Origin of the sequence: Paenibacillus sp. NAIST15-1 (assembly GCF_001894745.1) — a bacterium.
Taxonomy (GTDB): domain Bacteria; phylum Bacillota; class Bacilli; order Paenibacillales; family Paenibacillaceae; genus Paenibacillus_B; species Paenibacillus_B suaedae.
In genome coordinates this window covers 115344-230686 of the sequence record NZ_BBYF01000005.1, presented here as the reverse complement: position 1 = coordinate 230686, position 115343 = coordinate 115344, and the positions used below count along the sequence as shown (strand labels likewise).

Below are 115343 nucleotides of genomic sequence, written 5' to 3'. Positions count from 1 at the left end.
CTTCCAGGTATTTGTCCTCGACGCGTTCATCTGCGAACAAATCGATTTCTTTCATTGGTTGAACGGTGTCGATCGGCTCAATGATTTGTACTGGCGCATCTTCCATTGTTGAAAAACGCGTTCTCAATGATTCGTGGCGGCGGATGACTTCGATCCACGCCCGCTGTATGGCCGTTATGTCCAACTCCCCGATAAATTCGAACGCTAACGGAATATGATAATGATTCATGCCCGGTTCAAGCTGATGAAGCAGCCATAATCGTTGTTGAGCAAATGACATAACGGATCCCGCCAGCTTTCTTGACTGGGGCTTTATGGGCGGTTTGCGAGGTGCCTTGTCCTTGGCAAGCCGGGCTGCCAACATTCTTTGCTGCTCGGGAGTTAACGAGGCCAAACGATCCCGCAAATCCGTCATACCCATGCATCCTCCTTATGGGGCAGCTCGCGCATAACAGCTTCTCGTTCTTCTTCTGGCAAGTTTTCCAGCTCGGTCAGCAGTTCGGACAGGAGAACGGGATCCATTTCTGTTTCCGATTCCATTTCCGTCATTCCCATGTCTTCAAGCTTGGCGGTTAAAGCCGCAACAGTCGGCGCATCGAACAGGGCATGTAAAGGGAGCTCTGCTTGGAACGCTTCCCGAATGCGGGAGAGAAGCCGGGTAGCGAGCAAAGAATGGCCTCCAAGCTCAAAAAAGTTATCCTCCACGCCCACTTCTTTTACTCCGAGAACATCTTCCCAGATGGCCGCCATTTTCATTTCGGCTGGATTGCGCGGCGCCACATAGGTCGGCTGCAGATCCGTTCTTTCGTAACCAGGCTTCGGAAGCGAATCGCGATCGATTTTCCCGTTATTCGTAAGAGGCATCGATTGCAGCCACATTAAGAGGGAAGGGATCATGTAATCTGGAAGCCTGCTTTCGAGATGCGCTCGCAGCAACGGCATAATATCGCCCGATTGATCCGTTTCCACGTAGGCAATCAGACGCTTGTCTCCATGTGGATCAACGTCCGCAATAACGAGAGCTTCCCTTACAGACGGATGTTCCTTCAGCGCAGCCTCGATTTCCCCCAATTCGATGCGATATCCCCGTATTTTCACCTGATGATCCGCACGTCCTACATATTCGAGTTCCCCGTTATGCCGAATGCGGGCCAGGTCGCCGCTTTTGTACATGCGTGCATCAGGATCATTAGCGAACGGATCGAGCACGAAGCGCTCGCTATTTAATTCGGCCCGGTTCAAGTACCCTTTAGCGACTCCGGGGCCTCCTACGTACATTTCACCAGTCACACCAGGAGGAACGGGCTGCATATGACGGTTAAGGACATACAGCTTCGTGTCCGGAAATGGAATTCCGATCAAGCTTCCCGTGTCCTGCCCGATATCCTCAGCGGTTATTCGGCGGTAAGTAGAAACTACCGTCGTTTCCGTGATTCCGTACATATTGATAAATTGAGGTGAACGATCACCGTGTCGATCGATCCAAGGCTTTAATGACTGAAAATCCAGCGGCTCTCCGCCAAAATTAATATAACGCAGGCTTAATTTTGACGAGTCTTGTGATTCCTCATATTGAGCCAATGGCCGAAATGCCGACGGCGTCTGGTTGAGGACGGTAACCTTGTGCTGCTCCAGCAAGTGATACAGGTTCTTCGGTGAACGACTCGTCAGATGGGGCACGACCACCAACCGTCCGCCATAAAACCAGGCGCCCCACATTTCCCATACGGAAAAGTCGAAGGAATAGGAGTGAAACAGGGCCCAGACATCGTCTTCATGAAAACCGAAAATGGATTCGGTAGACGTAAACAGCCGGACGACATTCTCATGCGAGATCATTACGCCCTTCGGCTTCCCGGTGGAACCGGAGGTGTAAATCACGTAAGCAAGATTGGTGGAAGTCAGCTCCACGTTCAAATCTTCGCCGGATAGCTTCTCTATCGTATCTCGCTCTTCATCCAGGCACACCGTTGTGAGTTCATGCTGCGGCAAGGAGCGCAAGAGATGAGATTGGGTGAGGAGAATGGCCGGAGCCGCGTCTTCCATCACATAACGGATGCGTTCCGCAGGGTACGCAGGGTCAATCGGCACATAAGCGGCGCCCGCTTTGAGCACGCCGAGGATACCGACGAGCATGTCCAGGGAGCGCTCGACCAATATCGCTGCCAGAACGCCGGGCCCTGCCCCCAGCGTCCGCAAATGACGTGCAAGTCGATTGGCTCTCACATTTAGTTCGCCGTAGGTTAATTGTTGATGATCATATACAGCGGCAACGGCATCGGGCTTGTGCCGGGCCTGCTCCTCAAATACTTCATGAAGACAGCGATGATCGCACAGAAGATTCGCAGGCTCTCCAGCAAAAAGCAACCGTTCCCGCTCTGCATCGTTAAGGAGAGGAAGCAAAGCGATTGGCGACTTTTCGGCAGACGGTTCAATAATGGCCTGCAATATATTTTCGTAATAGGTTAAAAATCGTTCGATCGTATCTTTTCGGAACAGATTTGAATTATAAGTCAGATCCAAAAGAATATTTCGGTTGAAATCCATGACATTGAAACTGAGCTCATATTTCGTTGCCGTAATCGGAGTAGGGATGGTATCGACTTCAATATTGCCAGCATCCGGGATATTGACTCTTCGCTCATAGTTAAAAACAACTTCAAGTGGTGATAGACGATGAGAGGCATCGGGATTTCGAAATACGCTGCTGAATGAAAACTCGCCGTGCTCCTGGGCCTCCAAAACAGAAGTCTTCACCTGGCTTAGCAAATGTGTAAAATCAGCGTATTCATCCATTTCGATGGATATCGGCAATAATGTGACCGCATATCCAACATAGCTGGAGCCGCCAGGCAAAGAGCGCTGGGCAAAAGGCACCCCGACGGTCAGATCCGTCTGATGCGTCAAACGATTGAGAAGCAGGGCATAGGCACTTAAAAATGTAACGAAAGGAGTAACCTTATTGCGCTGTGAAAAGCGGTTCACTCGTTCAGCAAGTGTAGGATCGACCATATGCCGAACAATGTCGCCATTATAGGTTTTTTTGTGCGGACGCCTCATATCGAACGGCAAATCCAGGGTCGTATTGCTGCCTGTTTTGTTCAACCAATACAGGTTATTGGCTTGACGCTCCTCACTGGATTCCAGCCCCGCCTTCCAGTCCATGTAGCTTCTTAATTGTAAAGGCTCTGGCAAATGAATGGGCATGCCTTTCAACAATGAGGAATAGGCGGCGAACATTTCTTCAAGAATAATTCCAATAGCGTATCCGTCTATGAGAACGTGACTTGCAGTAAATACGAGATAATGCCTGTCGGTCGTTAATTTGAGCAGCGTGCAGCGATATAAGCTCCCTGATGCAAGAGGGCGCTCCGTCTCATCGCGAATCCAATCGATTGCAGCAGATTCCGGACTCGAATCAGTTGCGGAGCTCAAATCCAGCATCGGCATATCGATGTGAACCGTCCCCCGAATTGGTATCATATTGCCTTGATGATCGAATGTCACCCGCAAGGAATCGTGCCGCGCCACAACACTGTTCATTGCCTCTGTTAATAATGAATGGCGTAGCGTGCCTTTAAGGGAAAGCACTACGGTTTCATTGCATGCGATGGCTGCCTGATCGCCTAGCTGCGAAAGCACCCATAACTCCCTTTGATCCTCGGATACGGGGATAAGTTCCTTATCGGAAGTCTGCTGTCCAGCCGGAATGCGGGCACCCGGAAACATTTGAGCGTCAATAAGCTCTGTCATCGTATCCTTGATTATCCCAATCAACTTGCGGATGTCCTCGTCTGAATGTTCCGTCGACAGGAAGCAGTTGCGTCCTTCCCAGATATACACGCCCTTTTCCAGTAGGCCATAGAAGAACAGATCCATGTTCACTTGATAGACGAACCGGAAGAGGGAGCCGAAGTGAACCATCTTCATAGGGATATTCGCGGATTCGAAAAAGTCGTTCAATTCGCGCACCAAATAGGCTGTCTTGGCATTGACGTTCTCTTGCAATTCCGGGCCGAACTCCAACAGATGAAGCAGAACGGCATGCGTGCAGGCCATCGTAATGGGATGCTTGCAGAACGTGCCTGCGATTATGGTTGTTTCAGCTTGCGGGTAAGAGCGGTCACCAAAATTCCATTGCCCTCCATCCACGGCATCCAAGAACTTCGCGCTGCCGGCCACTACTCCAATGTGCATGCCTCCGCCAAGGACTTTCCCGTAAACGCACATATCCGGTCGAATCCCCGATATGCCCTGGAACCCGGCAGGATGAACTCGGAAGCCGGTAATCACTTCATCAAATATCAGCGCCGTATTGCTGCTCCGCGTGATTTCGCGAAGCTCTTCCAAAAATGCGATAGGAACGAGGTCAGGACGACGGCTTTGTACAGGCTCGACCAGTACTGCTGCCAGCTCACCCGACATAGATCGTATAATCTCCAGCGATTGTGGATTATTATATTCGAGAATCATGACGTCTTCCGTAATCCCGGCAGGAATGCCTGGCGCCATAGGGGAAGCTCCGTTTGAACCGGGGCGATTGAACATGCTGGCCAGAACACCGTCATACGTGCCGTGATACGATCCTGCGAACATGGCAATCTTATTCTTGCCGGTTACAGCGCGCGCAAGCCTTAGGGCAGCCATTACCGCTTCCGTCCCTGAATTGCAGAAGGTACTTCTGTCCAAGCCAGTAATCTGGTGAATGAGATCTGCTACTTCCCCTGCGATGCCGGATTGCGGGCCTAGAGCATAGCCGTTTTGAAGCTCACGCTTAATAGCTTCGTCGATGAACTCAGGAGCGTGACCGAAAAAATTCACGCCGAAGCCCATCGTTAAATCGATATATTCATTTCCGTCCTTATCCCAAAAACGCGAACCTTTTGCATGATCGACAACGGGCAAATAATGAACTTCTTTCGTTGAAAACCGGAAACCAGATGCACCGCGATAATCGGCGAACACGGGGCGATGCTTGGCTATCCACTCTTTCGATTTTTTTGTTTTATCGGCCAATCGTGCCACGAGCGCTCTGGCATATTGTTCTTGCATACCAGTTACGCTTTCTTCTTTCTGATCCTGCCATCTTTGATAGGGAACCCAGGCTTTTTCAGAGATTGTCGGCAGTGAAGGCGCGGCAGGGGATTCCGGTCGGATCGCCATTGTACTCGGATGAACAGTTGATCCATTCAGCGAATGGTTGATTGCCGTTGTACTAGGATGAACAGCCGTTCCATTCAGTGGTTGATTGTGGATGAAGGATAATTGATGTTGGATGACACGTTCCATGGAAGCCAGTTGTTCGCTCATTAATCCAAGCAGCCCTGATTCGTTGTGCATCGAATTGGAGAGCACTGGGGACGGCGAATCAACGGCTGTCGATTTGGAGAGTGCCAGAGACAGCGAATCGACGGCTGACGAGCTCGGCAACTGTTCGGTCAGCGCTGGCAGCGCATCATGCGACATAACCGATTCGATGGCTGCGCATAGCTTGGAAATGCTCGTGATTTCGGTGAAGAAATCGCGCGCCGAAAAGGTTACTCCGTATTTGTTTTTTACTTTTTGAATCACGTCCATCAGAATGAGCGAGTCAGCGCCCATTTCCAATAAAGGCAGGTTCTCATCGATTCTTGCCACGTCTTGATTCAGCAACTGGGCGAATATTCCCTTGATCTCCATCATAATAGAAGTTCTGATATTGCTATCTTGGATTGTTTTCACCAACTTTTCCTCCTTTGGCGATTCCGGATTCATATGACCGCCTTGCCAGCATTTTGTATAAGCAAACGGATAGTTCGGCAATTGCGCGCATTCATGAGTGTCCAATTGGTAGAGTGCCTCAAACTGGACTTGTCCGCCGACGACGTACAGATTGCCTACAGCTTCGAGCAGCGAATATTCGTCATCCCTTCCTTTTAGGAGAGAAGGAATCCATTTATAGGTACCATTATTGAATTCTCGCTGTCCAATCCGTGACAGTACGGCATGAGCACCGATTTCCAAAAAGATATTGCACCCGTCATTTACCAATGTATATAAAGAGTCTTTGAACCGAACAGCTTCCCGTGTATGCCTGATCCAATACTCGGCAGTAATTGAACCGATAAATTCGCCGGTTACGTTAGAGACAAGCGGAATTTGGGGAGGATTGAATTTTAATCGTTTTATGATATCGTAATAGTCTTGCAGCATTGGCTCGACTAATTGAGAATGAAATCCATAGTTTACCTCAAGCGGTACGGTATGAACGCCTGCTCGTTGCAGATGGTTCGTAGCTTCAACTACATCATCCGGGGCGCCTGCAATGACAAAATTGTTGCTGCTATTAATGGCGGAGATTTCTACGTTCGGATGGGCGCAAAGCACGCTTTCCAGTTCCTCCGCATCTCCCATGACTGCCGCCATTGCTCCAGGATCGCACTTTTGTGTCATGAGCTTTCCTCGCTCGGCAACTACAGCCAACGCATCTTCAAGAGAAAATACCCCTGCAATGCATGCCGCCACATATTCGCCCACGCTATGTCCGACTACCGCAGCAGGTTCGATTCCAAGCGATAGCCATACTTGTGCTAGAGAGTACTCCAATGCGAAAAGAGCGCACTGCGTGTAGTCTGTACGATGAAGGAGAGCTGACGCAGATTCATTTTCTACATCATAAATGACATCCAGTAGAGAATGATCCAATCGATCCTTTACTAACTCGGCGCATCGATTCATGTTCGAGCGAAACACTTCTGAGCTTGCATACAAGCCGCGGGCCATATTAACATATTGGCTTCCTTGTCCCGTAAACATAAAGACGATTTTTGGAGAGTGGACGGGACTGCCTGCAATGCCGTTGACCCCGCGAGCGGAGAAACTGCGGACTTTCTCATGTATCTCTTCAAGTGAGCCGCCAACGAATGAAGCTCTGTGCAGGAATGCTGGTCGGCGGGTATTGGCCGTTCCGCATATGGCTCCTAATTGCTCTGAGGATGCGTGCTGTAAATAGGAATCGTACGTGGAAGCGAGTCTAACTAATCCTTCCGCGGTAGGGGATGATAATGTCAGCAGATGCGCTCTCGATTCCATGGCATTGTTAGCTCGCTTATCGGTACGGGATGGTGCCTCCTGCACAATAACGTGGGCATTCGTTCCGCCAAATCCGAACGAGCTTACCCCGGCTGCTTTTACAGGTTTGATCCAGCTTTCCGTCTCAACAGGGATGCGGAGGCGGGAACGATCGAGACTTATGTATCGATTTAGCTTGGTCATGTGCAAATGGGCAGGAATTTCGCCGTGCTGAATCGCCAGCACCGTTTTGATAAGTCCGGCAATGCCAGCAGCCGCTTCGAGATGTCCGATATTCGTTTTGACGGAACCGAGATAGCAGATGTCGTCGTCATTTATCCCTGCCGACGGACAACCATAAATCTCTTTAATTGCCTCAGCTTCGATGGGATCGCCCAGAGGCGTACCGGTGCCATGAGCCTCTACATAGCCGATGTCCGCAGGTTTCAGCTGAGCCTGCTCGATCGCTCTGCGTATCACTTGTCTTTGCGCGATCCCGTTAGGCGCGGTTAAGCCGTTGCTGCGACCGTCTTGATTAACGGCCGTTCCTTTAATGACGGCATGAATCCGGTCACCGTTTGCAATTGCATCCTTTAAGCGTTTCAGGATAACGACCCCGCAGCCTTCTCCGCGGACGTAACCATTGGCCCTGTCGTCGAACGTCTTGCATGATCCATCCTCAGACAGCATTTTGGCTTCCTGCAAACCTTCCGTGATGCTGGCGGAAAGCAATAGGTTTACCCCTCCGGCTACAGCCGCATCGCATTCCCCGCTGAGCAGGCTTTGGCATGCATAATGAAGGGCCACTAATGATGACGAACAAGCAGAATCGATACACATGCTCGGACCGCGGAAATCATAAAAATACGAAACCCGATTGGCGATAATACTCAGCGCACCGCCCGACACTTGATATGGCTCAGAATCATTTGTTGTGCTTGGTTTCGGCAAATAGATATAATCGGTTGCGCTGGCCCCTATAAATACACCTGTTGCGCTGCCCTTAAGATGAGCGAGGTTGATGTTGGCATTTTCGAATGCTCTCCATGTCACCTCCAGCAACAGCCGTTGTTGGGGATCCATGCTTGCCGCCTCTCTAGGGGAGATGGCGAAGAATTCACTGTCGAATAGTTCGATGCCATCCAGAAATCCGCCGAACATATGAAAATTCGGATTTATGCCGCATAGCGCTTTCCTTTTGTCGTCCATGTCGGATATTGCGTTTTTTCCGCCCTTCAAAAGTTCCCAATATGCCGCGATGCCGTCCGCCCCAGGAAATTTCCCTTCCATGCCGACGATAGCGATTGAATCATCAATCGATCCGCGATCTGCATCAGGCTCTTGGACGGAAGGTTGGCTTGCGATAGAGTCTAGGTATTGCGCAAGCTTATTTGGCGTCGGATAGTCCCAGATCAAGGCAGGGGACAGCGTCATACCCAACCGGTCGGCAACATGATCGATCATTCTGACCGCCTCTAACGAATCCAGGCCGAATCTGACAAAGGATTCATGTTCGTTCAGATTGGTCTTGGCATTGCAATGATGATGCAAATAGGACATGATCAGTTCTAGGCTTGAAGATTTTCGCTCCGTGGAAACAGGGGCAGGACTGATGTTGTCGCTTTCCTTCGCCTGCGAAGCGGCATAATTCTGTGCCAACTTGTACCTTTGCACTTTACCGCTTGTCGTTTTCGGCATTTGCCGAATCGGTATTACCTTTGCGATTTTCCAGCCTCCGCGCTGGAATAAATGTTCTTCTAAGCTTTCAGACAGCGAGGCGAAGTGAGCATCATTTTTTTTGCTAACGACAAATACGACGATATCATCCTCGCCTCTCTCTTTGTTGTATACGCCGCAGGCAGCGATCTTCCCTAATTCCACGCCCTCGACTTCTTCCGCTGTCCGTTCAATATCATGCGGATAAATATTCTGGCCGTTCACAATAATCATGTCTTTGTAACGCCCTGTCATAACTAGACTTCCATCGATGAAAAAGCCTAGATCTCCCGTTCTGACCCATTGATCCGCCGTGAACATGTCGGCAGTAGTCTCTCGGTTATTGTAATAACCGGCAGTTACATTTTTTCCTTGTATTTGAATATGGCCGATTACCTTATCCGGCAGAATGCGATCATGATCGTCGCAGATTCGGATCGCACAGTCATCAATTGCATGTCCAACTTCGACAAAGGTAAGAGTATGTTCAGTGGATCTGTCCGAAATGACAATCTCCTGGCCAATGTTTAATAAGGTGCGATCCAGATGAATCGGTACAAACTCAGTTTTGCCATCAGTGAGGGAGACGGCAACAGTTGCCTCGGCTAGGCCATAAGCTGGCCTTATGCTTGTCCGCTGTAATCCATATGGAGCCATCTTATCCAAAAACTCATTGCAAAGCTCTGATGAAATGGGTTCGGCACCATTTACAATAATTCGAAGTCTAGATAAATCCCAATCGGCGGCAATCTCAGGCTTGAACATTTTCAGAAAGTATTTGTAGCCGAAATTTGGGGAAGAAGTGATAGTAATATTGTGGTCGTTTATTTTTTTGAACCAAAGCGTCGGTCTGCGTATAAACACGGATGTTGGCATGATGTATTGATTTACACCTTTGATGAGCGGGGTGATATGGAAGGAGATCAGCCCCATGTCATGAGTTAACGGCATCCATGACAAAAAGGAGTCGTCATCCCTCGTTTCGAACCGATTATTGATCGCACGCGTGTTGGAGTATACATTTTCATGCGTCACAATGACTCCTTTTGGATTGCCCGTTGAACCGGAAGAGAACTGAATGAAAGCAATCGTACGGGACGAACCTTGATGAATCGTTCCGTGGGCGGGGACGGAGCACTCCAACGCTTCCAGATACACGGTCTTATCGGCTATCATGTCCATGTCGTGCAATGTATGTCGGTTATCGGAGGCGTGCGCGCGCAATCTTTCCATTACAGGCGGCGAAGTTGCAAGGTAAGGGTTTTGGAGTGTACCCCAGATTTTAAAAAACTTGTTTTTGTGCTCCGCATTGCTGCCGACCGAGACGGGTACGGCAATGATTCCGCCTAGTATGCAGGCCCAGAACAAAAAAATAAAGTGCTCCGATTCGTCATCGTTCAATTGAAATACAAGCTCGTCGCCAGCACGAATACCGTGAGCTTGCAAGGTATGCAAATACATAAGGGCATTATCAAAGACTTGCTTGTAACTGTAAAATCGTTCTTGCCGATCTCCTGTAATGAGCGTTACGCCATGTACATGCTTCTCCCGGACATCTCTTACTGCCTGAATAAGCGCAGATTCAGATTCGTTCATTGATTATCCTCCTTTGTGAAAGTGAAAGGGACTTGTGCGACGACGGAAAACTTTATTTCTCAGTAAATAGCATGTAAACCATGAAATGGTTCCCCATTATTTACAACCCTTATTCTAGTTTATGATACAAAAATTGTATATCGATGATTTTGTCGCAATTTGGTTTTTTATGTCATAAATAATATATATTTTTATAATGTATGATAAATCCTGTTGATTACGCATAAAACCTCTTCCCATCAGAAAATGATAGAGTATATAATGTCGACACGAGGAAGAAAGAATGAATTCAGGCATAGAGTAGGGGAACTAGTGATGAAGATATTAGTTGTAGAAGACGATAAAACGATTGCGTCTGGATTGGAATATTCACTGCAGCAGGATCAATTTGATACTGTGTTGTGCCACGATGTCGCATCAGCTAAGAAAATGCTCACTGAAAACATGGATCAATTTGCGTTATGTCTGTTTGATTTGTCGCTTCCAGATGGAAGCGGGTATGAACTGTGTAAAATGGTGAAGGAGCGGCAAGATATTCCGGTTATCTTCTTAACCGCGATTGACGATGAGGTCAACGTCGTCATGGGTCTGGATATGGGGGCCGATGATTATATTACGAAGCCTTTTCGAGTTCGCGAACTTCTGTCACGGATCAAGTCGGTGTTGCGGAGATACCATAAACCATCGCAGGCAAAAACAATCATTGATATCGGGACTGTGCGTATCAATACGCTGGAAGGCAAAGTGTACAAGGATCGGGCTGAAATCCTATTGACCGCATTAGAATACCGCTTGCTGCTGATCTTTGCCAATCATATTGGGCAGGTTCTCACGAGAAATCAGCTGTTGGAGCAGATTTGGGATGTGGCTGGCGAATTCGTAAACGATAATACGCTAACTGTGTATATCAAGAGGCTGCGTGAAAAGCTGGAGGATGATCCGCAGCATCCGGCAATGATTAAAACGATCCGTGGATTCGGCTACAAGGTGGGTGATTAGATGCTCCGCAATCGAGAAATACAAATCCTATTGACAGTTATGGTCACAATCAGTGCAGCAGCGATCGCCGTCGCTGCTTTTATATCGTCTGCTGCATTGGCACTTGTTGTTATCTTGTCGCTTCTGCTTATAGGAAGCAGCTTGGCATTTACGAGATGGAGATATCGAGAACTTGAGAAACTTTCAATTTATTTGCGCGAAATTAGCAGCGGCAATGATTCGCTCGACGTACGCGATAACCAAGAAGGCGAGCTCAGCATTTTGAAGAACGATATATACAAAGTGACACTTATGCTTTCCGAGCAGCGCTCGCTGCTGCAGCGGGACAAAATGCAATTGACGGACGCCATTTCGGATATCTCGCATCAGCTCAAGACGCCGCTTACTTCCATGACGGTAATGGCCGATTTGTTAAGCAGCGCTGATCTGCCGCCAGTCAAAAGAATGGAATTCACCCACAACATTCGAATTCAACTGGAGCGAATCGATTGGCTTGTGTCATCTCTCCTAAAGCTCTCGAAAATGGATGCCAAAACAATTCCATTCAAAAAAGAGCCAGTATTGGTTAAACAGCTTATCCAGCAGGCGCTAGAGCCTGTCCTGATTCCGATGGATATTAAGGAACAGACAGTTTCGATCAATGGAGATGACAACGTCTCATTTATAGGTGATTTCAATTGGACAAGTGAAGCGCTCATCAATATTTTGAAAAATGGCGTCGAGCATACGCAGGAAGGCGGAGCAATCGCCATTTCATTTACAGAAAATGCGCTATTTACGGAAATTGTCATTGCCGACAACGGCAAGGGCATACCAAAAGAAGATTTGCCTTACATTTTCAAACGGTTTTATAAAGGGAAGCATGCTAGTGAGGGGAGTATCGGCATTGGTCTGGCCATGGCTCACAGTATTATCGCAAATCAGGGCGGAGTGATCGATGTGAGGAGTGACGGCGGAAACGGAACCGAGTTTCGGATTAAATTGTATAAGCAAGTCATTTAACCGAAAGTGACTAAATCGTCACTTTCACAGTCACTGGAGAGTCATGTTGGACAGATAAAATGATATCCATCAGCAAAGCTATGGAGGTTAACACATGGAAATTTTACGAATCGAACATCTGTCTAAACAATACGGGAAAGGTGAATCAGCAGTAACAGCACTGGATGATGTATCTTTTTCCGTGCGAAAAGGGGAATTCGTCGCGATAGTTGGGCCCTCTGGGTCAGGAAAATCAACACTTCTACATATGCTGGGGGGTGTGGATCGGCCGACTAGCGGCAAAGTGTTCGTTGAGGATACAGACATGTATGCCTTGGACGAAACGCAGCTGGCCATCTTTCGACGGAGACAAATCGGCCTGATTTATCAGTTTTTCAATCTCATTCCCGTCCTGACCGTGGAAGAGAATATGACGCTGCCGCTTTTGCTGGATAAACAAAAGGTAGATAAAAAGCAATTGGACGTGCTTGTAGGGACATTGAATTTGAAGCATCGGCTAAACCACCTGCCTAACCAGCTATCTGGCGGGCAGCAGCAAAGGGTCTCGATCGGCAGAGCACTCATTAGCAATCCTGCGATCATGCTTGCAGATGAGCCGACAGGGAATTTAGACAGCAAAAATAGCAGTGAGATCGTTGATTTGTTAAAGATGTTAAATAAGGCCTATCAGCAGACGCTGATCGTAATTACACACGACGAACGAATCGCCTTGCAGGCCGATAGGATCATTTCCATTGAAGATGGAAGGATTGCCAAGGACGAGGTGATCCGTCCGTGAACATCGTCAATACACTTACGATCAGACATTTGATGCAAAATAAACGGCGTACACTGGTCACGATCATAGGCGTCATCATTTCGGTTGCCATGGTGACGGCTGTGGCAACGCTTGGATTTTCTTTTTTGGATCTCATGAAAAGGCAAACCATCGCAGATGGTGGGGAGTGGCATGTCCTTTATAAAGATTTAAGCAAAGAACAGCTTGCAGCAATACAGAACGATGATGCAACCAAAGTCGTCACGATCACCCAAGATCTCGGCTATGCTCCGTTAGTAGGGAAACAAAACTCTAGTAAGCCCTATTTATTTATCCAGGCGTATAATGCACAGGGTTTCACGCATTTTCCCATTCAGTTGAGCAAGGGACGACTGCCTCAAACAGACAAGGAGGTCGTGATATCGGAAGCCATAGTGAAGAACGAAAAGGTCAACTATAAAATTGGCGACCACTTAACCTTGTCAGTCGGCGAACGATTCGAGAAGGGCAACGAGAAACCGCTGGATCAATTAGAGATGTTGCGACGTGAAAATGGAAAATTGTCTGAATCCTTACAGCTAATCACGAACAAGGAATACACGGTAGTAGGCTTCATCAAACGTCCGGTCATGGAACCGGCATGGGCGCCTGGATATACCATTATAAGCTATATCGATGAAACCAGTATAAAGGCAACAGATCGAGTCAACGCAGCAGTTGTCCTGAAAACCGTTGATCGTTCCTTGTTCGATCATGCGGAACAGTTGGCGAAAAGCAACAACATCGAAAACGTCCAATATAATCACGAGTTGCTTCACTATTATGGCTTGTCGAAAAACAAAGCCTCTAGCAGCATGTTGATTTCTTTATCAGTTATCATTATGGCGGTCATCATCATCGGCTCGATCTCGTTGATCTACAATGCATTTGCGATATCCGTCTCAGAGCGTTCACGTCATCTTGGGATGCTTGCAAGCGTCGGGGCGACCAAGCGGCAGAAGAGAAATTCGGTGTTCTTCGAAGGTATTATCATAGGAGCAATCAGCATTCCCATCGGGATCCTCTGCGGTCTTGCCGGGATAGGGATAACCTTCTTGTTCATCAATCCCATCATTCAAGGGGCACTTGTGACTACGGAAAAATTAACACTCATCATCACGCCAATGTCGCTCCTGATTGCCTGTGTTGTTTCGATGTTGACGATTTTCATTTCGACATTTGTCCCAGCAATAAAAGCTTCCAAAATCTCTGCAATTGACGCAATTCGCCAAACTGCCGATGTGAAGCTTACAAGGAGAGCCGTGAAAACGTCGAAGCTCATGCGCAAGCTATTCGGCATCGAAGCCGAGATCGGATTGAAAAATATAAAACGAAATAAACGAAGATACCATGCCACCGTATTTTCAATCATAATCAGCATCGTCCTGTTTTTAACGGTGTCATTTTATACCGCCAATCTCAAGCAATCTCTAGCACTCTCACTGGAAGGTGTTAATTACGACATTCACATCTGGTACAACAATGGGAATCAAATGGACGATACGACGGTTCAATCGATTGTATCCCTTGACGGTGTGACCGAATACAATGTGACGGAAATGTACAGGGTTAACGCCTGGATCGGAGAAGCTGCAATCGCCAATGAGCTGCAAGAAGCGGTCAAGAAGGATAGGAGTGTACTGAAGGAAGGGAAATACCTTTATGACATAAATATTAATGCCATGAACGATTCGAGCTTGCAAGCCTATGCCAAAGCGGTTGGCGCAAATGTCGAACAGCTGATGAATCCAGATCATCCCGCCGCGATCGTGGTGGATACGATTCAATATAAGGACGAGGCGACCAATAAATTTGTGCAAACGAAGAATATTCATGCAAAAATCGGTCAAAGTCTTCAGTTGAGCTATATAAGCGAAGAAACAAATAAAGAAACAGATTTAAAAGAGGTAACCATCGCTGCGAAGACGGATCAATTGCCTATGGGGATACGTTCATCAGCAGTAGGCGAGTTAGATATTGTCGTATCAAAACGTGTCTTGGAGCGACTCATTGATGAAAAGATTGGGGCATACGGCCAGTCTCAATTATTTTTAAAAAGCAAAGATCCTTTGAAGACACAGCAGGAGATTGAAGAATTCAGAGATTCTAATCTGTCCTTTTTGAATGAATACCAGTCCAGAACCGTGGAAGAACAAAGAATTTTGATCATGTCCGTATTCTCGTACGGCTTTATCATATTGATTTCAGCTATTTCTATTGCGAACATCTTCAATACAATCTCGACGAGCATATCGCTTCGGAAGCGGGAATTCGCGATGCTGAAATCAGTAGGTATGACGCCTAAAGGCTTTGCGAAAATGATGAACTACGAGAGCATTTTTTATGGAGTGAAATCTCTCTTGTACGGCCTTCCTCTAAGCTTCGTCGTCATGTATTTCATTCATAGAACATTGTCGCAACGTTATCTTTTTGAGTTTACTTTTTCTTGGGTTAATATTCTCACTGTCATTGCTGCCGTATTTGTTATTGTCAGTGCGGCTATGCTATATTCCAGTGCTAAGGTAAAGAAAGAGAACATAATTGATGCGTTGAAGCAGGAGAATATATAAGATCCCGAACAACCCAAAAATAGCCGACAGCAACTCGAAATGAGATCCTGTCGGCTATATGCATAGATTATTGATGGCGCGCCGATTTTAAGGGATTACTTTCCACACATCAGCGCCTGAAGAACCTGGTGTTTCGCCTTGCGTCCACCATTTTGCTTCATAATTCACACCGTTATGCGTTACTTTATTACCGGCTACATACACTGTCGTTGCGCTCCAAGACGGATATGTAGTAGGGGCGGACGGTGTAGTGACGTTTAGAACGTTGCTTGCTAACGATACGTTGCCAGCAGCATCAATCGCTTTAACGGTAAAGGAATACGAAGTGTTTGCCGTCAAACCCGTAACAAGGTATTCCACAGTTGAACCTGAGACAGTCGCTATCAACGTCGTGCCTTGAAATACTTGATAGCCTGTAACTCCGACATTATCCGTAGAAGCGTTCCACATTAATGGAACTGTTGTGGAAGTTGAGCTGCCCATGACATGAAGGCTGCTTGGCGCTGTAGGGGCTACTGTATCCGGACCGGTCACAGGAAGCGTCGTGAAGGTTACCGCATTGCTTGCTGCGGATATATTTCCTGCGGCATCAACAGCTTTTACCGTAATCGTATACGAAGTATTCGAAGTTAAACCTGTCAAGTTGGCAGTTATCGCTCCGTTTGTCGTTGCGATTTGGTTGGGCCCGTTAAAGATCTGGTAGCCGGTTACGCCAACGTTGTCCGTGGAAGCGCCCCAAGTGATAGTTGCATTTGTCGCCCCAATATTGGATGCCGCTGCACCGGTTGGAGCAGTCGGAGCTACATTATCAACGTTCCCACCAAAATTAACGTCAATTACATTATAGAAGGCATTCAAGGTATCGGAAATTTCCCAAACTGCAAGAATAACTTGATACCCAGTTCGGCTCGGAACGTTGCAAGTGTCGGAATATGTGTTGCCAGGCAATTTACCGTTGTAAGGCACGTTGCAGAAAGGAGTTAAATCGAAGGAGTCGCGAGTAAGCGGTGCATTAGGATTCCAGTTTTGCTTTGTGATGTAATATTTCCAGCTTGTCGTTGCGTGGGGCACTTTAATTTTCCAATTAAATGTCGTCGGTCCCGGGCTTATGTTAACCTTAGTCCAACGCGTCGCGGATTGCTCGTCAAGAGGCGCAAATGCGCCATTAGCACTCGCAATTTTCCCATCGGCAGGGCCTCCCGCCGGGAATCCCTTATGTGCTTCCAAACTATAAGGTTCATAAATAATCAGACCACAGTTCTTATTCACGCCGTCTGCACAAAGACCTGCACGGCTATTGGTCACGTTACCGTGTGCGAATGCCTTATCCCCGAGTATGAGGGACATCGCGAAGAGAAGCACGAGCACGGTGCCGACAGCAAAAAGAAAGTTAAACCGTTTTGCTCCAGATGAACATAAAGTAGACATCAAGAATTTCCTCCATTTCATTCATTTTATTGGCAATGTATAACCGCTGAAATTAATCAAATGACACCTCCTTCATAGGCGGATTATATATAAACTCTCTTAGGAGCTTATATCAGTTCCTAACATAACGAATAATTCTGTTAACCAGCTTGATAGAAAAGAAATGCATCTTGATATTGTCGAATCGTGAGAGATGCATTTTAGAGTAGTGGAAGCGGATTCATGAAGTAGCAGTAGTTGATTCTTGTTTTTGGGTGATTGGGTGTTAATGTGAGGGATTTCGGAATCGAGTTGCGTTATAGTGAACGCGGACAGTTCGTTCAATCGTTGATCATAGGGTAGGTCTCAAATGGATACGTAATTAGGTAGGATGTATCCGAGCAGAACTAGGTAGTACCTTGTGACAACAACATAGTTATACCCATAAATTACTATGCATTAAAAATATATCATTATATGTTTTCAGTAGCAAATAGATTTTTTACCCTGTTAGTGAACGATAGAAAAGTCGGTTTTCCTACACGAGGATTAACCGACTTTGCATCTTACATTTCTTAAGCGATTATAGGTGTTTAAGAAGTTTCCTTAGAAACTGCTCAATCGTATCCATATAACCCGGTATCGTTATTTGTCTCGGAGCAAAAAGACTAACGAGTGTTGCACGTAGATTCGAGTTCACCGTCTGCTTGCTGAGCATCGAGTGATCATCATCATGGAAGGCAGCTACACGCGGCAGATCAGGTTTTACTACATTTTATAAATAGCATCTGAATGTATTCGAAATCAGAGACCTAAATTGCATGAGCATAGGGGGCATAAATTCATTCAGTTGTTCTTTTTATGCTCTTCTTATTTTTATTTAACCCTATAAAAAAGTCAGAGCGCTAGCATAGGCTTTTTTATAGGGTTGCAAAGATACTTGATGCTTCGTGCTTGATAGATCAAAGTTCTTGGCTAATAGTGTTTTGCTTTAAATTTGCTAATGGAGCTTAGGTGATTTAAGTGAATCTCAATTTCCATTTATAGAGGAAAACCAAGTAAAATGTCGAATTAAAGATGTTAAATAAATATAGATATAGCTAATTATCAATTCCAAATTTCACAAAAAAGTGATGGTGATTGAATGCTAGGTGATATACTAATTGGAATTTTAGGTAACACAGCTTATGATACATTGAAAAAAATATTTAATAAACATTTTGGTGAAGAAGAGGATCATATATTTAAAGCATTTATACAATCTATAAAATCTACCTCGAGTGAATTTTTTAAAGTAAATGGTGACACATACGGTACGATTCAAAGCAGTTTCCTCTCAATAGAGCAAAATTGGGATGTTATACTCCGAAGTATTTTCTACGGAACCGGTGAGATTGATGAATGTTGTTTTGTATTAAACGGTCTCGGAATAAATAAAAGGGATGCTTCATCAGGAGCAAGACGCTTTGTTGAGATGTTAAATGCCGAGATGAGGAAGAATCGACATTTAGACAAAGTTCTGGCTGAAAAGAAACATATCATTGATACAGGCAGACACATTAAAGAAACCGAACAAAAGTTGGACTCTTTATTTCAGAAAATGGAGTCGAACAAATTTGTCCATTCTATTTTTCCAACAACACTTATTGATCAAAAAATAAAAGATGAATTGGATGAGATTTGCAAATCTCGTTTTTTTGCAGAGTTTAATACCGTTGGGGCATCCATATCATTAGCTAGAAAGATAATTGATGGAGAACTTTCCAACGGGACGAGTTCTGAAAGAAGTCGAGCATTATCTTGGTGTGCACGTTTCATATCGTCCAGTGAAGAAGTATTAAAAGCTTCGGAATTCCTCGAAATAGCCAAATCATTAGAATATCGTATTGAAATCGATATTACACAAGCCCTGATCAATTATTCAAATACAGGTGATAAGTACGCAGCTCTTAGTAGCTTAGCTGGTATTGACACTCCCATTTCGCGTTCAGCTTGTCTATTTGTCATTTTACAACACGATGGGGCAGAGGGAGGGATTACCTGGTTTGAAACCGTGGGTTTTAAGGCAGAGAACTTAGACCCATATGGTAAGCACTTGCTTTTAGCGCAATGCCTAAAGTTATATAAAAGTGATATTGCGGAACAAACTTTAGAAACGCTAACTGCTGAAGACTTTGATGAATGTCCAATCCTTTATCATTTATGCGGATTATATTATCTACAGAGTACAGTCCCAGTAGAGTTATTTCCAATTGTCATTAATCAGGCACCTTTTCAAGCTCATGACTTCCCACTAGCGTCAGAAGCAGCCTCAATTCATTCCCGTCGATTAGCTCGACGTTATTTTGCTGACGCGGCAACAATTGCATACCAACTTAAATGCTTTCATGCTGCAGCAATTGACGATGAATATGCTCTTTGGCTTGAATTAAGAGATCCAGAGGACTCAGATCAAGGAGTAAAGCGGCTAGAGTCTAAACTCCGTGATTCCAAGTCTTCACTTCATCTAGTGCATCTTGCTCTTCAATTTAAAATAAAATTAGAACTGAAAACTGTAGAGCAAGAAATAGAGCGGCAAATTGCACTTCATGGTGGAATTACACAAGAAGCAGCTATTGCTCGTTTTTCTTTAGTTCTTACAAAAAAGTCTCCAGACGAGGCTGCAAGTTATATCAGTCGACACTATAGTGAACTTTCAAAGTTTTATGATAAAAAATCATTGTTGTATCTCCAAATCGATTTTTGTTTACAAGCTGGACTCCGTGAAAGAGCTAACGAAAATCTATCTGAGCTAATTGAAGAGGGAATTACAGTTGATGAAGAAAAACGTATTAGGAAGTTAATCAATGATGTGGAAAATGTTGACCCCATTGAATATCGAAAAATAAAATTCGAACAATCTCGATCTCTAAATGACCTGATTCCACTTGTAGACGAACTCGAATTTCGAGGAGAATGGATCAGTCTTTGTCTGTACGGAGAACTTTTATTTGAGAGAACTCGATCAATACAAGACGCTGAACGGTTGGCAAAAGCTTTGCTTAATACTAAAGAGACTTTTAAACTTGTTGAATTAATAAAAGCACACATTGATTTCTTAGATCAATCCATAAATCTTCGAATGTTATATTCCTGGGCGTTATATTATGAAGGTTATCTACTCGAAAGCCGTTCAGAGTTATTAAAATTAAGTGATGATCAGCAAGATAGAAACTACCGTTTATTACAAGTTAATCTTGGAATCTCATTGGGTGATTGGCATTCCTTATCAGTTTTTATCATCAATGAAATTCAGGAGAAAAACAATAGAAGTCCTCACGAATTAATCAGTGCAGCTCAACTGGCAATTCAGTTGAACCTACAACCTTATGCTAAGGAATTGATTCATACTGCTATTGCAGTAGCCAATAATGACGCTAATGTATATATTTCTGCTTACTTTTTGGCTACTAACGCCGGTTGGGAGAATGATCCTGAAATTTCTTTGTGGCTTCAAAAGGCTACAGAATTTTCAGACGACGATGGACCTCTTCAAAAAATGTCACTCAAGGAAATTATGGAAAATAAGCCCGAATGGGATCGTCATGAGTCTGAAACATGGACATCTCTAAGTAATGGTGATATACCTCAAATCTTAGCAGCTCACTCACTCAACAAATCATTAGTCGGTTTGATGGTTTTTCCATCTTATGCAAACTTATCTAAAACTGATCTCAGATACAAAGATATCATTCCGGCATACAGTGGTACGCGACAACCAAATCGTATCGATGAAGTTGAGGTCATTGGAATTGAAGCCACAGCTTTGATTACATTGAGTTTTCTTAATATTCTTGAAAACACGTTTGAAGCATTTAATGAGGTTCATATTCCACATTCAACTCTAAGATGGCTCTTTGAAGAAAAACAGAAAATTTCTTATCATCAACCTAGTCGCATTATTCAGGCTAAAAAATTGCGTAATATGATAGCAACAGATTTACTTAATAAACTTGTAACAAAAATTAACCCGTGTAGTGAATTATCTGATCGAATTGGTAATGATCTTGCAAATTTGATAACTGAGGCGGAAAAGGTAAGGCAGGACAGTGACACTCAGTGTTTCGTAATTACACCGTATCCTGTTCATAGAATCGGTTCACTGATGGAGGAAGAAGCCGATTTAAGTGAATATTCGAGTATAATGAATAGCTGCTTGTCCGTAGTCGAAAGTTTACGCAAAAAAGGGCAAATCACCGGTGAAGAACTTCAGAGAGCACGTGCCTATCTAAATATTATCGAGAAACCTTGGCCAAGTGAGTTAGAAATAAATGATAATGCAATACTATATTTAGATGACCTCGCAGTTAACTATTTACAACATCTAGGACTACTTGAAAAACTAAAAAATGCAGGGTTCAAAGCGTTTGTATCACCCAGAACGCTCTCAATTGCTAACGAGTTAATATCTTTCGAGGGTATCTCTAGTAATGTCGAGGAACTAGTAGAACGAATTCGATATACGATTAGTACACAAATTGAGTCAGGAAAAATTAAGGTGGACAGATTACAAAAGTTTGAGGAATTGGATTATGATTCGATTTCTGAACATCCCACCGTTAGTGTTATTGCACTTGCTTCCAAATGTAATGTCATAATTTCAGATGATAGATTTCTTAACAAACATGAACATATTGAATATAACGGAGTGCAAACCCAAATTTCTTCGACGTTAGACATAATTAATGCATTAGTTTCAAAAGGTTTGATTACTTCTAACAATCGATTAGAATATAGGACTAAACTACGTCGTGCTGGATATGTGTTTATTCCAGTAGACGATTATGAGCTAACAACGCACCTTGAAGATTCCTCGGTGATTAACGGTAAGGTATTCGAAACGGCAGAGCTTAAGGCTATCCGTGAAAGCATCTTAAGTGTACGGATGTGGAATTGGCTACAACTACCCAAAGAAGCACTCTGGCTCAATAGTATTTTCGATGTATACCACAGAGTTTTGAAAAATTTTTGGAGAGATGAAGCCGACCTTTCTACAGTGATTGCATACTCGGATTGGATACTTGGACAACTTGATATCCGAGGCTGGGCCCATAAATACGAAGATGGTAATTATCTTGTGAATGCTGGAAGGGGGATTTTTATTCTCCTTTTGCTTTCACCACCTCCTAACGTTCAGAATGCTATTAAAGTCGAGTTTTGGAATTGGATTACTGATAATGTTTTGACTCCTCTTAGAGAGCAGTTTCATGATCTATTTGACGCAATTGTTGAATGGAACAAAAGGCAAATTATTGATATTTCCGAAAATGAACAATTTAGTCAAATAGGAAATGGTGAGAATGCACTGTTAGTGAGATCAATGATAGTGCAGCTTGCTTTAAACCAATTACCACCGATAATGAGGGAATCTATATTAGAGGATAAACCCTTCAGAGAATCATATGGTATAAGCGTAGATGCTGTTCTTTCATTGAATGGATCAGATATTTCTTTTCAACAATCGACACTGTTCTGCGCTATACGGGACATAACTTTACTTTCACCAAATAAGGAAATAATCGATAATCAGGATAGAGTATGGAAGCTTAAATATCAAATTAATGGGAAGCTAAAACCAGTTCTCGTTATTTCGAATGACAAGCAACAATTTAGCCTGTCAGACTTTTTACCATTAGTAGGGGACAGTGCTTTGCGTCTTCGTTCATTAGATAAGGTATCCGCTGATGTATCTTTTCCAGTTGAAGATAAAAATAGGTGGAACGGTATCCTCACCAACAGAGCGCTTGAAGATGACGAAATAGATGAGTTTCATACTGATATTACCGATACACCGGGATTCAAAGAGAGAACGATATACCAAGGTTTAACAAGTGGTAATGCAAGCACTTCTTTGCTTATACCTTCTTCAAAGAGATACTATGAAAGATTAGTAGGCTGTTACGATGGGAGCTTGTCTATTAGGGAGTATGCGACCGGGCAGGGTAGGCAGCACTTTGAACAATTGTTACATTTAAATCCATATGAGGGTCTCTTACATTGTCTATATGTGTCATTACATTCAGATTTGACGTATGAAATAAAAATGGAGAACATCGATATAAACGTTATTGTTCGTGTTTTTGAATTTTTGGAATCAAATGGTGATGTAGTGTCGCAAATAGGAGCTATTGAAATCGGATTACGCATCTTATCAAGTAAACCAGAAATCAGTCCGTTAATAATACGTCTTATCAAACAAATCCGAGATGACAGAGTTGATGGATCATTGAGCAAAATTAAGCTTTTCTCGGCGTTGTTTATTCTCATAGACGGTGAATTGTCAAGAATTCGGTTGTTTTCATCTGAACCCCCGTTCTATAGAAGGCTAGCTTCTATGTCACATGCTGCTTTAATCCATCGTCAACTTATTAAGTCTGGTGTGAATATCGATTTGTTTAGTGATTGGGCGTTAAATATTTGTGGAGAGCAGTTTTATTTTCAATCGCTCACTGACATTCGACTTGAACCACGATGGAGTCCCGATTTTGCATTGCCATCACAAATAAAAGCAGAATTCTTAGGACGAATATTGAGTGCTGCCCAAAAGAACGAGACAAATATTACTGACCAAGAACTTCATGAACTTGTTTTAGGAATGAAGGCTCAAAGCTTGAGATCTTTAATTGAGTTTCAGTGGTATTTTCCTGGTCCACTTGAGGGTGTCTACGACATTCCGCCGCAACTTCCTCAAGAGCTTTTGGATACAATTGAATCTCAACTTCAATCCGAAGAAATAAGCTCCATATCATTCATTGGTCTTATAAATTCTGCGTTTATTTTCCGTGTTGAAACAACTCACGTAGAATTGGTCGCTCGTAATTTACAACTAGGAAACCATCGACTCAATAATGTAAGTGATAAAACGCAACTATTAGCAATATTGAATGGTTTGGCTTCAGTAGCCGCTGTAGCACGGAGTAGTTTGCTCGCTAAAGAGATAAAGGAGCTTGTACGTGTTTATAGACATCATCCTCAATATTCTTTGACAATCACGGAGACTTTAAGAGTTTGCCTTGTTGCAGCAGCATGTTATGAAGACCTAAACAACTGGAATGAATTTATTGGAGAATGGTTGACAGAGTTGGCATTTTCTAAGTTGGACAATGATGAAGTTAATGTGTTTCTTTCGCAATTACAATGCCTTTGTCATGCCGTTCCCGAATTATGGGTTACTTGCGGGAGAGCAGAAGCTGCTTTAAGGGCACTTAGTACAAATTAAAATAAGCGAACAGAACTTGAGATATTTGGTTCTATATAAACTCAATAGCCCTAAATGTCAAACTATGAGGCGCGGAAAGATAAGTTCCGAAAAGAGAGGAAATGAGTCCTTCTGAAAATATCCAGACAAATTCTTTAGGCTGTCAGCTCAAATAGGTATCCTACTTACTTTGGTTGGTAACTGGAGATTCCGTTCAGTTAATTTTCCAGAAAGGAAATATTTAATTGTAAGTAATTAGCTTTAAGGACATTGAGAATGCTGTTATACTACATGATCTGTCGCGGAAAAATCATTGCGTGTTAATACAATTAATAACTGGCAGCTCGTCGAAGAACACTGGTAACAAGCAAGGAATAACCTAATATAATGTGAACTAAAAAAGGATGGTCTTCAAATCGTGAAGAGCATCCTTTTTGTTTTAGATTAGAATCTATCTACAGCAAGTTGGTGAACGATGTGCGTTCTTCATATCTTACGTGTGCCTAGCAACTAGCTATGTACTAGAAACTTCCTCAGAAACTTCTCTATCGCATCCATATAACCTGGTATCGTAATTTGTCTGGGAGCGAACAGACTAATGAGCGTTGCTCGTAGATTCGAGTTCACCGTCTGCTTGCTGAGCATCGAATGATCAGCATCAGAGAAGACAGCAACAGTCAACAATTCCGGCTTAACGATGTCACGGTAGACCCGCTCCGTATTTTTCACATCAACATTTATATCCTCTTCACCCAGAATTAATAATACAGGCGAGTTGAAGTTGCGAAGATCTTCTGTGGCATCCGACAAAAAATTTTTGCCGGCGAATATCCATCTGTCTCTCGACATCAAGCTCTTTTCACGTGCGATTTTGACATACTCTTCATAGGAGGCATGTTTCTCTAGCAACTGTCGCACTTGTCGGTTATAGGCCAGTTTGTCTTGAATTTCTGCTTCCGTTTTTCCTGCAGCCAGCATTTCACTGCGTGTATTGTATTCACCTTGACTAATCCAGTTGATTGCAGGGGAGAGAAGAAGGCTAAACGCGAGCTGCTCCTGCTTGGCAAGCTTCGGAATGACCCAGCCCGCTTGACTCGCTCCCCATACCCCAATCTGCTTCCCGTCTATCATTGGCTGCTCTTTGGCCCAAGCAATCGCCTGAACGGCTTCTTCCACTCGGTCATCTATACTTTGATGCTCCCAATTGCCTTCCGAACCGTTAAGGCCTCTTTTATTTAGCGACAAAGAAGCATACCCAATGGAAGCAAGCCGCTCCCATAGCGGCTTATAGCCATCCTCATGCGTAGCGTCAATAGGGCCGTCCCCATGAATGAACAATACAAGTCCAAGTTTGTTCGTGTAGTTCTTAGGCAGTACGAAGCTGCCTGTTAATTTGCCTTGAGGCGTTTGGATTTCAACAGCCTGTTCATCCATGTCAAAGTCGTGCTGATTCAAAATATACAGCCCAGTACCGCCCAATATCAGAACGATCAATAGTAAGGATATCGCTAGTTTCTTTTTCATCTACTATTCTCCTTGTGTGAAGCTCTCAGCTATAGGTCTTCAATTTTCGGGTCATATAATGCCATGTTCCTTCATTGAAAAAGAAGTGACGCAGAATACTATATTCTTGTATATGGGTAGAGAAGGATAACTGCTCATACAGCTGTTTTGCCCGTGGATTCGTACCTGCGACATGCAAGCTTAGTATGCTCAGGCTTGGTTCTGCTAGGGCATACTGCTGTGCCCATTCCAACAGCAATCTTCCAATTCCCTTGCTTCGATGATCAGGGTGGACAGCCACGTCAGCAATATAACATTCTTCAGCTAACGGCTTATGCTCTAGTAGGGACAATCCGATTACCAGTTTAAGAAAGGTCCATTTTCCAATGAAAGGATAATCCTTCCACGAGGGAAGATTACTCGTTGCCTGTTGAACTTCTGCATTCGCACTCCATTTAATCGACAGAGTTCCGATCACTTCTCCCGCTTGCAGCGCGACAACCCTCAAGCTTGCCGGTTCAGCAGGAAAGGAATCCAGCATCTTCTCGAAAAAAAGAGCAAGATTCTCCTCACTCAAGTTCGTAAGGTGTTGGAATTTCCCGCGAAACCCGTGGACGAGCAATCGGCCAACGTCGGCATTGTACTTGGGCTGCATCGGTTCAATCGTTATCCGCGCTACAGTCATGTTCATAGCCTCCTTCGGATTTGACAACTGGCTTTATTAACGTTTGCAGCTCGTAGTGAAGCTGGTTGTTGCTGAACAGAGACAAATATGATTTCTCAATAACGATCAAAGGTCCCCATACAACATAAGATTGCGTAGCAGCATATTCATAGAACTGTTCTACAACTTGATCAAGCTCATCGACTTCTTGAATGGCGCACTGCATCGCCAGGTAATCTCCCTCCGGCACAGAAAAATCGCCAGGGGCTTGCGTCTCCAGACATAAGGTGCTCAGTCTAGAACCATCATCGATGTAGTGAATATCCATTTCAAATAAGTTCGGAATAGATTTCTGCTGCTCCACCAATTGTTTGGCCGTAAGCTTTGTCTGGGGATACATCTCGATCCACCGTGTGAAATACCTAGGTTCTCGCCGCTTGATTTGGTATGTGCTGGTCGAGTTCATGACGTCCTGCTGTTCGTGCAGCACCTTTTGGATGAACTGTTGGAGTTCCCTAAGACGCTGCATTTCCACTTCGATATCTCTCAGGGATGAATGAAGCAGCTGTCGGTATTGAGCTCCAGAATAAGAGGTCATGCATTCCTTAATGGATGAGACAGGCACCTCCAGCTTGCGAAGCAGCAGAATTTGCGCCAGCTGGTATACTTGCTCCATGTCGTACATGCGATACTGGTTGTTATCTGTGTAGCTCGGTTGAAGTACGCCTTTCTCTTCAAAATACCGGATTTGATGAACGGACACATTCATCAGCTTCGCTAACTCGCTAATTGTAATTTCACTTTTCATCACGTCCACTCCTAGGGGGGAAACTTGGAATAACTCAACGATACACCTTAGGTCTGACCTAAGGTCAAGTATTTGTTGTAGATATATTTCATAAAACACAAGTTGATGTGTCTTTTGATCTAATGGCTGTATCAACATTTATAAGGAACAAAGACGCAATCAAGTAGGACTAAGGTATCTTTCCCTAAATACTAGTGGGCTGTAAGGTTGATTGCTAACTTCCTTACCCCGTATACTATCCATAATCAGGAATGGAATCCTTTCCTTCTACTTGATCTATCAATGGAACATAGGACTCCGATTTCCTGATTTTTTTATCTGTAGTGTGAAGATGAAGGGATTGATCCTAATGATTAGCGACATGGGGAAGGTGCAAATGGATAAACAGTCATACGCGAGATATTTACTCCAGCTCATGGATGAAGATGTAGAATCCGATGATGCGGTCATCGAAGATAATGAGCTGTATGGATATTTTCAAATGTATATGCCAAGTGGGAAAGGGGTGGAGGCTACCTTTGCGCCGCTGCAAGATGGAGAGGCCTATTTACAGCGGATTGTACAGATGTATGACATCCTCGATCCCGCGGATTTTGGCGGAGACACGGTGCCAGGCTATTTTAATAGTAAAGTTGCAAATGTGCCTGAAGAGCTGCTGAGAGAACATGGCGAACAGTTTATTAAAGGGCTGAAGGAACTGCTTGAAGAGTTCGAGCAAATTGAAGGTGCGGCAGATGCAGCAGCATACCTGTCTAGAATCAAAGAAGTTCAGCTGCTGCCGCATGGGAAAATAGACAAGATCCGTCAATCTCATGATCCTGATGTGTATGAGGCGCTGTTTGAAGTTGTGAGTGAACACAAGGATTACGATGCACCGATTGAAATTCTGGATGAGGCCTATTACTCGATTACTTGCGATTATTGGATCTCTTATTATTTGCAGTGGCATCGCTACGGACTAAAGGGCGACCCGTTCGCACCTTATTTCGAGCTGTATAGGCTCGGATATTCCGCAATCTTCTCAGAGCACAAGTTGCTCATCGGCTCGTAAGAAGTTGTATGCTGATGCGTTAGAACGAGAGACAAATAGATTTGAAAGAGGCGAAATTGCGTTGATAACACCAAATGAAATCTTAACTATGATTCGTGCTGACGGTTTCTTCGAACGAGTTTTCGAAAAAGAAGAGGACTGGGATGCACAATTAGACGCTAGAGAATCGACTGCATTCGATGCGGCATGGAACTCTAGCTACGAAACCATACATAAGAAAGACCCCACTGAAAGTGCAACAATTCGAGATATTAGAGAATATGTATTCAAGCAAACGTTTCGGCTCACGCAAAATTCCGAGCTGGCTAGTTATGTGTCTGACGACCTCGGTCTCATTGCTAAGGCTTTCGATAGCAAGCTCGCCAATGCATTTGTTAGTAGACTCTGGAATTCCTATCTTCAAGGGCAGTTTCCGAAATGAATCGATTCGTGATCGATATATAAAAGACACCATATGGAGGGTACTTAACTATGGCAGAACGCATTCCATGCAAAACGGAAGGCTGCAGCTCGACGATCCTGCCCGCTACGGCGGCTAAAACAGGCGGCATCTGCATGCCCTGCCAACAGGAACAGGAACGGCAAAAAAAGCAAACGTATATTAAGCAGCATCGTAAAACGGTGAATTTGTATGAAGGCTTGACGAACCCGATAGACATTTTGAAGGTTATGCATGCACAAAGAACATATAGTCCGCTAATTCAATATGTCGATTACCCGCATAGCAAGGAACACATCTATGTATCCTTGACGGCTGCAGAGGCAGCGCAAATGCTGAAGTATGCGGTGGAGCTACTGGATGCTGGGAATGAGGATGAAGCGGAACAAATTCTACTATCTCTCGTATGTTACCGGAATGATGATATTTCCAAAGTTCTGCCCAAACTCATAGAGCGTGACATGTATTATCCCTCGATCTTATTTAAGGATGCGCCGCCTGAAATCCGGGAGCGACTCCTCCAGCAAGTAGAATGGGACGACGACAACCGCAATCATATCCTGATCATATTGAGCTGGATCGGTGACGCAGAGGTTGTAAGACAATTTGAGGAATGGCGATTGCATCCGCCGAAGTGGGCGGGACAGTTGCTCGTCAATCCTGACGTAAATGCCCTAGAGGGGGGCTGGGAGCTCGCATCTAATGGGGAAAGTCGAGAGTTGATTAGTGGGCTATGCTATGCAATTCGGTCAACGGATGAACAGCAGGTAAATTTAGGAGTAGGAACATCTGCTGCACACTTCCTAAAGACGAGCAATTCCAATTGTCCATGGTGTGAGAGGAAGCTAACTGTCTTGATGGACGCGGACACCACTCATCCATCCTTGGCGTATCTCGGTATGCCTACGGAACGCCTGCAAGTGGCAACATGCGAGCTCTGCGGAGGCTTCAGCACGATTTACATGGAACTCGATCAACTAGGAGAACCGGTTTGGAGCCGGTTTAATCAGAAGCCCGATTATTTGCCTAGTTGGGATGACGAGGACAGCAGCGTTACGGTTGAAGAAATTAAGCTTACTCTATCATCCGAGCCGCACTCGCCGTACTATGCTGCGACTTGGACATTAACTCAGCAAGATTCGCAAATCGGAGGTCATCCAAGTTGGGTGCAGGATGCCGACTTCCCGCATTGTCCTTGCTGCGCCCAAAGAATGCGGTTTATCGGTCAGCTGGACTGGGCTGATTTCGATAAGTATGGTGAAGGCATTTTCTATATGTTTATTTGTACAGAGGATAGGATGACGGCAACATTATATCAGCAGAGCTGATTCATAGATGCTGCAAGCATATTCACTTTTTAATCAGGAGGAGACACCGTTGAATCACGCTGTAGAAGCTTTTCTGAATGAGGTGTGGGAGGAAGTCACATCGATTTACGCAAAAGAAAGCAAAAGGCTGAGCGAGTTTAAGGATAAAAGAAGTTTACAGGCCGGAGTTAAGGATTATCTTCGAGTCGCATGGAGAAAAGGCAAGTTTACATGGGCTAATGGAAACATCCATATCGATATCTATGAGCCATTATCTTGGAGCGACAGCTCGTATAAAGTGGAAGCTGGCGACTACATTACGGAGTTAACGGATGAACTTCTCATTGAGGAGTTCTTTCCTGCCTTATGCGAAAGAGTAGAGCGACTGTTCCTCTCTGAGGAGTTGGGTGCGCGTTTCTTTGATTACAAGTTTGAAGTAGTATTGGAGTTTGAATGGGAAAATTCAAAGTTATCGCGTAGACAACAGTTCATCAATGAACCAAAGCTAAATCAACTGAAACAGACCCTGGAGCAATTTATTCAATCAAAGGTATTATCTGAACCACCAGTGCAACCAGCAGTAGATGACTATTTCTTTTTTGCAAGCCATTTGGTCAATCCTGAACTAATGAAACAGGAAGTAGCAGAGATCGAGCCGTTAATCCGACGACTCAATGATAAGCTGAAGGAGAATCAAGAACGCAAAAAAGAATGGACCAGCCGATATACGTATTCCTTCAAACGTTGGGCGGAGGATCATTTTTTACCGCAGCATTTTAACCAAACCGGTTATTATCGAAACGAATGGGTGTTGAAGGAGGAAGCGATTCCTTCTTCCGTAGATGCTGGAGAATTAGAGTTCTTTATTTATGCAGCCGTACAGATTGGCTTCACAGAGCCGGATAATCGGCTGAAATATCTGGGACTTGCGGCACAATTGGGTTCAAAGCGGGCAGCAGATTATTTGAAAATAGGCAGCGGTAAATTTGTGAGCACCTATCGGGGAGAGAAAATAGAGGCCCACAACAATGACGTGACGAAAACGATCGACATCCGGATTCTATCTGAAGAGGAGGCAGCATACGGTGAAGCGCTCGATTATATCATTGATCTGTTGCGGCGGGATTTCCCTAAAGAATATAACCTTAAGCTGAAAAGCAGCCAAAAGCACGTGCTTCCGTATAAAAAGCTGGCGAAGTCCAAGCTTCATCGTTTTTTTGCCAATGCACTCAGCTATCCGGCGTTGTTTCCCAAGGTTGCAGAATATGCGGATACGGCAATGGAGGAGTTCGCATGGTACAGCGATGTGGAGCCGAGCGAGAAATCGGCTATGCCGGGCACTTATGCCGTACTAGGTCTCGGCTTGTATAGCGAGGATTATTTCTCATTGGTATCCCGTTATATGGGCATGGTGGATACGGAACACCAAATGGTGCAGGACGGCTATCCGCAGGCATTTATCGAGGCGCATGGCGTCAAGGCAGAGCATATGCCGGTGATCGTATCCATGTTGCTGGGAGGAATTGACGAGGGGACGAGGGTCAAAAATTTGACTATCGACCGTCCTGAGCTTGCCGAGGCGCTTATCGAAGCATTGAAAGACAAAGAGAATTATCAATGTGAGATGGTTGTCTGCCGAATCTTTGGAAGCGTGAAGAAGCTGGAAGGAGCGGCACGAAAAGCAGAAGCACCACTAAAAGAAAGACTGGAGCAGTTATTGGCTCTCTCGAACTGTTAATTCTATTGAATATTAACCTAATAAATTATTAGGATAGCAGCGGCATTGTGTATAAATGAAGCATATAAATGATGTTCTGATCTATAAGGTCTATACATTAAAGGGGGGAAACAAAATGGAGAAGACGGATATCTGCGACATTTGGTTCGATTTTGCCTCTTCCTTTGTGGATAAGAAAAATGATTCAGGCTGGGATGCCTTGACTCCAGAGGAACAAGAGATCACTTCCTTGTGGCTGTTGGAAGTTGACTTATATAACGGCGGGTTTATTCAGTTTTTCTGCAATTGGGGAGAAGTGGCATATCTCCATGCAATTCGAGCGTTACAAGCGATTGGAGCGATTCATGCACTCGACATCATACAATCCGGATATGCCTGTATCGAACGTTTGTCAGAAGACAAGCGCCTTACAGAACTCTGGGATATTCCTCAGTTCCTTACTGAGGAAGAGATAGAGAGACTTGATAAGTTGGATAATCGATTTTGGGAAGATCCGGATAAAATCGCGGAAATCGCACATCGATACTACGTAGAGCAATTGGGAATACATACTTAATGAGAGGAAGCTAAGCATTGGATAAACGGGACTATATCAAAAAAGGATTTGAAGCTTATTATCGCCGATATGACCAAGTAACGGAGGATGGATTTGGTAGATGGATGGGACCAGATGTTCCGGGTGAAATGAAGGCAACCGACTCTAATGAGGAGTGGTCGATATGGAGATTAGTTCCTTCTACCGTAACTGATGGCGACATTTGTGCGCTGGAAAAAGAATTCGGGCTGGACTTTCCGGAATGGTATCAAGCATTCATTTCAACCTATCATCACTATTTCGACATCGTGCCAGCACAACCGGTCGATGAGCCGTTACGCCGCATTCAAGATATGTATAATCCACTCCTGTGCAAGTGGGGTTACCTTCCATTCGCCTGGGATTCCGAGTATGGTCACATATTATGCATGGATCTTACTGGTTCGGATGAGGAGCACTATGCAATCTATGAGATTGACCATGAAATATTATTTGATTTTGATGAAGAAAAGACAGGGCGCGATCAACTGAAAGCGTCGATGAGATTTTTGTATCCTAATTTCAAATCGTTTTTTGACGATGCTTTTGAATTGAAATAGTCCTTTATTTTTTTCTGCCAGAATGAAATGTTCTTGTTCCCGCTGTATAGCGAATCTCCCATTACTAAAAAAGAAGAAGAGCCCTCGTCCGAACGTGATTGGTTGCTTGATGCTTGGTCGGTCTTGTTAGGCTTCTTGCAGTTGCTGAACTAGTTCCTCAATCGATTGCTCAGTAAACCGAAGGTGTCCATTAACCTGCACAATCCGTCCTTCCTTCTTGCGGCGATCCAGCCAATCCGAAATAAAGGATGGTGCGTAGCCGCCTTGACCGAACTCGCCGCCGAAGGCGATCATTTTCTCATAGATTCCCAGATACTGCTCGCGGCTGGTCTCTGGATATGACTTTGTATATAACCAAAACTGCAAATCATACATCAGATACGATAATTCATCCGCATGAAAAGAAAAATGGCCCTTCTCTTCAACAATGCATGTACAGATACGACGGATTTTCGGTTCAATCTGGTCTACTTCAACTACGTTCGAGCATAGTTCTTCCAGCAACGAAGAAAATTTGCCATGAGCTACCCTATGAAGATCTTCTAGCTTATCTTCCTCAGAAGTATCATATTCCTCTTCGTTCACCAGACCTCTAATAAACTCTTCGAAATTATCGGCTAGGAACGTAATTTCATAATCTTGCTCCTGATCGACATGAATTACTTCCGGTTCGCCATCTCTACCGCAGGCTCGGTAGTCCAGCATGACCACATCATGGCCTGCTGATGGACAATCACAAATCACGACGCCAATGTCAGGGTAACCCCAATCCTCAATCATGAACTGACTGCCGAGATCCCCGCAGAGCGAATAGCTCTTCTCACGGCCAATACCCAGAATTCCTGTAATTGCGATATGATCCTCAGCCCAAGAAGTAGCGTCCTCTGTAGGGAAGCGGGTGTTCATCGGAACTCCACCATTGCGGTGTTGCATAAGTGCAATATAAGAGGAGGGGAGCTTATATCCCAATTCCTCCTCGATTGAAGCGATCAGCTCATCCGTAGGCGGCTCGGATTCATATGCTTCTCTTGCATACTCGCTGTCATCCCAAAAGTCATCAAGCGACATATCCGAAAAGGGCTCGACCGCTGCGGATCCACTCGCTTTCAAGGCTGCTTCTTTCTTAGCTGCAATGCGGCGTTCTTGTCGCTGCTGTTTTTCTGCTTTTTGAATACTTAATTGCATTAAATATTCGACATCCTCATCACCAGGCTGTAATTGATCAGCGGTACGAAATGCCTGAACTGCTTCCTCATAGCGCTTTACATGATAGAATGTAAAACCTACCCGATAGTGCCACAGTGGATCGTGTTGGCCCTCTTCTGCTATGCGATCAGCTTGTTGGAGAGCATCCTCAAAAAGCCCCAAATTATTATAGGCTGCAACCAGTCGACTTTTCATTTTGTAATCCCGTTCATTCTCGGGTATGGCTAACAGTGTGTCCACAATTCGCTGGTGTTCATCATCTTCATGCCACTGATTCAATTGATCCATAAGTATTTGGTTCATCGCTGCCTCCATGAATTTATAGAATGTACTTCTCCGGTTCGTACGTTCCAATAGGTAATGATCCCATACAAAATTAAAATGGACAAGGTAAAAAAGACCGATAATGTAAATTTGATCGTGCCACGCGAGAACTTTTTTCCCAAGGACTTGGTTGGAGCCGACCCGACTAGGTAAAAGACAAGGCCTACAAAAACAACGCCCCCTATAAACACACATTGGATCGTGTTCACGACGGCTCCCGCCATCAAAAGCAAAAATGTCATGACTTATGTTAATTTTTCTACGTTATGATCAAGCTTTTTCACTAAAATCTGAAGTTGCTTTACCTCTTGCTCTGAAAACCCGCCAAACAATTCAGCGATAAATTGGTTTTTATCTACATCACAGTTCCTTAAAATGTCCTTGCCTGCCTCTGTAATCTGAACAATCACTTCACGATTATTCTGCTCATTGCGATTGCGGGTAACAAAGCCTTTTCCCTCAAGTATTTTTAAATGTCTTGTAATTGCAGCTTGATCAATCTTCATCTCTTGTTGCAAACCGATTTGAGAAAGCAAGCCCATTTCAAGTAATTTGTACAGGATTTCATATCTCGTTAAGCTAATGCCTAATCGTTTCTCAAAGTGCTGGGTGACATGTCTTTCTATATTCTTGAACATAAGAAATATTTGTTTCATTTCCTGATGAGACACTTGCATTGTTTTTCCACCTCTATAGATGATTAATCAATCATTGATGCGTCAATTATAGGATACATAACCTCATTCTTCAAGGCGGACAGTAAGCATTCGTCTGAGTTTATCTATAGAATTTCACTTGACTTAATGTTAGACCTGATATATATTGTTTGACATATCAATCGTTGACCAGTCAATTGTTGATTGATCAAAGGATTTACATTTATATAGATTAAGGAGTAGATCACATCATGTCTAACACAACAAAGAACAATGATTTTCAAGAAATACTGGTAGGACGCCGCTCTATTCGCAAATATGACTCGTCCGTAAAAATAAGCAAGGAAGAAATGACAGAAATGATTGAAGATGCTACTCGTGCACCATCATCTGTCAATATGCAACCATGGCGTTTTCTAGTCATTGAAAGTGAAGAGGGCAAGGCAACATTAGCACCTCTCGCTCGTTTTAACCAACTGCAAGTTGAAACTTCTTCAGCAATGATTGCAGTATTCGGGGATCTGAATAGCTTTGAAAATGGGGAAGCGATCTATAGCAAGGCTGTAGAACTAGGATATATGCCAACTGAAGTGAAAGAAAAACAGATGGCAGCATTAACAAACTACTATGCAAATCTGTCTCCTGAAGTAAACAAAGAAACCGTGCTTATTGACGGCGGACTCGTGTCGATGCAGTTCATGCTAACAGCTCGTGCTCATGGATATGATACTTGTCCAATTGGAGGGTTTGAAAAAGATCAGATCGCAGAAGCTTTCGGTATGGATAAAGAGCGCTATGTTCCGGTAATGCTCATTTCCATTGGAAAAGCAGATGGAGCAGGATACCAATCCGTACGTCTTCCTGTGGAGACAATAACCGAGTGGAAATAAATTTTTGTGTGAATTATGAATGAAAATTAACGAGCAGAGGGGGATTCAAATGATCATTATTCATGCTGTTTCAAGTGTAAATCCAGAAAAAGAACAAGCTTACGTTGAAGAGATTCAATCTCTAGTGAAAGCTTCTAGAGCGGAAAGTGGAAACATTGCTTATGATTTCTATAAAAGCGTAGAAACAGAACATGTCTATATCATGGTGGAAGTATGGAAAGACCAAGAAGCGGTGGCAGCACACAATTCAAGTGAACATTTCACTTCTTTTGTTGCAAAGGCTAAAGCTTATTTAACAGCTCCGCTCGAAGTGAAAGTGTATAGTGGATCTGAAGTAAAAGCGTAAAAGAATAGGACTATGATTTATAAAAAATGACCTCTAAATCCACCACGGTATTGTGGAATTAGAGGTCATTTTCCTTATAACGTCGTCCTGAAAAAGAAAACACACAGTCCAATATCGCTGGCGCTTTATCTTGACGATCAAGCCTTCATTTGTGTAAAACAAATCGAATGGTCTTCCTGCAATCATTCATCATTACCGTAAAGTAAATCTTCAGCCGAGATTGTTCCCATACATAGTTCTATGAAGGTTGAAGCAACTTGTGCGCTGTCCGCGTATCCTAAATTTCCCGAGTGAGATACAAGAATGGGATATTCATTTTCTTCTGAGCTGCTGCGCATATCCCAAGCATAATGAATCCCGCAGCCATCCATAGCAAAGGGGATCGCCTCTGGCATGTACTCGGGAAATTCATAGGCCAGCATCATCGCTCGTAACTCATCAGCACTGAAAAACTGAAAATGCCGAACACCATTTCTGAATTCACCGCCATTGGAAAAACGCAGTAAATCAAGATAAGCGGCGGGAAGACACTTGTTCGGAATAGACCATTTTGCCGGATCGAACGGCTGGTATAGCTTATGTAAAGGATCGGTTACAGGAAAGGGATTGCGCTGCCTTTCCCGTATTTCCGCAATCTCCTCCTCAGATAGAGGGTTGTTCCAATGACTAATAAAATGTTCCGCTTCTTGCTCCGTCAAACCAGGATTTTTCTGGTAGCACACTTCGAATACAGATGCCCAATTCATCCGAGCATTCCTCCTTTTAATCTGCCCGATTGATTACATATGAATAATTCAGGAGAAAGTATCGCTACTAGCTAACTGATTATACCGCGATTTTTCATTCTTCTTCACTAGTATAAGGGTCGATTACTTTTTGCTCATAAGATGATAACACGATATTTGTTGAGGGCGTACCATATTGCATGGAATCATCAATAAATTGCTCTAAACTCTCTACAGAATACGTTGCTATTTTGACAATATAGCTAATTTCCCCTGCTACCCGGTGACACTCAAGTACATCTGGATGGTTACGGCAAAAGCTTGCTAATGATTTACAATCCTTCGATTCAAACAAAATAAGTGCAGAGATTGGACGGTTCATTTTTTTTAGAGAAACGCGCGCATGGTAACCCTCAATAATTTGCTGCTCCTCTAACTTTCGTACTCGCTCAGTTACGGATGGAGAAGATAAATGAACAGCTTCTGCCAAATCTTTCATGGAAATTTTAGCATTCGACTGTAATATTCTCACGATGTTTTTATCAATTTGATCCATAACATATCCAACCTTTTTTTATAATATAGAATAACCAAAATAATTAATAAATTAAAGTCAAACAATAAAATATCCTTTTCTAGCCTGTTCATGAGCCTTCTATATTTTTATAAAATAAGGATATGGAGGGGATTTAGAACATGAAAAAGATATTATTATTATTAGCTAACGGATTTGAAGCAGTAGAAGCTAGTGTATTTACAGATGTGCTAGGTTGGAATAAGTGGGAGGGAGATGGCTCAACTGAGGTCGTAACAGTTGGTCTCCGGAATAAATTAACCTGTACATGGAATCTTACTGTTATCCCTGAAAAAACGGTCAATGATATTCAACTAGATGAGTTTGATGCACTCGCTATTCCAGGAGGATTTGAAGAAGCTGGATTTTACGAGGATGCCTTCAGCACGCCATTTTTACAAGTCATTCAACATTTTTATTCCAATCAGAAACCAATAGCTAGTATCTGTGTTGCATCGTTAGCACTGGGCAAAAGCGGGATTCTTAAAGGAAAAAAAGCGACCACATACAATCATTCAACGAGTAAACGAAAAGAGCAGTTAAAGAATTTCGGCGCAGTTGTGCAAAATGATTTAATTGTTCAGGATGGAAATATTATCACTTCTTCAAATCCAGGTACAGCTTTTGATGTTGCATTTCTATTACTCGAAAAGCTAACGTCTAAAAAAAATGCGGAACATGTAAAGAATCTAATGGGATTTTGAATCATTCAGAAGCAAGTGAATGTGCAGAAAATAAATATATGAGTATTCAACATAGTAAAAGCAAAACTTTTCATTTACAGTTTGGCATAGGGCTTCTTATATTAGGAAGCACATGCAAATGAGTAGGGAAAAGTCTAACGAAAAGGGTAATGATCAAGATGCCAAATCAACAAAATCAACCACTCCAAACGACAAGCATGCCTATATTTTCAGAGATGATTGCTGCCTTTTGGCGGGAGCAATTTGGAAATGGGGAAGTCCTTTATCACGATGAAGTCCTTACGCTCACCATCAATCCTGACCTAAGCGATGCCAATCGGGTAATGGTATTGGCAATGACTGACGGGAAGGTAATGGCGGTTCTGACGCCGGCATTGGCTGATAAGGCGGGCCTTACTCAACAAGCAGAACTGACTGAAGCCATCTTGAGACAAAAATTAATTAAAGCAGGGGTTACGCTGCATGGGGCAGATTATCTCTTCTATTTTACAGAAGCCGATAAGAACTCATTGATGCAAGAAGCCGTGGACGGTGACTTGCGGCAACTGACAGAGCAAGACCATGCTGTATTTTTCGAATTCCAAGCCTCTTCCTCAGAGCAGGATCTGGATGACGCCTATGTGGAATTGGATCACTGGGCTGTGTTTGGCTCGTTTGAGCAAAACCGCTTAGTGAGTGCCGCCAGCATGTACCCATGGCTGAATTCGCATATAGCGGATACCGGAGTGCTCACGCTGAATGATTATCGAGGGAAAGGCCATGCACGTAGAGTAGTGCGCTCCATTAGCAAGTACTCCTACGCACAAGGGTACGAACCCCAATACAGATGCCAGCTTGATAACCACGCGTCCACTTCTTTAGCTCGAGCAGCGGGTTTGACGCTGTTTGGAAAATGGGAAGTCGTCTCTCCTGACTCTGCAAACTGAATTATCGTTTAAAACGAAATTGTCAAATGTGCGTTGATCCACAAACAAAAGGAGAGGATTATAACAGATACACATCCGAATAATTATGAACAGATTTTCAATGAAATTGAAAAATTGCCGTTGCTATTGAATGATGTAGATTATTACCCTTTAGTAAAGCGCGGATACGATTTTCTAGTTATGCTGCATGATAGCGGCTTGGATGAAAGCATGGTTTACAACCGCCTCTTAGCAATTCATCAAAATTTAAAAAATGAGTGGCAACAAGACTTTATAGCAGAACTCTTAGATTTTGTTTGCGGTTTTATCGGGAACCAAGCGTATTATATTTGGCGCCATGATGGAGCATTTTCAAGGGAACTCTCATCCGTAAATGTAAAAACAGAAAGATCAAATCAAGATTAATCGAATCGACTCTCTACAAATCGCAATTTTTGCGAAAAGAGTTTAAAATTGGTTGTTCGTCAGAACGCCACGCGGCGTCAAGCTAGTGCAGCAATCTACAGTGTAATCAGACGATTAATAGAGCCCTCATCTGTGTAACAAGGTGTGGGCTATTTGACGTTTATGTATAATTTTTTATATAAAATGAACTTTTCTGATCCCCGCGATCTCTTATCTATGAAAAGGGGAGTGAACATGAGAGTAAGCCATCTTGTCAAACAAGCCAAAAAAGGCAACAAAGAGGCATTATTACAGCTCATTATGGCCGATAAGGACGCTTATTACCGACTTGCCTATACCTACATGGGCAATGAGCATGATGCGATGGATGCAATGGAAGATATGATAGTCGCACTATATGAGAAGATTGGGCAATTGCAGATGAACGAAGCGTTCTACAGTTGGAGCAAGACGATTCTCGTCAATCGCTGTAAAGCATTGCTTCGCAAAAAGGATCGGTTCGTACCACTGGAAGACGAGCAAGAGCCATCACTAGCTGCATTAACAGATGATAATCCTTATCGTGATACCGAGTCCGAAATGGACATGCAGGTGCTGCTATCCCATCTGAATGCACAGCAGCGGGAGGCGATCGAGCTTCGTTATGTTCATGATCTTCCGTATCAGACGATTGCAGATATGACCGGCGCGCCGCTTGGAACGATCAAATCAAGAATCTCACAGGGTATACAAAAACTAAAAGTGATGATCGGAGGTGATCGTTATGACAACGATCGAGGAGAAGTTACAGGAGCATAAAGAGATATTGAATCAAATCCAGGCTCCGTCAGAACTTGAGGGCAGACTTCGAGATGCGCTTCAACATGTTCCTGTCAAGAAAAGAAACAAGAATAAGACGAGAGCATGGGTTGCATCGGCAGCGGCAGCAGTCATTCTCATGGTCGGGGTATACGAGTATCCGGCCTTAGCTTATTACGGCAGCAAATTGTTTGGCGGCGTCAACTTCAACAGCATTGCGGATGTGATGAAGCAGGGAGTCGCACAAGAAGTAAACAAAAGCACAACGCTTAAGGATGGAACTGTCCTTGCTATTAATGGCGTAATTGCGGACGATAACGTATTCCGCTTATATTATACAATTGATCGACCCGCGGGCACTGAGTATACGGACCACGACTTTGTACGGTATAGTTTTGAACATGTGAAAGGGTTCTTGACCGATTCCAGCCCAATTGAGGGGGGCGGAAGTCCCGGAAAAAATAAAAGCCAGTTCGTGGGAGATGCTGATTTCGAACCAGTCAGTCCATTTTCTCGTACATTAACCCTTACATTCACTGAGTGGCTGGACAATGGGGAGAAGATATCCTATCCCATCTCCTTCGATTTTGAAGCGAACAAAGCGATGAAGAGTATCATTAAAGAGGATATTTCCGAATCCATCGTTGTCGATAAAGGAACCATTCATTATGACTACATTACGGCTTCCCCAACCTCAACCATCGTGAAGGGACATTATGAATTAGAGGAATATCCGAGATTTTCAGGCCAAACCAAGCTCTATGTGAATGGAAAAGAAGTTAGTTGGACTAGAGGAGGGGGAAGTAATCCAGACTTCGAACTGAAATTTGATCCATTCCCTACAGACAATATTCAGTCCATTGAGCTTGAACTCGTCAATTTTGAAGGATATCATAACATACAAGAGCCTATCTCGCTTGCATCACCATCCGATCGCTCCATTCAAATTGGAGATGAAAAGTTCTGGATTCGCAGCGTTACCAAAACGGCTACAGGTCATGATGTTGTCATTGCGAGAAAACAATTTACTTTCTTGAAGATGGACACATTGTCCGTACAGGCTGGCAGCAAAGTTATTCCTGTATCGTCAATATCGAAAGAAAGACAATGGGATTTGAAGAACGGCAACATTCTGTGGGAACAGACGTATTCGTTTAACACAACCGATAAACCAGAATTCCTACTGGTGGACGGCTACCAATATATAAAAACCTATAAGAAGAAAATATCGATTCCTTTAGATAATAAAAAATAAAATCACGCTGTACAGCGGTTCATAATCATACGTTACACAAACCAAAATAGAGGAATAACCAGATTTAGAGTATATGAAAGCCCAGAAGATAGACACTTGTGACAAAAAGTGAATATTCGCTGGGTTTTTATACTTTGCACACAAAATACAGCGCGTGCATTTTATAACGCAATGTATATTAATTATAAACTTTACAGGATATGGTGATAAGAATGCATGCAAAAAATGAGCTTATTGTCATCGAGGGCTACGGACATGTAGGAAGAACCATTTGCGCGAAACTGGGGCCGATATTCGATACCCGGCAAGCCGCTCTTCCGCTTAAGGGGAGGGAAAACTGTTGAGCGTTTCTGCACACGAGAGACTAGGAACAGCTGACGGAAAACGGGCATGGATGATGACGGCGATTTGTCTCAGCGCATTCTTGTCTCACTTTACCGCCGGGGTAGTGAATGTGTCGCTTCCCCGATTCGTCTCCGTGTTCCAGTCCGATATTGGGACAGTGCATTGGATGACGACCGGATATCTCCTCGCTATTACGTCGCTCCTCCCCTTGATGGGCAAGTTAGGCGATCGCTGGGGGCATCGCCGTATCCATAATTGCGGCATAGCCTTATTCACAATTAGCTCTGTTCTGGTTGCGCTCTCGCCGAATCTCACCGTGCTCCTCTTCATGCGGGTTGTGCAAGCGACAGGTACGGCAATGTTCCAAGCGACAAATATGGCAATTATCACGTTTCATATGCCGGGCACACATAGAGGGCGGGCTCTCGGTTTTGTGAGCACCGCTGTTGCCCTAGGCGGCATGGCGGGACCGGTTGCAGGCAGCTTCACCGCGGCATGGTTGAGCTGGCAATGGGCGTTTCTGATTCATGTTCCCGTTGCGGTCGCGGCAACCGGGTTAGCGCTGCGCTTCATCCCTGCTGATCAGAAGAAAGAGACGAGAAAAGCCTCATTGGACGTAATTGGAGCCATTTTGTTCATGTGCAGCATCGGCATAGGAATATACGCCATTGTGAACGGAGGCGCGATAGGGTGGCGATCTCCGAATATGCTTCTACTGTATGCAGTCCTGCTGATTGTTTGCCTTTTGGGCTGGTTGTGGCAGTCCCGGCAGAAAGAGCCTTTTCTGCCGCTCTCGGCGTTTCGTATTCCAGCCGTAGCCTGCGGTCTGATCATTAGCTGCGCATCTTTCCTGATGGCCAATATTGCATTGGTTCTCATGCCATTTTATATTTCGGGAACCACCTCGGTATCCACGGCGGATACAGGCTATGTCATGCTGGCATATCCGCTGCTCTTGGCTGTAATCGGCCCCGTCGCAGGGCACTTATCTGATCGGATTGGATCGTGTCGCTTAATGGGGCTTGGATTATGCGCCATGGCAGGCGGGTTCCTGCTATTCTCTGGGGTATTCGGCGTATTGCCGCTGTGGGCAATTATTTGTACGCTGGCCTTGATCGGTTCGGGGATGGGGCTGATCGCTTCGCCGAATAACAGCTTCATTATGAGCCATGCGGTGAAGGATGACGCAGGATCGCTCGGGAGTATGATTGCATTGACGCGCAACGTGGGCTTGGTGCTTGGTGCTGCGCTAGGATTGGGACTTATGGACGACGGCGATCCTGCCAAGCCGTTGGAGGCATATCTAAACATCTTCGGTTTCGGCGCATGGATCGGCGCTGCCAGCCTGCTGCCGCTCTGTTACAGTTGGTACGTACGGAGAAGGATGGTAAAGCGGCGACAAGAATCAGTGTAGAAAAATGACGGTAAACCAAAATGCTATGTGGGTGCTACCAGGTATAAATATGCAACTTGTAACCGCAAAACGGCGTAAATCGATGGAATTATCTTGGAAAATGTAGAGGAGATTCACACAAAGGAGAAACGGCGAGAGTGCGAAAATAGGGAGGATAAAGCGGCTCTACAATTCCTCAACTGAACCATGAACCATTATCATGGTATGGGACGAATTATTAGAGCCGCTTATGTACAAGAATGAAATTAATTGTTAGTGAACCGAATTAGTTCTGGGCAATACATCCGCTACGGGTTTCTGTCTCTGTCCATGTTTTGGTCTCCGATTGGCCGTTGTCATACTTGCAGGTTTGCATGTAGTGTTTAGTGATGTAGGTTTTTCCATTGAGGCAGTTTGTTTCGGTTTTGATTAAAGTTTTTCCGCCGCACCAGGCTGCATGGGACGGGCTTGGCAACGCCACGAGGAATGCAGAAGCGCACACAACAACCGCCATCATTTTTGTTATTTTGTTCATATGATCACCCCCTTTTATGAATATATTCTACCTATTAATAAGTCTTCCTCCTTTAATATAGAAATAAATTCTATCTTTTCCCATATCATTACTATTATTAATCAAAGATATAATCGGCAGTGCCAAGACCATCGCCCAAAGTATCGTTGACATAAATGGGTGATTTAGGTAGTATAGATTTAATTTGAAGGAGAGGAGCTGAGATTTTTAGAGACGGAAAATAAAAACAATCTGTAATTGTTTGAAAGTTAAACCTCATTGTACACTCCTTAGACAGCGCTTTCATTAGACCCGAATTGTATACCCTCATCATTGCATATTCCCACTCTCATCTTGCAAGAGAACTTTACTATGTAAACTTAATAGAAAAGAAATGAATTCACAAAAAGCGATTATGATGTACATGCAACATACCACGTGAACTTCCTCCAGCCACCAGAGAGCTTTGAAACGCACAATAAGCCTGAAGGCCATGCGTGAAATCTACGTTGTTAAGTGACAGTACTACCCAAAGTAAAGAATGATAGGTTCTCCTGATCGTTACATTCCGATGTTTTGGGATTGTGAGAAATTCAAATGAGAGGTGGACATTATGAAAAAAAAGTGGATTATCGCTTTAACCTGTTTTCTTGCCATTTTTCTCGTTAGGTCAGCAGTTGACGCAGCTAATTCAGACTACGTGAGCGGGTCTTGGGACATGAGTGATACAACCAGCTTGGGGGTAGCAGTAGGTCCTAGCATGTCGAACTACCTGAGCTCTTTTAAAAGTTGGTACTCTAGCTGGAACGGTGTCTCATCAAAGGTAGGATTGAATCAGCCTTATGAACAATCTAGTCTTGATCAAACACCTCATTTTGCTCGAATTAATATAATCGGGAAGAATCTGGGGGCTACAGGAAGTTGGGGGGAAACTTGCAATTATAAATATAGTGTCATATTGGGATACACTTGTGACTGGAATGGCTCTTGGAAGGATTCAATTATTAAAATCAACACGAATACAGATTCAAAAACAAGAGTAGGATATTCCTTCCTAAGTTCCGACTTACGAAAAAAGGTTTTTCTGCATGAATTGGGCCATTCATGGGGTCTCGATCATCCTACTACCACATCAAATGCAATTATGAAACAAGGGGATAACGGCTATTACACGATACAGACCTATGATAAAAACAATATAAAAGCGAAATACGGAAAATGAAATCGTCATTCTGAGAATGATGGACTTTCATGAAATCAGCCCTCAAGTGCAATAAAAACAATGGGAGGTGTTTTGTTTGAAAAAATGGCTAACAGCAGGATTGGTCGTTTTGTTGGGAGTTGGCGTTTTTTTTGGATATAAGCATTTGCATACACAAGAATTGCGTCCAGAAGCAGACTACCATAATTACTCCCTCTCCGAGATGGAATCATTAGCAACAGTCATAGTAGAAGTAGACTGGGAGAAAGAAACGGATTCTATTGTAACATTGGATGAAAAAGATAAATATCCCCTGGATACACGTACATTTTCAAATATTAAAGTGAAGAAAGTTTTTAAGGGTGACGATCTGGTGAAGGAAGGCGACGAGTTGCCGGTGGTAGAATATTATGCCCAGTGGAGAGATTTGGCGGGCGCTTATGCAAAATTCCCGAATGAGTTCTATAAACCGTTAACTGCTGGGAAAAGTTATTTACTCTTTTTATATCAAAGTCCAGAGGAACCATCTGGTGCATTTGAAATTATAGGGAACCATCAAGGGAAGTATGTATTTCCAAGTAACGATAGCCCCCTGAATACGCTGACAATCAATGAACTGGATATTGCCGAGAATAATGAGCATTATACGACTCTTTATAATGAGGTTAGTCAGAAGTATTTTAATTACCAATAACTCTTCTGCATGGAACGGGTACCCGGAAGATCGCCACTGGAGACAAAAAGTGGCTGTCATCCGGGTTTTTTTATGTGTTACTTATACAGATATTGGAGTGAGCGGAGCTAATTATTATCACAGAAATGCAGTACTTCCGAGAATGATGAATCAGCCAACAAAATCATGCTACAATTGCTCCGGAAAAGAAGGTTTATCGCAGATTTTTAAAGAATATGAAATGTAATGGAATTGCATGGATGACTTACGATTGAAGGGATAGCTGCTAATAGAGTGATGATGGGTCTGATTTCGATAATTGGTTAGGGGGTCATTGCTGTGATGGACCGGAATATTGTTGTCGGCATTGATGGAGGCGGCACGAATACAAGAGTTATGCTCTGTGATCTAAACGGAAATGAGCTTGCTTATGCGGAAGGCGGCTGTGCATCCAAGTATAAAGACGAGAACGCAGCTGAGAATGTGAAAGCGACGATTAAGAATGCGCTTGCGATAGCAGGGCGAGATACAACCTCTGTGGCCGCGCTTGTTGCTGGCCTTGCGGGCTATGACTCAGAAGCAGATGACGTATGGATTCATGCATTTGCTGACCTACCGGGGCTTGACTGTCCCAAGCTGCATTTGAATGACTCCGATGTTTCTCACGCAGGAGCACTTCAAAATCAACCAGGTATCATTGCCATTGCCGGAACAGGAACGATGATTATGGGCATCAATGAATACGGTACACGAACCCGAAACTTGGATTATCGCCATTACGCATATAGCGCAGCACGTCATCTTGCCTATGATGCTGTGTATGAAGTACTTGCAGGTCGCCCAGATGATTCGGATGAAGGACTGATTGCAGAAATGATGCAGCATTGGCAGTCGAATAGCTTAGAGCAGTTGCAGGAGCTTGCTCGGCGGGGATTTGAGCCAGATACGATGAAGCGCGATCAGCATTTTGGTCAATTCGCTCCATGTGTAACCACAGCGGCAGAACAGGGCAGCAGTATAGCAAGAAGCGTATGCAACCGCGCTGTAGAGCAGCTCCGATTAGGGATTGAGCTTATCGGCTCCAACTTCGCTGAACGCAGCATCAATGTCGCGCTAATCGGCAGCGTCATCTGCAGTTCCTACATGCGCAGCAAACTAACTGAAATGCTTATAGCGCATCCAGTTAAGCAATATCGCTTGGTTGATCCACTATTTCCACCCGTAGTCGGTGCCATTCTTCTTGCCTATAAGGAGCTCGGCGTACAAGCGGACATGAATGTAGCAATGAAGTAGAACATGATTATCTTACATAATCGTATTGTTAACATAGCTATGTAGATAAAAAGGAGCTGTTTGTATTAACGGATGATTTCATGAATCATGATGGATTTGGGCAAATCATCGAACGAGAAGTCCTGCGTGCAATTGTACCACGCATTGCTACAATCGAAATCCCTGTGTCGGATTTGAGAAAAGCAATAGCCTGGTATACTGAGACCTTTGGCATGAAGGTTCTTGGAGAACCGGACGAAGATTGGGAGGCAGCCATGCTTTATCTGGATGGAGGCGAACGTCTCGGAGTTCCAAACTTATACTTGGTTGAGAATCAAGATGAACAACGACTTGCTTTTACGAATACATATACGGATGTAACCCATAGTGTAATTGACTTCTACTCAGCCAATGTAGAGGAGATGCTAATAGGGTTGCGTTCTCGGATTGTAATGATGAATGGAGTTAGTGGATTTTTTGATCCGGACGGGAATTCATTAGCCGTATGCAGCGCAGTACATTATGGACAAGTGAAATAAACAAGACGACTCAACATCCGACTGTACCTTTGCAAAATAGGTTCAACACGCTAACATGAATTACCGTATAGTATAAATGAATTAACATTTCATTCGAGTCTACATCTTACTATCTTAGGGGGAACACATAAAATGGACATAAATGAAATCAAACAGCCAGGGGCCGCGGGACTCCGTAAAGTCGAAATATCGGATAAGGCTTTGGGCATTACATTTCCAATGTGGGTGATGTATCCTACGGGTACAGATGAGCAAACCGTTCAATTAGGGCCCTATTCGATTGACTTAGCAAAGGATGCGGAGGTTTTGGAAGGAACGTTCCCGTTGGTGCTGATCTCTCACGGTACTGGCAGCACTCCTTTTGCCTATCGTATGTTAGCTCAGCATTTAGCGCGGAACGGTTTTATCGTCGGTATGCCTGAACATCCATACAATAATAGAAATGATAATAGCTTGGAAGGTACGGTTCAAAATCTGACGAACAGACCCCGTCACATTCGGATGGCCATCGACTGTTTTTTTGAAAATGAGAGGTTTGCTGGGAAAGTGTACCCGATTGACGTTTCGATTATCGGTCATTCCCTCGGTGGCTACACGGCATTGGCAGCGGCAGGTGGGGAGCCTACCTCATTTCCTCATGAGTCATCAGATGGGCAACCGCAACACATTGAGGTCACGCCAGATCCCCGCATTCAGTCGCTCGTATTACTCGCGCCGGCATCGGTATGGTTTCAATCCAAAGAAGCGTTACGCAAGGTTGATGTCCCAATTTTGATCCTTGACGCCGAAAAAGACTCTTACACACCCGCTTTTCATGCGCAAATTATTATGAATGGGGTTGCTGATCGAAATAAAGTTCAATATAGAACCGTGCAAAATGCCGGACACTTTTCCTTTTTGAGCCCATTTCCACCTTCGATGAGTTCACCATCATTTCTGCCATCACAGGATCCTCCCGGCTTTGATCGAATTCAATTTCACAAGGAGCTGTGCGCAGAGATCACGAGCTTCCTGAAGCGGTAGTAATCATTGTTGCATGCCTCGAAGAATGATTTGGCTAACGGGACGATAACTCAATAAAGATAATTGGCGGCAGCCGGCTCCTTGGGGTCAGCTGCCTTTTTCACGAACGGAGAAGCGAGTAGAATTAATGTCCCCTACGTGCATCATTATAGCAGGTGGGAAAGGTGGAGGAGTGAGATTCCCTATATCACTGTCCATGAGGTGAAGCATATGAAGAGGATAACGTGGCAGTCGATATCTCAGTGTAAATCTTCGTCTTCTCTACCGATTATGAAGGGAAGCTTTATGTGGATACATAGAGATTACGAATTGTTCGTGTAGAATACTGTTAAAAAATAACTAGTACTTACACATATGCATGTGGTAAAATATGACTCCCCAAAATCAACTAGTCTAACGAAAGGGAGTATGCGCATGGAAGATCTGATAATAGAACCATACCAACCTGAAAGGGATAAAAATTCAATCAGAGCTATGTTGTGTGGAGATGAACAGTTTAAAGAATTGCTAAGATGCGAGAGAATGTTCCCGGATGGTATATTTGTCGCCCGCTACAACGGCATAACAGTAGGTTTCCTATCCATTGATGGGATAAAGAGAAAAGCACAGACAACGATTTATGTTAGCAAGGAATACAGAAGGAGGGGGATTGGAACTGCCCTCATGGCGAAGGTAGACCACTTGCTCTCCCCACACAAGATTGTAGAACGTTCGATGGGTGGATGCATGGATGGCGATCGTTCTACTTTGCAATTTTTATATAAGAATGGTTACTACATCAGTTGGTCGTCTCACATCATGGAACGGGAAGGTGGCTATCTTCCTGAACAGCATATTTCGGTTAGACCTTATGAAGATGATGATTATGAGACCTGTCATATACTTATCGAGGTCGCTTTTTACAAGTTGCATGAAAGTTTGGATTTGCTTCCGACTTATTATTTCCCACCGAATGAAAATGAACGAAAGCGCATGTTCGATAACAAAAGCAACATATACGTGCTTCTTGTTGAAGGGGAAATCGCAGGGGTTGGAAATATTGATGGCAATGAGCTGAGTCATGTTTCTGTTCGGCATGATCTCCAATCTCAAGGATATGGCAGACCATTCGTTTCATTTCTTGTAAATGAAATCATGCGTCGCGGCAATACCATCGTTCAGCTGGGGGTTGTGAAAGGCAATTATGCGAGGAAGTTATATGAAAGTCTTGGTTTCAATGAAAAGTCATTGTACCACTGGCTAACCAAATACTATAGACCTGACACCCGAATGAGCAGACCGCCAAGTGAGATATTGTCAGTTGAATCGAGGTGAGAGTTATAACCGAACTATTTCCAATCGAGATACAAGCCTACTTCAGTGAAGCAGAAGTGACAGTCGTTAAGAAAACCGCAAGATCATCAGTATATCACATGAAAAATCAATCCTACGATGTCTTCCTAAAAGTAACTCCAAAAGAACAAATGCAGCGTGAAGCCATCATGACGAGCTATTTGCATCATAAAGGCATATGCCCAAGCGTAATACACTACAGTTCCAATGATAATAATGATTATCTGATCACCGAACGAATTCCCGGTTCACATGCAGCAAGCGATGAATATATAGCTCACCCAGAGCATTTATGCGATGTATTTGCGGAAAGCCTTCTACATTTGCATCAAATTCCACATACGGATTGCCCTGTTACGAACGGGCTAGAGGAAATGTTCATCCGGGCAGAGCTCAATTACAGGGAAGGGAAGGCAGAAAAGAGCCTTCTTCACTATATGGGATATACCAGTAGAGAATCCGCATATAAAGATATGGTGTCTCTATATAAATACGCTGAAGAAGACAAAGTGATCATACATGGCGACTATTGCTTGCCGAACTTAATTCTGCAAAATAATAAACGGAATGGCTTCATAGATGTAGGGTATGGCGGGATAGGAGATCGGCATTATGATATCTTCTGGGCGCTATGGTCTCTACAATTCAACTTGAAAAGCGCTGACTATGCCAATAGATTTGTGAAAGCATATGGCGAACATGTTATTGATCAAAATCGGCTTCGTCTTTGTGGGCTCCTATCAGTATTTAACGGCTTTAGAGGGCAAGATTATTATATACAAAATTAATACGGAACCTTTCTTTATTCATGGGAACTCAGCGAACTGGCAGAAGAATACAAAATTCTTTCCGAACATGGACGGTGTTCAAAAATGAAAATACAAATTGTATTGTTTGACGGCTTCGGAGAGCTTGTCTCTTTCGCACCCTTTGAGGTACACAAAAGAGCAATAGAAGAAGGGGCTCCTTTCAAGGTTGACTCCATATCAAGTGAACCAAAACAAGAAATGACTACTTCGTTTGGAGTTACGCTTAAACTAAATGATTTTTTACGAATGGATAATCGTCCAGATCTGTTAATTGTACCTGGTGGTGGCTGGAATCATAAAGCTGAACATGGGGCGCGAAAACAAGAAAAGATTGGAACCCTAACCAAACTGATTAGCGAGATGCACAACGAAGGAACGATTGTTGCTGGAGTTTGTACAGGAGGTATGCTGCTAGCTGCCTCCGGTATATTGAATGGTCGAAAGGCGACGATGCACGATTTGGCGCAAAATGAACTCATTGAGAAAGGCGAGGTGTTGTTTGGAGTTAGGAGTACTACCCCAATGGGCTTGATCCATTCAAATCGTAATATTAAAGCCGCACGAACTATTACCTAGTCCTGCGGCTTGTTCACAATCTAAGATTGAAACTTCGAAGATCTCCAGTTCGTACCGATCATACTATTCAACAGTACGGAAAGCGCACAACCAATTACCAAGCCCCAAAAAACATGATCCGGCAATATGTACAATGGAACGAAACACAAGCAAAAAGCCGTTATTATGAAGTTCATGCTGTTTGAAAGTTTGGGATGTGATGACCACCATCTTTTCATGCGATTCACCCTCCCTCATTCACTATCCTTCCATTATATATCATTTTCATTCATTAAGCCAATATAGTGCATGCTGCCTGTAATATCCTTGATTTGACCGGCTTTCTGAGCAAAGCGAACGATTTCCTGTGAAGTTTTTTGGGCGAAAAGAACTTGCGGATCTCCGCTTATCATAACGAAAATGGATTCTCCGCCAAATTGCTCCTGATAGGTTGTCGTGCGTTTGAATACATCAGACGCTTCATTCACGAATATGTTGTTGCCCATTTGCATATCAAGCTTCGGAAGACCAATAGCAAAAAATAAGGTCAATATCGTGATCACGATGATCGTGAATTTGGAACGTCGAATGATGAAATCCCCGAATGTAGTAAATAATCTGTCCAACTCATGCTCCTCCTTCGTTTTTGTCATGACGAATATAGCAGAGTAGATAGTGGGGACACGACATTCAATTAGAGATATATGTTTCAGAATAAGACAATTGTCGCAAAATGTTCCGTTACTCCATCAATGTTTGGAGCGTTTCAATTAATTCCTGTTTCGAAATTTTGTAATTTTCACCAACTCATTGTATACATCATTGTTATTGTTTTTAATCGTAAGGTTAAGGAACAGTTGTTTGTGTTCTTCTACATAATTCAGCATTTGCTCGTAGAAAGAATGCAATGACTCACGGTTGCTATTCACATTCTGGAAAAAGTCAGTTGCAATCATGGTCGTGACTTTGTTGAGCAAATCATACTTGTCTTCATAGTAACGATAGAAGGTACTGCGGTGAACAAACGATTTTTCGCAAATATCCTGAATAGTAATGGATGATGAAAAAGTCTTAGTCGTCAGCAGTTCCGTAAATGCATTGGTAATATCGCGTTTGGTTCGTATATTCGAATTGCTGTTCATATTGGGCATCCTTTCTGCCAGGAAGTGAAAATGAATGTATAAGATAATAAATTTATTATGAAGATAGATTCGAGCAGACTCAAGTCTGTTGGTATTAAAACTCGTGCTGAATTGAATAATGTGATGAGAAGTGGCGTTGAGTTAACAGTAATAACATTATGTTAACAATATGGGCGCAGAGGTGCAGTGGTTACAGGTTCTAGCTCGCATGCATTATGATTTGTAGTTGCGTTGGAAGAACTCGGCGTAAACCAATCTGAGCTATTCTGTCAGTAGGTGGATTGTTTTAGCGAATTCTGCGCTTACCCGGGAAATTTCAAGTAACAAATACTTGGATCTGTTATAATTTTGAAATACGCGACTACGGCCAAACTTATAATATATATTCAGTGTAATTGTAGGGGAGAGCTAATGATGAGGAGCTAAAGGGTTGGGGAAGGAGAATATCGCTTTACTCTTAACGTGAATGGTGAGTGGGGATTTAATGGATTTTCTGAAGAGGTGAATTTCTTAGGAGAAGATTATAATATGAATTATTTAGAGTTAAACAGATAAATAGTTAACCTTTGATGACCCCCAAGTAGATCGCCGCCATCATCTAACACCATGAGAATCAAAGTAGAAAAGCCTCCCGGTACTACGCGCCTTAAGCCTTTTGTATTCGTGAATACAAAGGCTATGCGATATTCCGGAAAGAAATAAATTGTTTATATTTACAAAAGAGAACAATTGTTCTATTATATTAAATATCTCAACTAGCTAGAAACTAATGGTTTTGAGCACTAACTTCTAAAATTATAGTTTTCGCGTAACGTACCAGCATTCGCGCCCCACGCTCTTCCAAGGCAAGTCGATGGAGAGAACTCTAGAAACCCACCAACAGGACTTCATATTAGCACACCAACACATTCTAACAGGTTCCGATGGAGCCATAAGGCTGTTCGCCGTAAAATACATGAGGACATTTTATGAAATTGCCGAAGAACCTAAAAACCTTAAGCATTCAGAAATGATCTTCTTGACCATCTCGATTGAGATTGTACACCTCAAGAAAACGAATATTCTAGGTATTCCTTGTACAGGTCTAACGAATATGGGGAATCGATAGTTACTCTGATAGGAGGCAATATGATGAGTGACGGGAAAATCCTTGGAATTGCATACAATGTCATTCCTGTGGCTAACATCGAGAAATCAGCAGAATGGTATGTGAAACACTTTGGATTTAACATTCGACACCAGCGGGAAGGATATTTAAGTTTGTTTAGGGGCAATAGGCCTATATTAGACTTAATTCAAAGTGATAACGACACGAGAGCCGTATTCGAAATTAACAATAAGAAGAGATGGATCATAACCTTTTTCACAAATGATATTGAGTCTTTACATACCTATTTGAAATCAGAAGACGTGAATGTCGGAAACATTAGCGATAAGGGGAAGTACGGGAAATTCTTTGTATTGGAAGATCTGGATGGCAACCTATTTGATATTTGGGAGAACCACGACTGCGAACTAAATTACTAACTCGTTAGATTTTCAACAAATCAGATGAGGTGACTTCGATGGGTGCTATTATTAGAGAAATCGGAAGTATCTTTATTCCAGTCAAAAATCTTGAAGAGTCCATTCACTGGTATGAGAGCATCTTAGGCTTTCAACTAACCGTAAATTGGGGATTGGGTGCAACATTGAAACTGAATCATACTCCTACTGTATTGGGACTGATACAAGTAGATGAAAAGCAGCCGGTTACATTTAAGAACAAAGATGCATTAATCACACCTTACTATAACTTCTTAACCGAGGATGTCCACTCTGCTCATGAGTATCTGAAGAACAATGGAGTAAACGTGTTTGATATCCGTGACAATGGCGATTTTTATTTAATGGATTTTGAAGATCCAGATGGAAACTTGCTCAGTTTGATTGATTTGAATCAGGATTCAAGATGGCTCAAAAGCTTTACGAAATAATTTCAAAGGAGAAATGAATATGAACCAAGACCAAGTCGAGATTGTTCACCTCCAGGAAAAGAAATTTATCGGCATTCCAGTAACATCTAGTTTTCAGAATCATGACCCAAAGAGAGTTGAAGCTACAAAAGAATCTTTCTTGAATCGCAAACATGAAATCAAAAACGTAATCAATTCACATGAATATGTGTGTCCGCACTTCTCATCGGAAGTACTATTTACTTATTTTTTCTGCATGGAAGTAAGTACTCTTGAGGATATCCCTGAAGGCATGATTGGTTTTACAGCTCCGCCACATTCCTATGCGACAACAAGAACAGAAAAAGACCCTTATGAACAAATCCATACTTACATTGCAAACAATGGATTTGAAAACAATTCGAAGGCACTTGCACTCGAGGTCTATCAATTTGAAGATCCGGAATGGCCAGGAAAAGTAGATGTATTCGTTCCAGTTATCGATTAAGTAAGCAATATTGAGAACACAAGAGATTGGTATTGCAAATTACTCGGCATGCCAACTGATGGAGAAATATTATTTGGCCATATTTATGTGCTTCCAATGCAGGGGGAAACGAATATCGTATTAGACAGCAAGATATATTCACCAGAACACGTATTCAACATCCCAGTTGTTCAATTCGCTGCAGATAAGCCGATGGGGAATTGTGATTACAGAAGCCTTGAAATCAATATATTTAACAAGGAGGAATACACATAATGGAAATAAAGATAAAAAACTATGCAGTTGTTTCATTGCCGGTTCGTGATCTAGAGGTTTCCGTTAGGTGGTACAATGAGGTACTCAGTATTCCGTTCACTTTCGAATACTCCCCGGGTGACCAAGAGGCTTGGCTTAACGTCGGGGGAGTCGGACTTGGGCTTATTCGATGCCCAGAGGTGCCAAAGCTGGACTTTACGAATAGCAGTGGAGAGCATCAGCCAATCATCTCGCTGGAGGTAGACAATATTCATGAAGTGTACGAGGAGTTAAAGAAGAAAGGGAACGATATCGGCGAAATGGTGTACAAGCCACAGGGCGGGTACGGCTTCACTTTCCGCGATCCGGACGGTCATATGGGGCATTTGTGGGGCGGTTGGCCAAAGGAAGAAAGCTGATTATTTTCTCACACAACAAAGAGGCGCTATTTCATATGGATGTTCCATTGGCCGATTTCGATATATTTTCCGAGGAAGAGAAGCAGATCCTCCTTATCGTTAATCAGTTGAATACAGAGTATCCATTCCATCAATCGATCAGCGAGCTTTTTGAAGCACAGGTTTCCCATACTCCAAGTCATATTGCCGTTGTTTGCGAAGGGCGGCAAATTACTTATAAGGAATTGAATGAAAGGGCAAACCAGGCGACTGATTTAGCAAAATTTATCATCGCTATCCAGGAAGCAATAATCGGCAAGTCGGATGTATTCCTGAGAAACTCCTCCGTGAACGAGATGATGAAACCGTACCGAGATCTATACACGGGGCTAGGTTTTGCGTTAGGCGGACAGGATGAGTATCATCGTTTTGGACAGCAAGGTATTAATGAAGGATACTGCAGCCGCTTTGTTGGCTACAGCAAGCTTGGATACGGGGCAGTTGTGATGGTAAATACAGATCACAGTTTACCGATCATACAAAATATCCTTTCGGCTATTGCCGAAGAGTATCATTGGCCGAACTACTATCCGGGCCAAAAAATGACCATTGAGGTATCTCCAAGCGACTTCACAGATTTTGTTGGGGAGTACGAACTGCATAGTGATTACAAACTGGTAATTGATAGTGATGGAACGAAGCTACTAATTAGTGGGCAAGATCAATCCAAGTTTGAATTGTTTCCGCTCTCAGAGCTATCATATTTTGCTAGATCGGTAGAGATTGAAATTGAATTTATAAAGGTCGAAGATCGCATAATCGGAGTTTTATGCTCGCAGGACCGCGTTCAGCAATTTGGGAAAAAGCTTAGATAGTCACTATTTTAACTGCGTGCCGGTCAAAGGCCGTACAAATGACGGGAGGTTCTCTATATGCTGTATTTGAATCATGCCGATATTTTGGATCTCGGTGTGGATTGGGATGCCAATATTGATGTCATCGAACGAGCGGTTCGTTGCATCGCGAATGAGGAATACTCGCAACCGATTAAACCTTATTTACGATTCCAGAATCAAGCCAACCGCATCATTGCGATGCCTGCCTACGCAGGCGGCGCATTTCAGATCGCGGGAATAAAGTGGATTGCCAGTTTTCCAGATAATATACAAAAAGGATTGCCTCGGGCCAATTCGGTAACGATCCTTAACGACGCGGAAACGGGTGTACCGATAGCAACTATCAATACTTCGCTGATAAGCGTCATACGCACATCAGCCGTGTCAGGCTTAATCGTGAAATACTATGAAAATACGAAACGGCTGGAAAATATTCAAGCAGGCATTGTAGGATTTGGCCCGATCGGTAAATTTCATTTGAAGATGTTATGCTCATTGCTCGGAGAGCGCTTAAGCAAAATATATATTTACGATGTGGCAGGAGTTCAACCAGAGGAAATTTCGCATTTAGAGGGGAAAGTGGAGATTTGCAAGAGCTGGGAAGACGCTTATGTAAACTCGGATATATTTATCACGTGCACGGTGTCCAAATCTGGTTATATAGATCGAAAACCTAAGGACAATGCTCTTATTCTGAATGTATCCTTACGGGATTTTAGGCCTGAAATTCTGAATCACACGAAATCCATTATAGTCGATAACTGGGAAGAGGTTTGTCGGGAAAATACGGATATCCTGCACATGAATGAACAAATGGGATTGCAAAAAGAGCACACGAAATCCATTGTGGACATTGTGCTGGAAAATGAACTAAAACAACGAAGACCAAACGATGCTATCATGTTTAATCCTATGGGCATGGCGATATTCGATATCGCCATGGCCCATCACTACTATAAGCTGGCTATGAACCGAGGGATAGGAACCCTCTTGAGCAGCTAGAAATGAGACAATGCTACAATTAAGGAGGAAGACGCGAAAGCAGTCGCGGTAGGAGCCAAATACGAGGGAGATTTCTGGGATATCGTTATCCAGAAAGGTGTGCCTGGAGACGCATTGCCTTTGGGTACAGTGCTGACGATTGCCGCCACCGGCTCGGAGATGAACGGACTCTCCGTCATTACCAATTGGGAAACACAGGAAAAGCTTGGCTGGTCTGTTTAGCAGCACGCTGGCTTTAAATGGAACCCTCGCCATGGGCACCACGGGCGATTGGGCTTCTCATTCTCTTGAGCATGCGGTATCGGCAGTTCACGACATTCCGCATGGCGGAGGTCTTGCCATCTTGTTTCCAAACTGGATGACGTACTCGCTAGATGCCAACATTGGGCGATTCAAACAATTCGCAGAACGTGTTTTTAACATCAATCCTGAAGGCAAAAACGATCAACAAGTTGCTTAAGAAGGTCGCCGAGCTTAGGAAATTCTTTGCATCCCTTTCTTCACCAAGCAGATTAGCGGATTATGGCATCGACGATTCAACGATTGAATTAATGGCGGATAAAGCAATGATATATGGTGATTTAGGAAACTTTAAGAAATTGAGCGGCTCCGATGTCTTGCATATATACCGGATGTCGCTATAAGAGAACAATAATTCATATTACCGATCCTACTCCTTCCAAGTAAAGCGAGCCAGGATCGGTTTTTATTATGTGTCTCGAGTATGGGAATATGTAGTGATGCCTCACTAATCATCAGCGCTGCTCTATGTTGCAGGATATAACATGCATTTCACTTCGGGATAATTAACACAGTTTAATGTCGGTTGGATTGCCAAGGTGGACAAGGAGCAAGGTGAGCAGTATTTCAATTTCAAGATGCGACGAAATTCTAATCTGGTTCCGTGAACCACATCGTGTCAACCGTATACATATGACTAAGGGCGTGGCCAATAGAAGGAAAAGGGGTGTTCACTTTTTGACTTAGATCCTTGATTCTCTTTTGGAGCGTTTGATTAGGGAAAATTGACTTACGTACTTCGCATCTGTACAATAATAGACAAATGAGATCTATAATATCTTTGAAGGGTATCGTATATTCAATATGATGACACAAGCAAAACCTAATTTAGAGCGCATCTGCAGAACAAAAAGGTTACTAAAGTAACTCAATATGCTTACAATTAATGAAGTTAAGTAACACTCACTTCATCAGAGATGTTTTTTATAGTCTAATTACAGAGATAAGATATCTACAATATACATTATATGCTTTTGTATTATATCGCATTTGAAACCATCACTGAGGAGAAAGCTATGACAGAATTCTGGGAAGCAAGCTTTATTGAGAAACAAATGATGTGGGGATTGGAACCTTCCGACTCTGCTTTTATGGCAAAGGACTTTTTCCTCGAGAAGAAAGTGAAGGACGTATTGATACCTGGTTTTGGTTACGGAAGAAATGCAAAGATATTCTCAGATAACGGAATGCATGTGACAGGTATTGAGATATCAAAAACAGCAATTGATTTAGCTAGGAAAAACGGGGTAAATGCTACTATTTATCATGGTTCAGTGACGAATATGCCATTTGATAACAAGCGATATGATGCGATATTTTGTTACGCCCTGATTCATTTATTGAACCGTCGTGAACGGGAAAAATTGATTCATGATTGCTACAATCAGTTAAATCCCAATGGATACATGATGTTTACTGCTGTTACAAAAAAGGCTCCCATGTATGGCAAGGGCAGAGAACTGAGTAAAGATCGATTTGAGATCAGGGAAGGCGTCAAAATGTTCTTCTATGATTCGAATTCAGTAAGACGAGAATTTGAGAAGTATGGATTAATCCAGTTCTCAGAGATTGATGAGCCCAATAAAAATATGAAAAATAAGCCTTCTATGAATTTTGTGATCATAACATGTAAAAAGGAAGCTATATAAGTGTTCAACTCCATCCGTTATTTTAACTGGTCTTCATTCCATATATTGCACATATGCTCTACTAATTTCCTAACTGCCAGCATAGACAAAACACCGCATTGTGGAAGGTGTATGCTATAATTTTTGGAAAAGGAGCGTGGATATCATGTTGACACAGCCACTCGCGGCAGAGTATGGTGAAGCTTTTGCAAATTACATTGGTCTTGTTCCGGAAGGGGATCTTCGGGAGATGCTAGCTGACCAACTAGAGCTGACGACGGAATTATTCGTGAATCTGTCGGAGGAGCAGGGAGATTATCGCTATGCGCCGGGTAAATGGTCCATCAAGGAAGTGCTCGGTCATATCGCTGACACGGAACGCGTCATGGCATATCGGTTACTGCGCATTGCGAGAGGGGATCAGACACCTCTGCCAGGATTCGATGAGAATTTGCTCATGAGCGGTGCTGCATTCGCTTCAATGCCGATGTCCGAGCTGATCGAGGACTATCGAGCCGTCCGTCAATCGACACTTACGCTGCTGCGCGGTCTTACCGACGAAGCTGTACTGCGGATCGGTACCTCGAACAATATGACGATCTCGGCGTGTGCGCTTGCATATATGATTGCGGGGCATGAGCTGCATCATCTGAATGTGCTGAAAGAACGGTATTTGGGAGAATAGAGGATGATGGTAGAGGTAAATAAAGACTCATTACTATGAAAATCAAAGCCGCGAGGATTTTTTCTTGCGGCTTATTTGTGTTCTAAGAATGAAACTTCGACGAACTCTAGGAAGTCTTCCGTTGTTTTCATTACGGATTCAGGACATACACTAGCGATGTATTGGTGGAAAAAGGCTTATAATTCGCCCTTTTCCAATCTCTCAATCAAGGTGAAAATATCAATGCCAAGCAGAGTTGATTTTTTCGGTTCACGAATAACGGGAGGTATTTTGAACATTGGGAAGTTTTCTTCTATTACGTAAGTTTCGATCCGCCGCTGATTATTTGGCTTGCATTGCTTTGCAAGCCCCTCTGTATAGAGAAGTTTGGCTCGTAAGGCTTCAAATGAATAGCCCCTGCCTAAACGGTTAATGACACGGATAAGGCTGTTGAGAGAATCCGTATAGGCGTTTGTAAAGCGATGGTCGAAGTAGGTGAATATCTCTTCTTCCCAGTTCGTCACGGCCATAATTAAAGGCTCAAAAGCGGGTTGGAGTTCCTTTGGTATTTTAGATCTCCAATTGAGGTATTTGAGGAACGCTATTTGTCTTGTGTTGCTTTCCCAAATATCGAAAAAGGACTCCTTTATTTCATAAGCAATCCCCAGTAAAGGGTGATTATTCGTCCATAGGTCAAGCGTTATCTTATCCATCTCTGTAAGCTCTTTGTGGCGTTTTAGGAGGGTAAAACGGTCGTGCATAAGCACACGCTGTTCCTTCGGTGTTAAGCTCTCTCTAATTTGTTTGTGAATGGATTCTATCGCTTGGTTTACGATGCGGACAATGTGAAACTTATCGACGATTATAGTAGCTTTTGGAAATACAGCTCTGACAGCGTCCCTATACGGTTGCCACATATCCATTGTGATGTATTGTATTTGTCCTCTATTTGGAAGGCATGAGAGGTAGTCTACAACGGTTTCCTTGTTAAGATTGGGTAGAACGTCTAACAAAGTACATTCCTTAATGTTGGTTATCATGCATCTTGGCTTGATAATGTGTATTCCGTGAATCCCAAGCCAATTAGGAGTTTCAAACCGAATGGCTTCTTTAAGACGATTGATGTAATCACGAAAAATGTTACGTATCGTTTTTTCATTCAATCCAACATCCTCGGATATGCTGACAAACGTACGTTTAAGGCATTGCTTTTCTATATAAGACAATAATCGCTTGGTGCAGTTTCGCCTCTCGTCTATGGTGTGGTCTAAGCGATCCCAAAAGGTTCGATTGCAATCTCTACAGCGATACCTCTTACGCATTATATGAAGTCCTGCACGCTTGCCGTAAAGAGGCAAATCCATACAAACATGTTCCCTGTTACCGTGTTTATAGAGGTTCGCTATGCATCCACAATGAGGGCAAGCTAAAGGGGGCGAGTTCGTCACCACTTGTATTAGAATATCAAACTCATTCTCACTAATACTTAGTATGTTGAATTTTGGAGGATTTAGAATATCCATTGAATTTCTTATATGCATTCAAGATGCAAATTCCTTTTTTGTTTTCGAGTGAATCGTCAAAATACCACTTAATATAAAAAATAACAACGGACCAGCAAAGCAAATGGCTGCAAAAATGCCTACGGCATAAAAACCGTTAAAAGCAGCATAAATCATGCCTGCGATCCAAGAGCCGAGTGTTGTCGCAGCGTACATGATCGAATTGGCCAGGCTTGAGATCGTGCCACGGATTGTCGGATTTAACGAATTCAGAAGTCCCAAAATCAGCGGAAATGCGATTCCCATATTAGCAAATATTAAAAAGTATATACCTTCGAAAGCCGTAACCGATGAGAGGTAAGGCAAAGCAATAAAACATGCAATAGAGACAAGAAAGCCCACAACTATCGTATTGAAACGGTAGTCAAAGCCGCGAGGATTATTCCTTGCGGCTTACCAGCGATGTATTCACTATCAATCGGCTCTATTACTACGAAGTAATAACGATATCAGGGCGGACATGCCGCAGATTACGCCTGCCGCAAGGAATGCACTATGGTAACCGGCTAGCTGCGCCACTACGGCTGTACTCCCATACTCTGCATGTAGAGTCGTCATAGAATGAGAGAGTGTCACTAGTATGGCTATACCAAGTGCCCCGCCAAGTTGACGTGCTGTATTTTGCAAACCGGAAGCAAGACCTGTGTCCTGTGCCGGAATGCCCGCAAGCACAGCTTGGATGGCGGTCATTAACATCAATCCTAGTCCACATCCAACAAGCAAACTTGGAAACAAGAACTCAGAAATATAGTCGGGTTGAGCTGGCAACCAATTGAACCAGACAAATCCTGCAGCGGCCAAGAGACCACCTAGAAAAGGAAGTCTTTTAAATCCGGCGGCACGAAGTGAACGGGATATAATCGAAGTAATAGCAAGCATAGCCGCCATAGGCAGCAGCGCTAATCCCGTTTGCAGCGGACTGTATCCGCTGATTTGCTGTAAGCTTAGGGATGAAAATAACACGTTGGCTGTTAGAGCTCCACCAAGTCCGAGTACCATGAAAATGCCAATCCGTACATTCCAGTGGCGGAAAATGCTTAGACGTATTAAAGGTGCAGCTGTGTTTTTTTCAATAGCGATGAACACCAGCAATAGCACAAGCGCACCGGCTAACGAGCACAGAACAACTGGAGATTTCCAACCCAGTTCAAGCGTCTGTGTGATTCCAAAAATAAAGGCCGTCAGGGCAAGCGTAATTGTAACAGCTCCTGGTATATCCAGCTTGGCGGGGTTATTTTCTTTCGACTGTGGAAGCAGGCAAATGGCAACCATACCGCTGAGCACAACCCCGATCGGAACGTTGACAAACATTACCCAACGCCAGTTGATTACGCTCGTTAGCACACCGCCAATCACTACTCCGAACGCAGATGCAATAGAAGAAGAGGCTGCCCATAACGATATCGCCCGATCTTGCTTGGCACCTCTCGGATATGCTGCAACGATTACAGTTAATGTAGATGTGGCGAGCACTGAGCCTCCCAGTCCTTGTATGGCACGTGCCGCTAATAACATGGGGCCTGTTGTTGCAAGTCCGCCGGCGAGGCTGGCTAAAGTAAATAAGATAAGTCCAGACTGAAGTATTGCTCTTCTGCCATAAATGTCGCTGGCACGTGCCGCAAGCAGCATAAAACCGCCTAATGTCAGCAGATAAGCATCAATTACCCATTGCTGTTCAGCAACAGAAAGACCCAGATCCGTTTGCATGGCCGGCAAAGCAACATTTACAATCGAACTGTCCATGACGACCATAAAGGCGCATAAACAAGCAACTAATGCGGCGATCCATGCAGGAGTGCCTTTTTTCAGCAATGACGACCCGCTTGGGGCAGATAAATTTACAGATTTAGATGACATCGAGATCCCTCCAAAAAATGTGCTGGTTGAAATCAATCATTAGACATTGGTCTGTTCCTTATTTTAGAATAGGATCAACGATGTACGATAACGCTAATTGGACAAAAAATAACGAGAAATGGCCAAAAAAGGGGCGTTGCAAAATGACCACAGAAGAGGTAGATAAGAGTGATTGGCTGGAAGGGCCTTCGTTAATTGCTTTTTGGGGCAATGATGATTCTGACAACCCTTTCCGGCTTGGAACACGTGAATACGATTGGCACAGTCATCGGCGAGGACAGTTTTTTTGTGTGGAAAGCGGGCTAATCCATGTGCGAACTGCAACCGGTTCCTGGTTGCTGCCTCCCCGCCGTGCAGGGTGGATTCCGCCGGATGTAGCGCATAAGGTTACAGTTAGTGGAGCCATGAGCGGCTGGAGCTTACTGCTTACACCTGAAATCAGCAGAGACTTATCACATACTCCGTGTGTCATCAATGTAAGTGAGCTCATGCGTGCGCTTGTGCAGCGAACGGTGTCGTGGAGGGATCAAGAAATCCTGGAACCTCATCAAGAAAGAATAATCGCGGTTTTGCTCGATGAGATTAAAATCGCTCCGCTTGAGCCATTACATTTGCCCTTACCGGTTGATCCGCGCCTTTTGCGCATAACGGACGCGATCCTGCAGCAGCCCGAAGATAATCGTACGCTTAACGAATGGGCCGTTTGGGCAGCATTATCTCCACGTACATTGCGCCGCTTAATATTGGCAGAAACCGGGTTGACCTTTGCGCAGTGGCGCCAACAGGCTCGTCTCACGCTTGCATTGGAAATGCTGGCGCAAGGGGATTCTGTAGGGATGGTAGCTGATGCGCTTGGCTATGGAACTCCGAGCAGCTTTATTGCGATGTTCCGCCGCGCATTCGCTGATTCTCCATCGCATTATTTGGCGGTCAGACGCGAATTGAAACATAACCTTCCACATACTCCTAATCACTGAATGGGGTATACGGACGGAAAATAACTAGAATTGTATTCTATCTTTATACTTTCCTTAGAATTCGCTGTTACGATGTCTTTGCAAACAAAAGAGTAGCGAGAATGGATTTCTAAGGAGGAGTATTTTCATCATGCAAGCAGTACAACGATTAAAAGGATTGATAGCTCTAGGTATGGCGTTTACGCTCATTCTATCCCCGTTCAATGCCTCAGCGGCAGCGCAAAAGAGTGACGGAGTGAAGGAAAATATACGGGAGATTACGTCGACAACGTCATCGAATTATAAAGATTTAGAATTTCTGAAGCCGATCTTGAAGGATAAAACGGTCGTCAGTCTCGGTGAGAACTTCCACCGTGTTGCGGAATACAGCAGCATGAAGACAAGATTGATTAAGTATTTGCATGAAGAGTTGGGGTATGACGTGATTGCATTTGAATCCGGACTTGGGGATGCCTTCATGACGAACGAGAATGCCCGCAACTTGACCCCGAAAGAGATGATGCAGCAATCGATATTCCCAATTTGGCACTCCAAGGAGACGCTGAATCTGTTCGAATACATCAAGAAACAGCAGGGAACCAAAAACCCGCTCCATCTCGCAGGTTATGACATGCAATTCACTTCGGGCTATCTCACACAGTTTATTGCCGGTTGGATTGCCAAGGTGGACAAGGAACAAGGTCAGCAGTATTTCAACTTCGAGATGCAAGCAATGACGGATTTGTATAAGGTGTTTAATGAATATGGCATGGAAGACGGCCATCCAGAGGCAAAGGCAGCTGTTAAGAAGGTAAAGGAAACGTACGAGCCAAAATACAACGCCTTGATCCAATTCATCCAAGAGCACAAGAAGGAGCTCGCAGCGGCTTATCCAGCCAACCCGCATATGGTGGATATTGCGATCAAGACGCTCGAAGATCGAGTAAAATTCATCGAGATGGGGATGTACGATACGAAGAAAAGCTATGAATTCCGAGACCGTATTATGGCTGACAACGTCGAATGGCTAATGAAGGTGATGTATCCCGGCAAAAAAGTGATTTTATGGGCACATAACGATCATTTGGCGAAGAATACATCTAAGATTCAGACCAAAGAGCAAGGAAAATGGATCGGCAGCTTCACCAGCATGGGCGAACTGCTCCATAAGAAGCTGAAGGATAAAGCTTATGTAGTCGGGCTCTATATGAACAGCGGCAAGGCAAGCACCATTACGACGCAGAAGCTCTTCGATATTAAGCCAATGCCGAAGGGAAGTCTGGAAGAGTTGATGATGCAGAGCGGGTACAAAATTGCATTTGCCGATCTATCCAAACATAAGTCACCGAAGCAGAGCAATTCATGGATGTTCAAGCCGATCTATGCAGCGGAGGATGGCATGACATCCGAGATTATCGCACCGATGTCAATGCGATTCGTTCCGAGAGAACAGTTCGACGGCATCATCGTCTTCGATAAAGTGAAGGAACCGACAACGAAGTTCTAATCGAGATTTATCCTATATGATGGAAAAATCGAAATAGAATGATAATTGTAATCGAGCATGAAGCGGGTATATGCCGTACAATGGTGGTGATTATTACATCAACGAACCAACGAACTCGAAAAGGGAGATCACGAACAAAAATACGACACTATCATTGCGACGACAGAACTGGAAACGCACAGTGCCCCTAGGAAGGTGCTGTGCGTTTCTTTTGGATATAATTTCAACCTATGGAACTATCAATCACTGAAAAGAATGATTGTTCATCTTCATTCTATGCTGTAGTAAGATCAAATCCGTCTTCGATAATACAGCTCGGTTCCGTGTTCCCGGACTATTCAGCATATGCCATGCTGTGTATTGTTCAGCATACGGATTGGCAGCAGACATTCCGTCGACTGGAACGACTACATCATATCCACGAAATGCAGCAGCAGTTGCTGTGTGGAGAACCGCTCCATTTGCCGCGTAACCCGTTACAATAACCGTTCGAATATGATTCCTCTGCAAAATCTGCTCTAACTCCGTGTTATAGAATTTATCTACGTTTGATTTCACAATTGGCTCGTTCATCGTAGGACGCAGTAGTTGAGTAATGTCTGAAGCATTTCCTGTATGTGTGAGACTATAGACAACCAACATCCCTGCCTTGCGTGCTTCCGTCAATACCTTATTAATTCTAGGAATGGATGCAACACAGCGGGGATTGTTACATATCGAATCCTCCATATCCAAGATGAGGAGTGCAGTACTTATCGGATCAATGGAGACCGCTTTTAACTCTGGAGCAGGTGGGGGAATCACATCACTCCATTCATCGATGATCGTATGATCAGTTCGCCAATTGCCGCATAAGGGACAACGATACCTCATAATAACCCTCCAGGATGCTTCTTTCCATTAGCCTATGTAACTGATTAGAAAATGTGTAGGACGTAAATAAGGTGAGCCCATAACCAAATCAAATGGCTATATTTTTTTTGCATCGTTACTATGCACTATATGTATTTCACGATTGGAACGATGGTTAATAAAATAGAGGAAACCGCAGTATGCAGCGGCACAATTGTCGGAGGGATACGATATGAATAACACCGAATTTGGTCAAGTCCAGAACCGGCACCAAGCACTGGGGTTATCAGATCAGCAGGTTCTTGACATGTATCAGCATATGGTTTTGGCGCGAAAAGTAGATGAACGGATGTGGCTGCTCAATCGCGCGGGAAAGATCCCTTTTCTCGTTTCATGCCAAGGTCATGAAGCAGCTCAGGTAGGGGCGGCATATGCGCTGGATCCAACGAGAGATTTTCTGTGTCCCTATTATCGGGACATGGGTATGGTCGTTGCTTTCGGGCTGACAGCACAGGAATTAATGCTTTCCGCTTTCGCTAAGGCAGAAGATCCAACGAGCGGCGGACGCCAAATGCCAGGTCATTACGGGAGTAAAAGCCGGAATATTCTTTCGGGCTCTAGTGTCGTGTCGAGCCAAATTCCGCACGCAGTTGGAATCGCTTTATCTGGAAAAATGCAAGGAAAAAGGCTAGTTGCATTAACGGCCTTCGGGGACGGCGGCAGCAACCAAGGGGAGTTTCACGAAGCGGCTAACTATGCTGGGGTGCACAAGCTGCCTGTCATTTTCCTGTGTGAGAACAACAAGTACGCCATATCGGTTCCGTTCTCCAAGCAGGCGGCTTGCGAAAGCATCGCGGATCGGGCAAAGGGATATGGGTTTCCCGGCATCAGTGTGGATGGAAATGATCTATTAGAAGTATACAAAGTCACAAAAGAGGCGGCCGATCGGGCAAGAAGAGGTGAAGGGCCAACGCTTATCGAGACGGTGCTATATCGTTTAGTTCCGCATTCAAGCGACGATGATGATCGAACCTATCGTTCCCGTGAAGAAGTGGAAGAAGCCAAGAAGCGGGATCCGCTCATAACCTTCAGCAATTATCTGAAAGCATCGGGGCTATTAAATGATCATAAAGACATGGAGATCCATGACCGGTTACGCATGGAGGTCGATGAGGCCACGGAATATGCGGAGAATGCCCCGGATTCAGCTCCAGAAGATGCCCTTAAGCACGTTTATGCAGAATAGGGGGAGTGAGGAGAAATGGCCGTAATTTCTTATCTTGAAGCAGTGTCCCAAGCTCTTCGAGAGGAAATGCAGCGAGATAGCAGGGTATTTGTATTAGGAGAAGACGTCGGAGTGCGTGGGGGCGTATTTCGGGTTACACAGGGATTCCAGGAAGAATTCGGGGAACAGCGGGTTATCGACACGCCGCTATCGGAAGCAGCCATTGCTGGCGTATCGATTGGAGCAGCCGCTCATGGAATGAGGCCTGTTGCAGAAATTCAGTTCGCCGAGTATATCATGCCTGCCGTCAACCAAATTGTGAATGAAGCAGCCAAAATGAGATACCGCTCAAACGGAGATTGGAACTGTCCCTTGGTCATCCGTGCCCCTTATGGTGGAGGAGTTCGCGGAGCCCTCTATCATTCGCAAAGCGTAGAAGCGATGTTTTGCTGTATTCCTGGTTTAAAAGTCGTCACGCCTTCCACGCCGTATGATGCCAAAGGCCTGCTAAAGGCGGCCATCCGCGATGAAGATCCTGTTCTTTTCTTCGAACATAAGCGATGCTACCGCTCGATCAAGGGAGAAGTGCCAGACTCGGATTATACGGTACCGATCGGGAAGGCGGATATTAAGCGGCAAGGGGAAGACATCACGGTTATTTCTTACGGACTTTCTTTGCATTTTGCGATAAAAGCGGCAGAGCAGCTTTCTAAAGATGGATACAGCGCTCACATTCTGGATTTACGTACCCTCTATCCTCTGGACAAGGAAGCTATTGTAGAGGCTGCTCGCAAAACCGGCAAGGTGCTCATTGTTCATGAAGACAACAAGGAGGGCGGCGTTGGAGCTGAAGTAGCTGCTGTCATCGCAGAAGAATGCCTTTATGAATTGGACGCGCCAATCAAACGTCTCTGCAGTCCGGATGTCCCCGCTATGCCTTACAGCTTGCCAATGGAAAAGTTCTTCATGCTCAACCCGGATAAAGTATATCAGGCCATGAAAGAATTGGCCGAATTGTGAGCCGACGGGAGGAGAATATGGCTAAGAAAATCGTCATGCCCCAGTTAGGCGAAAGCGTAACGGAAGGAACCATCTCCAAGTGGCTCGTCAACGTCGGGGATAAAGTCAATAAATACGATCCTGTATGCGAAGTGCTGACAGATAAAGTGAATGCGGAGGTTCCTTCTTCATTCAGCGGCACGATAACCGAAATTGTCGTTCGAGAAGATGAAACGGTAGCAGTAGGAACGCTGCTCTGCTGTATTGAGGAGGAAAAACAAACAGGCACGCCAATTGAATCCAAACCGGCTGCCGCCGCCCCAAACGAGGAGACCGATGATTCAACTATGCAATCAGCCAAGCAGCAGCGCTATTCGCCGGCCGTACTCAAACTGGCGCAAGACTACAACCTGGATCTTTCCTGTATAGAGGGTTCGGGCACTGCGGGACGCATCACCCGAAGAGACATCTTGCAAATCGTACAAGGAAAGAAACAGTCTGAAGACTCCCCAGCTCAGCAACTCGAATCTCCAGCTCAGTCATTATCACAAGCGGCAGCATCAGTTCCCGATATTGCGTTACCGTCCGAAACATTTGATGCCTTATCTGCTGACCATTCTACCATTCATCAATCCGACGAGAAGATCCCAGTTACCGGCATCCGCAAAACCATAGCCAAGCGAATGGTACAAAGCAAGCAGGAAATTCCGCACGCATGGCTTATGGTGGAATGTGATGTCACGAATTTGGTTAGTTATCGCAGCCAGATTAAAGAGGAATTTAAGAAAAAAGAAGGACTCCAGCTCACTTATTTGCCATTCTTTATTAAGTCGGTAGCAGAGACTCTAAAGGAATTCCCTATTTTAAATTCGCAGTGGACAGACAATCACATCATCGCCAAAAAAGCGATTCATATCTCGATTGCCGTTGCCACCGAGAATGCCTTATTCGTTCCTGTCATTAAGGACGCCGACCAAAAAAGCATTTTCGGTCTAGCCAAAGCGATAGACGAAATGGTCACGAAAACGAGAGAAGGCAAATTAACGCAGGCGGATCTAACTGGCGGAACGTTTACCGTGAATAACACAGGCTCCTTCGGCTCCGTGCTTTCAGCCCCGATCATCAATCCACCGCAGGTAGCCATTTTAAGCATGGAAGCCATCGTCAAGCGTCCGATCGTCATCAATAACATGATTGCCGTTCGCGATATGATGAACATTTGTCTTTCCTTGGATCACCGGGTTTTGGACGGTCTTGTGTGCGGCCGCTTCTTGAAGAGAGTCAAGCAAAAGATCGAAAGTTACGGCACGGACATCGGACTATATTAAAAGGGAGCGATGAACTCATGCATTTTGATTTAACCGAGGAACAAGCGTTGATCAAAAAAATGATGCGCGATTTTTCGGAGGGCGAGGTTGCCCCAGGCGCGGATGAACGGGATCGTACGAAGCAATTTCCGAAGGATGTTTTCGAGAAATTAACGAAGCTGGGCGTCATGGGCCTGCCATTTCCCGAACAATATGGCGGCGGCGGAGCGGATACCATTAGCTTTGCAATCACTGTAGAAGAATTGAGCCGGGTCTGTGCTTCCACGGGCATTACCTATTCAGCCCATATTTCATTAGGCGGAGCACCGATCCATTTATTCGGAACACACGAGCAAAAGAAAAAGTACTTAACTCCACTCTGTACAGGAGAATACATGGGCGCGTTCGGGCTGACGGAACCGAATGCAGGCTCTGATGCAGGTGGAACCCAAACGACAGCGAAGCTGAATGGGGATCAGTGGATCATTTCCGGCTCCAAATGCTTTATTACCAATGCAAGCTATGCCAAAAACCTATCCCTCACAGCCGTTACGGATCGCACTAAAGGGACGAATGGAATCAGTGCGTTTATCGTGTCTACAGATGCGCCAGGATTTACGTGCATTAACAATTATGAAAAAATGGGGCTGCATTCATCAAATACAACGGAATTAATTTTACAAGATGTAACCGTTCCCAAAGAAAATCTTCTAGGGAAAGAAGGTCATGGATACAAGCAATTTTTAGCTACGCTTGACGGAGGCCGAATCGGTATTGGTGCGATGGCCGTCGGAATTGCCCAAGGGGCTTACGAAAAATCGCTTCAATATGCCAAAGAAAGAAAACAATTCGGCCAAAGCTTATCCTTCTTTCAAGCGATCCAATTCAAGCTGGCCGACATGGCCATGCATATTGAACTCGCACGCACGATGGTGTATAAAGCGGCATGGCTTAAGGATAAAGGCAGGAAGTTCAAGAAGGAGGCGGCGATGGCCAAATTATTTGCCTCCGAAATATGCATGAAAGCATGCGATCAAGCCGTACAAATCCATGGCGGTTATGGATATATGAAGGAATACCAGGTTGAACGATTCTTTCGAGATGCCAAGCTGCTTGAGATCGGGGAAGGAACTTCGGAAGTGCAACGAATGGTCATTGCACGCCAGATCGGTTGTTAAAGGGGATTGGTTCTATGTTCAAAAAGATTCTAATCGCCAACCGAGGCGAAATTGCGGCTCGAGTGATCCGCACTTGCAAAGCGCTGGGCATTGCCACCGTCAGCATCTACTCGAAAGTGGATAAGGAAGCTCCTCATGTCAAAATGGCAGATGAGGCCTACGAGGTCGGAAATCCCAAAGTAACAGATAGCTATTTAAAAATCGACAAGATTATAGAACTCGCCCAGCTTTCACAAGCGGACGCGATTCATCCCGGATATGGGCTTCTCTCGGAAAATGCGGAATTTGCACGTCGTTGCGAGGAAGCGGGTATTGTATTCATCGGCCCATCATCAGATGTCATTGCCCGCATGGGCAGTAAAATTGAAGCCCGAAACAGCATGGAACAGGCAGGCGTGCCTGTTGTTCCCGGCATTTCCTGTGCATTAGCAGATGCGGAAGAAGCAGCACAGGCAGCCGGCCGAATCGGTTATCCGGTTATGCTGAAAGCCTCAGCCGGTGGTGGCGGCATCGGCATGCAGATCGTGAATAACGAAGCGGAGATGAAGCAAGCATTTGAAGGGAACCAGAAGCGTGCCTCTAATTTCTTCGGAGATGGGGCCATGTATCTGGAGAAGGTTGTAGAAAATCCGCGGCATATCGAAATTCAGATTTTGGCTGACACCCAAGGCAATACCGTCTACTTATGGGAGCGGGAATGTTCGATACAACGGCGTCATCAAAAAGTCGTGGAAGAAGCTCCCTCACCCTATTTGGATGAACTCACACGAGAAAAAATGGGAGAAGCAGCGGTTAGAGCCGCTAAATCCATCGGATACCGAAACGCTGGAACCATCGAATTTTTAGTCGACGAGCATAAAAATTTCTACTTTCTTGAAATGAATACTCGTCTGCAGGTGGAGCATACGATCACAGAAGAGATTACCGGCTTGGACCTGGTTGCGGAGCAGCTGCGAATTGCGGCAGGACATTCCTTGAACTTCGGTCAATCTGATGTGAAACGCGAAGGCCATGCGATTGAAGTACGGATTTATGCGGAAGATCCGAAGACGTTCTTCCCATCTCCAGGAATCATTACGAAGTTCGCTATCCCTGAAGGAGACGGAATTCGCCATGAGCTGGCTGTACATGATGGTTCTGTCGTCACGCCCTTCTATGATCCGATGATTGCAAAGCTCATCGTCGCAGGGAAGGATCGCGATGAAGCGATTGAGCGGCTTCAACAGGCGCTGGCCGATTATCAGGTTGAAGGCATCAAGACCAACATTCCAATGCTGCAAGAAGTCATCGCGCATCCAGCATTCCGTTCAGGCGAGACAACAACAGGCTTTGTTGCGAAATATGTACTGGAGCAGACATAACTGTATCGGATAAGGCCTCGGCGAGTTACCGTAAGGCTATTCGTAAAAAAGGAGGTTATTCAGATGAGCAAAATCGTGGCGGTTATGGCGGGGAATGTATACAAGATTCTTGTCAAGCCTGGGGATCAAGTCGAGGCAGGGCAAAATGTAGTCGTGTTGGAATCGATGAAAATGGAGATCTCGATTACGTCTGGCACCGGAGGAACGGTAAACAAGGTCAACGTGAGCGAAGGCGACTTTGTTGATGAAGGAGATTTGTTGATCGAGCTTGATTAAACGGATGCTGGGGGTTGGGGGAGATGAACTGGCCGGCGAGAGTGACGATCAAAGAGGTTGGTCCAAGGGACGGACTGCAAAATGAGAAGGTTTTCGTTTCAACAGAAGATAAAATCGCTTGGATCAACCAATTGTCCCGTACCGGAATTACATCCTTAGAAATCACTTCATTTGTGAATCCGAAGTGGATTCCAGCACTGGCAGATGCCGCTGAAGTTGCCAAAGGGATTGAGCGAATGCCTGGCATTACGTATTCGGCACTCGTTCCGAATCGGCAGGGCCTAGAGCGAGCACTTGAGACCGATGTAGATGAGGTGGCCGTCTTTATGTCAGCCAGTGAGACCCACAATCAAAGAAATATCAACAAGTCAATAAACGCTACGTTTCCCATTCTATATGAAGTCGTGCAAGCAGCTCATTCCGCTGGGAAGCCAGTCCGCGGTTACGTGTCAACGGTTTTTGGTTGCCCCTATGAAGGGCCCATCTCTATCGACGAGGTCATCCGTGTATCGGAAACGTTGTTCGAAATGGGAATTGGCGAATTATCTCTAGGGGATACGATTGGCATTGCAAATCCGAAGCAGGTAGAAGATGTATTGGAAATGCTGCTCAAGCGTTTTGATGCCGAGAAACTGGCTCTGCATTTCCACGATACGCGTGGAACGGCGCTGGCTAATATTCTAGCGTCCATGAACATGGGGATCACAACATTCGATGCCTCTGTCGGAGGGTTGGGCGGTTGCCCGTATGCACCTGGAGCCTCCGGCAATGTCGCTTCAGAGGACTTGTTGTTCATGCTGGATTCAATGGGCATTCAGACGGGGATCAATCAGGAAAAGCTTCTCTCCGCGGCGCGTTATATTCAGGAGAAGATCGGAAGAACCTTGCCGAGCCGGAATCTTCAGGTCAGCAGCTCGAACGTATGAGCAGGTACATGATGTAGGAGAATGATTCGGTACTAGGAAGGAGGGGCGATCATGGAAAAAGCCGTACTGGTCTCCAATATGGGAAATGGAATTGTGCTCATCACGTTGAACCGGCCGGAAGCTGCCAATGCGTTATCCATCAAGATGCTCGAACAATTGCGTGATGCGGCAAATGCATGTAAATTGGATCGGGCTGTTCGCTGTATTATCATCACAGGCGCTGGAGAGAAAGCCTTTTGCGCAGGTGCTGATTTAAAAGAACGCGCAGGGATGGACATGAGCCAAGTACGTAGAACGGTATCTTTCATTCGAGAGACCATCAATGATGTAGAAGCCTTGCCCCAGCCGGTCATTGCCGCGGTAAACGGAGCCGCTATTGGCGGGGGAATGGAATTGGCCTTGGCCTGTGACATTCGGATTGCTTCCACAACAGCCGCATTCGCCCTTGCAGAGACTTCACTTGGAATTATTCCCGGCGCAGGAGGAACACAGCGGCTGCCGAGGCTGATCGGGAAGGGGCGGGCGAAGGAGCTCATTTTCACGGCAAGAAAAATCGACGCTGAAGAAGCAAGGAACATCGGACTGGCAGAGGCTGTGACACCGCCTGAATTCCTGATAGATAAGGCCTTGGAAATAGCAGGCCGTATTGTTCGAAATGCTCCTATCGCTGTGACTCAGGCCAAATTCGCCATCGATAAGGGATTGGAAGTGGAGCTGAACACTGGACTTGCGATTGAGCAGCATGCATATGAAGTCACAATTCCGACAAAGGATCGCTTGGAAGGACTGCAGGCGTTCAAAGATAAACGTCCTCCCATATTTAAGGGCGAGTAACAAGCATATCGCAGATAAGGAGGAATAGGGGATGTCCATCGAATTCAATCCGGAGGAGCTGCAGAAACGTGTTTCACGAATCCTCGAAGGAGGGGATCCGTCTTATCATCAAAAGAATGCGGAAAAAGGGAAGTTATTTGTTCGCGACCGACTAAAGCTACTGTTTGATCCGGGTTTCGAGCTGGAGGATGCGCTGTTCGCCAACTGCGCCGCAGAAGATCTTCCGGCGGATGGCGTCGTTACGGCAATTGGGAAAATGAACGGAAGAATCGTATGCGTAATGGCCAATGATTCTACGGTAAAAGCCGGATCGTGGGGATCGCGTACGGTAGAGAAGATCATTCGAATCCAAGAGACGGCTGAGAAAATGAGAGTGCCGTTAATTTACCTCGTGGATTCCGCAGGTGCCCGAATTACAGATCAGGTCGAGATGTTTCCTGGCAGACGCGGAGCGGGCCGAATTTTTTACAATCAGGTCAAGTTGTCGGGCAAAATTCCTCAAATTTGCCTGCTGTTTGGCCCTTCGGCTGCGGGTGGAGCCTACATTCCAGCATTTTGTGATATCGTGATTATGGTAGATGGAAATGCATCCATGTATCTCGGTTCCCCGCGGATGGCGGAGATGGTAATCGGAGAAAAGGTTACGCTAGAAGAGATGGGCGGTGCGCACATGCACTGTTCGATTTCAGGGTGTGGGGATGTGCTGGCGAAGAATGAAGAAGAAGCCATTTTGATGGCGCGGCAATATCTCTCTTACTTTCCCTCCCATTTTTCAGAACAACCGCCGGTTGCGAAACCAGTGGCACCACCATTCTTTGAGAAATCATTGGAAGAGCTCATCCCGACCAATCAGAATGCCCCGTTCAATATGGTTGATCTGATTGACCGTATTATCGACGAGGGATCATTTTTTGAGATGAAGAAGCTGTTTGCCGGTGAGCTTATTACAGGACTGGCACGAATGAATGGGAAACCGGTCGGGATCATTGCCAATCAGCCACGGGTGAAGGGTGGCGTGCTGTTCCTCGATTCAGCGGATAAGGCAGCCAGATTTATTACGCTTTGCGACGCATTTCATATCCCGCTTCTATTCCTTGCCGACGTCCCTGGTTTTATGATCGGCACAAAGGTGGAGCGGGCAGGAATTATCCGCCATGGGGCGAAAATGATTTCAGCGATGTCCGAAGCAACCGTGCCTAAAATTTCAGTAATCGTTCGCAAAGCGTACGGAGCGGGTCTTTACGCGATGGCTGGTCCAGCATTTGAACCGGATTGTTGCCTCGCACTGCCTACAGCTCAAATCGCGGTGATGGGGCCAGAAGCTGCAGTCAATGCCGTCTATGCCAATAAAATTGCTCAATTGCCTGAAAGCGAGAGGGCTGCTTTTATCGAACAAAAGCGTGAAGAATATAAGCAGGACATTGATATTTACCGACTGGCCTCCGAAATGATTATTGACGGAATTATTCCCGCCAATTCACTGCGTACCGAGTTAGTGAACCGTTTTGCGGCTTATTCATCAAAGGCTGTCGTCTTCTCAGAGCGCAAGCACCCGGTATATCCGGTTTAATCCATTGGCATATTTGAACAGCACTAAGCGTTTAACGGCGCGAAGTGCTGTTTTTGGCATGTTAGGCATATCATGATCTTGAGCCAAGGGATGAATGGTTTGGATACCACTTTGCCTGTAGGGGAAGGAGGAAGATCCGGATCACATGGATATTAAACAACTTCATTATTTTGCAGAAGTAGCCAAGCATAAAAATTTTACAAAAGCTTCGCAGGTGTTGTATGTTTCTCAGCCGTCCATCAGCAAGATGATCAAGAGTCTCGAGGATGAATTGGGCGTTATGTTGCTTGACCGTTCCGACAGGGAAGTTGTACTCACCGATACAGGAAGGCTGGTTAACGAGAAAGCTTTAAAAATTTTGCAGATGCTAGAGGATATATCTTCTTCCGTAAATGAGCTGGTTCACGTGCAAAGAGGAAAAGTGACAATGGGGATCATGCCTACAATTAGCGCATTGCTTTTCCCAAAAATCATTTCCGGATTCAAGAAGAGCTATCCCAAGATTGAGATTCAAATGGTAGAATACAGCGCGAAACAAGTAAAGATGCAGATGGAGCAAGGAAATATCGATTTTGGGGTCACGGTGCTGCCGGTGAACACGCAGCTGTATCGAACGGTTTCCTTGTTAACGGAAGAACTGGTTGTCATCGTGAGTAATCATCACTGGCTGGCTGGAAGGAAATCCGTCAGCTTGACCGAATTGCAGAATGAGCCCTTCATTCTGTTCACCAAGGAATTTGCCCTTCATGATGTAGTTGAGCAAGCATGCTTGCAGGCTGGGTTCGAACCCAAGGTGGCTCATTTGACCTCTCTATGGGATTTCTGCTGCGAGATGGTAGCTTCGCAACTAGGAATATCATTGATTCCCCGATCGATGGCGAACCGATTGCATCATCTTGCCATTCATGCCGTTACCGTGTCCCAACCGGAAATCGCTTGGGAGCTGGCTCTCATTTATCCTCGGGATAAATATCTTTCTTATGCATCCCGCGCGTTTATCTCCTATATCAAGGCCAATCCGCCGAATCAATCGGGATTATGACAGTGGCTGAAGAATTTGGATGAAGCGGAGTCCAAAACCTATTAAGGTTTTAGACTCTTTATTGGAGACTTCACCCAATCATCATTGGATCACGGTAAATAGTAAAGCGAAGGGAAGCATTTATTTCACTTTTTTGCAATTTTGTATGCCGAGAACTGCATTCGCCGGACAATAGCGGGTTGTGCCTGTAATGATAGGAGCCAATCCAATTAATCCCCACCATTTTCTGTAATAAAGTCCCGTAAAGATGATTGCAGCTCCAACTGATATTCGAATCGCTTGTTCCGTTTTTCCAACATTACAGTTCACGTACTTTACACCTCCATAAGCTACTGTCAATTTGCTCATACACCATTTAGAGTTGCCGCATAATTATGGTTTGAAATAGGGCACATTCTCATGCGTGGAATTGATTGGTTCGAGGCTGCCTATTTATGTAACAGGTTCATCGACACTCTCCTAATGTAATGCTTAGGGGAGTGTTTTATTTCACTCTTTCTACAAATGGGATATTCTTAGTAATTTAGGATTTCATATACAATAATAGAATCAACAAGAAAAGTCCTATAATTTGAAAATATTACTCTAAATAATCGAATTAGACTTAAAAATATTTTATTCATGTCATAAAAGTTATGAAGTTTCGTATTTATTCTTAATAAAAATATAAAAATTTCATACCAAATTACCGATAAAAAAATTAATGTAGTACATTAGTACTACAATTTTACATAAAGAGGGGTAATTGTATGAAGAAAAAATCAAACTATGTGAAAGGAAGGAAAGTACTCGTAAGTCTGTTAGTTAGTTTGCAAGTGTTCACTTTTGCGAGTATTTCCTCCGCTGCACCCAACGAATCCAATGATATTGATCTTGGAATCGCAGGCCTGAACTATAATCGTAATGAGGTTTTGGCAGTACAAGGGGATCAAATCAGTAGTTTTGTTCCCAAAGAAGGCATTCAGTCCAATGGTAAATTCATCGTGGTTGAACGGGACAAAAAATCACTTACAACGTCACCCGTAGATATTTCAATCATTGATTCGATCACGAATCGCACTTATCCAGGCGCAATACAGCTTGCAAATAAGGATTTTGCGGATAATCAGCCTAGTCTGGTTATGGCTGCGAGAAAGCCAATGGATATTAGCATTGATCTGCCTGGGTTGAAGAACGAGAACACAATTTCCGTTCAAAATCCAAATTACGGCAGCGTATCTAGTGCCATTGATCAGCTCGTATCGACTTGGGGCGAGAAGTATTCCAGCACGCATACACTCCCAGCTAGATTACAGTATGCTGAATCCATGGTTTATAGCCAAAATCAAATTTCCAGTGCACTGAATGTGAACGCTAAAGTGCTTAACGGAACGCTTGGAATCGACTTTAACGCGGTCGCAAACGGCGAGAAAAAAGTGATGGTTGCTGCTTATAAGCAAATCTTCTATACCGTAAGTGCAGGACTGCCCAACAATCCATCGGATCTGTTTGATGACAGTGTGTCATTTGCTGAGTTAGTACGTAAAGGGGTTAGCAATGAGACTCCGCCGTTGATGGTATCGAACGTTGCGTATGGCAGAACCATTTATGTGAAATTGGAGACGACCTCCAAGAGCAATGATGTACAAACGGCATTTAAATTATTGCTCAATAATCCTAGCATTCAGGCTAGCGGACAGTACAAAGATATTTATGAAAACAGTTCGTTTACTGCCGTTGTACTAGGTGGCGACGCGCAAACCCATAACCAAGTTGTCACGAAAGACTTCAATGTTATCCAAAGCGTAATCAAGGACAATGCAGAATTTAGCAGCAAGAATCCAGCTTACCCGATTTCATATACAAGCGTCTTCTTGAAAGACAATTCCATCGCTGCCGTTCACAACAATACCGAGTATATCGAGACGAAAACGACGGAATATACGAAGGGTAAAATTAAACTTGACCATAGTGGTGCATATGTAGCTCAGTTTGAAGTATATTGGGACGAGTTTTCATATGATGAAAATGGACAAGAAATCGTGACTCGTAAAAGTTGGGATGGAAATTGGCGCGATAGAACTGCTCATTTCTCAACAGAAATCCCACTTCCGCCTAATGCCAAGAACATCAGAATTTTTGCAAGAGAATGCACAGGTCTTGCTTGGGAATGGTGGAGAACAGTTGTTGATGAATATAACGTTCCGTTAGCTAGCGATATTAATGTTTCGATTTGGGGAACAACGTTATATCCGAAATCATCCATTACTCACTAATTAATATGAATATATGGACATCTCCTCATACATTTGGGGAGATGTTTTTTTGCTTTAGCATCTTTTCTTTATCCCCATTTATGATAGGATTTGCACTAATTACATCTGGAGTGAGAAAATTTACGGGGTTTATACAAAAATTCTTTGTACTATTTGTATACTATGATAAACTTGATCCCGAATACAAATTCAAGTACGCTTCAAGCGAGGGCATGCAAGTCCTATCGCACTAAGAAAGCAAGTATAGTTTAGGAGTGATGATAATGGCACGTGTTTTATTTATAAACGGGGGATCAGAGGGACATATCAATCCCACGATTGGAGTCGTACAGGAGCTTATCTCACGGGGAGAAGAGGTCGTATACTTCTGCATAGAAGCATTCCGGGAGCGATTGGAGAAGACTGGCGCTATCGTACGAACATTTGATGATCAGAAATTTATCAAAGCCTTTATTTCAGGTGGACGAAATTATGTACTTGAACGAATCAACGGCTTGCTGCTTACGGCAGATGTCGTCATACCAAGCGTACTTGAACAGATCAAGGGAGAGCAATTCGATTACATCATTCACGATTCTATGTTCGGTTGTGGACGAATCATAGCTCAAATGCTGAAACTGCCTGCAATCAATTCCTGTACTTCTTTTGTGCAATCAGAGGCATCCTTCGTAAGCTTGATGGAACAGTTCCATGCAAGTGTACCTGCAGAGATCGCGAAGCCTATCCATGATACATTTGTAAGCCTGACGGACAAGGTAAAGGAAACCTATCATGTGGAGATCCATTCTCCTTACGAAGTATTTTGTAATCCAGCACCACTTACCATCGTGTATACGACTAGGGAGTTCCAACCTGAAGGAGAAACATTTGATCATTCCTTTCAATTTGTTGGGCCATCCATCTCTTCACGGGTCAGCCAAACGGACTTCGACCTTACGGCAATCGAAGGAAGAAGCCTCATTTACATTTCACTCGGTACTGTCTTTAACCAAGCGATTGATTTCTATAAGCTCTGTATGGATGCTTTGGGAGACACGGAACATACGATTGTCATGTCGATCGGTGATAAAGTCCAAATTTCAGATTTAGGTGAGATCCCTGCAAACTTCATCGTTAATAACGTTGTGCCACAAACCGATCTATTGCCACACACGAAATTATTTATTACACATGGTGGCATGAATAGTGCTCATGAAGGTCTCTATTACGGAGTTCCGCTCATTGTTATCCCGCAAAGTGCCGATCAGCCAGTCATTGCCAAGCAAATCTCCAGAGTTGGAGCGGGTGTTACATTACGTATGGATGACTTGACTGCAGAGCAAATCCGCGAAGCCGCAGACCATGTGTTAAGCCACGCATCTTACAAGACAGCCGCTATAAACATGCAACAATCCTTCCGCGAATCGGGTGGGTATGTTCAAGCTGTTGATGAGATATTAGCATTTGCAAGTAATCATCTTAGATAAATATTGTAGAACTACATTCGCCGTGAACCCGCTCCTTCGAACATGTAGATTGATAGTTTTGATGATAGTTTTGATGATAGCTCATGATTGATTCCCTGGTATACCTGAATCAATCATGAGCATTTTTATATCCGTTTTTATTTGTAAAAGCCGACTTGAAACATGTGGTACCATTTCTGAGCCTTTATAGCCTGGTGCATATCCCTCTAAATAGGAAAGTGATTACCTGTATGCTCGATTATGAGACCGATGAATTTATGGATTGTGAGACGGTAATATTATGTAGGGGAAGCGCTTATTACAACATAAGATAGGAGATTTCACATATGGCTGAAAAAGGTTCCCCATCATCCTATATGCCGAGTGGCGGCAAAAGTTCATTAACATTCTGGTCGGCGATTGTATTCACTGGCATCTTTTCTGTGTGGGCGGTCGTTAATCCTGAAAATCTAACGAACACGTTATGGGGATGGGTGTATAAGTACCATGGCACCTTTAGCTGGTTTACGATGATGATTCCGCTTATTATTATCGGAATTTGCTTAATACTTGCCTTCAGTAGGCTTGGCAATGTCAAGCTAGGTAAGAAGGATGAGAAGCCTGAGTTTAGCACTTTCTCATGGTTAGGAATGCTGTTCACCGCAGGGATTGGTGTCGGTCTTGTAAACTTTGGTGTCGCTGAGCCGCTTGTTCACTATTTGCAAGCAGCTGGTGGCATCAGATCTGGGGCAGATGCGGTGGCCGCTGCTGAAAACGCGATGAAATATACGATGTTTATTTGGGGCTTGCCAGCATGGTCAATCTATACGATATCAGGGTTAGTGATTGGCTATTTTGCTTATTCCCGTGGCGCAAAGTTTCTGCCGGGGACACCGATTGCGGAAGGTTTTTCGGATAAAAAGTGGGGCAAGTCATTAGCTAACATCACCAATATTCTGGCAGCCGGTGCATCCGCGCTGACGATGGCAGCCTCGATTGGTCTTGGTGTATTCCAAGTTAAAAATGCAGTTTCTGCCGTTTTCGGCTATAACAATGAAGGCTTAGGGTATTCAGTTTTCATTTTACTGGCGATTTTCGCAATCTATACGTTGGCTGCCGTATTGCCAATCGGCAAAGGTATGAAAATTTTAGGTGATATCAACGTTGTTGTTGCGGTCGCTATATTGGTTTATGTATTTGCGTTAGGAAACTCACCGTTTCTAATGAACTTTATTTCACAAACGTTCAAAAATACATTCCTTGGCGTCGTGCCTACTAGTCTTGAGACCTTACCGTTTCTAAACAAAGGGTGGTTCTTCGATTGGCCGAATACGACTTTGATTTGGTGGATTTCGTGGACACCGTTCCTAGGAATATTTATTGCCCGCATCTCTAAAGGTCGTACGATTCGGCAAATTATTGTTGGGGGCGTATTAGCACCAGTGATGTTCCTCATTGTGTGGTTCAGCGTATTTGGTGGCACAGGCTTCCTCAATGCGATTGTTGGCGATGGCTCAATTATTCAATATATTCAGGATCATCCTGACGATGTATATCTATCGTTCATTATGGTTCTACAGCGGCTGCCGTTGTTCACACTCACCGGGATATTGTTTATCGTGTTGATTCTTGTGTTCCTGTCAACGACTGCGACAAGTTCGATGATCTCGCTGAGTATTATGACGAGTAATGGTCCAGAAAACGCGCCAATAGCACGTACGTTGATCTGGTCGGTCATAACCACGATGGTTGCCTTCGCCAACGTAGCTACAGGGACACTGAATGGGGTGCGGGCGATAGCTGTTTTCTTAGGTATCCCGTATATGTTTTTGTTCTTCATGGCGATCTCCGGATTAATTCGACAATTGCGTCATGACACGAGACGTGAAGAACGTCATGACACGATCCATGAAGGATATGTACATCCTCAACACAAGCTGCAGCAGGAACCGTAACTGCAGTTTAAAAAGAAAGGAGTTTACTTGAAATGGAGACTACGAAAGTTCCTTTGCCGCTGCCCGAATATGGAGTAGATCAAACATTAGCAAATAGCACACTCTTGGGGAATCTAGGATTGTTTGTGATAACTACTGCCTTTTTAGTTGTGCTCGGTTGGATGGTAAAGCTGGCACTCGAACCAAAGCATGAGACATGAGATTAGAGGAGACATCATGACCAATCATACGAACAAGTACACGACACAATTACGGCCTCTTCTCCAGAAACTGCCCGTACCGGCATTGCCGTCCACACTAGCGACTTTGCTGGAGTGGGTGGAACCGGTACTGACCGAGGAACAGCTGAACGAGTTCAAGCAAATTGTGCTGCGTTTTCAGCAAAATGAGGGACCGCAGTTGCAAGAGCAGTTAGAGCAGCATGCAGCAACTGGAGCGGATAGTTGGCTCGCTCCATGGTGGCTGCAAAGCTACTTAACGACAAGGGGCAACTTACAGAGCGAGACGAATATTGCGTTGACGATTCATCCTGATTACCACGCACATATGGGAGACAGAGCTCATAAGGCGGCAGTGTTGATTGAAGGGGCGGTAAACATCTATTTACAGCTTATTTCCGGTCGTTATCCAATGGAGCAGACGGCAAAGGGAGCGGCTGTGGATATGAGCTACTATCGGAATATTTTCAAGAGCTGCCGCTTGCCAGCTCACGGGGAAGATGAGTTTTATGTAGGTGCAGATACAGCGGAAAATAACTTCGTTGTTGTTATCCACAACTCACACTTCTACAAATTAATGGTTACGGATGATCGCGGGGCCGCTATTCCAGCGGTGCAATTAGAGGGCAACTTGCGATGTATCTTATCGCACAATGTACCCGTGGCAAATGTTGCTGTAGAAACTGCGACGGCTGCTAAGCGTGACCTGTCGGCGGATGTATATGAGCAGTTGCAGCAAAACCCGGTGAATGCCCAGCATTTGCGTACGATTCATGATGCAATATTTACGATTGGATTTTCAGACGATGCAGCTGATAGTACAGCGGAGCAGTTGCATCGTGCGTTATTAGGTTGGAGAAATCAATGGTTTGCGAAGACGATGCAGATGCTTATCGATGCTAACGGCGCAATCAGTTTTAATTTCGAGCATTCATCGATTGACGGTGTGCCCGTAATGAATGTGTTAAATCAACTGTTTACCAAACAAGACGGTAACCTGCGAGAAGAACCGATTTCGCAGCAAGAGGGTTCCAGTGAATTAGTTACAGAACTGAGCTGGGAACAAGATGAACGCGTGCAGTCGTTATTGGCGCAATGCAATGAACAGGCTCAAGCGGAGTATGATAACCATTACTTTGCCCACTTTAGTTTTGAACGTTTCGGTAAGTCTCTAATGAAACGTGGCAAAGTAAGTCCTGATGCCTTCTTCCATATTGCCTTAGCATTAGCCCAATATGAGTCAACAGGGCAATTACTGAGCGTATATGAGCCGGTAGCTATGCGCCATTATTATCAAGGAAGAACTGAATGTGCCCGATCCATAAGCACGGAGAAGAAGGCGTTCGTGGAAAGTTTTATGAATGAGTATAAGCTAGGCGAAGATGAACATTGGCAATCACGCCGGCAGCAGCTGATTGACAGCTTTCAGCGAGCGGCAGCGGCTCACACTGAGCGTATCAAAGCCTGCCAGCGTGGAGAAGGGATCGAGCGTCACTTGTTCGGACTAAATAAGATAAACCAGTTGACGCAGGATTCCCCGAATCAGTCCGATTACTTCTTCCAATCGCAAGGGTTGAAAACTTTGACTGCAGACTTTATTTCAACGACAAGCATACCTTATGAGATTATGGAATCATTTACTTTCGCGCCAGTAAATAGCGAAGGTTTCGGTCTGTACTACGGTATTCTGAATGAGCGGATTGTCCTTGATATCTCTGTCAAGAAAGCCAATAAAGAAGCAGCCAATCAATTGCTGCATAGTCTATGTACGAATTTAGAACGGTTGGCAGCTTTATTAGAATTAAGTTAGAAAGTATTATTCTTTAAGAGCGTAGCCGCCAGTTCCCATTCGTTGTGGCGTTGCCTATAATTGCTCTTTGGATTTTTCAATACGAGAAGGTTAATGTACTCGGTATGAACTTACCGAGTTCTTTTTTTGGTTGGCAGGCATTTATACTAAGAAACGACGCTAGATGACAAAATCAATAAATAAATGCAGCTGCATGGTTTGATAATGGGAAAAAATTCACATATAAATAGTGAATATATTGAAGTCGGTGGTTAATTGGATTGCCAAATAAATGAGGATTTGGATTAAAAGCGATCAAGGATACGATCTAATTTGGTGTCTGTAATACGTAATATCAAATAACATCTAAATCCAGAAATGCAACGTACGAATTTGACGCTGATACGAGCATATAAATTAGAAGAATCAAATGTACAAAGAAACGAATGAAAATAATTAACAAGGAACGAACCAAAAACAATTCTGTTATCAGCATGTAACAGTAAAAGTGAACAATTAAAGTGAAATATGCACTTAGTAATAACCAATAGATGATATGGTCAAATTAAAGGGATTAACAGCTGATTGAGGCCAATTTGGATAGACTCCTTTTAAACCCATACTACTGTTTCACAAAACCCGTATTTTGTACATATGTCTTAAACAAGTGGAAACCCCCTATATGACAGCTATTCTCCATGATGTATAACATTATTGGGCATGCTATTCCCTCCTTAAAAATATAAGTTGGCTTCATTAAAGGTTTGTAGCTATTTATAATTTCTTTTTTCTGCCGCGATTGCATTTCTACAATGTATATATCAAGTTGTTGGCTGATTCGTATCACTTCTTCGTCTGCAAAGCCATCTTTAATCTGTACAATCTCCGTAAGCTTCTTCCTAAGCTCATTAATTTTCTCCTCTAAAGAATCCATTACAGATCACCTCACGTACGCTATCTCAATCTTGTAATGTACGTTTCAGTAAAAACTGTATAAATAAACCACGGCAACATTTGTGTGAAAATGAAATAAGAACACCCGAAGGTGTTCTTATCATTAGATTTGATTCTTATCACTCGGATCTTTTGCCGGTGATCTTATCTATAATGAACATAAATGCACTGAACAAAAGGGACATAATCAACATGTCTAGTATAGTTACACCCGAGTCACTTTTTATGCCAAAGAACATAATAATCTGTAGAATCAGAGATATCACAAAAAGTGATATGTATCTAATGCTATTCATGCAACACCATTCCCTTCGTTGAGTAACTTTACTGACCTATGCAACGGATACTAAACCAAACCAAACTAGCAGCAAGTCCTACAGCTCCGCCTTTAATTGCATTTTTTCCGACGATTTTGATGATTTCAACGGCTAACTTATCCCACAATTTCTTTTCGATCATTTCCATCATTCCGCCAGTTAAAAAGCCGATCCCTGTAAAGTCAATAATTTGGTTAGCAACACAAGATCCCCATGAAGCTGTGGAGAATTCTCCAGCATCTGGATTAGGCACTCCCTCTAGCATATTTGCTGTTAGTTGCTCACCGTTTGCAAGCTTAACAAATGCCGAGATGGTTGCAACATTATCAAATCCGAACTTCTGAGCTATTTTTCCCTCATTCAATACATACTTACCGTCTTTTTTCACAGATGCCTCTTCAAAAATGAATTTCAGGTCAGATGCTACTTGAGCTGATTCAGCCTCACGTACATCAGAATCTTTCACAGTTCCCATCATGCTGCCAATTTGTGACCCCACTTGCCGATCTGATGCTGCAAAAGCCATCGGTGCAAACATCGAAAATGCCATACTCACACTTAATAACGTTCCGATCCATTTTTTCTTCAAGCAACTCGCCTCCATATATTATTGGAGAAGATTACTCTTTATACATGGGAAGGACTCCGTATCAAGATAAACTATATGCGCAACTGTATGTAATGATACATCATCTATTTCTAAGGTGATTTAAAGAGCACCCTCACATAGCGAGTATATAATATGTTGCATAAATTCCATATTTTAGTCGTCCATGAAACAAAAAGTAAACTAAAAGGTGATTTTGGCATGTTTAACTATTTCACCAAGGGAAAACTCCCCCCTGATTGTTTCCTGATGAAGCTGTTATTGTCAAGATCACGATGGCATATAAAAGAGTAGCGGATGTACATCTTCTTTATGAACTGTTTCATGCTGAATCCCCCGTTACTTGAGCATTGTGAGTAAAATATGCGCTTAACTTTTCAATTGTTGACTTTTGCATAGGAATATTTTTTTCTAAATGAATATGCATGACCATATTCAAGCATTTTTTCTCTTCAACCGTATCGTTAACTTTAGAATAGTGCAGTGCCCCTTCTAAAAAGAGATTAATACATGTTTCATATTCACCAACGGCTAAATAATATTCCCCTTTGATTTGAAGATAATCAGCGTATCTGGAACAGATTAAAGGGTTGCTCTTGTCAATAACGGATTGATCTATATTGCTAGTACACAGTAGGTTATTAGCGCTTTCGAGGTCATTTCGTTGTAAAAATAAGCGAAGAAGTTGATTGGTGGCAAGGATGACAGAATCATTACTACAGGACTTTAAAAATGAACGGAGCTGTTCAATAGATTTTTCGATCTCCCCTTTCTTTGTATTTAATAATGCCTCCATAAGAATAACATTTTCTCGGGTGTAAGGATAGTCGAATTGTTTATACTGTATAGCATATCGTTCAGTCTGCTTATAATCTCCAAGACAATAATACGAATTTCTAAGGATGCCAATTGCATGTACTCTATAGGAACTTAATCCATTATCTTCTGTAATAATCTTCTTACATTGTTCAATGCTTTCGTTATAAAGTCTCAAATTATAAGCATGAATCCCTAACTTGTAGTATAGCTCAATCCGATATTGTTGTGGCAAAAATTTGATGTAATTTAAAATGTATTTCCCATTGTAATATGTTTCCTTCATTCGCATGAAGTCATTTCTTTCAATCAGGTACTGCTGATACAAACCTTTTGCAATATAGGGCATTATTCCATGTGAGCGTGAGTAGTCAATGATGAGGTTATACAGTGACAATTTGATGGAGGTATCTTCAATGGAGTCGATTTGTTGATATAGCTTCTCGGTTAAGTCAATGCTGTCTTCGTTTGGAGATTCAAGGTATTTGTTCGCAACTTTCCTGATTAGTTCGGTGCTGCTCCTTCGCTGGATCGTCGCTTGCAGGATATCGAACAACAAGTCTGATCTTTTTTCATTTTCGACGTAATAATCAACCAACGTTTCAAAAGGGATATCCAATGTTGTTGCCAACGGATATGCGGTCGAAAATTCTGGTCGTTTTACTTCGCCGTTCTCGATTCTTGATATCGTACCTTTGTTGATCCCTGACAGTTTTGATAACTGAGTCAATCTGATATTCGATGCACATCTAGTGTCACGAATTAGTTCTCCAATTGTTTTAATGATCGTCGTGTCCAATATCAACCCTCCTTATTTTGATTTAATTACCTATATTTTACCATATATTGAACGGTATGTACATTGTTAGAGCAAACCGTGGGCCGTTATGAAAAGAAGTTCCTTCCTTTATTCAGAAGGAACTTCTAGCTTTATTGGAATTTTTCAAACTCATTCCTTAGCCAAAGATGATTATGAACAACTATATATTGTTCTGAGTTAATCAAAAGATCGACGAGCTCGCGTTTGGAAAGCTTCATATACCGCCTTCTAACGCGATCAATGTCTCTATCTGGACAAATATCCTTGAATGTATGATTCTGCTCTTCTATAGCCATTTGTGAAGCCCTACGAGGCATTCTGTTCTTGGAAGTGCAGTACTCAGCAAAGTATGCTTGCAACTTTGCTTTCTTGTAGATACTCTAAATTCTACATCAGGGATCGTGTTTGATGTATACGACTCTTTAAGCATTTGCAGTATTTCGGTCATAAATTTAAAGACATCTTCAGGCATATAAAAATTCTCGGGTTCTTCCCTTCCCTTCGGAATAAGCCGAAATAAGAAATTCTTTTTTGGAGGATTAACATTCTTATCTTCCGTTACTATACAACATTCTCTATCGTAACTAATTTGCAAGAGTTCATTCATTCTAGCTCCAGACGAAGTAATAATATCAAGTGCGAACTTTGCAAACATACAGGCTACATAATTACTTGTGTAGTTTGTATACCAATGCAATCCTGAGGAGCCCCACGTTGTAATCGTGACATTACCAGAGGGAACACCTGTAATGGAAGCAAAGGATCTACAGCGTGCAGAGCCCGATTGGTGGGTTGTCAATCAAAGCGAGCAAGATATAAAGACTACAAAACATGTCTTACAAAACCGTGCTCTTCCAGAAAATAATTTGTAAACTAACTAGTGACCCGCTCCTCCATGTATTGTCAGAAAAAATCTCCTAGTTTGTAGGCTCTTTTTTACTTTATATTTGATTTTTAATCATGTGATTAAGTAAATCATATATAAAATAATCTTCATTAAATCCTGTTTTCTCAATTTGATTAATCGTTTGTATAAAGTCCGTCAACCATTCCATTTTGAAGAATAATCACAAATTGCTTGTTACTTCTGTGGGTGCTATTTAATTTGAAGTTGTATAGTAATCTAGAGATATCCCAAGAGTTAACACATTCATTAATTCTTTATCGGGAATAACACCTAAAAACATCCTCAGGCATTACTTCACCGCAAGATGACTCACGGAATGCAATTCTATCAATAGCTTAATGTTTTTAAAACTTATCTTTTATCTTTATTGATATGTTTCCCACATAGCTTAATTTGTTTATAACAATTGCCTATCGAGCATGACAAAACTTGTAATGAAGCTGGTTTAACAACGTAATCAGTATTAATCGGTAATGTCCTCATGTTCTTGTCATCCGACAATGTTACCCATTTTTAGTTGTAAAAAAATCAGATAGGATGTTACACATTTTATCTGATTTCATGCAGTTGGATAACAAGGACTTAAAGACCCTTCATTCTCTAATGAAGATGCTAACTAAATATTAGGAATCCAAATATAATAGTCAGCACCACAATAGCTGTCAATGAGGATACTTTCGCAAAGCGAATTGCCGAATTAGATATTTCAGGTTCTTCTTTATACATTCATCGTTTCCCCCATAATAAACTATCCTCAGGACAAAAATATGTCCATATTAATACTCCATACATAGGAATCATAAAAACAAAAAACACAAAAATTCCAGCTATCATCTTTTCCACTACATCACGCTCCCTCTACATACCCCAATAATGGATTGGACAATTCTTATGGCCTCCAATAAGAGGGGTGGGAAATTAGGCAGGGCCTAATGGATGGGTGGGTTCCTCCATATACAACCGTGATGAAGTAGCAAAGCTTGATCTCCTCATGCATAAAGGTTAACGCGTTCGGTTGTTTACAGATCGCGATTTTGGATAGTATGATAGTGATATTGCACATGATAAGCCATTGATTGCGCAGCTACCAAATTAGGAATGGGGAGAAGTCCAAAATGCCGACGATTCAAATTGAAGGAAGAGGCTCCTATGAAGTTGCAGAAGGTACTAAACTTGTGCTTGCCCTGGTGGATAACGGGGTAGACATATTGCACCGCTGCGGCGGCAAGGCCAAATGCACGACGTGCCGGGTCGAAGTGGTGGATGGAGACGCCGGTCCGGTTGGTGAAGCGGAAGCCGCTCTTCTGCAGGCCAAAGGCATTGCGGAATCAAACATCCGCTTATCGTGCCAGATTCAAGTACATAACGATCTTACTGTAAAACCGGTGATGACGGTATCGTCATCCGGCCTGGAGCCAGGCAATCGTCCGCAAGACTAACCGATCGCAACCGGCTTCCTGATTTTTTACCATGTTGATCAAACTAAACGATCATTCTTCGCCCGTACAGCTGCTAATGTAGATTTGATCGTAATGTGATTTCTCCAATAGCAGCTGTTTTTGTTTTGGTCAGAATACTAACCAATAGATCATAAGCGTGATTCACAAAATCATCTGTTAATTCGTTTATTATTTTCACCGCGATATTGCTCGAGTTCATCACTATTGAAAATAACAAATCTATTCTTCCCCAGTTCAAACCCTTGTTCAATATCATGTGTACAGTTTCTACTTTGAGGAGAGAATTATTGTATGGCATCGCCTCTTTATTTAAATAACGGGCACGTCAATGTAATAAAATTTATTAAATATACTGTTCTAAATTACAAGAGAAAACCGTCGGCCGTTTATGAAAAAGAAGTTCCTTCAGAATAAAGAAGGAACTTCTAGCTATATTGTAAAACTCATTCTTTGTCCAAAGATGATTATGAACAGCTAAATATTGTTCCGAGTTAATCAGAAGATCGACGAGCTCGCGTTTGGAATACTTCATATACCGCCTTCTAACGCAATCAACGTCTCGATCCGGACGAATCCTTGAATGTATGATTCTGCTCTTTCTAGAGCCATTTGTGAAGCCCTACGTGGCATTTAGTTCTTGGACGTACAGTACTCAGCAAAGATATACGCTAAATCGATCCTGTGCCTCTTCCTTGCATCATTGAGTTTTTCTGCATCATTCCCTGAGAGTTAGAATTTGCCCCTCTCTGATGACAATTGTTGTACATTTGTTCCAATTCTGAATCATTTAAATTTGGATGCATTTCTTTCATGAAAGGAAGCATGTCTTTAATGGTACCTGGATTCACATCTGCCGCATAGACAGCAGATCCGATTCCAAGAGTCAGAACAGTTGCACCAACTATCGCTATGAACTTGTTTTTCATGTTGTCACCTCCTGATGAATTACTTAAATCATACTCTTCAAATATGTTGAAACTGTGTAGATTGTTATGGATCCAAAAAGCGACTCCTCATTGAAGTCACTTTCTATTTCGTTTATGCTTTTTTAATCGAATTTTTCGGTATATGAGATAAATGACAAAACCTAAAACAACTATCCCTATGCATGTCGTCCGTTTGAAATAAGCTATTCTACTTATGAAAGTATCTCCTTGATAATACATAGCCGAAACGGTTAAACACACCAGGCCAATCGTCACAAAGAATGCGGCGATCAACCAGTCGACTTTTTTCATATCGACTCCTCCTGTATCGTCGGGAGGGCAAACTGAACCGTAAAACAAGTACCATTCCCCATCTTACTGGTAACCTGAATGTTTCCTCCCTGCAGCTCCACTAATTTCTTTACAATGGATAGTCCGAGTCCCGTACCGCCAGTTTGTCGTGATCTGGACTTCTCTGCTCGATAGAAACGTTCAAAAATGTACGGAAGCTCCTCCTCTGGAATGCCAATGCCTGAATCCTCTATGGAAACAGAGACCGTATCATGAGTGTGACTCGTATGGATTCGAATCGTACCCTGTTCTGTATAACGTATCGCATTTTCCAATAGATTGATCATGATCTGTTCCATTCGCATTCCATCCCCGCGGATTAGCGGAATTGAATCCGTCAGATGAACGCTAAGTGCTATCCCTTTCTCCTTTGCTTTTAAAGTCACCCTATTAACGGCCTGATTTATAATGTCATTTATATCGACCCATTCGATGACAAGACTGACCTTACCTTCTTCCATCTTCGAAAGTTCAAACAGATCGTCAACCAGATGCTGGAGGCGAACGCCTTCCTGATAAATGATGTCTAGATAACTGTCCTTCTCTTCTTCTGTCTGATACAAATGGTTTTTCAGCACACTGGCATATCCTTTAAGGTGCGTGATCGGAGTTCGGAGTTCATGAGATATATTAGCGAAAAACTCTTGCCGTGTATCTCGATATCGCTGTAAGTCGGTTGCTAAATTATTGATCGCCTCCGCCAAATCGCCAATTTCATCTTTTCGTTGAATATCTAATCGGTTTTCTAACTCTCCAACGGCAATTTTCTTTGTCGCTTGCTGCATAAGAATTAGGGGCCGAGAAAAGAGGTGTGCCATAATCCACGTTATTCCGATTGCAAGTAAAAAGGCTCCTACTCCTGAAAGGAGCAGCAGATTTTGCACAGCAGCAAGAGACTTATCCATACTTAGGGTGGAGGCCATTACATAAATTGCTGAAGATACTTGATTATCGCGATAGATCGGTTGTCCAATCACCACATAACGATTGCCTAATGGATCTTGGTGTTCTAAGTTAATGGAATTTCCAGAGAAGATCTTCTTAATATCTTCTGGATGGATAAACGATCGGTCTGAAGCACTGTGTTCACCTGTATGAAGCGTTATCTCGCCTTTAGAGTTGATATAAAACATACTCACATTTGAAAAATCAGCGAAGGTCATAATCATTTCCTCTGAGGAAGACTCCGTTGTTTCTGCCATCGAGATGAAATGAGAGGTCATCTCTGCGACCTCCGTTCTCATTTCCGAATGATAAAAGTTAGAGAACATCTGATAGATACTTACACCCAGAAAGGAGATGACGATAAAGAATACCGAAATGATGATTAAACCAAGTTTCACCCCAATTCTATTGTTCCTCATCTCGTTACTCCTTGGGCTGTAAATTTATATCCTACCCCCCACACGGTTTCAATGGGATTATAGCCAAGACCTGCGCGTTGTAGTTTTTCTCGGATATTTTTTATATGGGTATCAACAGCACGAGTGTCACCGGTATATTCATAACCCCATAATCGTTCAACTAACTCTTCTCGTGAAAAAGACCGCTGCGTATTTTTCGCTAGATAAAGGAACAAATCAAACTCTTTGGGCGTAAAATCAATACTTTTTTCATGAATATGAACTTCGCGAGCTTCTGCGTTTATTTTCAGATTGTGAAATTCCATGATCGTATGCTGAAACTTCTGCGATTGGTTGATCATAGAACGCCTTAACAAGGAACATACACGCGCTACTAACTCTTCGGGTTCAAAAGGCTTTGTTAAGTAATCATCAGCTCCAATGCCTAGTCCATGTACTTTGTCCTTTGTATCAGAGCGAGCCGTGAGCATGAGGATAGGTATTGTTTCGGTTTCACGTATTGCTTTACAAACCTCCCAACCCTCCATTCCTGGCATCATGACATCCAAAATGACAAGATCAAATGCACTCTGCTTCATGATGGACAACGCCTCGTAACCAGATGAAGCTTCCTTAACCTCAAAGCCTTCCTTTAAGAGAAAAATGCGCAGCAAATTACGCATATTCCATTCGTCATCGACTACAAGTACCCGAATTTTTGACATATTGCTCACCCGCTTCTTCAATCCTAATTCAAATGTCAACTTTTTATGATCTTTCAAAAAATCAATTTCCATCTACATTTGTCCATTGCTCGTCATTTGAAGACTGCCCCGACTGATTTCCATTATAAATAAGAATAACATAGGCAGCGGCATCAACGGACACATGAGTGTTATTCATCATCGCTTAAGGTGTTAGTCCCCTTATGATTGCAATGTCTGTGTGCATGAACTTTATATCTGGATTTTAGATCCTGTTTGTGTTGAAACCATGTTGAAATCATGGAGTATAAATAACAAGTCGAGAATTTTCTCAACCGCTTTACGGTTCTTTCCCTTGTATGGATAGTCAACTCATTCCCATAAGGATTCAAGAGTTGCACCATTTCTTGCATTTCACGGATACAGGTAAGTGCCATCTCCTTCAACGTGCCACGGGAGCCCCAAGAATCATGTAAAATCGCTTCTATGCCTTCTGCGATCATCTGATCATGATTGAGATCCGCCATCTTCTGGTCTTCCATACCGAAAGGTTCATCTTCTTTGAGTAGCATTGTATTTGTAATTAAATGAAACAAACATTTTGGAATTTAAATGTAGTGAAAAGTGCATAAAAACCTGTTTAGAAAGGAATAAGAGAATGATAAGCTTTGAAACTATGATAGAAACTGCAAAATCAGTTCTTGCTGAAGAATTGCCTTTGCAAAACTCAGAAATGCCACCACAGGCGACAGTACTACTTACTGACCATGGCAATGTACATGTAGCTATCTGTCGTGACGTGTTCGGTTCCGACTGTGGTTATGTAAACTTAATAAATACGCTTAAAAACAAAGGAGAGTCTAGAGTTCTCCAAATGGTCACAATGTGGAAGAACGGTACTGTTGACTCTCCTAGTATGAACTTAATAAAATCAATTTATGAAATGAACAAGGAAAATCTAGAGACCGAAGTCATGTTATTTGGTAAAAAACATGATGACCCAGAAGAGCTACCACTCAGAAATTTTATTAGTAAACTGAAATACATGATTATTTATTGAATGAATGCAATTTTAACTCCTAATCTATTATTTATGTTTTACCAATGAATCCATTTTTCTCAGCAAACCTGTTCATCAATTATGCATACATAATAAAGGCTATTGAAATTGAATGTTGGGTATATATCCACCTTTAAATGTACAAAAAATTGTTGCTTAAATGATTGGTCATAATTGTTGATTTATTGTATTGCTACTCCTCATGCAAGTACCAATTCTGTTGCGTTCATGTAGTAAGAATATTACTCATAAAGTACATGTAGTCGATCGAGCGAGGATATGAAATGACTTCAAAGCTATGTATCATTTATCTTTAAAAGGGCTCCCTAACGGGTGCCCTAAATTCTCGTCGTATCTCTGGGGTTATTGCACGAGTTTGCCTTGTTTGGTTTCTACATTACGAGAAACCCTTTTAGCAGTGGTCATCGTGTTCTCTTCAGCGAATTCGGTATTGAACTTCTCATTCGGAGTTTTATAACCTGAAGAAGCTGCTGTTTTATTTTTATTATTTCCCACAGATTTCACCTCCTTTTGCATATCACGAAAGAAACATCTTCTTCCGTTTTTGCGGGCCTTTCATCACGCACCCTCCTTATTATGCAATCAGGCAAGGTAACATATGCGATTTATCCCCTACGTAATAACCTAAACTTAGGCATCTCGTTGACGGTAAAATACAAATACAAAAGCTGCTGTAATCTTCGCATGGGTTGTCAAAGACATTCATGGCAGCTGAATTGGTATGCACGATTTCATGTGAATTTCCTTGGGCTAAATACTTTCAGATGTAAAAGATATCATGGATAAATGTGACTAAAGAAATATATTATTCCGAGATTTCCCTCATTCTATATGGAGTAATATGAAATCTTCCAATGCTTCTCAATACAGAACACATCTAAAAAAATGGTGGGCTCATCTAAATTCAGTATAAAGTGTCCATTCGCTTGAGTTATTTTATCCGCCTTTTTCATTTTTTCTTCCTCAGCTTTTGTGAGCCGGGACTTTTCTTTGATATATTTGTCATGCTGTTCTTGCTGCTGCTTTCGCTGAAGCTCTTTTTGGACAACAATTAACTCCCTACTTTCCCAAACAGCAAGTCGAGAATTTTCTCATCCGCTTTACGGTTCTTTCCCTTGTATGGATAGCAGTGGATATGAATGGCGGGATTAAAGTTGATCTCAATAATACTGTAGTTGGAATCAGATGCTTCAGATGTAATATCATCAATCATCATGTCCACCCCACAGAACGTTGCACCTGCAGCCTTCGCTGATTCAATGGCTAATGTCATATAGCTCTCCGGGATTTCATCGGTAAAGTCAAGACTGTCTCCCCCAGTACTGATATTGGAGTTTTCCCGTAAATAGACAACTTGTCCTAAAGAAGGGATCCCGCTCCATTGATGATTATGATTGTTTAAGAACATGGTTTCTGCTTCACCTAGCTGAATCTTCTCTAAAGGCGTCTTATAACCGCGACCCCGAAGCGGATCTTTATTCTTTTCATGTACGAGCTGCTCAATCGTGTGAACTCCATCGCCCACGACATTGGCTGGTACGCGATGCAATACCCCTACAACCTCATCGCCCATGACCAGGAATCGATACTCTTTACCCGTCATGAATTCTTCAAGCAGAACGGTCTGATCATGCTTAAACGCCATTTCAAATGCTTTTTGATAGTCTTCCTTAGAGAACTCACGATTAAAGATGGTGATACCCAACCCAAAGTTGGTGGACTTCGGTTTAATGACGATAGCTTTGTCCCGGTACATCTCATAGGCAGCCAACGCCTCTTCCTGACTACGGAAGGCGTCCCCATTCGGTACTCGAATACCACGCTCTTTAAGAACTTCTTTCGTCACAATTTTATTTTCCATGATCAATACCGTACTGTAGGAATCAAGCGACGTCTTGGTAGCCTGCTTTACATATTCCTTATGATCTCCCTTAGTAAACAGGACGAAGTTCTCTTCTCGGTCAATTAATTTGAACGTAATCCCACGTTTCACGGCTGCCTTTAGAAGCAATTGAGTTGATAATTCTAAATCTTCATATCCAACAAAGCGGTACCCGCTTTTTTTGCTCTCCTCGGCGTACGCTTTAGCTTTAGCTAGGTGATATTTCATAAAAGTGGATTTCTGAATACCCGACTTAATCCTGTAGGCAAAGCTCAACTCGGGATCAAGGATTTTTTGCATCTCCCCATCAAGGATTTGGATCAACTCTTCCCCGTCAGGATTCAAGAACCGCACCATTTCTTGCATCTCACGGATACAAGCAAGTGCCATCTCCTTCATCGTACCAAGGGAGCTCTTTGAATCATGTAGGATCCCTTCCAGGCCTTCCATGATCACCTGATCATGATTGAGTTCCGCCATCTTCTGATCTTCCGCACCAAAAGGCTCATCTCCTTTGAGCAGCATAAAGAGAATAAATAGATGGACAAAATGCATCTTATTTTTACTGATCCCAATCTTATGAAGCGGGTTGAGATCAATCAAGCGCAGCTCTAAGTAAGCCACACCATCTTCTAAAAGTTCTTGCAATGGATTCAATCCTTTGGCTGTTTTCAAGCGAACGGGGCTGTAAAATTCCTTCGCATTCAGTAATTCGTCCTGCTGAATTAATGTGTTCAAATCCCGTACGTAGTCATGTGCCGAATCAAAGGATACATAGAGCGGTTTTTCATTCCGATAGCCACATACACTATTTCGCAGCGAATTCATATTCGCGAAGTAGTGGCTCTTGTTATCATCTGAATGGCTTAATGACACACACTTTTGCATGTAAGTTTTATCAAAGACTGGACTTGCCCCTGTTAAATAAATGAGCAACCAACGGTACCGAAGCAGGTTGCGTGTGATCTTAAAGTAAATTGCATCCTTAAAGTCCTTGTAGGTTTCACCTTGCCCTATTGTTTCATGTAACTTTTGTAAAAATCGTTCATCAAACGAGAAATTATAATGGATTCCACTCAGCAGTTGTCTTTTACGGCCATATTTATCTGCTAATTCATGACGGTACTCATCCGCGATTGGATCATTCATCTTGGCAATAGGAATCTCTTTTTCATCGGGTAAGATTGGAGGATTACTGCTTGGCCACAAGTACTCTCCATCAAGCTCTAAAGACACAATATCCTGGAGGGCTTCCATGAACCCATATGTCTCTTCAATCGAGTCAAAAGATGGGGTTATCATCTCGATCTGACTCTCGGAAAAGTCGGTTTGGATATAGGGATTCTCTGTCTTACTCCCAAACGACTTAGGATGTGGGGTTAGCGCCAATTTACCCTCATGATCAACCCTAACATTCTCTTTCTCTAGGCCAAATTGACCTCGAAACAAATCCTTATTTAACGAATTGTCGATGATTTGTTGTATGATTCCACGATGTAACAAATTCACATGTTGAACCTTCCTTCTTATTATGTTAAACCACGGTGTGTGGAATTTTCATTTTACGTAGCGACCTCCTAAACCAGAAGACCAAAACGATTCCCTTGAACACACTGCTTAAAGCAATAGACATCCACACCCCATTCAAGCCGAATGGTTCGGATAGAATCAGAGCTAGTGGTATTCGTAATGCTGTAAAGGTAATGCTGAAAATCGGTGGGATATGGGTTTTCCCGATTCCATTAAAGGCACCTACCGTCATAAGCTCCATACACATAAACAGTTGGGAATAACCAAGGATTCGCATATAATCCGTCCCTAGCGCTAAACTCGCCTCATCAGATAAAAAAACAGAGAAGAGCTGCCCAGGAAAGAGAATAAAGATGATCGATATAAAGATGCCGAATCCCGACGTCAACAGCAAAGCTTTTTGGTATCCTTGCCGGATACGATCTATTCGACCCGCTCCATAATTTTGTCCAAAGAAAGCAGCAATAGCGCCTTGCAGCCCACCTATGGTCATGTAGGAGATTGATTCAATCTGAATACCGACTTTTTGAACCGCAATGGCATCCGCACCAAAGCGTACTATGATCTTCGCGATGATGATGGAAATCAACGTGAAGGTCACCCTTTGAATCGTGATCGGGAGCCCCATGCGGATGACTTCTTTCATGAGATGGCTATTCCATGCTGATGACTTGGTAATCATCCCAGAATGTCTGGTTTGAATGATAAATAATACCGTCACAAGAAGGTTTGCCAACAAAGTCGCAATAGCTGCCCCTACAACGCCCAACCCTTCAAAACGTCCTATGCCAAAAATCAGAAAAGGATCGAGAATGATATTAAGAATAAGACCAACCGTGAAGATATGAAACGGCTGCTTGCTGTTCCCCATCGCGTTCAATATGGTCGCGAACAACATATTTACGACGGAAAAGACAGTACCCAAGATGGAGATCAATAAGAACTGCTTCGCCATCAACTTCACTTCACCACTACCTAAATCGAAGAACCCAATAAGCTGATCCTTTGTCAAAAAGACGAATGCCATATAAAGAAGGCCTAGCAAGACAGACATGATAAATCCATTTTTGATATAGGTCTTAGCTTTATCACCCTCGCCTGCCCCCATACAATGGGACACCTTTATTCCCGTTCCGATCGTAACCATCGTAGCCAAAGCGATCGCTAGATTAATAAAGAAGCTCGCCGTCCCAATTGCTGCAACGGGACCGCTTCCTAGCCGGCCAACCCACATCATATCGACAAGTCCATAAGTCGTGGAGATGAAGTTGGTTGCTATGATCGGAAGGGATAGTTTCATCAAAGTCGGCATAATCTTGCCTTTGGTTAAATCAGTTGTGCCTTTCATGCTGTACTCCTTTATGCCCTAAGTAAAAACCGACCATAAGGGTCGGTTCAAAGCGTTGATTATTTTCCTTCTGCCAGGAAATACTCGATTCTAGCTTTAATTGCATCGCGCACCTCACAGAATTGAGCTATGAGTTCTTACTTATTTAGTGCAGGCTCGAAATACTTCTGCTTGATCCAAAGCGACACATTTACAAGCCCAATCAATACAGGTACTTCAACGAGTGGTCCAATTACCGCGGCGAATGCAACTCCTGAATCCAGACCGAACACACCAATTGCTACGGCTATCGCTAGTTCAAAGTTATTGCTTGCAGCCGTGAAAGATAAAGATGAAGCCACCGGATAGGAGGTTCCTGACTTTTTCGATAAGAAGAAGGATACTAAGAACATCACGACAAAGTATATGATCATTGGAATCGCAATACGCACTACATCAAGCGGGAGCTTGACAATCAATTCTGCTTTAAGCGTGAACATCAAGACAATCGTAAATAATAATGCAATTAGGGCAAGAGGACTAATCTTCGGAATCAACACTTGTTCATACCACTGTTGACCCTTCAGCTTGATCCCAATCACGCGTGTCAGTAACCCTGCTGCAAACGGAATTCCCAAATAAATCAGCACGCTCTCTGCAATCTGTCCCATGGAGACATCAACAACAGCGCCCTCAACCCCAAACCAGCCTGGTAGCACCGTAATAAACACATACGTAAAAACGGAATAAAACAGGATCTGAAAGATCGAGTTAAATGCAACAAGGCCCGCTGTGTATTCAGGATCTCCCTTAGCTAGATCACTCCATATCAAGACCATCGCAATACATCTTGCAAGCCCAATCATGATTAGCCCGATCATGTATTCAGGCATATCAGTTAGAAACAAAATGGCTAAGAAGAACATCAGAATCGGACCGATAATCCAGTTCTGTACTAAGGACAGAAGGAGCACCTTCCAATCTTTAAACACCCGTCCAAGCTTTTCATACTTCACTTTTGCAAGCGGCGGATACATCATCACAATCAGACCTATAGCAAGCGGTACCGAAGTCGTTCCAATTTGCATACTAGAAAGCACATCAGAGAAATTAGGCACCAGATACCCTAACCCTAATCCAATGGCCATTGCCCCAAAGATCCAAAAAGTGAGATAGCGATCCAGAAAAGAGAGTCTCTTGGTGTTATCTTGACTCATGACATCCACACTCCTTATTCACACATCATCGCGTTGATTTTTTCTTGCTCTTCTTCCCCTACCTTCGGCAAATATTCAATTGCTTCTTTTAAATGAGGTTTATCCTCAATCGAAAGAGAGTAATAAATCCACTGTCCTCTTCGTTCTTCTACCACTAAACCAGCGTCCTTTAATTTACGAAGATGCTGGCTAATATTCGGTTGAGTCGATTGCAATAGCTCAACTAAATGACATACGCACATTTGTTGTTGGGATAAAAGTGAGACAATTTTTAGTCGAGTTTTATCACCTAACAACTTAAATTGCTCCGCCATTTCCTCTATTGAGATCATCATGTTTCGGTGCACCTCCCTGATTTCAAGCTTATTATATAATCATCCACTTATATAAGCAACTGATTATTTAATGCGACGGAAACTGTTGAAAATATAAGTACATAATTATATAATTACTCACGTATTCGAGAATATCACACTCAAGGAGACGACAACAGATCCCGCAGTTCACCTCTCCCTCGCCCTTGTAGATGATATAGAGGAGAAGTACCCATACCTTTGCAATCCTGAGGAGACCCACGTTGTAATCGTCAGTAAATGGATTCAAAAAGTCAAGGTGTTATCCAAACTCACCGCTCTCTTTCTTTGGAAAACAACCGAACCAATGGAGACTGCTAGAAATTCTTACTCAACATTAAAGGAGCCTGAAATGAACGAAAAACCTTACCACGAGTTGATACCAAATCTCTATATGTGTGGAGCAAAAGATGTAAATCAACTGATCCAAGAGCAAGGCATTGATGTGGTTGTTGATCTACGAGCAGAGGTAGACCCTGCTGAGCTTACACCACTCAACATTACAAGAATTCATGCCCCTCTAGAGGATCATGCGGAGGGTACAGAAGAATCGCAAATGAAAGAAGCAATTCAGGCTGTTGTTACCCATCACCAAGCAGGCAAAAAGGTTGCTTTCCACTGCGGGGCTGGACGAGGACGCACGGGAGCTGTTGCCGTTGGAACATTAATGGAATTAGGATTAGCCTCCGACATCGATAGTGCTTTATCTAAAGCCAGAGAATCACGTTCCATTCTGAAGATGAATGAGGCTCAACGTGCAACTTTGATGCGTCTTTACCTATAGGTTAAGCTGAATACAATAAGAGACACCCAAATAATTCGGGTGTCTCTTATTCATTAATTACCATGATGACTACTTAATTACGGCTCGATCCCTTTTTTACAGCTAAACGATATAACCCTCCACCTTCGACCCAGGAACCCAAACTTTAATAACGCCCTGGATTCCTCTTTTGGCTCGACCACCACATCTTGAAATCCACTTTGCGTTAGCATCGTTTTCAGCTCGTTTACAGATGTCCCCAGTCTGTATCGAAAAGCATTCTGTCCGGATTCACCAACTTCTGAAATAGATCTTCGGGAGTTTGGACTTTTTGGAGAAATGAATCTGCTTCATCCAAATCCGTAGAGCTTACTCCAAACCTTTCTTTTAAATGTTGAGCCTAAAAAAAGCTGACGCCGGTAGGTTTCCGGAGCCAGCTTTTTCAGCTTCGTTTATTTCATGTCCCTTACTCAGGGCCAAATAAAAGGATTATTTATTACTGGATTACCAAATGCTCACGCGGTTCTTAGGAGCGACGTACATGGCATCCTTTTCGCTTACTTCGTATGCTTTATAGAACTCTGGGAAGTTCGAGACGGTACGGTTTACGCGTACTTTGTTTGCTGAATGCGTGTCTACTGTCGATAGGTACGCAGCCGTTTCTTTACTCATGGTCATACGCCAGATCGTTGCATAACCTTCAAAGTAGGCTTTGAAATCTGGGTTTTCCATTTTGGACAGTACTTGAAGCGATGCCGCCATACCGCCAAGGTCGGCGATATTTTCGCTTACCGTCAGCTTGCCATTATTGTACACGCCAGGAAGCACCTCAACATGGTCATAGTAGGAAATAACCTGATCACATTTTTCCTGGAATTTTTTAAAGTCTTCCGGAGTCCACCAGTTGACCGCATTTCCGTTTTCATCGTATGCAGAACCTAAATTATCAAAAGCATGGCTGATTTCATGTGCAATGACCATGCCGATCGCTCCCAAATTCGTTTCGCGTTTGGCTTTGATATCATAAAACGGAGCTTGCAGAATGCCCGCCGGGAACACAATTTCGTTATTCAGCGGATTATAATAAGCATTTACCTCATAGGTGCTCATCATCCAGCTGCTCTTATCGACAGGTTTTCCAAGCGAAGAGAACGCTTGTTTTTTGAGTGCTTTATTGATTGCCACTATGTTGTCAAACAGCGATCCGCCGTCCGCAAAAGTTTTAATGGAAGCATCCTTCAAGTAATCATTCCACTGATCCGGATATCCGATTTTGATTGTCATTTTATCCAGCTTTTTGATGGCTTTGGTTTTGGTTGCTTCAGACATCCAGTCCAGCGCTTTGATCCGCTCTTTATAAACCTCGATGAACTGCTTAACCATCTGTTCAACGTCTTGTTTGGCTTCTTTCGTGAAATATTTTTCTGCGAATTCCTGGCTGAGATACTGATTCATGACGGTTTGGGTGGTCATGACCGCCATTTCTTCATTTGTCTTTTCACCTTCAATTCCAAACAGTTGGGCTTCAAATTCAGTTGCCAATTTCACAAAATCTCCCGATAAAGTGCCCCCGGCATTCATCAACAAAGTGGCTTTGGCGTAGGCTTTGATCTTGTCCAGATTTTTCTCGTTCAAAACTTCCGCGCTTTTATTCAATAATCCAATGTCGGTTACAATCACTTTGTCCGCTTGATCTACCCGGAGTTCTTTCATATATTTGCCCATATCGATCGATTTAAAGAGCGCGATGAATTTATCTTTGGTGTAAGGATTATAGTAATTTTCAACTTTCCCCTGATCCTGAAGATCCATTGAGGATGCAGCTAGTTCTTTTTCGAATGCGTACACATCTTCGGCTTGCGCTTTTGCTGCTATCTCGTCGGTACCGGACAGTACAAACAATTTGGTCAGGTAGTTCGTGTACACTTTTTTGGTCTTTTCGTCGCCGGAGACATAGCTGTTTTTGTCAAGCCTCGTGCCAAGGCCCGAGAAATACAGCGCATTGACGTTACTGTCCTTCGCGTCGCCCATCACGGCAAAAGACAACAAACCGCCTTTCGAGATTTCGTTCTCCATCTTCATGTTAGTATCAAATAATTCTTTGACAGAGGAAGCCTTCTCCAGATCTGTAATATAAGTTGCAATCGGTTTGATCCCTAGCTTGTTGCGACTTTCCATATCGAGTACCGATTTGTAGAAATCGGCGATTTTTTGCTCTTTGGAGCCTGCTGGGTTTTGTTTTTTTACAAGTTCATCGATGATTGCTTTAGTCCGGTCCTCGTTGGCTTTTGCCAGCTCGTTAAATACGCCGTTGGACATTTCGCCTGCTGGGATCTTGGAATCGTTCAGCCATTTTTTATTAACATATTCATAATAATCATCGCGTGGATTCGAGCCTTTAAGGGCCATGACCCGATTCGTCAGCGTAAGCAGTTGTTCTTTCGTGATATGATCGGAAACGCCGAGTTTGCCGTCCGGATAATCGGTAAGCACGCCAGAAGCAATTAGCTTGGTGATTTCGTCTTGTCCCCATTTCGGTACGTCAGTATAGGATGCAGAGGTGTTGGCTACGCGCAAATCATTGCCTTTTGGCGCAGGCAGGTTCGAAAACGCGCGGCCCAGCATGATCAAAGCTTCAATTCTGGTCACTTCCTGATCTTCTCTTGCCTCTCCTTTGCCGTAACCTTTCAAAATATCTTCTCTTTTGATGCCCGAATTGTAATCGTCTGCGGCATTCAGCAAAAATTCTACAACTTCTCCCCGTGTTACGTTCGGTTTGGCTTCTTGTGCCAGCACGTATGTAGGCAACGCGGTCAAGAACAATGATGAGGACAATAATAATACTGCAATTTTTTTCAAGTCTTCTCCCCCTAAATTTGGATTGAGCATCTAGGCATCTCGTTTACGGTAAAATATAATAGCTACTGTAATAAAAACCAGTGTCCATAACATTAAAATACCTGTCCCTTGCATTGGTGTAAAGATATTTATTTCATCAGTGGAAGCCGGCATATACATATAATATCCTGCCGTATCCGGAAAATAATTAGGCAGAAAATCTCTCGACAATGGACTAGCAATGAAATAATAACCAAGCAATATTACTAAGGCAGGAGTGGTTCGTCTTAGTAATGCACCTACAGCTGCACTGAGAAGTGTGGTTAATGTTAGATAGCCTGTTGCTCCTACTAATGTTTTTATCAGTGTGTCTATTTCAAACCCTACTGCTGCGTCTCTCATTAAAATAAAAGTATATAGTACACCTGATGCAGCAATAATAAACGCCACAGGAATAGTTATAATTGCTAATGCCAAATGCTTCGCGGATAATTGAAAACCACGCCAAGGTATCGTAGTTAACGTAGTTCGTATCTGTCCACCAGTATACTCCGAACAAGCAGCTAAGATACCAAGAATAATGAACCCTGCTTGAAGATATCCCATAGAAGCAAGTCCTATATTCAGTATACTTCGCGTTCCTGCTTCCTCTTGTAGACCAACAGAAGTAAAAGCTTCGGCTAAAAATAAATTAACAATGAACGTACCAGTAAGAGTGCGCCATATCAATGGCAATGTAACTAATTTATCTAGTTCAGCACCAAGGATTTGTATTATCTTTCTACTAGAAGAGTCACTCATGATGCAACGTCCCTCCTATGGAACACAATAACTGCAACAATGAATAGAACGGCTACCCAATCAAACATGACTAAACCGCCTGTGAATGGGGTGTGAAATCTGTCGCTCGTAAACATAAACATATCAAAGCCAGCCCTGTCTGGTAAGTAAAACGCTAACTTTGTAACCTTAGAAAGCAGGAAACTAAATGATACAACGGATGAATTTATGATGAGCACAGCAAGCGGGATAATGCCATTCTTAGTTAGAACCGTAATCCCAAATGCTAAAAGGGCAGTGAATATCCAGTAACAAACTGCACCGATAAGTCTAGATGCTTCAAATACAGGGGCGTATTCACCAAGAATAAGATGTGTTGCTGACGCAGTTGTCATCATAGCAACCATACAAAGCAGTATGCTGATCACCGTCACAACGCCTGCTTTTGCCAGCAAAAAATGAAGCCTTGATGGAACAACCGTTAAACTTGAGGTAATCTGTTGTCCTCCACCAGATTCACTGCTCTCTGTCATATACTCACTGCTGACAGCAAGCACACCAAGAATAATGACACCTTGCACACCAAGACCGAATCCAATATAGCCAACTTCTGATAGCCGTGTGCTAACTCCAGCTATTATCTCCTCTTTTTGTGCTGTAATGTCCAAGGCAGCAATGACCGCTGGGGCAAACGCTCCAATAAGAAAGGCAAGCCAAATGCCCGGCAGGGAGAACAATTTAGATAATTCTGCGTTGAATGCTCTCATATAACATCACCTGCATGTTCAGATGTCAGAGCAAAAAAGGCTTCCTCCAGCGTAGAGTGGTTACCTATAATTTCTTCCAAAGTTCCATCTGCAACGATTTTCCCGTGATTAATAATCACCACATCATCAACCGTCTCTGCAAGCTCTCCCATGAGATGACTCGAAAGCAACACCGTGTTACCAGACGCAGCACGTTCACGTAAAAATGTCCGAATCCAGCGAATTCCTTGTGGGTCGAGCCCGTTTACGGGTTCATCTAAGACCAGTATTTCGGGATCACCAAGAAGTGCAGCAGCCATTCCAAGTCTTCTCCCCATACCAAGGGAATAACTCCCAACCCGTTTACCTGCTGCATTCGTGAGACCCACTATTTCCAGAACTTCCTCTACACGTGAACGAGGCAATCCTGCGGCACGAGCAATCCAACGCAAGTGTGCCCGTCCTGTTCGCATACGATGAGCTCCAAATCCATCAAGTGCGGCACCTACTGTTGTTAGAGGATTATGTAATTCTGCGAATGTCTTTCCATTAATTAGTGCACTCCCTGAGGTTGCACGATCTAGTCCAAGCAGGATGCGAAGTGTAGAACTTTTACCTGCCCCATTTGGACCTAAAAAACCAGTTACTCTGCCTGGTCTAGCTTTAAAGCTGACACCCGACAGGATTTCCCTAGTTCCGCGATGTGTCACCAAGTTATTAATGGTAAGCAACCATAACACTCCCTTTCTGTTATGGTTCTATTATAAAGAAGCAAAGTTACATCTCGGTTATCATGCTGTTTACTTCTGGCTTACCTTTAGGTTACGCTCTACCAATAGCTACTCTTGTGCCATTTTCATTTGATGTAAAGTCAGCCTTCAGCTTCATTTTTTTCAACATATAGTTTGAAGTCGATAAACCAATCCCCGCTCCACGCTCATAGGATGAGTTATCCATACCTGGGCCTCTGTCTGCAACAATGATTTGTTCTTTTTCTACATCAACCACAATGTTTGCATATTTCCCCGCTGCTGCATGGCGAATAATATTCTGAAATAAATTATCCAGAACCCGTGTCACCCATGTAGGATCTGCTTCCCAATAAAATGTTTCATCTGCCGGTAAATCAACATCGAGCTGAATTTCTTTTTCCTCAAATACAGGATACCACGCAGCAACAGATGCCCTTACCAAACGTCCGATATCTGTTGAAACGGGCTCAAAAGGATGTTTTCCTGAGGTAAGCAATGTATACGTAAGTAAATCATCCATTAGATCTCCGACTCTTGTAATCGTATGGTTGATCTCTGTTAACGAGTTTTGTCCTTCTACACTCATGGATTCTTTATTTAATTTGGTGACATGTCCTCTCAAAATGGTAAGTGGCGTTCGTAAGTCGTGTGATAAATTCGCAATGAGTCGATGTCGTAACAATTCTTCTTCATATGCTTGTTTACGACTGTCTTCAAGCTGCTGAATCATCCAATTAAAAGAACTTCCTAACTGGTCTATCTCATCCATACGATCCGCTTGAACAGATATGGGTTTCGGAAATGAGTTATTTTTAGCAGAAGATGACATGACTTTCTGTAAGCGGGCGAGACGTTTGCGAAGTCTCAAGAAGAACAGCCAAGATAATATAACAAATGCGACAATAATAAAACCAAACAATAGCAAGGCAACGTAAAATAGATGTAACGTATTTAGATCTTCACTATTGATAGAATCTCCATTGATAGAAAACCCAATAAACGCACTGAAGAAAATAAGCACAATGGGAGGAAGAAAGATAAATAGAAAATGTACTTTTAGAAAACGTCGAAATAATGATCTATTCTGTTTCATAGTTTCACCCGATAGCCTATTCCCTTCAACGTTTCAATAATCTCTGGAGAATCAGGATGACGTTCCAGCTTTTGACGCAGTCGATGGATATGTACCATTATGGTCTTATCACCAGTGATATAAGTTTCTTGCCAAATTGCTTCATAGATTTGTTCTTTTGGTAGAACTTGATTGGGGTGGCGTAAGAAGTACATTAAAATTTGATGTTGTTTCCCAGTCAATATAATTTCTTCTCCTGTGCGTTTGTCATATACCATTTGGACTTCCGGATCTACTTCTATATGATCTCCTAATGAAATGCGTTCGGAATGTGTTCCACCTCTTCGACGGATTAATACTTCTAATCTTGCAACCAATTCATCCGTATGGAATGGTTTCGTTACATAGTCATCAGCAAATTGCAAACCATCTACCTTGTCATCTATCGATGTTCGAGCAGATAACAACAAAATAGGAACAGCAGGAGCTGCTTTCTTTAATCGTTTTCCCACCGTAAATCCGTCTAACCCGGGTAACATGATATCCAAAATAACTACTTCATGCTGATGTACTTCTTTTTCGGCTCCTTCACCAGAAAGCAGCCACTGAACTGAAAATCCTCGCTGTTCCAATTCTTCTTTTACCCAACTGCCTATTTTCTCATTATCTTCAATATATAATACGTTTCTTTTCAAGTAGCATCCCTCTCTCTAAATTGCGTTCGCCATTAGACAGATTAACACAATACAAGAAATTTTCCAGTTAAGACGATTTTAACGTTAGTTTATAGAGTTTCATAAAAATGAGGCCCGTCTAAAGTCTATCACCATGCGTTGCACACATAAAATGAGCAGACTGATGGCCTGCTCATAAATACTACTTTTTGATAATCTATTACTGGAAATTGTTTTTCATCAAAACACGCCGTAATGTTAACTTACCAATAATTCTAATAACCGTTTCTTGAATAACTGATTGTCAATGGTCTTACAGACCGTTGCATTAGGAGGATTGCCACCAAAGCCATCTGAGATAGCTGATTTACTCCCATCATTTATGATAACTTGGCCATAAGCTGCTTCTTCTGTGGTACACACATAGCAGTAACATAGCTTGTCTTCAAGAACGATATCATCCCATAAAACAACACCCATTCCCACTGCATCAGGCAAATCAACAAAGTGCCCTCCACTTGCTTGTAGGTTGTATAACAGCTGTAACTAAATCACGCATAAGTGGTTTGGCTGCTCCAATATAAATTGGATCTATTTGTTTTCACTTGCGTACGGTAGATTCTCCTCTTTCACAGGAGATCAAATAAAATGTAGATTTTTTCGCCCAACTAGTAATAAGGTTCACCTCAAAGGGGCTATCGGCGGAAAATAAGAAGGAGCTTGTCGCGCGTGACAGCTCCTAGAAATCCAATTGGTTAACATACTCTTAACTTGCGCCCAACTATGAAAATGTGCTAAGTAAAGACGGCCATACGGAAATTTTCTCACGGCAGGATGGACATGATGCTTCCCCCGCTAAATAATACAGATGCCTAACCAATGTTTGCTCCCCGATCGCTTCCGCCCGCTCCGCTAATATTCGTATTTCTTTATCTGCAAATGACGTGACCGGGACGATCAGATGGGATTCCTGATCAGTGTGAAAGACGGGATCTTGTTCATAGGCTTGAAGTATTTCGATTTCTTCAGAATGATCTACATGAGGCCAGATATATACATCATTGTCGCAGGCCGGACACATGGCCACATACTCATCACCGTTACTAAAAGTCATCAACATATCGGCAAGCATATACGAACCTCGATAAGCGGCATCCGCAATAAGAATAAAACGTTTCTCCGTCTCATCGACGGAATGATGGGCTGTATAGGTGAATACTTCCTTCGTAAGCGCCTTGAGTTTCCCGATAGCCTCTACATATTCACGATACAATTCAGTGCAGACAGACTTGCCTACATCTTCAGCCAGTTCAGCCCAAGCTTCTGGAAATGGCTCCTCATCGTGCCCATCACGGCTTGCCTCGATTATACCGCAATTTACAAACAGCTCTTTGCGCACTTCAGCATCAGATGTTGAACATGCGATTTGTGCTAAAAAAGGCATCGCTGCATATGTGGCCGTATATATCGTATTTTGATGGTACAAGTACTCTTGGAAGATTTCATCAAAAAGCTCCTCACTATAATGGCGCATTAGCTGCTGCAATAACTCAGATAGATTTTCTGCAGAACTGTACGGCCCTGTCAGCTTTCCCCATACATCGCTATTCCACGTAAGCAAGCTTTCCCTCCGTTCCAAATTTCCATCTTCTACCCTTTTCCTTATTGTATCACACAAAAAACACTGGAATCAGTGCCCAACATCCAGCGCCTCTATCTCCTTTAGTTTTAGAAGATTACAGATTCCCCTAGATAGCAATTACATCCACATGCTCTAGCGTGCTGCCACCCATCGACCTACATAATCAATAAATTCAGCGATGGATGGGTTACTGATTGCTAGTATAGACCAAAGGTAAGTCATCTGCCCAAACGAAAGCTTCACATGTTTTTTAGTCTTGACACAAATAAATGGTAGACTATATCATAAAACCAGTAAGTATTTCCACGTAAAGGGTGTGGTACTTTTTGAAAAGTTCAAGCTCCCAATCTTTTCCTACAAGCTTATTGTTAAGTGCCTTATTGTTATTTTTGATGATTTCTATTGGCATCATCTTTACTTCAGATGCAGGTGTGAAGCATACTGAAACTGGAGATCCATTATTTATTGCATCAGACAGACAAACGGGTACAGTTAAAATCTAATATACTCTTTGAAAAGAGGGACTCCGTCCCTTTTTTTGTTTTTTAAAAGGTTTACATACTGATTAAGTATGCTGGCTTCGGAAGCTGCTCAACAAAATATGTTTAAACTATCGTGTCTTGTTAGCGTAATCTATACATACTTCCAATCACTCTTGTTTAGCTCAAAACTTGCGATAGAACTATGGAGTGCCTCTTCGATTGATCCCATATCAAAATCTTGATAGACTTCCCAGTTCTTATCACATAAGAACAGATAATAATCATTGGAATCGTCGTATTTCGCAAGTGCTAACCCTGTAATGATTATTTCCTTAGAAGAGCCATTATCTTCTTCATATAGCATTCTTGCGATTGGACGGTTCACATCATTATCCACATACATTATCACCTTCGCACCGTCTAAATGAGCAGGTACAATCATTGAATCCCCCCTAAGGTTTGCTCCCTGGTTTCATTGAACAAACAAGTTAATCTATCACTTCGATAACAAATACGTAGCTTGAACTACCTTCAGAAATTCTTTTTCCTTATCTCTAAGCATTTCTTCTGGTCTTATATAATCGGCACAAGTGTTTCCCCAACAGTATGAGCTTTGATACACCTGAATGGATTCTCCATTAACGTTGACTTCTGGCTGGGGAGGAGTATTACCCAATTGTGGTTCGGAAAGCCTTCATCTGACCTGCAAGCACTCAATAACATTACGATAGAGAATACAATCGGCAGTATTTTTCGAAGCATCGAACCCCTCCCTTTAATAACGTAGACGTAAAATGATTACATTATGTTCCACTTTGTTTCACATGGACTCAATGAAAGCACAGTTTCACCTTGCAAGTGCAATCCGAACAACCTTTCATTCAGACCTACAATCGCCAATACTGGCTTAAGAAACAAACTCAACGCTAATTAATGTTTGGAATGCGCCGCTTGAGCTCACCGTAGAGCTCAGAGAGTATGTTATTAATATGGTTTCCGTGCCTCTAGGCAGTTTTTAATGTCCCTAATATTTAATATAATTTGTAAGTCAAAAGCTCGTCCGTAGAGTTTATTCCTACAATTTACGGTTTGTAATAAGGTGGAATAAACGCTTGCTATCGACTCTACGCCATCCTTATGACTCATCCCAACGAAGTTGCGGATATTTCTCTGGCAGCGAGAAACGTCTCAAGATATTGATGTCGATTGCTGCTCCGGAAAAACAACATTGAAACTCTGTCATTTTGAGCCAATGCGAAAACATCTCGTCCCCTCCTTATCCCCCATGATGACCTCATCAGCAATTCCGATGAACAGTCCGTGTTCGACGATGCCGTTCATTCGGGAAAGCTCATCGGCTAGGCGTTCTGGCTGATCGATAGATGCGAACTTGCAGTCTAGAATATAGTTTCCATTTTCGCTCAAATAAGGTACAGGCGGTGTCCCAAAAGAGCGTAATTTCGCTTCGCCTCCCAAGTCCCTAAGCTTCTTCGCGATCTGGCCCCACATTAGCGGAATCACTTCGATCGGTAGCGCGTATGTGCGTCCGAGTACGCTTACTTGTTTTCTGGAATCCGTAATAATAACCGTTCTAGCGGAACAAGAGGCAACCAGTTTTTCCTTTAGCAAGTAGCCGCCTCCCCCTTTTATTAATCGCAGATACGGATCGAATTCATCTGCTCCGTCAACGGTAAGATCAATTTTTTCTGGAATTTGAGTTGTGATCAGTGGAATGCCAAGTAATGTACAGAGGCGCTCCGTCTCTTTGGACGTAGGCACGCCGGTTACTTGAAGCCCTTCTCCCACTTTCTCTCCGAGAAATTGGATAAAGTGGCTTGCCGTGCTCCCGCTTCCGATCCCGATTATCATCTTGTCTTCTACATAAGCCAGCGCCGTTAATGCAGCTAGCTTTTTTTCTTGTTCATAATTGGTCATCTGTCGTTCACCCACGCAAGCTAGTTGATTTTTTGATACAACCTCTTCAACGAACTATTTGGTCTTAACAAAGGCTTCCTCCTTCGTATCAACCACTTCGGCGATATATGCTTCATAGTGTAGAATACATTGTATTTTGTTCATATGTATAAAAGTATATTCAAACCCTTGTCGCGCCTTTCTTCCTATAAATATACGTTGGAATGTAATCCTGAAAACAAAAAGAGGCATGCCAGCGTTACATTCTGATGGCCGTGCCTCCTATGTCTGATTCTAATTGCTTTCTAATTCCCTAATCGCTATTCCTTACCCCGTGCCGCATACTTCTTCAGTGTTCAATTCGATTCCCCTCAAGGTCAATGAAGAAGCAACTGTTTTTGATAAATGAAATCATTTAGTAACTTTATCAACCCTATTTGTCCATATGTAGCCCTGATATCCTGCTGGAATTTTTTCAAGGCTTTCTTTTGTATCAAATCCTTCTGACCATTTACCATTTCCCTCTACGATTACGACTCGCGTATTGACAGATTCCATTCTATCAATAAATTTATTTGGCCAACCCCATAAGAACTTCGCATAATTTAAAGGCAAATGAAGCTCCATATTATGCAATTCTTTCGGAATATATCCCGTCCAACCTAATAATTCGTATTTTAAAAGTGCGTTTTTCATCATTGTTTTCGTCAACAATTTCAACTCTGCATGTTTTGAACGTAAATAATCAAACCCTTCGCTGTCTCCATCACCATAAACTGTTATTTTATCTAATTGGTTCTTAGACAATTTGCTTAAATAAGAATGCCACAATACTTTTGTTGTTTCCATATCTCCATCTTTGTCATGAATTAAAAACTCTTTATTAGGAAAAGCTGCAAACACCTCATCTAAGCTTGGCATCATACCAATGCCTTTGCCACGAAACGGATAGCTCTCACCATTATCAGCCGTATATCTAAAGCCGACATCTAGTTTCTTCAAATCGTTCATTATATAATCTTTGACTTCACCTTTACCATTTGTTCTATATTCTAAAGTAAAATCATGAAAAACAGCTAATTGATGATCCTTCGTTAACTGAATATCTAATTCCACGACGTCAGCACCATGATCAAATGCTGCCTTCATAGAAGGAATTGTATTTTCTATATAAGGGTGCTCAGGTGGATAAATGATTTCAGCTGTATTCGTATCATACTCTACCTGTGAAATATCAAAGGTTTGAGCCAATCCTCTATGAGCTAGAATCTTATAATTTGTATCTTTCGAGTAAAATAGACTCGTATTATTCAACCAAACCATAACAACCAAAAGGGTTATCCCCAAAATGATATATGTCTTTTTATTTTTTCTTTTTTTCATTGGTTATCCTTTCCTTCTTTTTCTTTTCTTACTTTAAAATGAATTTACAATGTCATATCCTTTTTATAAGAGTATTAGAACTTTAAATACAGTTCAATGTATATAAATGTAATCTAGATAACGACTATCTGAAAAATCAATCTTAAAAAATCCGCTAATAGCGACTTAAATAGGACCATGTTCTTGTCCCCCGACAAGCAGGTGTCAAAGTGGCATCATCAGATAGTTGAGATGAATTTTTATCATTGCCGATAAGTCTGATTGAACTAATCTATGCTCTTCACCTATAAATATCATTTACCTATATAAAAAACTTCTCATCTATTCAATCTTTAGATGAGAAGTTTTAGCTGTGATGCATACCTTTACTGGAGATTTAAAAGTGTAAGCATGTCCAGTG

The 115343-nt window shown here is 43.1% G+C and carries 97 protein-coding genes and 4 pseudogenes (2 of these 101 cut by a window edge); 58 read left to right on the top strand and 43 right to left on the bottom strand.

Annotated elements, in window-relative coordinates:
* Nucleotides 1–415, bottom strand: the beginning of a protein-coding gene (locus PBN151_RS14090; RefSeq protein WP_072729463.1) for a non-ribosomal peptide synthetase. The gene continues 5027 nt to the left of window position 1, outside the view; the window shows 415 of its 5442 coding nt (coding positions 1–415); its start codon is at nt 413–415; its stop codon lies off the left edge, out of view.
* Entirely contained in the window at nt 412–10362 is a 9951-nt protein-coding gene (locus PBN151_RS14085) for a hybrid non-ribosomal peptide synthetase/type I polyketide synthase (RefSeq protein ID WP_072729462.1), read from the bottom strand. Before PBN151_RS14085 ends, PBN151_RS14090 begins: the two co-directional genes overlap by 4 nt.
* Before the next feature lie 315 nt (nt 10363–10677).
* On the opposite strand from PBN151_RS14085, the gene PBN151_RS14080 reads away from it, so the two are divergent.
* The 4 genes from PBN151_RS14080 (at nt 10678) to PBN151_RS14065 (ending at nt 15729) form a co-directional block, all read left to right on the top strand.
* Nucleotides 10678–11361: a response regulator transcription factor gene (locus tag PBN151_RS14080; RefSeq protein ID WP_072729461.1), complete on the top strand. Its 684-nt coding sequence runs from the start codon at nt 10678–10680 to the stop codon at nt 11359–11361.
* Entirely contained in the window at nt 11362–12363 is a 1002-nt protein-coding gene (locus tag PBN151_RS14075; RefSeq protein ID WP_072729460.1) for a sensor histidine kinase, read from the top strand.
* Nucleotides 12364–12457: 94 nt separating this feature from the next.
* Nucleotides 12458–13141 (top strand): ABC transporter ATP-binding protein, encoded by a 684-nt coding sequence (locus PBN151_RS14070; protein ID WP_072729459.1) that lies wholly within the window; start codon nt 12458–12460, stop codon nt 13139–13141.
* Complete coding sequence (locus tag PBN151_RS14065; protein WP_072729458.1) at nt 13138–15729, top strand: ABC transporter permease; 2592 nt, start codon at nt 13138–13140, stop codon at nt 15727–15729. The genes PBN151_RS14070 and PBN151_RS14065 overlap by 4 nt, the downstream gene beginning before the upstream one ends.
* Nucleotides 15730–15816: 87 nt before the next feature.
* Here the strand turns inward: PBN151_RS14065 and PBN151_RS14060 are convergent, their stop codons facing one another.
* Nucleotides 15817–17157, bottom strand: coding sequence for a lytic polysaccharide monooxygenase (locus tag PBN151_RS14060; RefSeq protein ID WP_227774670.1), 1341 nt, complete (start codon nt 17155–17157; stop codon nt 15817–15819).
* 1123 nt (nt 17158–18280) lie between these two features.
* On the opposite strand from PBN151_RS14060, the gene PBN151_RS31295 reads away from it, so the two are divergent.
* Nucleotides 18281–24394: an HTH domain-containing protein gene (locus PBN151_RS31295; protein WP_072729456.1), complete on the top strand. Its 6114-nt coding sequence runs from the start codon at nt 18281–18283 to the stop codon at nt 24392–24394.
* Nucleotides 24395–24883: 489 nt separating this feature from the next.
* Here PBN151_RS31295 and PBN151_RS14050 read toward each other — a convergent pair whose 3' ends face one another.
* From PBN151_RS14050 to PBN151_RS14040, 3 genes are read right to left on the bottom strand one after another with little or no spacing between them, the layout of a single operon-like run.
* Nucleotides 24884–25897 (bottom strand): alpha/beta hydrolase family protein, encoded by a 1014-nt coding sequence (locus tag PBN151_RS14050; protein ID WP_072729455.1) that lies wholly within the window; start codon nt 25895–25897, stop codon nt 24884–24886.
* 25 nt (nt 25898–25922) lie between these two features.
* Entirely contained in the window at nt 25923–26561 is a 639-nt protein-coding gene (locus PBN151_RS14045; protein WP_072729454.1) for a GNAT family N-acetyltransferase, read from the bottom strand.
* Nucleotides 26536–27348, bottom strand: coding sequence for a MerR family transcriptional regulator (locus PBN151_RS14040; protein WP_072729453.1), 813 nt, complete (start codon nt 27346–27348; stop codon nt 26536–26538). The genes PBN151_RS14045 and PBN151_RS14040 overlap by 26 nt, the downstream gene beginning before the upstream one ends.
* A gap of 361 nt (nt 27349–27709) precedes the next feature.
* On the opposite strand from PBN151_RS14040, the gene PBN151_RS14035 reads away from it, so the two are divergent.
* From PBN151_RS14035 to PBN151_RS14010, 6 genes are all read left to right on the top strand, one after another.
* Nucleotides 27710–28399 carry a hypothetical protein gene (locus PBN151_RS14035; protein ID WP_227774668.1) on the top strand — a complete coding sequence of 230 codons (690 nt, stop codon included), beginning with the start codon at nt 27710–27712 and terminating at the stop codon, nt 28397–28399.
* A 4-nt stretch (nt 28400–28403) separates the two neighbouring features.
* The gene (locus tag PBN151_RS14030; protein WP_227774666.1) at nt 28404–28820 is read left to right on the top strand and encodes a hypothetical protein; all 417 of its coding nucleotides are present in this window, start codon (nt 28404–28406) and stop codon (nt 28818–28820) included.
* 50 nt (nt 28821–28870) lie between these two features.
* Entirely contained in the window at nt 28871–30166 is a 1296-nt protein-coding gene (locus PBN151_RS14025; RefSeq protein ID WP_072729451.1) for a DUF1963 domain-containing protein, read from the top strand.
* 49 nt (nt 30167–30215) lie between these two features.
* On the top strand, nt 30216–31883 hold the full coding sequence (locus tag PBN151_RS14020) for a DUF6138 family protein (RefSeq protein ID WP_072729450.1): 1668 nt from the start codon (nt 30216–30218) through the stop codon (nt 31881–31883).
* A gap of 115 nt (nt 31884–31998) precedes the next feature.
* A complete protein-coding gene (locus tag PBN151_RS14015) occupies nt 31999–32439 on the top strand; it encodes a DMP19 family protein (protein ID WP_021262872.1) in 441 nt (146 codons plus the stop codon).
* Nucleotides 32440–32456: 17 nt separating this feature from the next.
* Complete coding sequence (locus PBN151_RS14010) at nt 32457–33017, top strand: SMI1/KNR4 family protein (protein ID WP_072729449.1); 561 nt, start codon at nt 32457–32459, stop codon at nt 33015–33017.
* Nucleotides 33018–33143: 126 nt separating this feature from the next.
* Here PBN151_RS14010 and PBN151_RS14005 read toward each other — a convergent pair whose 3' ends face one another.
* Nucleotides 33144–34526 (bottom strand): SMI1/KNR4 family protein, encoded by a 1383-nt coding sequence (locus tag PBN151_RS14005; protein WP_072729448.1) that lies wholly within the window; start codon nt 34524–34526, stop codon nt 33144–33146.
* A gap of 266 nt (nt 34527–34792) precedes the next feature.
* Nucleotides 34793–35224 carry a MarR family winged helix-turn-helix transcriptional regulator gene (locus PBN151_RS14000; RefSeq protein ID WP_021255680.1) on the bottom strand — a complete coding sequence of 144 codons (432 nt, stop codon included), beginning with the start codon at nt 35222–35224 and terminating at the stop codon, nt 34793–34795.
* 230 nt (nt 35225–35454) lie between these two features.
* Between PBN151_RS14000 and PBN151_RS13995 the strand changes: the two genes are divergently transcribed.
* Together PBN151_RS13995 and PBN151_RS13990 are read left to right on the top strand one after the other, a co-directional pair.
* Nucleotides 35455–36093 (top strand): nitroreductase family protein, encoded by a 639-nt coding sequence (locus PBN151_RS13995; protein ID WP_072729447.1) that lies wholly within the window; start codon nt 35455–35457, stop codon nt 36091–36093.
* 49 nt (nt 36094–36142) lie between these two features.
* Nucleotides 36143–36439 carry a putative quinol monooxygenase gene (locus PBN151_RS13990; protein ID WP_072729446.1) on the top strand — a complete coding sequence of 99 codons (297 nt, stop codon included), beginning with the start codon at nt 36143–36145 and terminating at the stop codon, nt 36437–36439.
* A 182-nt stretch (nt 36440–36621) separates the two neighbouring features.
* On the opposite strand, the gene PBN151_RS13985 is transcribed toward PBN151_RS13990, so the two are convergent.
* Entirely contained in the window at nt 36622–37185 is a 564-nt protein-coding gene (locus PBN151_RS13985) for an SMI1/KNR4 family protein (protein WP_072729445.1), read from the bottom strand.
* Between the two features lie 94 nt (nt 37186–37279).
* On the bottom strand, nt 37280–37720 hold the full coding sequence (locus PBN151_RS13980; protein WP_072729444.1) for an Lrp/AsnC family transcriptional regulator: 441 nt from the start codon (nt 37718–37720) through the stop codon (nt 37280–37282).
* Nucleotides 37721–37860: 140 nt separating this feature from the next.
* Between PBN151_RS13980 and PBN151_RS13975 the strand changes: the two genes are divergently transcribed.
* The 6 genes from PBN151_RS13975 to PBN151_RS13950 all read left to right on the top strand — a co-directional run bounded on the left by PBN151_RS13975 (nt 37861) and on the right by PBN151_RS13950 (nt 43585).
* Entirely contained in the window at nt 37861–38442 is a 582-nt protein-coding gene (locus tag PBN151_RS13975; protein ID WP_072729443.1) for a DJ-1/PfpI family protein, read from the top strand.
* A 158-nt stretch (nt 38443–38600) separates the two neighbouring features.
* Entirely contained in the window at nt 38601–39368 is a 768-nt protein-coding gene (locus PBN151_RS13970; RefSeq protein WP_227774663.1) for a GNAT family N-acetyltransferase, read from the top strand.
* A gap of 33 nt (nt 39369–39401) precedes the next feature.
* Nucleotides 39402–39773 (top strand): hypothetical protein, encoded by a 372-nt coding sequence (locus PBN151_RS13965; protein ID WP_072729442.1) that lies wholly within the window; start codon nt 39402–39404, stop codon nt 39771–39773.
* A 234-nt stretch (nt 39774–40007) separates the two neighbouring features.
* Nucleotides 40008–40571, top strand: coding sequence for a sigma-70 family RNA polymerase sigma factor (locus tag PBN151_RS13960; protein WP_072729441.1), 564 nt, complete (start codon nt 40008–40010; stop codon nt 40569–40571).
* Nucleotides 40537–41826 (top strand): DUF4179 domain-containing protein, encoded by a 1290-nt coding sequence (locus PBN151_RS13955; protein ID WP_072729440.1) that lies wholly within the window; start codon nt 40537–40539, stop codon nt 41824–41826. Before PBN151_RS13960 ends, PBN151_RS13955 begins: the two co-directional genes overlap by 35 nt.
* 340 nt (nt 41827–42166) lie before the next feature.
* Nucleotides 42167–43585, top strand: a complete 1419-nt coding sequence (locus PBN151_RS13950; RefSeq protein WP_083545138.1) for an MFS transporter — start codon at nt 42167–42169, stop codon at nt 43583–43585.
* A 265-nt stretch (nt 43586–43850) separates the two neighbouring features.
* Here PBN151_RS13950 and PBN151_RS13945 read toward each other — a convergent pair whose 3' ends face one another.
* Nucleotides 43851–44099: a hypothetical protein gene (locus PBN151_RS13945; RefSeq protein WP_072729439.1), complete on the bottom strand. Its 249-nt coding sequence runs from the start codon at nt 44097–44099 to the stop codon at nt 43851–43853.
* Between the two features lie 592 nt (nt 44100–44691).
* On the opposite strand from PBN151_RS13945, the gene PBN151_RS13940 reads away from it, so the two are divergent.
* From PBN151_RS13940 to PBN151_RS13905, 8 genes and pseudogenes are all read left to right on the top strand, one after another.
* Entirely contained in the window at nt 44692–45300 is a 609-nt protein-coding gene (locus PBN151_RS13940; protein ID WP_072729438.1) for a zinc metalloprotease, read from the top strand.
* Nucleotides 45301–45376: 76 nt separating this feature from the next.
* Entirely contained in the window at nt 45377–45973 is a 597-nt protein-coding gene (locus PBN151_RS13935; protein ID WP_072729437.1) for a hypothetical protein, read from the top strand.
* Nucleotides 45974–46294: 321 nt separating this feature from the next.
* Nucleotides 46295–47245 (top strand): BadF/BadG/BcrA/BcrD ATPase family protein, encoded by a 951-nt coding sequence (locus PBN151_RS13930; protein ID WP_072729436.1) that lies wholly within the window; start codon nt 46295–46297, stop codon nt 47243–47245.
* A gap of 80 nt (nt 47246–47325) precedes the next feature.
* Complete coding sequence (locus tag PBN151_RS13925) at nt 47326–47763, top strand: VOC family protein (protein ID WP_072729435.1); 438 nt, start codon at nt 47326–47328, stop codon at nt 47761–47763.
* 132 nt (nt 47764–47895) lie between these two features.
* On the top strand, nt 47896–48786 hold the full coding sequence (locus PBN151_RS13920) for an alpha/beta hydrolase family protein (protein WP_072729434.1): 891 nt from the start codon (nt 47896–47898) through the stop codon (nt 48784–48786).
* 354 nt (nt 48787–49140) lie between these two features.
* Nucleotides 49141–50100 carry a GNAT family N-acetyltransferase gene (locus PBN151_RS13915; protein ID WP_083545137.1) on the top strand — a complete coding sequence of 320 codons (960 nt, stop codon included), beginning with the start codon at nt 49141–49143 and terminating at the stop codon, nt 50098–50100.
* Nucleotides 50097–50906: an aminoglycoside 3'-phosphotransferase gene (locus PBN151_RS13910; protein ID WP_072729432.1), complete on the top strand. Its 810-nt coding sequence runs from the start codon at nt 50097–50099 to the stop codon at nt 50904–50906. The genes PBN151_RS13915 and PBN151_RS13910 overlap by 4 nt, the downstream gene beginning before the upstream one ends.
* Before the next feature lie 84 nt (nt 50907–50990).
* Nucleotides 50991–51437: pseudogene (locus tag PBN151_RS13905) on the top strand (DJ-1/PfpI family protein); the annotation flags it as partial.
* A gap of 317 nt (nt 51438–51754) precedes the next feature.
* Here the strand turns inward: PBN151_RS13905 and PBN151_RS13900 are convergent.
* Nucleotides 51755–52108 carry a hypothetical protein gene (locus PBN151_RS13900; RefSeq protein ID WP_072729430.1) on the bottom strand — a complete coding sequence of 118 codons (354 nt, stop codon included), beginning with the start codon at nt 52106–52108 and terminating at the stop codon, nt 51755–51757.
* Nucleotides 52109–52252: 144 nt separating this feature from the next.
* A complete protein-coding gene (locus PBN151_RS13895; protein WP_072729429.1) occupies nt 52253–52624 on the bottom strand; it encodes a TetR/AcrR family transcriptional regulator in 372 nt (123 codons plus the stop codon).
* Nucleotides 52625–53755: 1131 nt separating this feature from the next.
* Here PBN151_RS13895 and PBN151_RS13885 point away from each other — a divergent pair.
* From PBN151_RS13885 to PBN151_RS13835, 10 genes and pseudogenes are all read left to right on the top strand, one after another.
* Complete coding sequence (locus PBN151_RS13885) at nt 53756–54151, top strand: VOC family protein (RefSeq protein WP_072729427.1); 396 nt, start codon at nt 53756–53758, stop codon at nt 54149–54151.
* 38 nt (nt 54152–54189) lie between these two features.
* Nucleotides 54190–54600, top strand: a complete 411-nt coding sequence (locus PBN151_RS13880) for a VOC family protein (RefSeq protein ID WP_072729426.1) — start codon at nt 54190–54192, stop codon at nt 54598–54600.
* 19 nt (nt 54601–54619) lie between these two features.
* Nucleotides 54620–55066 (top strand): GyrI-like domain-containing protein, encoded by a 447-nt coding sequence (locus PBN151_RS31290; RefSeq protein ID WP_175560711.1) that lies wholly within the window; start codon nt 54620–54622, stop codon nt 55064–55066.
* A 9-nt stretch (nt 55067–55075) separates the two neighbouring features.
* Nucleotides 55076–55234: pseudogene (locus PBN151_RS32525) on the top strand (VOC family protein); the annotation flags it as partial.
* Between the two features lie 86 nt (nt 55235–55320).
* Nucleotides 55321–55719: a VOC family protein gene (locus tag PBN151_RS13865; RefSeq protein WP_072729423.1), complete on the top strand. Its 399-nt coding sequence runs from the start codon at nt 55321–55323 to the stop codon at nt 55717–55719.
* Complete coding sequence (locus PBN151_RS13860) at nt 55689–56573, top strand: serine hydrolase domain-containing protein (protein WP_227774661.1); 885 nt, start codon at nt 55689–55691, stop codon at nt 56571–56573. The genes PBN151_RS13865 and PBN151_RS13860 overlap by 31 nt, the downstream gene beginning before the upstream one ends.
* A gap of 57 nt (nt 56574–56630) precedes the next feature.
* Nucleotides 56631–57596, top strand: coding sequence for a 2,3-diaminopropionate biosynthesis protein SbnB (sbnB, locus tag PBN151_RS13855; protein ID WP_072729421.1), 966 nt, complete (start codon nt 56631–56633; stop codon nt 57594–57596).
* 36 nt (nt 57597–57632) lie between these two features.
* Nucleotides 57633–58240, top strand: a pseudogene (locus PBN151_RS30445) (iron-containing alcohol dehydrogenase); the annotation flags it as partial.
* A gap of 672 nt (nt 58241–58912) precedes the next feature.
* Nucleotides 58913–59545: a class I SAM-dependent methyltransferase gene (locus tag PBN151_RS13840; protein ID WP_072729419.1), complete on the top strand. Its 633-nt coding sequence runs from the start codon at nt 58913–58915 to the stop codon at nt 59543–59545.
* Nucleotides 59546–59690: 145 nt separating this feature from the next.
* The gene (locus PBN151_RS13835) at nt 59691–60209 is read left to right on the top strand and encodes a DinB family protein (protein ID WP_072729418.1); all 519 of its coding nucleotides are present in this window, start codon (nt 59691–59693) and stop codon (nt 60207–60209) included.
* A gap of 176 nt (nt 60210–60385) precedes the next feature.
* On the opposite strand, the gene PBN151_RS13830 is transcribed toward PBN151_RS13835, so the two are convergent.
* From PBN151_RS13830 to PBN151_RS13820, 3 genes and pseudogenes are all read right to left on the bottom strand, one after another.
* Entirely contained in the window at nt 60386–61711 is a 1326-nt protein-coding gene (locus PBN151_RS13830; protein WP_072729632.1) for an ISL3 family transposase, read from the bottom strand.
* Between the two features lie 18 nt (nt 61712–61729).
* Nucleotides 61730–62110, bottom strand: a pseudogene (locus tag PBN151_RS13825) (MFS transporter); the annotation flags it as partial.
* Between the two features lie 54 nt (nt 62111–62164).
* On the bottom strand, nt 62165–63607 hold the full coding sequence (locus PBN151_RS13820) for an MFS transporter (RefSeq protein WP_072729417.1): 1443 nt from the start codon (nt 63605–63607) through the stop codon (nt 62165–62167).
* Between the two features lie 143 nt (nt 63608–63750).
* On the opposite strand from PBN151_RS13820, the gene PBN151_RS13815 reads away from it, so the two are divergent.
* Nucleotides 63751–64584, top strand: a complete 834-nt coding sequence (locus tag PBN151_RS13815) for an AraC family transcriptional regulator (RefSeq protein WP_072729416.1) — start codon at nt 63751–63753, stop codon at nt 64582–64584.
* A 130-nt stretch (nt 64585–64714) separates the two neighbouring features.
* A complete protein-coding gene (locus tag PBN151_RS13810; protein WP_072729415.1) occupies nt 64715–66070 on the top strand; it encodes an erythromycin esterase family protein in 1356 nt (451 codons plus the stop codon).
* 243 nt (nt 66071–66313) lie between these two features.
* On the opposite strand, the gene PBN151_RS13805 is transcribed toward PBN151_RS13810, so the two are convergent.
* Nucleotides 66314–66943, bottom strand: a complete 630-nt coding sequence (locus PBN151_RS13805) for a cysteine hydrolase family protein (protein WP_072729414.1) — start codon at nt 66941–66943, stop codon at nt 66314–66316.
* A gap of 211 nt (nt 66944–67154) precedes the next feature.
* Here PBN151_RS13805 and PBN151_RS13800 point away from each other — a divergent pair, with 211 nt between their 5' ends.
* From PBN151_RS13800 to PBN151_RS13755, 10 genes are all read left to right on the top strand, one after another.
* Nucleotides 67155–68168 carry a thiamine pyrophosphate-dependent dehydrogenase E1 component subunit alpha gene (locus tag PBN151_RS13800; protein WP_072729413.1) on the top strand — a complete coding sequence of 338 codons (1014 nt, stop codon included), beginning with the start codon at nt 67155–67157 and terminating at the stop codon, nt 68166–68168.
* 15 nt (nt 68169–68183) lie between these two features.
* A complete protein-coding gene (locus PBN151_RS13795) occupies nt 68184–69167 on the top strand; it encodes an alpha-ketoacid dehydrogenase subunit beta (protein ID WP_021253413.1) in 984 nt (327 codons plus the stop codon).
* 17 nt (nt 69168–69184) lie between these two features.
* Entirely contained in the window at nt 69185–70474 is a 1290-nt protein-coding gene (locus PBN151_RS13790) for a dihydrolipoamide acetyltransferase family protein (protein WP_072729412.1), read from the top strand.
* Between the two features lie 17 nt (nt 70475–70491).
* Complete coding sequence (locus PBN151_RS13785; RefSeq protein ID WP_072729411.1) at nt 70492–71631, top strand: acyl-CoA dehydrogenase; 1140 nt, start codon at nt 70492–70494, stop codon at nt 71629–71631.
* Between the two features lie 14 nt (nt 71632–71645).
* Nucleotides 71646–72992, top strand: coding sequence for an acetyl-CoA carboxylase biotin carboxylase subunit (locus PBN151_RS13780; protein WP_072729410.1), 1347 nt, complete (start codon nt 71646–71648; stop codon nt 72990–72992).
* Between the two features lie 63 nt (nt 72993–73055).
* Nucleotides 73056–73268, top strand: a complete 213-nt coding sequence (locus PBN151_RS31935; protein WP_021262912.1) for an acetyl-CoA carboxylase biotin carboxyl carrier protein subunit — start codon at nt 73056–73058, stop codon at nt 73266–73268.
* 23 nt (nt 73269–73291) lie between these two features.
* Complete coding sequence (locus PBN151_RS13770; RefSeq protein WP_072729409.1) at nt 73292–74194, top strand: hydroxymethylglutaryl-CoA lyase; 903 nt, start codon at nt 73292–73294, stop codon at nt 74192–74194.
* Nucleotides 74195–74245: 51 nt separating this feature from the next.
* On the top strand, nt 74246–75028 hold the full coding sequence (locus tag PBN151_RS13765) for an enoyl-CoA hydratase (protein ID WP_072729408.1): 783 nt from the start codon (nt 74246–74248) through the stop codon (nt 75026–75028).
* A gap of 31 nt (nt 75029–75059) precedes the next feature.
* Nucleotides 75060–76598, top strand: a complete 1539-nt coding sequence (locus PBN151_RS13760; protein WP_065293317.1) for an acyl-CoA carboxylase subunit beta — start codon at nt 75060–75062, stop codon at nt 76596–76598.
* A gap of 145 nt (nt 76599–76743) precedes the next feature.
* A complete protein-coding gene (locus PBN151_RS13755; RefSeq protein ID WP_072729407.1) occupies nt 76744–77640 on the top strand; it encodes a LysR family transcriptional regulator in 897 nt (298 codons plus the stop codon).
* Between the two features lie 120 nt (nt 77641–77760).
* On the opposite strand, the gene PBN151_RS13750 is transcribed toward PBN151_RS13755, so the two are convergent.
* Nucleotides 77761–77949 (bottom strand): YgaP family membrane protein, encoded by a 189-nt coding sequence (locus PBN151_RS13750; protein ID WP_021253404.1) that lies wholly within the window; start codon nt 77947–77949, stop codon nt 77761–77763.
* Between the two features lie 440 nt (nt 77950–78389).
* Here PBN151_RS13750 and alv point away from each other — a divergent pair, with 440 nt between their 5' ends.
* The 5 genes from alv (at nt 78390) to PBN151_RS13730 (ending at nt 85323) form a co-directional block, all read left to right on the top strand.
* The gene (gene alv / locus PBN151_RS13745; RefSeq protein ID WP_021253403.1) at nt 78390–79895 is read left to right on the top strand and encodes a cholesterol-dependent cytolysin alveolysin; all 1506 of its coding nucleotides are present in this window, start codon (nt 78390–78392) and stop codon (nt 79893–79895) included.
* 263 nt (nt 79896–80158) lie between these two features.
* On the top strand, nt 80159–81361 hold the full coding sequence (locus PBN151_RS13740; RefSeq protein ID WP_072729405.1) for a macrolide family glycosyltransferase: 1203 nt from the start codon (nt 80159–80161) through the stop codon (nt 81359–81361).
* Between the two features lie 326 nt (nt 81362–81687).
* The gene (locus PBN151_RS13735) at nt 81688–83295 is read left to right on the top strand and encodes a BCCT family transporter (protein ID WP_072729404.1); all 1608 of its coding nucleotides are present in this window, start codon (nt 81688–81690) and stop codon (nt 83293–83295) included.
* 32 nt (nt 83296–83327) lie between these two features.
* Nucleotides 83328–83495 carry a hypothetical protein gene (locus tag PBN151_RS31285; RefSeq protein ID WP_174810504.1) on the top strand — a complete coding sequence of 56 codons (168 nt, stop codon included), beginning with the start codon at nt 83328–83330 and terminating at the stop codon, nt 83493–83495.
* Nucleotides 83485–85323, top strand: a complete 1839-nt coding sequence (locus PBN151_RS13730) for a choline/carnitine O-acyltransferase (RefSeq protein WP_083545136.1) — start codon at nt 83485–83487, stop codon at nt 85321–85323. Before PBN151_RS31285 ends, PBN151_RS13730 begins: the two co-directional genes overlap by 11 nt.
* 601 nt (nt 85324–85924) lie before the next feature.
* On the opposite strand, the gene PBN151_RS30440 is transcribed toward PBN151_RS13730, so the two are convergent.
* The 3 genes from PBN151_RS30440 to PBN151_RS13715 all read right to left on the bottom strand — a co-directional run bounded on the left by PBN151_RS30440 (nt 85925) and on the right by PBN151_RS13715 (nt 88795).
* On the bottom strand, nt 85925–86236 hold the full coding sequence (locus PBN151_RS30440; RefSeq protein WP_083545135.1) for an aspartyl-phosphate phosphatase Spo0E family protein: 312 nt from the start codon (nt 86234–86236) through the stop codon (nt 85925–85927).
* Nucleotides 86237–86580: 344 nt separating this feature from the next.
* Nucleotides 86581–87162, bottom strand: a complete 582-nt coding sequence (locus PBN151_RS13720) for a hypothetical protein (protein ID WP_227774658.1) — start codon at nt 87160–87162, stop codon at nt 86581–86583.
* Nucleotides 87163–87502: 340 nt separating this feature from the next.
* Nucleotides 87503–88795, bottom strand: coding sequence for a helix-turn-helix domain-containing protein (locus tag PBN151_RS13715; protein ID WP_072729402.1), 1293 nt, complete (start codon nt 88793–88795; stop codon nt 87503–87505).
* Nucleotides 88796–90838: 2043 nt separating this feature from the next.
* Between PBN151_RS13715 and PBN151_RS13695 the strand changes: the two genes are divergently transcribed.
* Nucleotides 90839–91162 (top strand): 2Fe-2S iron-sulfur cluster-binding protein, encoded by a 324-nt coding sequence (locus PBN151_RS13695; protein ID WP_021253380.1) that lies wholly within the window; start codon nt 90839–90841, stop codon nt 91160–91162.
* Between the two features lie 689 nt (nt 91163–91851).
* On the opposite strand, the gene PBN151_RS13685 is transcribed toward PBN151_RS13695, so the two are convergent.
* The 5 genes from PBN151_RS13685 to PBN151_RS13665 all read right to left on the bottom strand — a co-directional run bounded on the left by PBN151_RS13685 (nt 91852) and on the right by PBN151_RS13665 (nt 95049).
* The gene (locus tag PBN151_RS13685) at nt 91852–92109 is read right to left on the bottom strand and encodes a hypothetical protein (RefSeq protein ID WP_021253377.1); all 258 of its coding nucleotides are present in this window, start codon (nt 92107–92109) and stop codon (nt 91852–91854) included.
* Nucleotides 92110–92205: 96 nt separating this feature from the next.
* Nucleotides 92206–92421, bottom strand: a complete 216-nt coding sequence (locus PBN151_RS13680; RefSeq protein WP_072729398.1) for a hypothetical protein — start codon at nt 92419–92421, stop codon at nt 92206–92208.
* Nucleotides 92418–93824 carry a sensor histidine kinase gene (locus tag PBN151_RS13675; RefSeq protein WP_072729397.1) on the bottom strand — a complete coding sequence of 469 codons (1407 nt, stop codon included), beginning with the start codon at nt 93822–93824 and terminating at the stop codon, nt 92418–92420. The genes PBN151_RS13680 and PBN151_RS13675 overlap by 4 nt, the downstream gene beginning before the upstream one ends.
* Entirely contained in the window at nt 93821–94528 is a 708-nt protein-coding gene (locus tag PBN151_RS13670) for a response regulator transcription factor (RefSeq protein ID WP_072729630.1), read from the bottom strand. Before PBN151_RS13670 ends, PBN151_RS13675 begins: the two co-directional genes overlap by 4 nt.
* Nucleotides 94529–94698: 170 nt before the next feature.
* Nucleotides 94699–95049 carry a hypothetical protein gene (locus PBN151_RS13665; RefSeq protein WP_072729396.1) on the bottom strand — a complete coding sequence of 117 codons (351 nt, stop codon included), beginning with the start codon at nt 95047–95049 and terminating at the stop codon, nt 94699–94701.
* Between the two features lie 116 nt (nt 95050–95165).
* On the opposite strand from PBN151_RS13665, the gene PBN151_RS13660 reads away from it, so the two are divergent.
* A complete protein-coding gene (locus PBN151_RS13660) occupies nt 95166–95567 on the top strand; it encodes a hypothetical protein (protein ID WP_072729395.1) in 402 nt (133 codons plus the stop codon).
* Between the two features lie 363 nt (nt 95568–95930).
* Here PBN151_RS13660 and PBN151_RS31275 read toward each other — a convergent pair whose 3' ends face one another.
* The 5 genes from PBN151_RS31275 to PBN151_RS13640 form a co-directional block, all read right to left on the bottom strand.
* Nucleotides 95931–96083: a hypothetical protein gene (locus PBN151_RS31275; protein ID WP_175460792.1), complete on the bottom strand. Its 153-nt coding sequence runs from the start codon at nt 96081–96083 to the stop codon at nt 95931–95933.
* 556 nt (nt 96084–96639) lie between these two features.
* Nucleotides 96640–98979, bottom strand: coding sequence for a bifunctional glutamate--cysteine ligase GshA/glutathione synthetase GshB (gene gshAB / locus PBN151_RS13655; RefSeq protein WP_072729394.1), 2340 nt, complete (start codon nt 98977–98979; stop codon nt 96640–96642).
* A gap of 25 nt (nt 98980–99004) precedes the next feature.
* Nucleotides 99005–100348: an MATE family efflux transporter gene (locus PBN151_RS13650; protein WP_072729393.1), complete on the bottom strand. Its 1344-nt coding sequence runs from the start codon at nt 100346–100348 to the stop codon at nt 99005–99007.
* Between the two features lie 137 nt (nt 100349–100485).
* On the bottom strand, nt 100486–101544 hold the full coding sequence (gene arsB / locus PBN151_RS13645; protein ID WP_072729392.1) for an ACR3 family arsenite efflux transporter: 1059 nt from the start codon (nt 101542–101544) through the stop codon (nt 100486–100488).
* A 14-nt stretch (nt 101545–101558) separates the two neighbouring features.
* The gene (locus PBN151_RS13640) at nt 101559–101879 is read right to left on the bottom strand and encodes an ArsR/SmtB family transcription factor (protein ID WP_021253368.1); all 321 of its coding nucleotides are present in this window, start codon (nt 101877–101879) and stop codon (nt 101559–101561) included.
* Between the two features lie 370 nt (nt 101880–102249).
* On the opposite strand from PBN151_RS13640, the gene PBN151_RS13635 reads away from it, so the two are divergent.
* Nucleotides 102250–102681 carry a protein-tyrosine phosphatase family protein gene (locus PBN151_RS13635; protein ID WP_072729391.1) on the top strand — a complete coding sequence of 144 codons (432 nt, stop codon included), beginning with the start codon at nt 102250–102252 and terminating at the stop codon, nt 102679–102681.
* Between the two features lie 483 nt (nt 102682–103164).
* Here PBN151_RS13635 and PBN151_RS13630 read toward each other — a convergent pair whose 3' ends face one another.
* The 8 genes from PBN151_RS13630 to PBN151_RS13595 all read right to left on the bottom strand — a co-directional run bounded on the left by PBN151_RS13630 (nt 103165) and on the right by PBN151_RS13595 (nt 111143).
* A complete protein-coding gene (locus tag PBN151_RS13630) occupies nt 103165–105519 on the bottom strand; it encodes a M13-type metalloendopeptidase (RefSeq protein ID WP_072729629.1) in 2355 nt (784 codons plus the stop codon).
* A 30-nt stretch (nt 105520–105549) separates the two neighbouring features.
* Entirely contained in the window at nt 105550–106299 is a 750-nt protein-coding gene (locus tag PBN151_RS13625; protein ID WP_072729390.1) for an ABC transporter permease, read from the bottom strand.
* Nucleotides 106296–107045 (bottom strand): ABC transporter permease, encoded by a 750-nt coding sequence (locus tag PBN151_RS13620; protein WP_072729389.1) that lies wholly within the window; start codon nt 107043–107045, stop codon nt 106296–106298. Before PBN151_RS13620 ends, PBN151_RS13625 begins: the two co-directional genes overlap by 4 nt.
* Nucleotides 107042–107764, bottom strand: a complete 723-nt coding sequence (locus tag PBN151_RS13615; protein ID WP_483311009.1) for an ABC transporter ATP-binding protein — start codon at nt 107762–107764, stop codon at nt 107042–107044. Before PBN151_RS13615 ends, PBN151_RS13620 begins: the two co-directional genes overlap by 4 nt.
* A gap of 82 nt (nt 107765–107846) precedes the next feature.
* On the bottom strand, nt 107847–108869 hold the full coding sequence (locus PBN151_RS13610; protein WP_072729387.1) for a sensor histidine kinase: 1023 nt from the start codon (nt 108867–108869) through the stop codon (nt 107847–107849).
* Entirely contained in the window at nt 108866–109543 is a 678-nt protein-coding gene (locus PBN151_RS13605; RefSeq protein WP_072729386.1) for a response regulator transcription factor, read from the bottom strand. Before PBN151_RS13605 ends, PBN151_RS13610 begins: the two co-directional genes overlap by 4 nt.
* A 237-nt stretch (nt 109544–109780) precedes the next feature.
* Entirely contained in the window at nt 109781–110020 is a 240-nt protein-coding gene (locus PBN151_RS13600) for a hypothetical protein (protein WP_227774655.1), read from the bottom strand.
* A gap of 283 nt (nt 110021–110303) precedes the next feature.
* A complete protein-coding gene (locus tag PBN151_RS13595; protein WP_072729385.1) occupies nt 110304–111143 on the bottom strand; it encodes a hypothetical protein in 840 nt (279 codons plus the stop codon).
* A gap of 347 nt (nt 111144–111490) precedes the next feature.
* Here PBN151_RS13595 and PBN151_RS31930 point away from each other — a divergent pair, with 347 nt between their 5' ends.
* A complete protein-coding gene (locus PBN151_RS31930) occupies nt 111491–111667 on the top strand; it encodes a hypothetical protein (protein ID WP_227774649.1) in 177 nt (58 codons plus the stop codon).
* A gap of 130 nt (nt 111668–111797) precedes the next feature.
* Here the strand turns inward: PBN151_RS31930 and PBN151_RS13590 are convergent, their stop codons facing one another.
* The 4 genes from PBN151_RS13590 to PBN151_RS13570 form a co-directional block, all read right to left on the bottom strand.
* Nucleotides 111798–112088 (bottom strand): hypothetical protein, encoded by a 291-nt coding sequence (locus PBN151_RS13590; protein WP_072729384.1) that lies wholly within the window; start codon nt 112086–112088, stop codon nt 111798–111800.
* A gap of 797 nt (nt 112089–112885) precedes the next feature.
* Nucleotides 112886–113581 (bottom strand): ribose-5-phosphate isomerase RpiA, encoded by a 696-nt coding sequence (gene rpiA / locus PBN151_RS13580; protein WP_072729382.1) that lies wholly within the window; start codon nt 113579–113581, stop codon nt 112886–112888.
* A 390-nt stretch (nt 113582–113971) separates the two neighbouring features.
* Entirely contained in the window at nt 113972–114943 is a 972-nt protein-coding gene (locus tag PBN151_RS13575; protein WP_072729381.1) for a glycerophosphodiester phosphodiesterase family protein, read from the bottom strand.
* A 365-nt stretch (nt 114944–115308) separates the two neighbouring features.
* Nucleotides 115309–115343, bottom strand: partial view of an HAD family hydrolase gene (locus tag PBN151_RS13570; protein ID WP_072729380.1) — the 3' end only. 598 nt of this gene lie beyond the right edge of the window; 35 of the gene's 633 nt are visible here — the last part of the coding sequence; the start codon falls outside the window, past its right edge — the gene reads right to left on this strand; the stop codon is at nt 115309–115311.

Bases quoted from the DNA above. Each gene is read 5' to 3' on its own strand.
- PBN151_RS14085 (WP_072729462.1), bottom strand. From the start codon at position 10,362: ATGAACGAATCTGAATCTGCGCTTATTCAGGCAGTAAGAGATGTCCGG.
- PBN151_RS14080 (WP_072729461.1), top strand. From the start codon at position 10,678: ATGAAGATATTAGTTGTAGAAGACGATAAAACGATTGCGTCTGGATTG.
- PBN151_RS14075 (WP_072729460.1), top strand. From the start codon at position 11,362: ATGCTCCGCAATCGAGAAATACAAATCCTATTGACAGTTATGGTCACA.
- PBN151_RS14070 (WP_072729459.1), top strand. From the start codon at position 12,458: ATGGAAATTTTACGAATCGAACATCTGTCTAAACAATACGGGAAAGGT.
- PBN151_RS14060 (WP_227774670.1), bottom strand. From the start codon at position 17,157: ATGTCTACTTTATGTTCATCTGGAGCAAAACGGTTTAACTTTCTTTTT.
- PBN151_RS31295 (WP_072729456.1), top strand. From the start codon at position 18,281: ATGCTAGGTGATATACTAATTGGAATTTTAGGTAACACAGCTTATGAT.
- PBN151_RS14050 (WP_072729455.1), bottom strand. From the start codon at position 25,897: ATGAAAAAGAAACTAGCGATATCCTTACTATTGATCGTTCTGATATTG.
- PBN151_RS14045 (WP_072729454.1), bottom strand. From the start codon at position 26,561: ATGACTGTAGCGCGGATAACGATTGAACCGATGCAGCCCAAGTACAAT.
- PBN151_RS14040 (WP_072729453.1), bottom strand. From the start codon at position 27,348: ATGAAAAGTGAAATTACAATTAGCGAGTTAGCGAAGCTGATGAATGTG.
- PBN151_RS14035 (WP_227774668.1), top strand. From the start codon at position 27,710: ATGGGGAAGGTGCAAATGGATAAACAGTCATACGCGAGATATTTACTC.
- PBN151_RS14025 (WP_072729451.1), top strand. From the start codon at position 28,871: ATGGCAGAACGCATTCCATGCAAAACGGAAGGCTGCAGCTCGACGATC.
- PBN151_RS14015 (WP_021262872.1), top strand. From the start codon at position 31,999: ATGGAGAAGACGGATATCTGCGACATTTGGTTCGATTTTGCCTCTTCC.
- PBN151_RS14005 (WP_072729448.1), bottom strand. From the start codon at position 34,526: ATGAACCAAATACTTATGGATCAATTGAATCAGTGGCATGAAGATGAT.
- PBN151_RS14000 (WP_021255680.1), bottom strand. From the start codon at position 35,224: ATGCAAGTGTCTCATCAGGAAATGAAACAAATATTTCTTATGTTCAAG.
- PBN151_RS13995 (WP_072729447.1), top strand. From the start codon at position 35,455: ATGTCTAACACAACAAAGAACAATGATTTTCAAGAAATACTGGTAGGA.
- PBN151_RS13990 (WP_072729446.1), top strand. From the start codon at position 36,143: ATGATCATTATTCATGCTGTTTCAAGTGTAAATCCAGAAAAAGAACAA.
- PBN151_RS13985 (WP_072729445.1), bottom strand. From the start codon at position 37,185: ATGAATTGGGCATCTGTATTCGAAGTGTGCTACCAGAAAAATCCTGGT.
- PBN151_RS13980 (WP_072729444.1), bottom strand. From the start codon at position 37,720: ATGGATCAAATTGATAAAAACATCGTGAGAATATTACAGTCGAATGCT.
- PBN151_RS13975 (WP_072729443.1), top strand. From the start codon at position 37,861: ATGAAAAAGATATTATTATTATTAGCTAACGGATTTGAAGCAGTAGAA.
- PBN151_RS13970 (WP_227774663.1), top strand. From the start codon at position 38,601: ATGCCAAATCAACAAAATCAACCACTCCAAACGACAAGCATGCCTATA.
- PBN151_RS13960 (WP_072729441.1), top strand. From the start codon at position 40,008: ATGAGAGTAAGCCATCTTGTCAAACAAGCCAAAAAAGGCAACAAAGAG.
- PBN151_RS13955 (WP_072729440.1), top strand. From the start codon at position 40,537: ATGACAACGATCGAGGAGAAGTTACAGGAGCATAAAGAGATATTGAAT.
- PBN151_RS13945 (WP_072729439.1), bottom strand. From the start codon at position 44,099: ATGAACAAAATAACAAAAATGATGGCGGTTGTTGTGTGCGCTTCTGCA.
- PBN151_RS13940 (WP_072729438.1), top strand. From the start codon at position 44,692: ATGAAAAAAAAGTGGATTATCGCTTTAACCTGTTTTCTTGCCATTTTT.
- PBN151_RS13930 (WP_072729436.1), top strand. From the start codon at position 46,295: ATGGACCGGAATATTGTTGTCGGCATTGATGGAGGCGGCACGAATACA.
- PBN151_RS13925 (WP_072729435.1), top strand. From the start codon at position 47,326: ATGAATCATGATGGATTTGGGCAAATCATCGAACGAGAAGTCCTGCGT.
- PBN151_RS13920 (WP_072729434.1), top strand. From the start codon at position 47,896: ATGGACATAAATGAAATCAAACAGCCAGGGGCCGCGGGACTCCGTAAA.
- PBN151_RS13915 (WP_083545137.1), top strand. From the start codon at position 49,141: ATGCATGTGGTAAAATATGACTCCCCAAAATCAACTAGTCTAACGAAA.
- PBN151_RS13895 (WP_072729429.1), bottom strand. From the start codon at position 52,624: ATGAACAGCAATTCGAATATACGAACCAAACGCGATATTACCAATGCA.
- PBN151_RS13885 (WP_072729427.1), top strand. From the start codon at position 53,756: ATGAGTGACGGGAAAATCCTTGGAATTGCATACAATGTCATTCCTGTG.
- PBN151_RS13880 (WP_072729426.1), top strand. From the start codon at position 54,190: ATGGGTGCTATTATTAGAGAAATCGGAAGTATCTTTATTCCAGTCAAA.
- PBN151_RS31290 (WP_175560711.1), top strand. From the start codon at position 54,620: ATGAACCAAGACCAAGTCGAGATTGTTCACCTCCAGGAAAAGAAATTT.
- PBN151_RS13865 (WP_072729423.1), top strand. From the start codon at position 55,321: ATGGAAATAAAGATAAAAAACTATGCAGTTGTTTCATTGCCGGTTCGT.
- sbnB (WP_072729421.1), top strand. From the start codon at position 56,631: ATGCTGTATTTGAATCATGCCGATATTTTGGATCTCGGTGTGGATTGG.
- PBN151_RS13840 (WP_072729419.1), top strand. From the start codon at position 58,913: ATGACAGAATTCTGGGAAGCAAGCTTTATTGAGAAACAAATGATGTGG.
- PBN151_RS13835 (WP_072729418.1), top strand. From the start codon at position 59,691: ATGTTGACACAGCCACTCGCGGCAGAGTATGGTGAAGCTTTTGCAAAT.
- PBN151_RS13830 (WP_072729632.1), bottom strand. From the start codon at position 61,711: ATGGATATTCTAAATCCTCCAAAATTCAACATACTAAGTATTAGTGAG.
- PBN151_RS13820 (WP_072729417.1), bottom strand. From the start codon at position 63,607: ATGTCATCTAAATCTGTAAATTTATCTGCCCCAAGCGGGTCGTCATTG.
- PBN151_RS13815 (WP_072729416.1), top strand. From the start codon at position 63,751: ATGACCACAGAAGAGGTAGATAAGAGTGATTGGCTGGAAGGGCCTTCG.
- PBN151_RS13810 (WP_072729415.1), top strand. From the start codon at position 64,715: ATGCAAGCAGTACAACGATTAAAAGGATTGATAGCTCTAGGTATGGCG.
- PBN151_RS13805 (WP_072729414.1), bottom strand. From the start codon at position 66,943: ATGAGGTATCGTTGTCCCTTATGCGGCAATTGGCGAACTGATCATACG.
- PBN151_RS13800 (WP_072729413.1), top strand. From the start codon at position 67,155: ATGAATAACACCGAATTTGGTCAAGTCCAGAACCGGCACCAAGCACTG.
- PBN151_RS13795 (WP_021253413.1), top strand. From the start codon at position 68,184: ATGGCCGTAATTTCTTATCTTGAAGCAGTGTCCCAAGCTCTTCGAGAG.
- PBN151_RS13790 (WP_072729412.1), top strand. From the start codon at position 69,185: ATGGCTAAGAAAATCGTCATGCCCCAGTTAGGCGAAAGCGTAACGGAA.
- PBN151_RS13785 (WP_072729411.1), top strand. From the start codon at position 70,492: ATGCATTTTGATTTAACCGAGGAACAAGCGTTGATCAAAAAAATGATG.
- PBN151_RS13780 (WP_072729410.1), top strand. From the start codon at position 71,646: ATGTTCAAAAAGATTCTAATCGCCAACCGAGGCGAAATTGCGGCTCGA.
- PBN151_RS31935 (WP_021262912.1), top strand. From the start codon at position 73,056: ATGAGCAAAATCGTGGCGGTTATGGCGGGGAATGTATACAAGATTCTT.
- PBN151_RS13770 (WP_072729409.1), top strand. From the start codon at position 73,292: ATGAACTGGCCGGCGAGAGTGACGATCAAAGAGGTTGGTCCAAGGGAC.
- PBN151_RS13765 (WP_072729408.1), top strand. From the start codon at position 74,246: ATGGAAAAAGCCGTACTGGTCTCCAATATGGGAAATGGAATTGTGCTC.
- PBN151_RS13760 (WP_065293317.1), top strand. From the start codon at position 75,060: ATGTCCATCGAATTCAATCCGGAGGAGCTGCAGAAACGTGTTTCACGA.
- PBN151_RS13755 (WP_072729407.1), top strand. From the start codon at position 76,744: ATGGATATTAAACAACTTCATTATTTTGCAGAAGTAGCCAAGCATAAA.
- alv (WP_021253403.1), top strand. From the start codon at position 78,390: ATGAAGAAAAAATCAAACTATGTGAAAGGAAGGAAAGTACTCGTAAGT.
- PBN151_RS13740 (WP_072729405.1), top strand. From the start codon at position 80,159: ATGGCACGTGTTTTATTTATAAACGGGGGATCAGAGGGACATATCAAT.
- PBN151_RS13735 (WP_072729404.1), top strand. From the start codon at position 81,688: ATGGCTGAAAAAGGTTCCCCATCATCCTATATGCCGAGTGGCGGCAAA.
- PBN151_RS31285 (WP_174810504.1), top strand. From the start codon at position 83,328: ATGGAGACTACGAAAGTTCCTTTGCCGCTGCCCGAATATGGAGTAGAT.
- PBN151_RS13730 (WP_083545136.1), top strand. From the start codon at position 83,485: ATGAGACATGAGATTAGAGGAGACATCATGACCAATCATACGAACAAG.
- PBN151_RS30440 (WP_083545135.1), bottom strand. From the start codon at position 86,236: ATGGATTCTTTAGAGGAGAAAATTAATGAGCTTAGGAAGAAGCTTACG.
- PBN151_RS13695 (WP_021253380.1), top strand. From the start codon at position 90,839: ATGCCGACGATTCAAATTGAAGGAAGAGGCTCCTATGAAGTTGCAGAA.
- PBN151_RS13685 (WP_021253377.1), bottom strand. From the start codon at position 92,109: ATGAAAAACAAGTTCATAGCGATAGTTGGTGCAACTGTTCTGACTCTT.
- PBN151_RS13680 (WP_072729398.1), bottom strand. From the start codon at position 92,421: ATGAAAAAAGTCGACTGGTTGATCGCCGCATTCTTTGTGACGATTGGC.
- PBN151_RS13675 (WP_072729397.1), bottom strand. From the start codon at position 93,824: ATGAGGAACAATAGAATTGGGGTGAAACTTGGTTTAATCATCATTTCG.
- PBN151_RS13670 (WP_072729630.1), bottom strand. From the start codon at position 94,528: ATGTCAAAAATTCGGGTACTTGTAGTCGATGACGAATGGAATATGCGT.
- PBN151_RS13665 (WP_072729396.1), bottom strand. From the start codon at position 95,049: ATGGAAGACCAGAAGATGGCGGATCTCAATCATGATCAGATGATCGCA.
- PBN151_RS13660 (WP_072729395.1), top strand. From the start codon at position 95,166: ATGATAAGCTTTGAAACTATGATAGAAACTGCAAAATCAGTTCTTGCT.
- PBN151_RS13650 (WP_072729393.1), bottom strand. From the start codon at position 100,348: ATGAAAGGCACAACTGATTTAACCAAAGGCAAGATTATGCCGACTTTG.
- arsB (WP_072729392.1), bottom strand. From the start codon at position 101,544: ATGAGTCAAGATAACACCAAGAGACTCTCTTTTCTGGATCGCTATCTC.
- PBN151_RS13640 (WP_021253368.1), bottom strand. From the start codon at position 101,879: ATGATGATCTCAATAGAGGAAATGGCGGAGCAATTTAAGTTGTTAGGT.
- PBN151_RS13635 (WP_072729391.1), top strand. From the start codon at position 102,250: ATGAACGAAAAACCTTACCACGAGTTGATACCAAATCTCTATATGTGT.
- PBN151_RS13625 (WP_072729390.1), bottom strand. From the start codon at position 106,299: ATGAGTGACTCTTCTAGTAGAAAGATAATACAAATCCTTGGTGCTGAA.
- PBN151_RS13620 (WP_072729389.1), bottom strand. From the start codon at position 107,045: ATGAGAGCATTCAACGCAGAATTATCTAAATTGTTCTCCCTGCCGGGC.
- PBN151_RS13610 (WP_072729387.1), bottom strand. From the start codon at position 108,869: ATGAAACAGAATAGATCATTATTTCGACGTTTTCTAAAAGTACATTTT.
- PBN151_RS13590 (WP_072729384.1), bottom strand. From the start codon at position 112,088: ATGATTGTACCTGCTCATTTAGACGGTGCGAAGGTGATAATGTATGTG.
- rpiA (WP_072729382.1), bottom strand. From the start codon at position 113,581: ATGACCAATTATGAACAAGAAAAAAAGCTAGCTGCATTAACGGCGCTG.
- PBN151_RS13575 (WP_072729381.1), bottom strand. From the start codon at position 114,943: ATGAAAAAAAGAAAAAATAAAAAGACATATATCATTTTGGGGATAACC.